Source organism: Leifsonia sp. NPDC058248 (genome assembly GCF_042881905.1).
Lineage (GTDB): Bacteria > Actinomycetota > Actinomycetes > Actinomycetales > Microbacteriaceae > Leifsonia.
Window position 1 is genome coordinate 1 of record NZ_JBHVXB010000012.1, and the last position, 109,489, is coordinate 109,489.

The 109,489-nt window shown below is 69.6% G+C and carries 115 protein-coding genes, 1 tRNA gene and 1 pseudogene (1 of these 117 cut by a window edge); 66 read left to right on the plus strand and 51 right to left on the minus strand.

Features of this window, described 5'->3' with window-relative positions:
* Positions 1-152 precede the first annotated feature (152 nt).
* The 5 genes from ACFVV5_RS17115 (at position 153) to ACFVV5_RS17135 (ending at position 8,800) form a co-directional block, all read left to right on the plus strand.
* A complete protein-coding gene (locus ACFVV5_RS17115; RefSeq protein WP_387246498.1) occupies positions 153-3,926 on the plus strand; it encodes an SCO7613 C-terminal domain-containing membrane protein in 3,774 nt (1,257 codons plus the stop codon).
* Positions 3,927-4,114: 188 nt separating this feature from the next.
* A complete protein-coding gene (locus tag ACFVV5_RS17120) occupies positions 4,115-5,560 on the plus strand; it encodes an MDR family MFS transporter (RefSeq protein ID WP_387246500.1) in 1,446 nt (481 codons plus the stop codon).
* Between the two features lie 315 nt (positions 5,561-5,875).
* Positions 5,876-6,559 (plus strand): C40 family peptidase, encoded by a 684-nt coding sequence (locus ACFVV5_RS17125; protein WP_387246502.1) that lies wholly within the window; start codon positions 5,876-5,878, stop codon positions 6,557-6,559.
* 56 nt (positions 6,560-6,615) lie between these two features.
* Positions 6,616-7,392 (plus strand): FadR/GntR family transcriptional regulator, encoded by a 777-nt coding sequence (locus ACFVV5_RS17130; protein WP_387246504.1) that lies wholly within the window; start codon positions 6,616-6,618, stop codon positions 7,390-7,392.
* Positions 7,385-8,800 carry an alpha-hydroxy-acid oxidizing protein gene (locus ACFVV5_RS17135; RefSeq protein WP_387246506.1) on the plus strand — a complete coding sequence of 472 codons (1,416 nt, stop codon included), beginning with the start codon at positions 7,385-7,387 and terminating at the stop codon, positions 8,798-8,800. The genes ACFVV5_RS17130 and ACFVV5_RS17135 overlap by 8 nt, the downstream gene beginning before the upstream one ends.
* 18 nt (positions 8,801-8,818) lie before the next feature.
* Here the strand turns inward: ACFVV5_RS17135 and ACFVV5_RS17140 are convergent, their stop codons facing one another.
* Entirely contained in the window at positions 8,819-9,676 is an 858-nt protein-coding gene (locus ACFVV5_RS17140; RefSeq protein WP_387246508.1) for a TetR/AcrR family transcriptional regulator, read from the minus strand.
* A 67-nt stretch (positions 9,677-9,743) separates the two neighbouring features.
* Between ACFVV5_RS17140 and ACFVV5_RS17145 the strand changes: the two genes are divergently transcribed.
* The 5 genes from ACFVV5_RS17145 to ACFVV5_RS17165 all read left to right on the plus strand — a co-directional run bounded on the left by ACFVV5_RS17145 (position 9,744) and on the right by ACFVV5_RS17165 (position 15,750).
* Positions 9,744-10,592 (plus strand): alpha/beta fold hydrolase, encoded by an 849-nt coding sequence (locus ACFVV5_RS17145; protein WP_387246510.1) that lies wholly within the window; start codon positions 9,744-9,746, stop codon positions 10,590-10,592.
* Positions 10,593-10,665: 73 nt separating this feature from the next.
* Positions 10,666-11,589 carry a DsbA family protein gene (locus ACFVV5_RS17150; RefSeq protein ID WP_387246512.1) on the plus strand — a complete coding sequence of 308 codons (924 nt, stop codon included), beginning with the start codon at positions 10,666-10,668 and terminating at the stop codon, positions 11,587-11,589.
* 194 nt (positions 11,590-11,783) lie between these two features.
* Positions 11,784-12,122: a hypothetical protein gene (locus ACFVV5_RS17155; RefSeq protein WP_387246514.1), complete on the plus strand. Its 339-nt coding sequence runs from the start codon at positions 11,784-11,786 to the stop codon at positions 12,120-12,122.
* A gap of 240 nt (positions 12,123-12,362) precedes the next feature.
* Positions 12,363-13,064 (plus strand): alpha/beta fold hydrolase, encoded by a 702-nt coding sequence (locus tag ACFVV5_RS17160; RefSeq protein WP_387246516.1) that lies wholly within the window; start codon positions 12,363-12,365, stop codon positions 13,062-13,064.
* 127 nt (positions 13,065-13,191) lie between these two features.
* Complete coding sequence (locus tag ACFVV5_RS17165; protein ID WP_387246518.1) at positions 13,192-15,750, plus strand: ATP-dependent Clp protease ATP-binding subunit; 2,559 nt, start codon at positions 13,192-13,194, stop codon at positions 15,748-15,750.
* Between the two features lie 82 nt (positions 15,751-15,832).
* Here ACFVV5_RS17165 and ACFVV5_RS17170 read toward each other — a convergent pair whose 3' ends face one another.
* Positions 15,833-16,432, minus strand: a complete 600-nt coding sequence (locus ACFVV5_RS17170; RefSeq protein ID WP_387246520.1) for a TetR/AcrR family transcriptional regulator — start codon at positions 16,430-16,432, stop codon at positions 15,833-15,835.
* 179 nt (positions 16,433-16,611) lie between these two features.
* Here ACFVV5_RS17170 and ACFVV5_RS17175 point away from each other — a divergent pair, with 179 nt between their 5' ends.
* From ACFVV5_RS17175 to ACFVV5_RS17220, 10 genes are all read left to right on the plus strand, one after another.
* The gene (locus tag ACFVV5_RS17175; protein ID WP_387246522.1) at positions 16,612-17,208 is read left to right on the plus strand and encodes a DUF6230 family protein; all 597 of its coding nucleotides are present in this window, start codon (positions 16,612-16,614) and stop codon (positions 17,206-17,208) included.
* A complete protein-coding gene (locus ACFVV5_RS17180; RefSeq protein ID WP_387246524.1) occupies positions 17,199-17,741 on the plus strand; it encodes a DUF6114 domain-containing protein in 543 nt (180 codons plus the stop codon). The genes ACFVV5_RS17175 and ACFVV5_RS17180 overlap by 10 nt, the downstream gene beginning before the upstream one ends.
* 14 nt (positions 17,742-17,755) lie before the next feature.
* Positions 17,756-18,469 carry a hypothetical protein gene (locus tag ACFVV5_RS17185; protein WP_387246526.1) on the plus strand — a complete coding sequence of 238 codons (714 nt, stop codon included), beginning with the start codon at positions 17,756-17,758 and terminating at the stop codon, positions 18,467-18,469.
* Between the two features lie 53 nt (positions 18,470-18,522).
* Positions 18,523-18,906, plus strand: a complete 384-nt coding sequence (locus ACFVV5_RS17190) for a TfoX/Sxy family protein (protein ID WP_387246528.1) — start codon at positions 18,523-18,525, stop codon at positions 18,904-18,906.
* 65 nt (positions 18,907-18,971) lie between these two features.
* A complete protein-coding gene (locus tag ACFVV5_RS17195) occupies positions 18,972-19,142 on the plus strand; it encodes a hypothetical protein (protein WP_387246530.1) in 171 nt (56 codons plus the stop codon).
* Complete coding sequence (locus tag ACFVV5_RS17200; RefSeq protein WP_387246532.1) at positions 19,139-20,005, plus strand: hypothetical protein; 867 nt, start codon at positions 19,139-19,141, stop codon at positions 20,003-20,005. The genes ACFVV5_RS17195 and ACFVV5_RS17200 overlap by 4 nt, the downstream gene beginning before the upstream one ends.
* 95 nt (positions 20,006-20,100) lie before the next feature.
* The gene (locus ACFVV5_RS17205; RefSeq protein WP_387246534.1) at positions 20,101-20,568 is read left to right on the plus strand and encodes an SRPBCC family protein; all 468 of its coding nucleotides are present in this window, start codon (positions 20,101-20,103) and stop codon (positions 20,566-20,568) included.
* On the plus strand, positions 20,565-20,882 hold the full coding sequence (locus ACFVV5_RS17210) for an ArsR/SmtB family transcription factor (protein ID WP_387246536.1): 318 nt from the start codon (positions 20,565-20,567) through the stop codon (positions 20,880-20,882). Before ACFVV5_RS17205 ends, ACFVV5_RS17210 begins: the two co-directional genes overlap by 4 nt.
* A gap of 47 nt (positions 20,883-20,929) precedes the next feature.
* The gene (locus ACFVV5_RS17215; protein ID WP_387246538.1) at positions 20,930-23,635 is read left to right on the plus strand and encodes a PLAT/LH2 domain-containing protein; all 2,706 of its coding nucleotides are present in this window, start codon (positions 20,930-20,932) and stop codon (positions 23,633-23,635) included.
* Positions 23,636-23,809: 174 nt separating this feature from the next.
* Positions 23,810-24,883, plus strand: a complete 1,074-nt coding sequence (locus ACFVV5_RS17220) for a nuclease-related domain-containing protein (RefSeq protein ID WP_387246540.1) — start codon at positions 23,810-23,812, stop codon at positions 24,881-24,883.
* Positions 24,884-24,966: 83 nt separating this feature from the next.
* Here the strand turns inward: ACFVV5_RS17220 and rox are convergent, their stop codons facing one another.
* The 3 genes from rox to ACFVV5_RS17235 form a co-directional block, all read right to left on the minus strand.
* Positions 24,967-26,403 carry a rifampin monooxygenase gene (rox, locus tag ACFVV5_RS17225; protein ID WP_387246542.1) on the minus strand — a complete coding sequence of 479 codons (1,437 nt, stop codon included), beginning with the start codon at positions 26,401-26,403 and terminating at the stop codon, positions 24,967-24,969.
* 49 nt (positions 26,404-26,452) lie between these two features.
* Positions 26,453-26,878 (minus strand): VOC family protein, encoded by a 426-nt coding sequence (locus tag ACFVV5_RS17230; protein WP_387246544.1) that lies wholly within the window; start codon positions 26,876-26,878, stop codon positions 26,453-26,455.
* Between the two features lie 89 nt (positions 26,879-26,967).
* Positions 26,968-28,686 (minus strand): SulP family inorganic anion transporter, encoded by a 1,719-nt coding sequence (locus ACFVV5_RS17235; protein ID WP_387246545.1) that lies wholly within the window; start codon positions 28,684-28,686, stop codon positions 26,968-26,970.
* 141 nt (positions 28,687-28,827) lie between these two features.
* Here ACFVV5_RS17235 and dinB point away from each other — a divergent pair, with 141 nt between their 5' ends.
* Complete coding sequence (dinB, locus tag ACFVV5_RS17240) at positions 28,828-30,024, plus strand: DNA polymerase IV (protein WP_387246720.1); 1,197 nt, start codon at positions 28,828-28,830, stop codon at positions 30,022-30,024.
* Positions 30,025-30,091: 67 nt separating this feature from the next.
* Here the strand turns inward: dinB and ACFVV5_RS17245 are convergent, their stop codons facing one another.
* From ACFVV5_RS17245 to ACFVV5_RS17275, 7 genes are all read right to left on the minus strand, one after another.
* Positions 30,092-30,439 (minus strand): LysR family transcriptional regulator, encoded by a 348-nt coding sequence (locus ACFVV5_RS17245; RefSeq protein WP_387246547.1) that lies wholly within the window; start codon positions 30,437-30,439, stop codon positions 30,092-30,094.
* A gap of 42 nt (positions 30,440-30,481) precedes the next feature.
* The gene (locus ACFVV5_RS17250) at positions 30,482-30,709 is read right to left on the minus strand and encodes an RNA-binding S4 domain-containing protein (protein ID WP_387246549.1); all 228 of its coding nucleotides are present in this window, start codon (positions 30,707-30,709) and stop codon (positions 30,482-30,484) included.
* Between the two features lie 68 nt (positions 30,710-30,777).
* Positions 30,778-31,215, minus strand: a complete 438-nt coding sequence (gene arfB, locus ACFVV5_RS17255; protein ID WP_387246551.1) for an alternative ribosome rescue aminoacyl-tRNA hydrolase ArfB — start codon at positions 31,213-31,215, stop codon at positions 30,778-30,780.
* A gap of 192 nt (positions 31,216-31,407) precedes the next feature.
* Complete coding sequence (locus tag ACFVV5_RS17260) at positions 31,408-31,908, minus strand: SixA phosphatase family protein (RefSeq protein WP_387246722.1); 501 nt, start codon at positions 31,906-31,908, stop codon at positions 31,408-31,410.
* A gap of 318 nt (positions 31,909-32,226) precedes the next feature.
* The gene (locus ACFVV5_RS17265; protein WP_387246553.1) at positions 32,227-32,646 is read right to left on the minus strand and encodes a toxin-antitoxin system YwqK family antitoxin; all 420 of its coding nucleotides are present in this window, start codon (positions 32,644-32,646) and stop codon (positions 32,227-32,229) included.
* Between the two features lie 34 nt (positions 32,647-32,680).
* Positions 32,681-33,502, minus strand: a complete 822-nt coding sequence (locus ACFVV5_RS17270) for an SDR family oxidoreductase (RefSeq protein WP_387246555.1) — start codon at positions 33,500-33,502, stop codon at positions 32,681-32,683.
* A gap of 109 nt (positions 33,503-33,611) precedes the next feature.
* On the minus strand, positions 33,612-34,301 hold the full coding sequence (locus ACFVV5_RS17275; RefSeq protein ID WP_387246557.1) for a hypothetical protein: 690 nt from the start codon (positions 34,299-34,301) through the stop codon (positions 33,612-33,614).
* A 50-nt stretch (positions 34,302-34,351) separates the two neighbouring features.
* Here ACFVV5_RS17275 and ACFVV5_RS17280 point away from each other — a divergent pair, with 50 nt between their 5' ends.
* Positions 34,352-34,474 (plus strand): hypothetical protein, encoded by a 123-nt coding sequence (locus tag ACFVV5_RS17280; protein ID WP_387246559.1) that lies wholly within the window; start codon positions 34,352-34,354, stop codon positions 34,472-34,474.
* 35 nt (positions 34,475-34,509) lie between these two features.
* Here the strand turns inward: ACFVV5_RS17280 and ACFVV5_RS17285 are convergent, their stop codons facing one another.
* The 5 genes from ACFVV5_RS17285 to ACFVV5_RS17305 all read right to left on the minus strand — a co-directional run bounded on the left by ACFVV5_RS17285 (position 34,510) and on the right by ACFVV5_RS17305 (position 37,907).
* Positions 34,510-34,941: a nitroreductase/quinone reductase family protein gene (locus ACFVV5_RS17285; protein ID WP_387246561.1), complete on the minus strand. Its 432-nt coding sequence runs from the start codon at positions 34,939-34,941 to the stop codon at positions 34,510-34,512.
* Positions 34,942-34,972: 31 nt separating this feature from the next.
* A tRNA-Arg gene (locus ACFVV5_RS17290) sits at positions 34,973-35,044 on the minus strand.
* Between the two features lie 156 nt (positions 35,045-35,200).
* Entirely contained in the window at positions 35,201-35,698 is a 498-nt protein-coding gene (locus ACFVV5_RS17295; protein ID WP_387246562.1) for an HNH endonuclease, read from the minus strand.
* A 332-nt stretch (positions 35,699-36,030) separates the two neighbouring features.
* Positions 36,031-36,996 carry a C40 family peptidase gene (locus ACFVV5_RS17300; RefSeq protein WP_387246563.1) on the minus strand — a complete coding sequence of 322 codons (966 nt, stop codon included), beginning with the start codon at positions 36,994-36,996 and terminating at the stop codon, positions 36,031-36,033.
* A gap of 218 nt (positions 36,997-37,214) precedes the next feature.
* Positions 37,215-37,907, minus strand: coding sequence for a metal-dependent transcriptional regulator (locus ACFVV5_RS17305; protein WP_387246565.1), 693 nt, complete (start codon positions 37,905-37,907; stop codon positions 37,215-37,217).
* Positions 37,908-38,028: 121 nt separating this feature from the next.
* Here ACFVV5_RS17305 and serC point away from each other — a divergent pair, with 121 nt between their 5' ends.
* A complete protein-coding gene (gene serC / locus ACFVV5_RS17310) occupies positions 38,029-39,144 on the plus strand; it encodes a phosphoserine transaminase (RefSeq protein WP_387246567.1) in 1,116 nt (371 codons plus the stop codon).
* Between the two features lie 12 nt (positions 39,145-39,156).
* Positions 39,157-39,390: a DUF2530 domain-containing protein gene (locus tag ACFVV5_RS17315; protein WP_387246569.1), complete on the plus strand. Its 234-nt coding sequence runs from the start codon at positions 39,157-39,159 to the stop codon at positions 39,388-39,390.
* Between the two features lie 318 nt (positions 39,391-39,708).
* On the opposite strand, the pseudogene ACFVV5_RS17320 reads toward ACFVV5_RS17315, so the two are convergent.
* Positions 39,709-40,152, minus strand: a pseudogene (locus tag ACFVV5_RS17320) (DUF3027 domain-containing protein); the annotation flags it as partial.
* On the minus strand, positions 40,145-40,525 hold the full coding sequence (locus tag ACFVV5_RS17325; RefSeq protein WP_387246571.1) for a cold-shock protein: 381 nt from the start codon (positions 40,523-40,525) through the stop codon (positions 40,145-40,147). The gene ACFVV5_RS17325 and the pseudogene ACFVV5_RS17320, both read right to left, overlap by 8 nt.
* 56 nt (positions 40,526-40,581) lie before the next feature.
* Between ACFVV5_RS17325 and ACFVV5_RS17330 the strand changes: the two genes are divergently transcribed.
* The 3 genes from ACFVV5_RS17330 to ACFVV5_RS17340 are packed head-to-tail and all read left to right on the plus strand — an operon-like array spanning position 40,582 to position 44,450.
* A complete protein-coding gene (locus tag ACFVV5_RS17330) occupies positions 40,582-40,884 on the plus strand; it encodes a hypothetical protein (RefSeq protein ID WP_387246572.1) in 303 nt (100 codons plus the stop codon).
* A gap of 27 nt (positions 40,885-40,911) precedes the next feature.
* The gene (locus ACFVV5_RS17335; RefSeq protein ID WP_387246574.1) at positions 40,912-42,795 is read left to right on the plus strand and encodes a helicase-associated domain-containing protein; all 1,884 of its coding nucleotides are present in this window, start codon (positions 40,912-40,914) and stop codon (positions 42,793-42,795) included.
* 11 nt (positions 42,796-42,806) lie between these two features.
* Positions 42,807-44,450 (plus strand): DNA repair helicase XPB, encoded by a 1,644-nt coding sequence (locus ACFVV5_RS17340; RefSeq protein WP_387246576.1) that lies wholly within the window; start codon positions 42,807-42,809, stop codon positions 44,448-44,450.
* 99 nt (positions 44,451-44,549) lie between these two features.
* Here ACFVV5_RS17340 and ACFVV5_RS17345 read toward each other — a convergent pair whose 3' ends face one another.
* From ACFVV5_RS17345 to ACFVV5_RS17360, 4 genes are read right to left on the minus strand one after another with little or no spacing between them, the layout of a single operon-like run.
* Complete coding sequence (locus tag ACFVV5_RS17345) at positions 44,550-45,428, minus strand: aminoglycoside phosphotransferase family protein (RefSeq protein WP_387246578.1); 879 nt, start codon at positions 45,426-45,428, stop codon at positions 44,550-44,552.
* 8 nt (positions 45,429-45,436) lie between these two features.
* Positions 45,437-46,192, minus strand: coding sequence for a pyrimidine reductase family protein (locus tag ACFVV5_RS17350; RefSeq protein WP_387246580.1), 756 nt, complete (start codon positions 46,190-46,192; stop codon positions 45,437-45,439).
* Positions 46,185-47,081 carry a dihydropteroate synthase gene (gene folP, locus ACFVV5_RS17355; protein WP_387246724.1) on the minus strand — a complete coding sequence of 299 codons (897 nt, stop codon included), beginning with the start codon at positions 47,079-47,081 and terminating at the stop codon, positions 46,185-46,187. Before folP ends, ACFVV5_RS17350 begins: the two co-directional genes overlap by 8 nt.
* A gap of 52 nt (positions 47,082-47,133) precedes the next feature.
* Positions 47,134-48,360: an NAD(P)/FAD-dependent oxidoreductase gene (locus ACFVV5_RS17360; RefSeq protein WP_387246582.1), complete on the minus strand. Its 1,227-nt coding sequence runs from the start codon at positions 48,358-48,360 to the stop codon at positions 47,134-47,136.
* A 124-nt stretch (positions 48,361-48,484) separates the two neighbouring features.
* Between ACFVV5_RS17360 and ACFVV5_RS17365 the strand changes: the two genes are divergently transcribed.
* Positions 48,485-49,177 (plus strand): response regulator transcription factor, encoded by a 693-nt coding sequence (locus ACFVV5_RS17365; RefSeq protein WP_055895214.1) that lies wholly within the window; start codon positions 48,485-48,487, stop codon positions 49,175-49,177.
* A gap of 46 nt (positions 49,178-49,223) precedes the next feature.
* Complete coding sequence (locus ACFVV5_RS17370) at positions 49,224-50,936, plus strand: sensor histidine kinase (protein ID WP_387246584.1); 1,713 nt, start codon at positions 49,224-49,226, stop codon at positions 50,934-50,936.
* 175 nt (positions 50,937-51,111) lie between these two features.
* Here the strand turns inward: ACFVV5_RS17370 and groL are convergent, their stop codons facing one another.
* The 4 genes from groL to ACFVV5_RS17390 all read right to left on the minus strand — a co-directional run bounded on the left by groL (position 51,112) and on the right by ACFVV5_RS17390 (position 54,187).
* On the minus strand, positions 51,112-52,731 hold the full coding sequence (gene groL, locus ACFVV5_RS17375) for a chaperonin GroEL (RefSeq protein WP_387246586.1): 1,620 nt from the start codon (positions 52,729-52,731) through the stop codon (positions 51,112-51,114).
* 201 nt (positions 52,732-52,932) lie between these two features.
* A complete protein-coding gene (locus ACFVV5_RS17380) occupies positions 52,933-53,136 on the minus strand; it encodes a cold-shock protein (RefSeq protein WP_387246588.1) in 204 nt (67 codons plus the stop codon).
* Between the two features lie 185 nt (positions 53,137-53,321).
* Entirely contained in the window at positions 53,322-53,870 is a 549-nt protein-coding gene (locus tag ACFVV5_RS17385) for a LytR C-terminal domain-containing protein (RefSeq protein WP_387246591.1), read from the minus strand.
* Positions 53,871-53,884: 14 nt separating this feature from the next.
* The gene (locus tag ACFVV5_RS17390; RefSeq protein WP_387246593.1) at positions 53,885-54,187 is read right to left on the minus strand and encodes a DUF3263 domain-containing protein; all 303 of its coding nucleotides are present in this window, start codon (positions 54,185-54,187) and stop codon (positions 53,885-53,887) included.
* Positions 54,188-54,407: 220 nt separating this feature from the next.
* Between ACFVV5_RS17390 and msrB the strand changes: the two genes are divergently transcribed.
* Both msrB and ACFVV5_RS17400 read left to right on the plus strand, forming a co-directional pair.
* Complete coding sequence (gene msrB, locus ACFVV5_RS17395) at positions 54,408-54,809, plus strand: peptide-methionine (R)-S-oxide reductase MsrB (protein ID WP_387246595.1); 402 nt, start codon at positions 54,408-54,410, stop codon at positions 54,807-54,809.
* Positions 54,806-55,363 carry a nitroreductase family protein gene (locus ACFVV5_RS17400; RefSeq protein ID WP_387246597.1) on the plus strand — a complete coding sequence of 186 codons (558 nt, stop codon included), beginning with the start codon at positions 54,806-54,808 and terminating at the stop codon, positions 55,361-55,363. The genes msrB and ACFVV5_RS17400 overlap by 4 nt, the downstream gene beginning before the upstream one ends.
* On the opposite strand, the gene ACFVV5_RS17405 is transcribed toward ACFVV5_RS17400, so the two are convergent.
* The 5 genes from ACFVV5_RS17405 to pdhA are packed head-to-tail and all read right to left on the minus strand — an operon-like array spanning position 55,347 to position 60,007.
* Complete coding sequence (locus ACFVV5_RS17405; protein ID WP_387246599.1) at positions 55,347-56,309, minus strand: DMT family transporter; 963 nt, start codon at positions 56,307-56,309, stop codon at positions 55,347-55,349. The two genes, ACFVV5_RS17400 and ACFVV5_RS17405, sit on opposite strands and share 17 nt — an antisense overlap.
* A gap of 50 nt (positions 56,310-56,359) precedes the next feature.
* Positions 56,360-56,491, minus strand: a complete 132-nt coding sequence (locus ACFVV5_RS17410) for a hypothetical protein (protein WP_387246601.1) — start codon at positions 56,489-56,491, stop codon at positions 56,360-56,362.
* On the minus strand, positions 56,488-57,909 hold the full coding sequence (locus ACFVV5_RS17415; RefSeq protein ID WP_387246603.1) for a dihydrolipoamide acetyltransferase family protein: 1,422 nt from the start codon (positions 57,907-57,909) through the stop codon (positions 56,488-56,490). The genes ACFVV5_RS17410 and ACFVV5_RS17415 overlap by 4 nt, the downstream gene beginning before the upstream one ends.
* Positions 57,906-58,934, minus strand: coding sequence for an alpha-ketoacid dehydrogenase subunit beta (locus ACFVV5_RS17420; RefSeq protein ID WP_387246605.1), 1,029 nt, complete (start codon positions 58,932-58,934; stop codon positions 57,906-57,908). The genes ACFVV5_RS17415 and ACFVV5_RS17420 overlap by 4 nt, the downstream gene beginning before the upstream one ends.
* Complete coding sequence (pdhA, locus tag ACFVV5_RS17425; RefSeq protein WP_387246607.1) at positions 58,931-60,007, minus strand: pyruvate dehydrogenase (acetyl-transferring) E1 component subunit alpha; 1,077 nt, start codon at positions 60,005-60,007, stop codon at positions 58,931-58,933. The genes ACFVV5_RS17420 and pdhA overlap by 4 nt, the downstream gene beginning before the upstream one ends.
* Before the next feature lie 149 nt (positions 60,008-60,156).
* Between pdhA and ACFVV5_RS17430 the strand changes: the two genes are divergently transcribed.
* The 4 genes from ACFVV5_RS17430 to ACFVV5_RS17445 all read left to right on the plus strand — a co-directional run bounded on the left by ACFVV5_RS17430 (position 60,157) and on the right by ACFVV5_RS17445 (position 63,613).
* The gene (locus ACFVV5_RS17430) at positions 60,157-60,585 is read left to right on the plus strand and encodes an Lrp/AsnC family transcriptional regulator (RefSeq protein ID WP_387246609.1); all 429 of its coding nucleotides are present in this window, start codon (positions 60,157-60,159) and stop codon (positions 60,583-60,585) included.
* Between the two features lie 186 nt (positions 60,586-60,771).
* Complete coding sequence (locus ACFVV5_RS17435; RefSeq protein WP_387246726.1) at positions 60,772-61,956, plus strand: thiolase family protein; 1,185 nt, start codon at positions 60,772-60,774, stop codon at positions 61,954-61,956.
* A complete protein-coding gene (locus ACFVV5_RS17440; RefSeq protein ID WP_387246611.1) occupies positions 61,953-62,708 on the plus strand; it encodes an enoyl-CoA hydratase/isomerase family protein in 756 nt (251 codons plus the stop codon). Before ACFVV5_RS17435 ends, ACFVV5_RS17440 begins: the two co-directional genes overlap by 4 nt.
* Entirely contained in the window at positions 62,705-63,613 is a 909-nt protein-coding gene (locus tag ACFVV5_RS17445) for a 3-hydroxyacyl-CoA dehydrogenase family protein (RefSeq protein WP_387246613.1), read from the plus strand. Before ACFVV5_RS17440 ends, ACFVV5_RS17445 begins: the two co-directional genes overlap by 4 nt.
* On the opposite strand, the gene ACFVV5_RS17450 is transcribed toward ACFVV5_RS17445, so the two are convergent.
* Complete coding sequence (locus ACFVV5_RS17450) at positions 63,564-63,992, minus strand: PaaI family thioesterase (RefSeq protein WP_387246615.1); 429 nt, start codon at positions 63,990-63,992, stop codon at positions 63,564-63,566. The two genes, ACFVV5_RS17445 and ACFVV5_RS17450, sit on opposite strands and share 50 nt — an antisense overlap.
* A gap of 39 nt (positions 63,993-64,031) precedes the next feature.
* On the opposite strand from ACFVV5_RS17450, the gene paaZ reads away from it, so the two are divergent.
* The gene (paaZ, locus tag ACFVV5_RS17455; protein ID WP_387246617.1) at positions 64,032-66,119 is read left to right on the plus strand and encodes a phenylacetic acid degradation bifunctional protein PaaZ; all 2,088 of its coding nucleotides are present in this window, start codon (positions 64,032-64,034) and stop codon (positions 66,117-66,119) included.
* Between the two features lie 96 nt (positions 66,120-66,215).
* Here paaZ and ACFVV5_RS17460 read toward each other — a convergent pair whose 3' ends face one another.
* Entirely contained in the window at positions 66,216-66,812 is a 597-nt protein-coding gene (locus ACFVV5_RS17460; RefSeq protein WP_387246619.1) for a TetR/AcrR family transcriptional regulator, read from the minus strand.
* Between the two features lie 75 nt (positions 66,813-66,887).
* Here ACFVV5_RS17460 and paaA point away from each other — a divergent pair, with 75 nt between their 5' ends.
* The 7 genes from paaA to ACFVV5_RS17495 all read left to right on the plus strand — a co-directional run bounded on the left by paaA (position 66,888) and on the right by ACFVV5_RS17495 (position 72,873).
* On the plus strand, positions 66,888-67,889 hold the full coding sequence (paaA, locus tag ACFVV5_RS17465; RefSeq protein ID WP_387246621.1) for a 1,2-phenylacetyl-CoA epoxidase subunit PaaA: 1,002 nt from the start codon (positions 66,888-66,890) through the stop codon (positions 67,887-67,889).
* On the plus strand, positions 67,889-68,203 hold the full coding sequence (gene paaB, locus ACFVV5_RS17470) for a 1,2-phenylacetyl-CoA epoxidase subunit PaaB (protein WP_387246623.1): 315 nt from the start codon (positions 67,889-67,891) through the stop codon (positions 68,201-68,203). The genes paaA and paaB overlap by 1 nt, the downstream gene beginning before the upstream one ends.
* Positions 68,200-69,027: a 1,2-phenylacetyl-CoA epoxidase subunit PaaC gene (paaC, locus tag ACFVV5_RS17475; protein WP_387246625.1), complete on the plus strand. Its 828-nt coding sequence runs from the start codon at positions 68,200-68,202 to the stop codon at positions 69,025-69,027. Before paaB ends, paaC begins: the two co-directional genes overlap by 4 nt.
* Complete coding sequence (gene paaD, locus ACFVV5_RS17480) at positions 69,024-69,536, plus strand: 1,2-phenylacetyl-CoA epoxidase subunit PaaD (protein ID WP_387246627.1); 513 nt, start codon at positions 69,024-69,026, stop codon at positions 69,534-69,536. Before paaC ends, paaD begins: the two co-directional genes overlap by 4 nt.
* Before the next feature lie 13 nt (positions 69,537-69,549).
* The gene (paaE, locus tag ACFVV5_RS17485; protein ID WP_387246629.1) at positions 69,550-70,638 is read left to right on the plus strand and encodes a 1,2-phenylacetyl-CoA epoxidase subunit PaaE; all 1,089 of its coding nucleotides are present in this window, start codon (positions 69,550-69,552) and stop codon (positions 70,636-70,638) included.
* A 7-nt stretch (positions 70,639-70,645) separates the two neighbouring features.
* Positions 70,646-71,416: an enoyl-CoA hydratase/isomerase family protein gene (locus ACFVV5_RS17490; protein ID WP_387246631.1), complete on the plus strand. Its 771-nt coding sequence runs from the start codon at positions 70,646-70,648 to the stop codon at positions 71,414-71,416.
* 68 nt (positions 71,417-71,484) lie between these two features.
* A complete protein-coding gene (locus ACFVV5_RS17495) occupies positions 71,485-72,873 on the plus strand; it encodes an LLM class flavin-dependent oxidoreductase (RefSeq protein ID WP_387246633.1) in 1,389 nt (462 codons plus the stop codon).
* 216 nt (positions 72,874-73,089) lie between these two features.
* Here ACFVV5_RS17495 and ACFVV5_RS17500 read toward each other — a convergent pair whose 3' ends face one another.
* On the minus strand, positions 73,090-74,430 hold the full coding sequence (locus tag ACFVV5_RS17500) for a hypothetical protein (RefSeq protein ID WP_387246635.1): 1,341 nt from the start codon (positions 74,428-74,430) through the stop codon (positions 73,090-73,092).
* A 56-nt stretch (positions 74,431-74,486) separates the two neighbouring features.
* A complete protein-coding gene (locus tag ACFVV5_RS17505; RefSeq protein WP_387246637.1) occupies positions 74,487-75,587 on the minus strand; it encodes a peptidoglycan DD-metalloendopeptidase family protein in 1,101 nt (366 codons plus the stop codon).
* On the opposite strand from ACFVV5_RS17505, the gene ACFVV5_RS17510 reads away from it, so the two are divergent.
* Both ACFVV5_RS17510 and lepB read left to right on the plus strand, forming a co-directional pair.
* On the plus strand, positions 75,577-75,780 hold the full coding sequence (locus tag ACFVV5_RS17510) for a hypothetical protein (protein ID WP_387246639.1): 204 nt from the start codon (positions 75,577-75,579) through the stop codon (positions 75,778-75,780). The genes ACFVV5_RS17505 and ACFVV5_RS17510 overlap by 11 nt on opposite strands.
* Positions 75,781-76,022: 242 nt before the next feature.
* Positions 76,023-76,751, plus strand: coding sequence for a signal peptidase I (lepB, locus tag ACFVV5_RS17515; protein WP_387246641.1), 729 nt, complete (start codon positions 76,023-76,025; stop codon positions 76,749-76,751).
* Between the two features lie 34 nt (positions 76,752-76,785).
* On the opposite strand, the gene ACFVV5_RS17520 is transcribed toward lepB, so the two are convergent.
* A complete protein-coding gene (locus tag ACFVV5_RS17520; RefSeq protein WP_387246643.1) occupies positions 76,786-77,727 on the minus strand; it encodes a siderophore-interacting protein in 942 nt (313 codons plus the stop codon).
* Between the two features lie 260 nt (positions 77,728-77,987).
* Between ACFVV5_RS17520 and ACFVV5_RS17525 the strand changes: the two genes are divergently transcribed.
* The 12 genes from ACFVV5_RS17525 to ACFVV5_RS17580 all read left to right on the plus strand — a co-directional run bounded on the left by ACFVV5_RS17525 (position 77,988) and on the right by ACFVV5_RS17580 (position 90,388).
* Positions 77,988-79,811: a GAF domain-containing protein gene (locus ACFVV5_RS17525; RefSeq protein WP_387246645.1), complete on the plus strand. Its 1,824-nt coding sequence runs from the start codon at positions 77,988-77,990 to the stop codon at positions 79,809-79,811.
* A gap of 108 nt (positions 79,812-79,919) precedes the next feature.
* Positions 79,920-80,780, plus strand: coding sequence for a class II fructose-bisphosphate aldolase (locus ACFVV5_RS17530; RefSeq protein ID WP_387246647.1), 861 nt, complete (start codon positions 79,920-79,922; stop codon positions 80,778-80,780).
* 2 nt (positions 80,781-80,782) lie between these two features.
* Complete coding sequence (locus ACFVV5_RS17535) at positions 80,783-81,559, plus strand: HAD-IA family hydrolase (protein WP_387246649.1); 777 nt, start codon at positions 80,783-80,785, stop codon at positions 81,557-81,559.
* Between the two features lie 51 nt (positions 81,560-81,610).
* Entirely contained in the window at positions 81,611-82,261 is a 651-nt protein-coding gene (dhaL, locus tag ACFVV5_RS17540; protein WP_387246651.1) for a dihydroxyacetone kinase subunit DhaL, read from the plus strand.
* A 26-nt stretch (positions 82,262-82,287) separates the two neighbouring features.
* A complete protein-coding gene (dhaK, locus tag ACFVV5_RS17545; RefSeq protein ID WP_387246653.1) occupies positions 82,288-83,283 on the plus strand; it encodes a dihydroxyacetone kinase subunit DhaK in 996 nt (331 codons plus the stop codon).
* Positions 83,284-83,422: 139 nt separating this feature from the next.
* Complete coding sequence (locus ACFVV5_RS17550; RefSeq protein ID WP_387246655.1) at positions 83,423-84,442, plus strand: LacI family DNA-binding transcriptional regulator; 1,020 nt, start codon at positions 83,423-83,425, stop codon at positions 84,440-84,442.
* A gap of 73 nt (positions 84,443-84,515) precedes the next feature.
* Positions 84,516-86,171: a xylulokinase gene (locus tag ACFVV5_RS17555; protein ID WP_387246657.1), complete on the plus strand. Its 1,656-nt coding sequence runs from the start codon at positions 84,516-84,518 to the stop codon at positions 86,169-86,171.
* Positions 86,168-86,863 (plus strand): L-ribulose-5-phosphate 4-epimerase, encoded by a 696-nt coding sequence (locus ACFVV5_RS17560; RefSeq protein ID WP_387246659.1) that lies wholly within the window; start codon positions 86,168-86,170, stop codon positions 86,861-86,863. The genes ACFVV5_RS17555 and ACFVV5_RS17560 overlap by 4 nt, the downstream gene beginning before the upstream one ends.
* Positions 86,863-88,392: an L-arabinose isomerase gene (araA, locus tag ACFVV5_RS17565; RefSeq protein ID WP_387246661.1), complete on the plus strand. Its 1,530-nt coding sequence runs from the start codon at positions 86,863-86,865 to the stop codon at positions 88,390-88,392. Before ACFVV5_RS17560 ends, araA begins: the two co-directional genes overlap by 1 nt.
* Positions 88,393-88,512: 120 nt before the next feature.
* Positions 88,513-88,755, plus strand: coding sequence for a hypothetical protein (locus ACFVV5_RS17570; protein ID WP_387246663.1), 243 nt, complete (start codon positions 88,513-88,515; stop codon positions 88,753-88,755).
* Positions 88,756-88,798: 43 nt separating this feature from the next.
* Entirely contained in the window at positions 88,799-89,347 is a 549-nt protein-coding gene (locus tag ACFVV5_RS17575; RefSeq protein ID WP_387246665.1) for a cysteine hydrolase family protein, read from the plus strand.
* Between the two features lie 72 nt (positions 89,348-89,419).
* Positions 89,420-90,388: a phosphodiesterase gene (locus ACFVV5_RS17580; RefSeq protein ID WP_387246667.1), complete on the plus strand. Its 969-nt coding sequence runs from the start codon at positions 89,420-89,422 to the stop codon at positions 90,386-90,388.
* Between the two features lie 3 nt (positions 90,389-90,391).
* Here the strand turns inward: ACFVV5_RS17580 and ACFVV5_RS17585 are convergent, their stop codons facing one another.
* Positions 90,392-92,011: a stealth family protein gene (locus ACFVV5_RS17585; protein WP_387246669.1), complete on the minus strand. Its 1,620-nt coding sequence runs from the start codon at positions 92,009-92,011 to the stop codon at positions 90,392-90,394.
* A gap of 116 nt (positions 92,012-92,127) precedes the next feature.
* On the opposite strand from ACFVV5_RS17585, the gene ACFVV5_RS17590 reads away from it, so the two are divergent.
* Both ACFVV5_RS17590 and ACFVV5_RS17595 read left to right on the plus strand, forming a co-directional pair.
* Positions 92,128-92,925 (plus strand): TIGR02569 family protein, encoded by a 798-nt coding sequence (locus ACFVV5_RS17590; protein WP_387246671.1) that lies wholly within the window; start codon positions 92,128-92,130, stop codon positions 92,923-92,925.
* Entirely contained in the window at positions 92,915-93,460 is a 546-nt protein-coding gene (locus tag ACFVV5_RS17595; protein WP_387246672.1) for an RDD family protein, read from the plus strand. Before ACFVV5_RS17590 ends, ACFVV5_RS17595 begins: the two co-directional genes overlap by 11 nt.
* Before the next feature lie 22 nt (positions 93,461-93,482).
* Here ACFVV5_RS17595 and ACFVV5_RS17600 read toward each other — a convergent pair whose 3' ends face one another.
* Positions 93,483-93,794: a hypothetical protein gene (locus ACFVV5_RS17600; protein WP_387246674.1), complete on the minus strand. Its 312-nt coding sequence runs from the start codon at positions 93,792-93,794 to the stop codon at positions 93,483-93,485.
* Between the two features lie 80 nt (positions 93,795-93,874).
* Between ACFVV5_RS17600 and ACFVV5_RS17605 the strand changes: the two genes are divergently transcribed.
* A complete protein-coding gene (locus tag ACFVV5_RS17605; protein ID WP_387246676.1) occupies positions 93,875-94,471 on the plus strand; it encodes a TetR/AcrR family transcriptional regulator in 597 nt (198 codons plus the stop codon).
* Positions 94,472-94,536: 65 nt separating this feature from the next.
* Positions 94,537-95,385, plus strand: coding sequence for an MIP/aquaporin family protein (locus tag ACFVV5_RS17610; protein WP_387246678.1), 849 nt, complete (start codon positions 94,537-94,539; stop codon positions 95,383-95,385).
* A gap of 34 nt (positions 95,386-95,419) precedes the next feature.
* On the opposite strand, the gene ACFVV5_RS17615 is transcribed toward ACFVV5_RS17610, so the two are convergent.
* Positions 95,420-95,707, minus strand: a complete 288-nt coding sequence (locus tag ACFVV5_RS17615; RefSeq protein ID WP_387246680.1) for a hypothetical protein — start codon at positions 95,705-95,707, stop codon at positions 95,420-95,422.
* Positions 95,708-95,986: 279 nt separating this feature from the next.
* On the opposite strand from ACFVV5_RS17615, the gene ACFVV5_RS17620 reads away from it, so the two are divergent.
* Positions 95,987-96,820 (plus strand): hypothetical protein, encoded by an 834-nt coding sequence (locus tag ACFVV5_RS17620; RefSeq protein ID WP_387246682.1) that lies wholly within the window; start codon positions 95,987-95,989, stop codon positions 96,818-96,820.
* Positions 96,821-96,838: 18 nt separating this feature from the next.
* Positions 96,839-97,225, plus strand: coding sequence for a PRC-barrel domain-containing protein (locus tag ACFVV5_RS17625; protein WP_387246684.1), 387 nt, complete (start codon positions 96,839-96,841; stop codon positions 97,223-97,225).
* 40 nt (positions 97,226-97,265) lie between these two features.
* Here the strand turns inward: ACFVV5_RS17625 and ACFVV5_RS17630 are convergent, their stop codons facing one another.
* The 5 genes from ACFVV5_RS17630 to ACFVV5_RS17650 all read right to left on the minus strand — a co-directional run bounded on the left by ACFVV5_RS17630 (position 97,266) and on the right by ACFVV5_RS17650 (position 101,850).
* Positions 97,266-97,439, minus strand: coding sequence for a hypothetical protein (locus ACFVV5_RS17630; RefSeq protein ID WP_387246686.1), 174 nt, complete (start codon positions 97,437-97,439; stop codon positions 97,266-97,268).
* Positions 97,440-97,544: 105 nt separating this feature from the next.
* Positions 97,545-97,940, minus strand: a complete 396-nt coding sequence (locus ACFVV5_RS17635) for a hypothetical protein (protein WP_387246687.1) — start codon at positions 97,938-97,940, stop codon at positions 97,545-97,547.
* On the minus strand, positions 97,906-99,558 hold the full coding sequence (locus tag ACFVV5_RS17640) for a cytochrome bc complex cytochrome b subunit (RefSeq protein WP_387246689.1): 1,653 nt from the start codon (positions 99,556-99,558) through the stop codon (positions 97,906-97,908). Before ACFVV5_RS17640 ends, ACFVV5_RS17635 begins: the two co-directional genes overlap by 35 nt.
* Complete coding sequence (locus ACFVV5_RS17645; RefSeq protein ID WP_387246691.1) at positions 99,548-100,900, minus strand: NAD(P)/FAD-dependent oxidoreductase; 1,353 nt, start codon at positions 100,898-100,900, stop codon at positions 99,548-99,550. The genes ACFVV5_RS17640 and ACFVV5_RS17645 overlap by 11 nt, the downstream gene beginning before the upstream one ends.
* A gap of 53 nt (positions 100,901-100,953) precedes the next feature.
* Entirely contained in the window at positions 100,954-101,850 is an 897-nt protein-coding gene (locus tag ACFVV5_RS17650; protein ID WP_387246693.1) for an RNA polymerase sigma-70 factor, read from the minus strand.
* 117 nt (positions 101,851-101,967) lie between these two features.
* On the opposite strand from ACFVV5_RS17650, the gene ACFVV5_RS17655 reads away from it, so the two are divergent.
* Entirely contained in the window at positions 101,968-102,789 is an 822-nt protein-coding gene (locus ACFVV5_RS17655) for an alpha/beta fold hydrolase (RefSeq protein ID WP_387246695.1), read from the plus strand.
* Entirely contained in the window at positions 102,786-103,391 is a 606-nt protein-coding gene (locus ACFVV5_RS17660; RefSeq protein ID WP_387246697.1) for a mismatch-specific DNA-glycosylase, read from the plus strand. The genes ACFVV5_RS17655 and ACFVV5_RS17660 overlap by 4 nt, the downstream gene beginning before the upstream one ends.
* Here the strand turns inward: ACFVV5_RS17660 and ACFVV5_RS17665 are convergent.
* The 5 genes from ACFVV5_RS17665 to ACFVV5_RS17685 form a co-directional block, all read right to left on the minus strand.
* Positions 103,378-104,058 carry an SDR family NAD(P)-dependent oxidoreductase gene (locus ACFVV5_RS17665; RefSeq protein ID WP_387246699.1) on the minus strand — a complete coding sequence of 227 codons (681 nt, stop codon included), beginning with the start codon at positions 104,056-104,058 and terminating at the stop codon, positions 103,378-103,380. The two genes, ACFVV5_RS17660 and ACFVV5_RS17665, sit on opposite strands and share 14 nt — an antisense overlap.
* Positions 104,059-104,120: 62 nt before the next feature.
* A complete protein-coding gene (locus tag ACFVV5_RS17670) occupies positions 104,121-105,086 on the minus strand; it encodes a hypothetical protein (protein ID WP_387246701.1) in 966 nt (321 codons plus the stop codon).
* A gap of 99 nt (positions 105,087-105,185) precedes the next feature.
* Positions 105,186-106,205, minus strand: a complete 1,020-nt coding sequence (locus tag ACFVV5_RS17675; RefSeq protein WP_387246703.1) for an acetamidase/formamidase family protein — start codon at positions 106,203-106,205, stop codon at positions 105,186-105,188.
* Positions 106,202-107,662: an APC family permease gene (locus ACFVV5_RS17680; protein WP_387246705.1), complete on the minus strand. Its 1,461-nt coding sequence runs from the start codon at positions 107,660-107,662 to the stop codon at positions 106,202-106,204. Before ACFVV5_RS17680 ends, ACFVV5_RS17675 begins: the two co-directional genes overlap by 4 nt.
* Before the next feature lie 77 nt (positions 107,663-107,739).
* The gene (locus ACFVV5_RS17685; RefSeq protein ID WP_387246707.1) at positions 107,740-108,807 is read right to left on the minus strand and encodes an ABC transporter substrate-binding protein; all 1,068 of its coding nucleotides are present in this window, start codon (positions 108,805-108,807) and stop codon (positions 107,740-107,742) included.
* A 38-nt stretch (positions 108,808-108,845) separates the two neighbouring features.
* Here ACFVV5_RS17685 and ACFVV5_RS17690 point away from each other — a divergent pair, with 38 nt between their 5' ends.
* Positions 108,846-109,349, plus strand: a complete 504-nt coding sequence (locus tag ACFVV5_RS17690; RefSeq protein ID WP_387246709.1) for a MarR family winged helix-turn-helix transcriptional regulator — start codon at positions 108,846-108,848, stop codon at positions 109,347-109,349.
* A gap of 39 nt (positions 109,350-109,388) precedes the next feature.
* Here the strand turns inward: ACFVV5_RS17690 and ACFVV5_RS17695 are convergent, their stop codons facing one another.
* Positions 109,389-109,489, minus strand: partial view of an NAD-dependent epimerase/dehydratase family protein gene (locus ACFVV5_RS17695; protein WP_387246711.1) — the 3' end only. It continues 838 nt past the right edge of the window; the window shows 101 of its 939 coding nt (coding positions 839-939); the start codon falls outside the window, past its right edge; it ends in the stop codon at positions 109,389-109,391.

The window sequence follows — 109,489 nt, forward strand, 5'->3', positions numbered from 1 at the left end:
GCCCATATCGTGTGTTTTTTTGTTGGTTCAAAATGGGGTGTTTCGACCCAACAACTCAGGACTCGATTGCGGGGGCGAATACATCGGCGGGATGACGATCCGGATGCTCGCGGGCCGATACCGTGAGGCTCACATCACAGGGGGATCCACGGATGACAGAGCAACTGACGGCGCCGCCAGCCGGGCCGACCGACGATCGCGCGGCCGGCCGCTGGACGACGGCGACGATCGCGTACCTGCACAGCGAGCAGCACTGCCCGCGCTGCCTGGAGGGCGCGCTGGTCGCCTCGGTCTGCCAGGCCTGCGGAGCGGATCTGACCGGCTCCGCAGCGGGCGAGCTCCGGATGGCGTCGGCGGAGGCAGCCCGCGCACTCGCGAACCGGCAGCGGGTGATCGACGGGCTGCCGGTCGCCGTGCTCGCTGCGCGGTCCTCGTCGGCGCCGGCTCCGACGGCAGCAGCGGCCCCGCCCCCGTCCGCGCCCACCGCACCGGCGCCGCCCTCCCCCGCCGCCGACGCCCGGCAGGTCAGCGTGCAGTCCGTCCTGGCCGTCGCCGGCGCCGGCCTGCTCGCCATCGCCTCGTTCGTCTTCACCTTCTTGAACCCCGACCTCACCGATGTCGGCATCCGCTCCACCATCGTCGCCGTCGTCGCGCTCGTCTTCCTCACCGGCGCCTGGCTGCTCTCCCGCCGCTCGCTGCGGTTCTCGGCGGAGACGATCGGCGCGCTGGGCCTCCTGTTCGTCGTCGTCGACGGCTGGTCGATCGCGACCGTCCTGCCCGACTCCGCCGCCACCCGGCTCGTCGCCGCGGCGGTGACGCTCGCGGGTTCGGCTCTCGCCATCGTCGTGGCCGAACGGCTCCGGATGCGCACCTGGCTCTGGAGCGGACTGGTCGGAGCGACGCTCGTCCCGGCCATCGCGGCGTCGGCGCTGGCCCCACTGGCGGGTGAGCGGATCGCGTGGATCGTCGGCGGCCTCGGGATGGGCTTCGCCGGGCTGGCCGCGTTCCGGATCATCCGGCGCCTCGCTCCGACCTTCGAGAGCCCGCTGCGCACCGACCGCGTGACCACGACCACGCTCCAGCTCATCGGCCTCGCCGCGGCACTGCTGCAGGTGACCGCCGTCACCGCGTTCGACTCGGCGTGGCACGGCACCGGGATCCTCGTCGCCGTCCTCGCGGCCGCGACCGCGCTCGCCCTGCTCTCGGCGCGACAGGCCATTCCCGGGTTCTGGAGTGCGACAGCCGGCGTGCTCGGGGTGCTCACCGCCGCGGCGATCCCCCTCCAGTTCGAGCTCGCGGGCTCGGACGCGGGGTGGCAGCTCCTGCTGGTGCCGCTGGCTGCCACGGCCGCGCTGACCGGCGCCGCCGCACTCCCGCCGATCGCCGCGGTGCAGCGATCGAGCCTGCTGACCGGCGCCACCGTCATCGCGCGGCTCGCCGTCGTTCCCGCGGCACTCGTCGTGCTCACCGAGCTCCTCGCCCCCTCGCGCCCCGCCGATGCGGTGGTCGGCCTGGCCGCGATCCTCGCGCTCGCGGTCGCGTCGGCCGGCTCTCTGGCGCTGCTTCGGCTGCGGCCGCTGAACGCGCTGCACGAGAAGGTCGCCGCCGTCGCGTTCGCGGTCGCCGCGGTGGTCGGCGTCGCCGTGTTCACGACGATTCCGGCCGGACCGCGGTCGGTCGTCGCAGTCGTCCTCGGCGCCGGCCTGGCTCTCGCCGTCACCCGGGTGCAGCGGCTCCGCCGGCAACCGCTCAGCGTCCGGATGCCGGTGATCCTCGGCGCTCATCTCCTCATCCTCGACGCAGCCGCGATCGCGTGGGCCGAGCCGTGGAGCCGCGTCGGCGTGGGCGCGGCCTGCGTCGCCGCGCTCGCGCTGCTCGCCGCGACCGTGCCGCGCGTCGCGCGTCCGGCCTACGTCTCGGCCGGGTTCCTCTTCGGCCTGATCGTCGTGGGAGCGTCCCTCGACCTCACGCACCTCGACCCGACGGCCAACCTCTGCATCACGACCGCCATCGGGGTGCTGGTTGCGATCGGCGCCACGGTGAGCAGCCGGATGAGCGTCGACACCTGGGTCGCGGTGCTCGCCTCGGCGGCGCTCCCCTTCCTCATCACGGTCGGGATGGTCGTCGTCGCCCGCAGCGGCTGGACCGCTCTGCCCACCGCCTTCACCTTCGCGCTCGCCCTGACGATCGTCCTCGACCGGCGTGGCCGAGTGCACCGGATGCTCCGCGGACTGGCGGCGGCCACGCTCATCCCGTCTCTCGCGGTGGTGGTGATCACTCTCGGAGCGCAATTCCTCCGCGTCAGCGCGTCGCCGGTGACACTGCCCATCATCGCCCTCATCATCGCCTGCGCGGTTCCGTCGACGGCTGCGTTCGGCGAGCTGCTCTCCCGGCGCGGCCTACCCGTGGAGCATGTGAGTGAGGTGCGGCTCTGGATCGAGCTCTCGGCGCTGGTGACCGCGGTCATCGCGGTCGCGCTCGCGATCCTCCGGTCGGCGGCCGGCGCCGAGACGGCGTTCCTGGTGTTCCTCATCCTCGGAATCGGGGCGGCCGCGACCGCGCGGTTGACGCGTCGTCGCTACGCCTGGTGGGCCGCCGGCGTCTGCTGGACAGGCGCACTGTGGAGCGTCTGGGCGGTCGCCGGGGTCACTGCCGCGGAGCTGTACATCGTGCCTCCGGCTCTCGCCGCCGCAGTCGTCGGCGCGGTGGTGGTCGGACGCGGGCGCGCCGGGCTGCCGCTCTACGCCTCGGGCCTGGCCTGCGCCGTCGCTCCGACGCTCGCGTTGCTGATCCTCGCCGGAGCCGGCGACCCGTCCGATCCCGCGACCGGGACCATCGCGTTCCCGTGGCGAACGGTCGTGCTCCTCGTCGTGGCACTCGTGCTCGCGGGCTTCGCGACGCTCGTCGCGCGGCGTTCGGCTGCGCGGGTCGCCGCCAGCCCGTTCACCCGTTGGGCGACGCGGCTCGGAACCCTCGAGAAGACGACCCTGGTGGTCGCGATCGCGGCAGCGGCATCCGGAGCCGTCCAAGGACTCCGCTACGCGTTCGGCGTCGACGCCATCGCGGTGCGACCCGAGCTCGTCATCCTGCCGGTGCTGGCGTTCGCCCTTCCCGCGGCGGCCATCGCGTCGTATGCCGGGTGGCGCCTCGACGGCCACGCCCCGAGCAGATTCCTGCAGGTTCCGGCGCTCCTCTTCCTCATCGCCGGATCGCTCTTCGCCAACCGGCTCAGCCCCGTGCCGATCGCGATCCTCTGGGTGCTCACCGCGCTGCTGCTCGGAGGGATGCTCGTGACGACGGTTCGCGGCCTGCGCGGCACGACGTCGCTGCCGCCGGTCTGGGTCTGGTTCGTGCTCGCCTGGTTCACGGCGGTCGCCGGCTGGTCGATGCGGGAGCTCCGGGTCGAGGCGTTCTCGCTGCCACTGGGACTCGCGCTGCTCGCGGCCGGCGTCATCGCGTTCGCGGGCACGACGGCCGACGATGCAGCAGCGTTGCCCGGCGTCACGCCCGTGCCCGCACCCGCCACGGCGACAGCCCGCGGAACACTGAACACCTGGCCCGCAGGATTCACCGGATCGTGGCCGCTCCTCGCGCCCGGAATCGTCGTCACCCTGCTGCCGTCCGTGCTCGCCACCGCGACCGACCCGCTCACGTGGCGCGCCATCCTGGTGATCGCGCTGGCGCTGGTCTCGATCCTGATCGGTTCGCTGCGCCGGCTGGCCGCTCCATTCATCCTGGGTCTGATCGTGCTGCCGATCGAGAACGCGATCGTCTTCGTCGTGCAGATCGGCCGCTCGATCGGCGCCCTGCCGTGGTGGATCACGCTGGCGACGGCCGGAGCGGTGCTGCTCGTGCTGGCCGTGAGCTCGGAGCGCAAGACGTCGGGGCTGCGCTCCGCCACCGCTCGCCTCCGCGACCTCCGCTGACCGCCCTTCGCCGCATCCGCCCGCGCGCTGTCCGCCGCCGCCGCCGAGTCCGGACTTGCTGGGTCGAAACCGCGCGTTTCGACCCAACAAGTCCGGACTCGATTGCGCGTGCGCGAAATTGAGGGGAATGCTCCACTCGGGCGCGCGTTGTTGTAGAACGTTAACGAAATCACCGAACCTGGAGAACGATGACGACACCCACCACAGCCAGCGTCGGATTCCGCTCCGAGCGGGGCCCGATCCTCATCGCGCTGATGCTGACCACGGGGCTGGTCGCCATCGACTCGACGATCCTCGCCACCGCGGTGCCGTCGATCGTGCAGGATCTCGGCGGGTTCACGCAGTTCCCGTGGCTGTTCTCGGTGTACCTCCTGGCGCAGGCCGCCTCGGTCCCGGTGTACGCCAAGCTGTCCGACATGGTCGGGCGCAAACCGATCGTGCTCATCGGCATCGGCCTGTTCCTGCTCGGCTCGATCCTCTGCGGTTTCGCGTGGAGCATGCCGGCCCTCATCGCGTTCCGGGCGCTCCAGGGTCTCGGCGCCGGAGCGGTGCAGCCGATGGCCGTCACCATCGCCGGCGACATCTACTCCGTCGCCGAGCGGGCGAAGGTCCAGGGGTACCTGGCCAGCGTGTGGGCGATCTCGTCGGTCGTCGGACCGACTCTCGGCGGCCTCTTCTCCGAGTTCACGACGTGGCGCTGGATCTTCTTCGTGAACGTCCCGCTGTGCATCCTGGCGGGCTGGATGCTCATCCGCACGTTCCACGAGAAGATCGAGAAGCGCCGGCACCGCATCGACTACGCGGGGGCGACACTGCTCACCCTCGGCATGAGCCTGCTGATCCTGGCAGTACTCGAGGGCGGCCAGGCGTGGGCGTGGAACTCGCTCTGGAGCATCGGCGCCTTCGTCCTCGGCGGGCTGCTGCTGGTGGCGTTCGTGCTGGTCGAGCGGCGCGCGGCCGAACCGATCCTGCCCCTGTGGGTGTTCTCGCGGCGGCTGCTCGTGACCACCACCCTCATCTCGCTCGGCGTCGGTGCGATCCTGATCGGGCTCACGTCGTACGTGCCGACCTACCTCGAGGGGACCATCGCCACGACGCCGCTCGTCTCCGGGCTCGCCGTCGCCGCGCTGACCATCGGCTGGCCGATCGCCGCGGCTCTCTCGGGCCGGTTCTACCTGCGCATCGGCTTCCGCAACACGGCACTGGTCGGCACGACGATCGCGATCATCGGCGCCGTGACGCTCGCCCTGACGTCGACGCATCCGAGCGTCGCCTTCGTTGCCGTCAGCTGTTTCATCGTCGGGCTCGGCATGGGCCTCATCGCCACCCCGACGCTCATCGCCGCCCAGTCGAGCGTCGCGTGGAACGAGCGCGGCGTCGTCACCGGGACCAACCTGTTCGCCCGGTCGATCGGCAGTTCCGTCGGAGTCGCGATCTTCGGCGCCATCGCCAATTCGATCATCGCCCAGTCGGCCGGCGGCGAGCACGACCCCGCCACGGTCCAGGCGGCCTCGACCGCCGTGTTCGTCGCGGTCGCCATCGTCGCCGTGCTCACGATCGCGGCCGGTTTCGCGATGCCGCGGGCGCGGGTGGAGGACGTGGAGTTCCGCCGGCAGCCGAGTCCCGCCGAGTGACGGCGCGCAGCACGACCGGCGCGCCGCACGACCGGCGCGCCGCACGACCTGAGAGAACGTCTACGAAACAGGGCACGAATCCGCGCCCGGACTCCGACGACGCTCAGGATGCCCGACCTAGGCTGATCGACGATCCGCCCCTTCGACTCCCCCGGGGCCGCGATCGCTGAGACACCCGACCGGTATGTGGAGCGTATGCAGAACGGATCCCACGCGCACAGCGCAGCGCGCGCACGACACCGTGCGGCACCGGCGGCTCCCCCGCGCTCCCGGCGCCCAGCCGCAGAGAACCCGCCCGCCGCGGAGCCGCCAGCAGTGCGGCCGCACGTCGCGAAGCGGCCCGCCCCGAAGGCGTCCGCCGCACGAACGACGGCCCTGACGGCATCCGCCGCCGCGATCGCGCTCGTCGGCAGCGTGCTCTTCGCCCTCCCCGCCGACGCCTCCGTCGTCACCATGCCCGACGGCTATCCCGCCGCAGCCGCAGCCGGTCATGAGCGCCTGCAGGGACTGACCGTGTCCGGGCTGGTCGCGGCGGCCTCCGCCCAGCGGGACGACCCCGTCGCGGCCGCACTGGCCGGCGTGATCGCATCGGAGGGCGGCGCGGCCGGGCAGCAGGCGGCTGCGGCGGTCTCCGCCGCACTCGAGACCGGCGGTGTCCGTCAAAGGATCGTCGCGACAGCGCTCACCTACCTCGGCGACCCGTACGTGCTCGACGGTTCCAGCCATTCGGGCATCGACTGCTCGGGACTCGTGATGATGTCGTACGCCGCGGTGGGCATCCGGCTCGGTCATCTCGTGCATCTGCAGGACGACGCCGGCACGCGCATCGACGAATCGGCCGCAAAGCCCGGCGACATGGTGGTGTTCGACGACGAGGAGCACATCGCGATCTATCTGGGCGGGGGCGTGCTCATCCAGGCTCCCGCGGTCGGGCGACCCGTGGAGATCACCACGGTGTGGCAGGGCGTGCCGCACCACTTCACACGCCTCCTCCCGTGAGGCTATGATGTGGTCAGACCATATGGTCTGACCACAGCCGACGACGGGGAAGCACCATGAGCGAAGAGCCACGCGCCTGGGAGGGCGTGCTCGCGCACATCGAGGCGCAACTCGTCGACGGCCGGCTTCACCCGGGCGACCACCTGCCGCCCGAGCGCACCCTCGCCGCCGAGCTCACCGTCGGGCGCTCCAGCGTGCGTGAGGCGATCCGCGTGCTCGAAGCCATGGGGCTGGTGCGCACCCAGACCGGCTCCGGCCCGAGCTCGGGCGCCATCATCGTGGCGCGACCGGTCGGCGGGATGCAGGCCCTCATGCGCTTGCAGGTCGCCGCGAGCGGGTTCCCGGTCGCCGACGTCGTGCGCACCCGACTGCTGCTCGAGACGGCCGTCGCCACCGACCTCGCCGAACGCTCCGCCGACGTCGACCTCGCCGACGCCCGGCACCTGCTCGACGCCATGGACGACCCCGAGCTCACGGCGCAGGAGTTCCTGGCCCTCGACGCCCAGTTCCACCTCGCGCTGGCCGAGGCCTCCGACAACTCCGTGGTCTCCGCCATGATGGCGGGCCTGCGCAACTCGATCGAAGGCTACGTGCTCGCCGGGTCCGCGCGCATCCCGAGCTGGCAGCGCATGGCGGAGCGGCTGCGCACTGAGCATCGTGGCGTGCTGGCCGCGGTGACCGCCGGCGACGCGACCGAAGCGCGCACGCGCATCCGCGACCACATCAGCGACTACGCAGCGACACTCGTCGACAGCGACGCCACCCCCGCCACCCCCGCGCCCACCGCCACCCCCGCGCCCACCGCGCACGAACGGAGCTCCGATCATGGTTGACCGCCGAATCCCCAGCCTGCACGACCTGGCCCCCTTGATGAAGTTCAAGGCGCCGCAACTCGACGCCAAGAAGAGGCGGCTGGATGCGGCCCTCACCATCTACGACCTCCGCGCCATCGCGAAGCGTCGCACGCCCAAGGCCGCCTTCGACTACACCGAAGGCGCCGCCGAGGCCGAGATCTCGCTGGCCCGCGCGCGCCAGGCGTTCGAGGACATCCAGTTCAACCCGGCCATCCTGCGCGACGTGTCGAAGGTCGACACGTCCCGCGAGGTGCTCGGGGCTCCGGTGGCGCTGCCGTTCGGGATCGCGCCGACGGGGTTCACCCGCATGATGCAGACCGAGGGCGAGAAGGCGGGCGCCGCCGCTGCGGCAGCCGCGGGCATCCCGTTCTCACTCTCGACCATGGGCACCGCGTCGATCGAAGACGTGAAGGCCGCGAACCCGAACGGGCGCAACTGGTTCCAGCTCTACATGTGGAAGGACCGCGAGCGGTCGATGGCCCTGGTGGAGCGCGCCGCCGCCGCCGGCTTCGACACGCTGCTGGTCACCGTCGACGTCCCGGTCGCCGGGGCACGCCTGCGCGACACCCGCAACGGCATGACCATCCCGCCCACCCTCACGCCGAAGACGATCGTCAACGCCATCCCGCGTCCGGCCTGGTGGATCAACTTCCTCACCACCGAGCCGCTCGCCTTCGCCTCCCTCGACCGCTGGTCGGGCACCGTCGCCGCCCTGCTCGACACGATGTTCGACCCGACGGTGACGTTCGAGGACCTCGCCTGGATCAAGGAGCAGTGGCCCGGCAAGCTCGTCGTCAAGGGCGTGCAGAACCTCGACGACGCCCGCAAGCTGGCCGACATGGGCGTCGACGGCATCACCCTCTCCAACCACGGCGGCCGCCAGCTCGACCGCGCTCCCATCCCCTTCCACCTGCTTCCGGATGTGGTTCGCGAGGTCGGCAAGGACACCGAGGTCCACCTCGACACGGGCATCATGTCGGGCGCCGACATCGTCGCCTCGATCGCGCTCGGCGCTCGTTTCACGATGATCGGCCGCGCCTACCTGTACGGGCTGATGGCGGGCGGACGCGAAGGGGTCGACCGGACCATCTCGATCCTCTCCACGCAGATCGCCCGCACGATGCGGCTGCTCGGCGTCGCGACTCTCGACGAGCTCGAGCCCCGGCACGTCACCCAGCTGGCGCGCCTCGTGCCGTTGCACGGCGGAGCGGCCGGCGCCGAGGCCGCGGCGGCAGCGTCGGCCCGGCCGACCCGCGTGGCTCGCGCCTCGACGGCGGGTGCGGGCGTGGCGAAGGCGGCTGCTGCGAAGGCGGCGGGAGCGAAGTCGGCGGGAGCGAAGTCGGCGGCGGGCACGTCTGCCACGGCGCGCGGCACGGCCAAACGCTGACGGCCCCGTGCGCGGCGGCTAGGCCGATGCGAGGAGCAGGCCGATCCCGTTGCGCAGCGCGTCGACCGGGGCGCGCTCCCACGGCGCGGCGTCGCCCGCAAGCGCTGCGTCGGCAGCGGCATCCCGCGCCAGCTGTGCGCTGAGCGGAAAGCGCTCGGCGAAGTCCTGCACGGCCGAGGCGAGAGCCGCGGATCGGCCCGACCACCAGGCAGCGTCGTCCGCGCCTGTCGCCCAGGCCGCCTGGCGCGCGTCGGCGAGAGCTTCGGCCGCCGCCCGCACCAGGGCGAAAACCGAGGTGACGACCGTGCGCACGGTGCGCCGCGGCAGCCGGCCGGCGTCGAGCAGTTCGAGCAAGGATTCGAGCACGGCCTGCTCGTTCGGCCCGAGCACCGGGCGTGCGGTCGACACGGCGATGGCCCACGGATGCGCGATCAGCACTCCGAGCAGCGCCTCGGCCCACGCCAGCACGCCCTCGCGCCAGTCGGCGTCTGCGGCATCCCTCGTCGCGCCCGGATGCTCGGCGAAGACCCGGTCGTACATGAGGTCGACGAGCTCGGCCTTGCCGGGCACATAGGAGTAGAGCGCCATGGCCGAGGTGCCGAGCTGGTCGCCGACCGCGCGCAGCGAGAAGGCGAGGGTGCCCTCCTGGTCGGCGACGGCGATCGCCGCGTCGAGGACCCGGTCGAGGTCGAGAGCGGGTCGCGGACCGGGTGGGCGGCGGGATGCGGTTTCGCCGTTCCCCGGGTCGGGCCGGCCGTCAGCGGGCCGGCTGTCTGCGGCCCGGCCGTCAGCAGGCCGCCCGCCGTCTCTGCCGCCATCCCGCCACAGGAGCTCCATGGTGCGTGCGGCATCGCCTCGGCCTGCATACTCGGGCACTTGTATCTCCTTACGACGTAAACTATTATTGCTCACCTCGATTGGTTTACGTTGTAAGGAGATCGACATGTATGCCGTGCTCAACGACGGCAGCAGCATCCCGCTCGACATCGCCGGCGCCGGGCCAGCGCTCCTCCTCCCCGTGAATCCCGCTCCGGCGGACGCGGCGACGGCGGAGACCCTGCGCGCCTGGGGCATGGACCCCGAGCTCGGCCGCACGCTGATCGACGGCCTCAGCGACCGTCACACCGTGATCGCTTTCGACTACGAAGGACACCTGGCCGAGCATCCGCAGCCCACGACCCTGACGCCGGACAACCTCGCCGCCGACCTGATCGCCGTGGCCGATGCCGCCGGCGCCGACCGGTTCGCCTACTACGGCTACTCGTGGCTCGCTCTCGCCGGCCTCCAGCTCGCGGTGCGCACCGACCGGCTCACGGCGCTCGCGATGGGCGGGTTCCCGCCGATCGACGGGCCGTACGCCGAGATGTTCGCGGTCACCCGGGCGACGCACGCGCTGGCGGTCGAGAACGCCGAGCATCCGGAGCCTGTCGCAACCGATCAGCAAGACACGCCCGGGGAGGACTTCGACTGGGATTCGGTTCCGGTCACGCTCTCCCCCGCCCAGACGCAGCAGTACTACACGCTCTACTCGGCACTGCAGGAGTTCGACGACCGCGCAGTGCTCGATCGGCTGAGCATCCCGCTCCTCACCTTCGCCGGAACGGCGGACGCGATCGACTACAGCGAGAAATGGGGCGGCGTGCACGTGGACATCGCCGGTCCCCTCGTGCGAAACCGCGCCGCTCTCGAGGCGAACGGCTGGCAGGTGGAGCTGCTCGACGGCCTCGACCACACGAAGGCGATGCAACCGAATGCCGTGCTGCCGTTGCTCCGACGCTTCTTCCGCGGCTAGGCATCAGGGGACTCAAAGGATTCTGCCAATAACATCGACATAGAGACTGTCCGACGTCGATGGGATGAGCCGCATGGCAACAGGTAGGGGAGCCTCCGGGCCCACAAAGCGCGACCGCCGCGAGGACGCGCGCGAGCACGCCCGGCTCATGCGGGAGGAGGCCGCCAAGAAGGCCAAACGCCGCAAAGTCATCGTTCAGAGCTCGATCATCACCGGTGTCGTCGCGGTGCTCGCCATCATCGGTGTGATCATCTTCACGAGCGTGTCGGCCAGCGGAAACGTGGCCAACCCCAAGAACATGCTCAGCGGGGGCATCCTGCTCAACACCTCGACCCAGGCCGTCACGACGCCCGCGATCGCCAAGGGCGAGTCCGCGACGCCCACGACGGAGAACCTCGACGGCAAGACCGCGCACATCACGATCTACCTCGACTACCAGTGCCCGTTCTGTCAGCAGTTCGAGACCACGAACTCCGACCAGATGAAGCAGTGGATGGACCAGAAGATCGCGACGCTGGAGATCCACCCGGTGGCGATCCTCGACTCGGCCAACAACAAGAAGTACTCCACGCGAGCGGCGGCAGCGGCAGCCTGTGTCGCCAACTACGACCCGAACAAGTACTTCGACATCAACAGCGCCCTCTTCGCCAACCAGCCCGACGAGTCCACCGGCACAGGGCTGACGAACGCCCAGATCCTCGCGCTGTTCAAGAAGACAGGCGTCAGCTCCACCGCCATCACGAACTGCGTGAACGACCAGACGTTCGCCTCGTTCATCACGAACCAGACGAAGTCGGCCGTGACCAATCCCAAGCTCGTGAACCCGTCGACCAAGCAGTTCGGCACGCCGACCGTGATCGTCAACGGCCAGCGCTACCAGGGCGGCTTCACCGACGCGAACCAGTTCGCCTCGTTCGTGGCGACCGCGGTGCAGACGGCCGGGACCGGGTCGACCGGTACGCCGACGCCGACGCCGACGCCGACGCCGAGCAAGTAGGCTCCACCGCACGACGCCCGGAAGGCGGCCGGTCTCGTACCGGCAGCCTTCTGCGTTCGGCGCTGTGTCCGCGTTGCCGGTCTCGTTCTGCGTCACGGGTTGGTTGCCTTCCGCGTTACCGGTTGCCTTCTGCGTCGCGGGCCGCGGGTGTAGCGTGCCGTGCACAAGCAGCGCCCGATGAGAGGGAGAGAACCATGGCCGACCGCATCCCCGACGACGGCATCTTCGACGAAGGAACCCCCGAGGTCGGCGAGCCCGACGCCGGGGAGACCGCCGGCTGGGTCGACCCCGCCGACGGCGACGTGGACTACGCACTCAACGACCCGATCGCGGAGGCGGACTACGCCGACGACCTGGTCACGAACGACGGCGTGGCGGGCGAGACCGTCTGGCCGGGCCCGGGCGACGGCAACGACGGGCCCACGGGCGGGATGCCGAGGGAGTCCTCCCCCACGCTCGACGAGCACGATGCGTTCGAGGAGGAGACAGAGGGCGTGCTCACCGAAGAGGACGTGGAGGACGAAGGGATCTAACCCTTCCGGGCGTTCCGTCCCTTCCGGCCCCGACCCGACCGTCATCCACAGGCAGACGATCGGCGCAGCACGTGAGTCGTTCCAAAGTGTCGTTATGGGGCGCGAAAACGGCCTCATAACGACAATTTGCCACAATTCACGGGCTGGGTGGCGTGTTTTTGCGGGGGGCGAGCTCTTTGGGGGTGCGCCCCGCAGGGGAGGCGCGCGCCGCATGTCGGAGGCGCACCATAGTGTCTGGGCATGGACATCGTTCTCGTTCCCGGATTCTGGCTCGACGCATCCTCGTGGTCGGAGGTCACGCCCCCACTCGTGGCGGCCGGCCATCGCGTGCATCCACTCACCCTGCCGGGGCTCGAGGCTCCGGATGCTCCGCGATCCGACATCACCCTGCGCGACCACATCGATGCGGTCGTCGCGGCCGTGGACGCCCTCGCGGATCCCGTCGCGCTCGTCGGCCACTCCGGCGGCGGCGCGATCATCCACGGCGTCGTCGACCAGCGCCCCGACCGCGTCACCCGCGCGATCTACGTCGACAGCGTGCCGCTCGGCGAGGGCGGCGTCATCAATGACGAGCTCCCCGTGGTGAACGGCGAGGTGCCGTTGCCGGCCTGGGAGGAGTTCGACGACGACGACCTGGTCGACCTCGACGACGGCCTGCGCGCCGCCTTCCGGGCACGTTCCGTGCCCGAGCCGCGTCGCGTGACGAGCGATCCCATCCATCTGAGCGACGAGCGCCGCTATGACGTTCCGGCCACGGTGATCGCCTGCGAGTTCCCCAGCGGGCAGCTGATCTCGTGGCTGCAGGCGGGCCAGCCGTTCGTCGCCGAGCTGGGGCGCATCCGCGAGACCGAGTTCGTCGACCTCCCGACCGGCCACTGGCCCCAGTTCACGAAGCCGGCCGAGCTCGGCGAGGCGATCCTCGCCGCCGTCGACCGCGCCTGAGCGCCGGGGACGGACTTCGGCACGACCCACCACACGCCCGCACAATTCGGCCACGCAGGAATAATCTCTCCCACCCGTTGTTGAACTTGAGTGTCCACGACTCAACTTTCAAGAAACAGGAGAATTCGTGCCCGAAAACTTCACTCCCGAAGGTGACGGCGGCAACTCGTTCGACGAGTTCCTCGCCCGTTATCTCGCGGGTGAGCGTGCGCGTAGCGCGCGCTCCGTCGACATCAGCCGCTTCCTCAGCCGCCGTACCCAGGAGATCCTGGTCGAGGCCGGCCGCTTCGCCCTGGAGCACGGCCACCGCGAACTCGACTCCCTGCACGTGCTGCGCGTGATGGTGGAGCAGGACCCCGCCGCCGACGCGATGCGTCGCATCGGCGTCGACCCCGCCGCTGTCGCGGCTGCGGCCGAGCAGCGCCTGCCGCAGACCGGCAGCGCAGTGCCCGACGTCGACTCCGCGACCATCACACCGTCCGCCCAGCGGGCGCTCTTCCACGCGTACCAGGTCGCCCGGGCATCCGGAGCCACCTACATCGACCCCGAGCACCTCTTCTTCGCGCTCGTGATCGTGCAGGACGCGCCTGCCGGCCAGGTCCTGCAGGCCGCCGGAGTCACGCCGGACGCGCTGACCTCCGCTCTGCGGCAGTCGGGCACGGTCGGCGGCTCCGACCTGCCCGGAGACGAGCAGAACGCTGAGGCCTCCGACACCCCGATGCTCGACAAGTTCGGCACCGACCTGACCGAGCTCGCCCGCAACGGCAAGCTCGACCCGGTGATCGGCCGCCTCGACGAGATCGAGCAGACCGTCGAGATCCTCTCCCGTCGCACCAAGAACAACCCTGTCCTGGTCGGCGAGGCCGGTGTCGGCAAGACCGCGATCGTCGAAGGGCTCGCCCGCGCGATCGTCGACGGCAGCGTCCCCGAGCAGCTGCGGGAGAAGCGCGTCATCGCGCTCGACCTGCCGGCCATGCTCGCCGGCACGCGCTACCGCGGCGACTTCGAGGAGCGCCTCACCAAGCTGATGGACGAGATCAGCGCCGGCCGCGAGAGCCTCATCGTCTTCATCGACGAGCTGCACACGGTGGTCGGAGCCGGTGGCGCCGGAGACGGCGGCATGGACGCAGGCAACATCCTGAAGCCGCGCCTCGCGCGTGGCGAGCTGCACGTCGTCGGTGCGACGACGCTCAAGGAGTATCGGACCATCGAGAAGGACCCCGCCCTGGAGCGCCGGTTCCAGCCGGTGACCGTCGGCGAGCCGAGCATCGAAGACGCCGTGCAGATCCTCTCCGGACTGCGCAGCGCCTACGAGGAGCACCACGGCGTGCGGTACACCGACGACGCGATCCGTTCCGCGGTCGAGCTCTCGGCCCGCTACGTGTCCGACCGGTTCCTGCCCGACAAGGCCATCGACCTCATCGACCAGGCCGGCGCCCGCCTGCGCCTGTCGCTCGGCAAGCGCGTCGACGCGTCGGCGCTGCTCGAGCGTCTCGCCACCCTGGAGGCCGAGAAGAACTCGGCCGTGGCCGGCGAGCACTACGAGGAGGCCTCGCGCCTTCGCGACGAGATCGAGTCCGTCCAGACCGACCTCGGCGCTCTCAGCGCCAAACCGCAGAAGGATGCCGTGGTCGGCGAGCCCGAGATCGCCGCGGTGATCTCGCGTGCGACGGGCATCCCGGTGAGCCGGATCGGCGAAGCCGACCGGGTGCGCCTCGGGCGCCTCGAGGCCGAGCTGCACGAGCGTGTGATCGGTCAGGATGACGCGGTCATCGCCGTCTCGAAGGCCGTGCGCCGCAACCGCACCGGCCTCGGCGACGAAGGTCGACCCGTGGGCAGCTTCCTGTTCCTCGGCCCGACCGGTGTCGGCAAGACGGAGCTCGCGAAGTCGCTGGCCGCCTCCCTGTTCGGAGACGAGAAGGCGATGCTGCGGTTCGACATGAGCGAGTTCGGCGAGCGCCACACGGTCGCCCGCCTGGTCGGCGCCCCTCCGGGATACGTCGGCTACGACGAGGCCGGCCAGCTCACCGAGCGCGTGCGCCGCAACCCGTACTCGGTCGTGCTGTTCGACGAGATCGAGAAGGCCCACCCCGACGTCTTCAATCTGCTCCTGCAGGTGCTCGACGACGGACGCCTCACCGACGGTCAGGGCCGCACGGTCGACTTCCGCAACACGGTCGTCATCATGACCTCCAACCTCGGTTCGGAGTTCCTGGCATCGCGCAGCGGCGCCCTCGGCTTCGTGCCGATGGGAGCATCCGGTGACGCCAGCGGCTTCGCGTCCGAGAAGGACCTGCGGGACCGCGTCATGGGCAAGCTCCGTGAGGCGATGCGTCCGGAGTTCCTGAACCGCATCGACGAGATCGTGCTGTTCCGCAAGCTCGACGCCTCGCAGCTGCGCGGCATCGTCCGCCTGCTGCTCGCCGACACGGCCAACCGGCTGCGTCAGCACGACATCGAGCTCGACGCGACAGACGCGGCGATCGAGTGGATCGCCGACACCGGGTACGAGCCCGAGTACGGCGCCCGCCCGCTGCGGCGCGTCATCCAGCGCGAGGTCGACGACCGTATCGCCGACCTGCTCGTCTCCGGCGACCTCGCCGACGGCGGCACGGTGCGACTGGATGCCCGCGACGGCTCGCTCGAGGTCACCGCGGAGTTCGCGCGGATGCCCCTCGCGGCGTAACGCTCCCTGCGTAGCGCACCCGCACAACGCCACACACGAAACGGCGGCCCGGTTCTCCGGGCCGCCGTTTCGTCGTCTCCGGCTAGCTCGCAGCCGGGTCGACCGAGGCCGCGACGGCCTTCACGCTGCGCTCCAGGAACGACACGATCTCGTCCGACGGCATGTCCGTGTCGAGCGCGCTCTCGACCAGGGTCTCCTCGGCGAACGCCACCCACGATCGGAGCGCGATCCGGAGCAGCGGCGAGTCGGGCATCCCGAGCTCCAGGAACACGGCGACCACACGCTCCGCCTGCAGGTCGCGGGCCTCCTCGACCTCCTCGCGCACCTCGGCGTCGCCGCTCGCCACACCGCGCACGAGCGAGTAGAACGTCCCCCGATGCTCCCGCACGAACTCGACGATGCGGGTCAGCGTGTCGCGCAGCCGGTCGAGGGGCGGCAGCTCCGAAGCCGGCTCGGTCGCCCGCAGCATGCTGTCGCGGGCGGTCCGCACCACCTCGCGGTGAAAGCCCTGCTTGGAGCCGAAATAGTGGAAGAGCAGCCCCCGCGAGACCCCGGCCTGCGCCGACAGCTCCTCGATCGTGAGCTCGTCCAGCGGATGCTCGACCAGCCACGCCACCCCCAGCGCGATCAGCTGGGCGCGGCGCTCGTCCGGGGTCAACCGGGTGCGCCGATCCTCCTGCATGGTGCGAGCCTAGTGGCCGTGCCGGGTCGCCGACGCGGGTGTTCGCTTCGCGCAAGCATCCGGATGCCCTGCTATTGACATCTCGTCAATAGACGGGCATCCTCCTGTGTGGGCGTTCGACTGTCACCCGGATGGGGGTGGCGAACTCCGACCGTTCGAACGCGGATCGAGGAGGATCTATGAAGTTCCGAAAGCTCACGGGCACACACGCCGGACGAATCGTGCTCGCCGCGGTGCCCGTCGCGGTGGTCTCGACCCTCCTGATGGCGGGGGTGGCCGAAGGCGCCGTGCCCGTCTCCTTCTCGGTCTCCGGGAGCCAGTTCCAGATCAGCGCCTCGCAGCTCGACGGGACCGGATTCTCCCAGTACGCGGGCGTCGCCCCCGACACCGCGGGAAAGAACCACCAGGTCGCGATCGCGAACATCGGCTCCGCCAAGCTCGCCGACCTGTGCCAGTCGGTCGTCACCGACACCCCGATGGGGAAAGTCGGGATGCTCATCACGGCGGGTGGCGACGGCAAGCCCGCGACCGCGACCGACCTCCAGATCGGCATGACCGACCTCAAGGGTGACGCGACCTTCAACAACATCCGGATCGGCGTCGACGCCTCCACCGTGAACACGAGTCACAAGGGCACGGCCGGCGACTTCGCGCAGGATGCGGACAGCGTCTCGATCAAGGGCCTCCAGCAGACCGCGTGGAGCACGCAGGCGTCGGTGTTCAACCTCACCGGGATGCACGTGCAGCTGACGGACGGATCAAAGGGATGCTTCTGAGCAGCGCAGCCAAGCACGACCGCGGCGAGCGCGGCGGACTCGCCATGCGTCACGCGGCGACGTCCAGACGGTCCGCAGGGACCGGCGCGCGGTCGAGCTTCGCGGTGTGGCGGCGGCAGCGCCCGTTCGTCGGCGGACTCCTGACCGTCCTGGGCGGCGTCGAGATGTTCTTCTCGGGCCAGCTCGACATCGGCAAGATCCATGTGCAGCTCGGGATCGAAGGCCTGCAGGCGACGATCATCCCGGTGCTGCTCATCCTGCTGGGCGTGCTCGCGATCGCGATGCCGGTGCACCGCATCTTCTACGGAGTGATCGCCCTCGCCGTCGCGGTGTACTCGCTGATCGGCGTCAACCTCGGCGGATTCTTCATCGGGATGCTGCTCGCCACGGTCGGCGGTGTCCTCATCGTGGCGTGGATGCCGAAGACGGCGTCGGGCGCAGCGGTCGCCGATGCGCTCTCCACCGACGGCGGCACGAGTGGTGACGCGACCGACAGTGCGACAGGCGGCATGACCGAGGGGCGGCGATCCTGATCGGCCGGACACGCGTGCGCGCGACTCTCGGCGGCGCCGTTGCGCTCAGCCTGGTCGCGCTGACCGGGATCGGGGCCGCCGGCGTTCCCGCGCGCGCACCCGCTGCGCTGTGTATCCCGTTGCTGATGTCGTGCGGCTCGCCGTCGCCCACGCCGACGACGGCGCCGAGCCCATCGTCCTCGTTGCCGGTGCCGGTGCCGGTGCCGGTCCCTGTGCCGCCACCAGGCGGCGGTCTCCCCTCGGGCACGATGAGCGCCGCCCCGAGTACCCCCACCCCGTCCGCACCGGCGACGCCGGCCACCCGCGACGCTTCGGCGCCCGTGTTCACCCTGCCGGCCGCCCAGCTCACCGGTTCGTCGATCTCCTTCTCGGGCATCCCGACCCTGAGTTCGGTCGAGGTGCCACTGGCCGACGGCCGCACGACCACCGTTCTCAAGCTCACGGCCGACGACATCGTCATCACGGACTTCCACCTCAACGTCCGCAAGGCCGGCGGCCCGTCCCTGCTCACGGACGCCGGCCGGATGGAGCTGCGCGGCCACGTGCAGGTCTACGTCGACTCGGCGACGGCCACCCTCGCCGACGGCACCCCGCTGACGCTCGGCGCGGCCACCCCTCCCCCGGACAAGCAGGTCCCCTCGTCGTTGCTCCGCGTGCACCTCGGGCTCGTGGGCGTCACGGCCGACTCGATCACCCTCATCCCGTCGCACCAGGCGCTGAACGAGTAACCGTTTCTCCGCCCGGCCTTGAGGTCGGCGGTCGCGCGCGCTTGGATGGGGCCATGCAGATCCCCCGGCCGAGCGACGAGACGAAGACGTTCTTCCAGGCGGTGGTCCCGGATGCTCCCGGAGTCGTCGTCAAACCGATGTTCGGCAACCTGGGGGCGTTCGTGAACGGCAACATGTTCGCCGGCCTCTTCGGCGACACGATCGGCGTGAAGCTGCTGGACGACGCCTCACGCGACGAGCTCCTCGGGATCGACGGCACCGGACCGTACGGTCCGGCCGAGCGGCCGATGGGCGGCTACGTCTCACTCCCGGCCGCCTGGTCGGCCGATCCCGCGCGCGTGACCCCGTGGATCGAGCGCGCTCTCGCCCAGGTGTCCGAGCTGCCGGCGAAGGCGCCCAAAGCGCCGAAGCCTCCGAAGCCGCCGAAGTCTCGCTGACCCGGCAGGCGCGCCCGTACGCGAAGTTCCGGCTGTGCGCCGACCCCGCTCGCTAGGGTTGGCCCGTGACCGAGACTTCGCCCGCCTCCGTGGACTTCTCCGCCCTCACCGCGCCGGTCACCGTCGCGGAGGTGGCGCAGTTCCGGCGGGCCGTGCGCGCATCCGGTGCGGACTGGCCGTCGACGGGCGCACCGGTCGCAACGGTGATCGGCGGTCGATCGCGGCCGTCGTCGTGATCGCGTTCGTCGTGCCGAACCTGGCGGGATCCGATGCGGGGTTCGCCGCCGTGGTCGGACTCGTCGCGCTCGCGATCGTGGCCGCTGTCGTCGTCATCCGGATGCTCGCAGCGAGAGCACGCTGGGCGTCGTGGCTCCGCCTCGACCGGTTCGCGGGCGCGAACGCCATGACGTTCTGGCCGGTGGCGCCGGCCCCGGGGTACGCGGGCTCCATCTTCCAGCAGGGCAGGGAGCGGAGCATCCGGAACCGCCTGACCTCGACCGCCGGCCGCTTCGTCGACCTCGCGACCTACCGGTACGTGACCGGCTCCGGGAAGTCGCGGCAGGAGCACGAGTGGGGGTACCTCGCGATCCGGCTCGACCACGCCCTGCCGCACATCCTGCTCGACGCGCGGAGCAACAACGGTCTCTTCGGCGGCACGAACCTCCCGGCCGAGTTCTCCCGCTCGCAGCGGCTGTCGCTCGAAGGCGACTTCGACCGGTACTTCACCCTCTACTGCCCGAAGGACTACGAGCGCGACGCCCTCTACCTGCTCACTCCCGACCTCATGGCGCTCCTCATCGACGAGGCGCAGGACTTCGACGTCGAGATCGTCGACGACTGGCTGTTCGTCTACGCCTCGCGCGCACTCGACCTCACCGACCCGGCCGTGACGAGACGGATGTTCCGCATCCTCGGGACTGTCGGCGCGAAGGCGACGGGTCGAGCGGATCGCTACTCGGACGACCGCCAGGGTGCGGTCCGCGGCGCGACGGTGGCGCCCCAGGGCCGGCGACTCCGCCGGGCCTTCCCGGTGGTCGGGGTCACGATCGGCGCGATCCTGGCCGTCTGGTGGTTGGCGAACGTGATCTGGATCCGCTGAGAGCATCCGGAACTGCAACCTGAAGGTTGCGCTCTTCATCGGTTCGTGCAACCCTAAGGTTGCAGACACCGACAGAAAGGTACAGAATCATGACCATGACCGAAAACGAGCCGTCCGTCGTCGATCGCGACGAATTCACCGTGCGGCGCACCATCACCATCGCGGCGCCGCTGGAGAAGGTGTGGGCGGCGATCACCGAAGTCGAGCACATCGCGCGGTGGTTCCCGCAGGCGGCCGTGCTCGACGGGGTCGCCGTCGGCGCCGGCGGCGTCTTCACGTTCGAGGGCTACGGCGACGTCCCGGTGCAGATCGAGGAGCTCGATCCGCCCAGGATGATCGCCTACCGGTGGGGCAGCGACTCGTCGCGCGACCTGCGGGTCGACCTGGACCGCTCGACCGTGTTCCGCTTCACCCTCGAACCCGTCGCCACGGGCACGCAGCTCACGGTGGTCGAATCGGGCTTCGACGCCCTGACCGACCCTGCCACCAGCATGGAGAACAACCGCGGCGGCTGGGACTCGGAGCTTGACGAGCTCGTCGCCTACCTCGAAGGGGGCTCGTGAGCACCGACACTCTCGTTCCGGTGTTCGCCGCGCTCGGCGACGAGACCCGGTGGAGCATCCTGGCAGCCCTCGGCGAGGGGGACGCTTCGGCGTCCGCCCTCGCCGGGCGGCTCCCCGTCACACGGCAGGCGATCGCGAAACACCTCGCCGTGCTGCAGGAGGTCGGCCTCGTCGAGTCCGTGCGCGTCGGCCGCGAGCTGCGCTACCGGGTGATCGGCACGCAGCTGAGCGAGACCGCACGCCGGCTCGACCGCATCGGCGCCGAGTGGGACCACCGCCTGGCCGCGATCAAGCGGATCGCGGAGGAGCTGTAACGGAACTCCTGTAGCGCTGGCGACCCGACAGGGCCAGGATGAGCCGCATGGCACTCATGCAGCCGATAATCGCAGGTCCCCTCTCCGAACTCAGCTCGTCGATCCGCGTCCGCGGGCAGCTCGCGGGCAGCACGGTCACGATCGAGACGGACGCCCGCACGGTCGCGAAGGCGATCGTCCAGTCGGGTGACGAACGGATTCCGCTCGAGGCCGGGGTCACTCTGAAGCCCACCGAACTGCTGTTCGCGATTCAACACCTGGGCGGGGACCAGAGCGACCCGCCCTCGCCGAGCCAGATGATGCCGGTCGGCCCCGCCCCCAGCGCGGGCTTCGGCATGGTGAACATCGCGACGCACCTCTTCTCGTGCGGCCGCTACGTCTGGATCGACGGCGCGACTCCGGGCGCGGACATCACTCTTTCCGCGAGTGGAAGCGTGCTCGGCACCGGGAAAGCCGACGAGGGTGTCGCCCGTCTCACCCTGACGAACGCCATCCCTGCACAGGGACTGATCTCGGCGCACCAGTCCGGCGGCGGCCTCCCGCCGGGTCCGGACGTGTCGCGCACCCCCGATCGCATCCCCGGCGCACCCGGGCAACTGCTCCCCGCGCCCGTGATCACCCTCCCGGTCCGCGGTTGCGACCCGTCTGTCGGCGTCACCGGGGTATTCGATGGCGCGCTCGTCACGATCGAGCGGGCATCCGGAATTCGCGACCAGGCCGGCTTCGATCGCGACGCCCTGACCTTCGTGCTCTCGTCGCCCCTCAAGGAAGGCGACGAGCTCACGATCCGGCAGGAGGTCGATCGCAAGTGCGAGCGGCCGGCGAAGACCTCGGACCCGGTGGAAGTGGGACCGGTCGAGCCGGTCGACGCGCCCACCGTGCTCGGTCCCCTCTGTGCCGACACGACGACTGTGCGGGTGACCGACCTGCGCCCGGGCGCGACCCTCCACCTCGTCGCCAACCAGACCACCTACGACGGCCAGGTGCCGCCGGAGCAGACCTGGATGGACTGCCGGATCCCGGGGTTGAGCCAGGACCCCGTCACCGCTACGCAGGAGTGCTGCGGCGTGATGAGCCCGCCGGCCACCCCGGTGCGGGTCGATCCGCACGACAAGAACATCCCGGCCGCCGAGCTGGTTCTGCCGCTCTACGGATGCACCGGCGCCGTGTGCATCACCCGCGCGCGACCCGGTTCGCTCGTGCAGGTCTTCATGCAGACGCCGATCGGCGACGTCGCGATCAGCGACCAGGTGTTCGTCACCAGCAGCAACAGCATCGTCGGGGTCGCACCGCTCCTCGTCGAGGGCTCGACCATCTTCGTGCGTCAGTGGGCGTGCGGTGGCGGCGGCGTGGACTCCGTGCGGCAGGTGGTTCAAGCGCATCCGGAGCTCGCCGGGTTCGACATGGTGCAGCCGCTGTTCGCCGGGGACACGACCGTCAACGTGCGCGGCGCCGTGCCCGGCGCGACGGTCGATCTCTACACCGGCGGCTCGGGGTTCCTCGGCTCTGCGGTGTGCGACGCGCTGCATCCGGTCACGGTCGTGCACCTCATCCGGCCCCTCACCGACGGCGACCACGTCTCGGGTCGCGAAGTGCTCTGCGGGATGGCGTCGCAATCGCGCGGCTCGGTCAGCGTGAACGCGCCGCAGAGCTTCGGACCGCGGCCGTTCTACATCGTCGGCCACAATCCGAACACCGTCGCGGATGCCGTGGACGCGGTCATCCACGGCGCGAACGGCCTCGAACCGGATGTGCAGGTGTACGAAGACGACGCCAGCCGGCTCTGCATCAGCCACGGCACCGGCGAACCGTCCGCCCCCACCGTCGCTGCGTACCTGGACGGAGTGCATCAGCACCTTGTGAATTCGGGACTGTCCCTGGTGGTCTTCGACTGCAAGTCCGAGGCGACCTCGGCGGACCGCGGCTATGAACTGCTGATGACCATTCGCGAGCATCTGACGTTCGACAACGACATCAACGTCATCATCTCGGTGGGAAAGCTCGACGAGGGCGGCTTCTTCGACCGCATCATCGACATCCTGGGACCCCGCGAGGGCCTCATGATCGACGCCGAGGACGATCCGGGGGCGGTGACCAACTACTTCACGAGCCGCGGGCTGACGCACCAGGGCTACGGCAACGGGATCAGCTTCGCCAACTTCGCGCTCGGCCCCTACTACCGCTACACGCTCGAGGCCGCTTGCGGCATCCGCGCCCAGGCGGGCAGGCCGTCGTTCATCTACGTGTGGACGGTCAACGCCCACGACGAGCTCCGCGAATACATCCGGATCGGCGTCGACGGCATCATCACCGACGACCCGCACGACCTCGTCGACATCGCCGGCGAGGCGGAATTCGCGAGCCTGATCACCCTCGCCACTCGCACGGACAACCCGTTCGCCCAGCCCGACTTCGCCTACGGCCTGCACATCCACACGGCCGACCGCTGGATGGCCGGCACCGACGCCAACGTCACCTTCACTCTCACGGGAACCCTGGGAAGCACGAGCAAGACGGTCGACACCTCGCTGATCCGCCGCATGGAGCGCGACGACTGGAACTGGGTCACCCTCCCCAGCAACGATCTCGGCACCCTGCAGACCCTCACGGTGCAGCGCGACAACGACGGCAACGGCCCCGACTGGTACCTCGACAGAATCGAGGTGCACAGCGCGCGCTACGGCACCGGCGGCACGGCCAGCTTCGATCGGGATGTCGACAGTACGTCGCCGTTCACGGTGGCGGTCGTCTAGAAGGGACGGATTCGCGAAACTCGCCCGTCTGTGCTCTCCTGCCTGGCCGTCCGATGGCGCGAAACGCCTGGGAACAGGCAGACCGCTCGAGCGAGCATCCCCTCCTCGGGGGCGAGCCCTCGCCCGTTCCAACCGATAACGTCGGAGATCGTGGGGGACGATACTGCTGATTCGATGCGCGACGCTGTCGCGCGGGTCGACTTTGCGGGAATCAGCGCCCTCTCTTCGCGCCCGGCCGGGTACGCCGTGGCGCTGAAGTGCCTCCAGGTTCAAGCCGACGCGGAAGACCTGGATCCGTCGTTGAAGACGGACAAGCGCGTGACGCTGCACGCGGATGCCTGGTCCTGGTATCAAGGCGCGCTGGGCGAGATCGAAGTCGGCGAGATGCTCCGCTCGCTGGGGCCGGAGTGGTTCGTGAGGCACTCGGTTCCGATCGGAGCAGGCACGAAGGATGTCGATCATCTGGTGATCGGACCCGGCGGCGTCTTCGGGATCAACACCAAGCACCATCAGGGATCATCCGTCTGGGTCGGCGATCACGTGCTCCGCGTCAACAATGCGAATACCTCGCACCTCAGAGCAGCAGGAAACGATTCGCTCGACGTAAGTCGCCGACTCTCGAGCAAGGTCGCCTTTCCCGTGCCGGTGACCCCGGTCATCGCTGTGTTGAATGCCGGGCACATCACCGACAGACGTTCACCACAGAGCCGCTCAGTTTCAGTGGTGGATGCCCGGAAGCTGGTCGCCTGGCTGAGAATACAGCCGGCTCAACTGAGTCCGACCAAGATCGAGCTGATCAAACTCGCGGCCGAGGAACCTCAGACTTGGCATGTAGACCCGAGAGCGGCCGACACGCTTCGTGTTATGCAGCGTTTCGAACGACTTGTCGCTCGCGTCGGCGTTCCGAGGGCGACCGTGCAGCATGCGACCTCGGCGGTCAAGACGCGACGGCCGGCGAGCCGACCGACGAGCCGCGCCTCAGCTCAGATAGCGACTCAACCGCTTTCCGTACTGCCGGACATCATCCGATTGTGGTTCGTGACTGCCCTCATCATCGCGGCGATCTTGACCTTCCGCAGTGTTGCGAATCAGCCTTGTCTGTCCCCGACGGCGTGCATCGTCCCGGCTGTTTACCTGGCGTGGAAGCCATTCTTGATGCTCGGGGGCGTTGTCGTCGTCGGGCGAACGGTCATCGTCACGATCCGCCGTGTTTCTGGAGCCGGCGGATCGGCACGACGGCGTAAGTAACCTCTGCCGTTGTTCGGGCGTGTGGGCAAGCGAACACACGCCTCCTGCCCGGTGTCCTTCTGCCCGGGCTATCGATACCCCGCCTAGTCGCTTTGCGAGGCGTCCCCGAACCAGGTCGGCAGGTGGCGGAGCAGGTCCTCCTGGTCGTCGCCGATCCAGGCGACGTGGCCATCCGGCCGGAGCAGGACCGCGGGCGCGTGCAGTTCGGCGCTGCCGTCGACGACGTGGTCGATCCTGTCCGCCCATCCGGTGACGGAGAGTTCGCCGGTCTGGTCGAGCAGGAGGCCGCGGCCGTCGTGCGTGAGTTCGTAGAGGCGGCCGCGCGACAGCGCGATGTCGCGCATCCTTCTGCCGAGCAACTCGGGACCTTCGCCGAAGTCGTACCGGATGCCGATCCCGGTGACCTTCTCGGCCAGGAATCGGCTGACATCCTCGAAGTCCATCAGCTCGGTCAGCAGCCGGCGAACGGCTTGCGGACCCGGATCTGTCGACAGCAGCTCGCTCTGCGCGCGGGTGATGGTCAGCACGTCTTCGGCGACCGGGTGACGCTCGGTCTCGTAGGTGTCCAGCAGGCCATCCGGCGCCCACCCGTCGACCTCGGCGGCGAGCTTCCAGCCGAGATTGAAGGCGTCCTGGATGCCGAGGTTCAGACCCTGCCCACCCAGCGGTGGATGCACGTGCGCGGCGTCTCCGGCCAGGAGGACCCTGCCCACGCGGTATCGCTCGGCAAGCCGGGTGGCGTCGGTGAAACGGGTCAGCGATCGCGGTGAGTGGACGCCGAAGTCGGTGCCCGCGTATGCCCGCAGCTGCTCCCGGAACTCCTCCAGAGTCGGCGGGACCGAGCGATCCTCGGCCACCGTCGCCGCAGGCACGACGGCGCGGAAGAGCCTGTCGCCGGCGGGGCCGATGCCGAACCCCCTGTGGGTCTTGCGCACCTCCTCCGACACCGCGGCGATGTCCTCCGCCGCCGCTGTGACCTGCACCTCGCCGAGGAGCCACTCGGTCGTGGCGGGATCCCCGGGGAAGCCGATGCCGAGGAGTCTGCGGACCAGGCTGCGCCCGCCGTCGCAGCCGACCAGCCAGCGCGAGCGCATCCGGATGCCGTCGGCGAGTTCGACGTTCACACCGTCGTCGTCCTGCTCGATACCCGTGACCTCGGAGCCGCGGCGGACCTCTGCGCCGAGCTCGACAGCGCGCTCGGCCAGCAGACGATCGGTGACCGGCTGCGGGATGCCGAGGACGTAGTCGTGTGCGGTGTCGAGGCTGACAGGCCGGGGGCTGGCGATACCGGCGAAGCGGCCGACACCTGCGGGATATTGCTGCCCGAGCGCGAGGAACCGGTCGAGCAGTCCGCGCTGGTCGAGGATCTCGATGCTTCGCGGGTGCAGACCGAGCGAGCGGACCAGCCGGCTCGGCTCGGCGTCCCTCTCCAGCACGAGCACGTCCACGTCGTGCAGCCGAAGCTCGCTGGCGAGCATCATCCCCGTCGGTCCACCGCCGCTGATGATCACGTCGAACATGGAACTCCTCGCCATTGAGTTGACGGAAGCGCAGGCGGGCGCGACCTGCTCACTGAAGGCAGAACTCGTTCCCTTCCGGATCGCGCATCTGATAGTAGTGCTCGGTCACGGGCCCCCAGGCCTGGTCGATGAGGCGTACGACGCTCGCGCCGAGAGCGACGAGGCGGTCCCTCTCCGCATCGAGTTCCTCGTTGGTCGGCCGCCGCCCCTGCACGGCCTGCACGTCGAGGTGAACGCGATTCCGCCCGGCCTTCGGCCCATCGGCATGGTGGAAGAACAACCGCGGCCCGCTGCCATCGTCACTCGCCGCAAGCGCTCGCTTGCCGAGGTCCGCCTCACTGAGGCCGCCGGCGAGCAGCCTCTCCCGCAGTTCCCCGTCGAACCGCTGAGGCGGATACCCGAATACCCCTGCCCAGAAGTCGGAGAGTGCCTGCGGATCGTTTGCGTAGAACACGATGTTGCCGAGCGTAGCCACGGGAGGGTGTCCTCTCAGGAGTGGTTGGCGGATGCTGGTCCGATCATCGCCTGCGAGCCGCGATGTGTCCATGCCCAGTTGCGCGACTTCTAGCTGCCGTCCTCGCCCGCCCGCTCTGCGGCGGCCTGCTCCGCCTTCACCGCTCGATGGATGTTGCCGTGGATGTGGTCGGCCCCGATCAGGGCGATCACGCCGTCGCGTTCGAGGACAGCCCGGGGCGCCGGCTTCAGCCGGGTGAGGCGAAGGTTCACGCCGGCGTCGCGGGCGAGGGCCACGACGTCCGCCATCTTGGCCGCGCCTTGCGAGTCGATGAAGTTGATCCCGCCGCAGTCGATCACGATGCCGGTCAGTTCCGGGTTGGCCTGGATGACCTCCCGCAGGTGGTCCTCCAGGGCGTCGGCGGTTGCGAAGAAGAGGCCGCCGTCGAACCGCACCACCGCCACACCCGGCAGAATCTCATCGCCCGGGAACGTGTCGACCTCGCGGAAGACCTGAGTGCCACGCTCGCGACCGAGAGTCGGCATCTCCGGGTGGGTGGCCACCGCGACCAACCAGACCAGCGAAAGTCCAATCCCGATGATGACGCCCGCGAGCACGCCGAACACCAGAGTTCCGAGGAGCGCGACGATCGCGATCCAGAAGTCGACCTTCTTCACCCGGAACAGCCGCCGCATCTCCGGGAAATCCATCATCCCCATGACGACGGCCTCGATGATCAGCGCCCCGAGCACCGCCTTGGGCAGGTTCGAGAAGAGCGGCGCCAGGAACAACAGGGTGAGCAGCACGGTGACGCCGGAAGTCAGGGAGGCGAGTCCGGTCTTGGCCCCCGAGCGGTCGTTCAACGAGCTCGCCGAGAGGCTGGTCGAGACCGGCATCCCCTGGAACAGGCCCGAGCCGATGTTGGCCAGCGACTGCGCAACCAATTCCTGGTTGATGTCGATCTGGTAGCGGTGCTTCGCGGCGAACGTGCGCGCATCCCCCGCGGTCTGCGAGAACCCGATCATGACCAGCGCCACCGCAGCGAGGGCAACAGTTCCCGCATGCTCCCACAGCTGCTGAACATCCGGAACCTGCAGCGACGGCAGCCCACGGGGCACATTCCCCACCAGGGCCACGCCCTTGTCCCCGAGGTCGAACAGGGCAGCCGCCAGCAGTCCGCCCACCACGAGCACCAAAGCGCCGGGAACGCGCGGAGCGATCGCCCGGAGCCCGAAGACGACGACCAGCGAGATGATGCCGACAAGCACGGTCGTCCGATGCGCATCGCCCAGGGTTCCGAACCACGACCACAGTTCCTGGATCGGGTTGGAGCCGGTGACCTCGGTTCCGGTGAGCTTGGGGAGCTCTCCGATCACCACGTCGATCGCCGCGCCGAAGAGGAAGCCGGTGACCACGGCACGCGAGAGGAACTGCGCGACCCAGCCCATCCGGAAGACGGCAAGAAGCAGAAACAGGATGCCCGAAGCGAGAGTGATTCCGGCAACGAACGAGGCGACGTTCTGCTCGCCGGTGATGGCCGCCGCGAGCACGGCACTCGCGGCCACCGCCGCCAGACCTGAGCTGGGACCCATCGAGATCTGCCGGCTGGATCCGAAGACCGCGTACAGGATGGCGCCGGCAGCGGCTGCGTACAGGCCGTTCTGAAGAGGTATGCCCGCGATGCCGGCGTAGCCCAGGTTCTTGGGGACGATGAGGGCGGCGACGGTGACGCCGGCGATCAGGTCGCCGCGCAGCCACGAGCGGTTGTAGGAACGGAGCTGGCCGAATATCGGGACCCGAGTAAGGCCTCGTCCCTTTGCCTTGGTCATGCGTCAGTCTTACCCAAGTTTGGCGGTTGCGCCAGAGCGCTGGTTCGTACTGCTGGAGGGCGTTGCCAAGGGACAGCGTCGAGGCCGGTGTCCGCGGTCCGTGCGACCATTCCCTTGACGTACGAGGGAGCGGAGGGCCGGATGCGGGGCGAGGCGACCGTGCTGCACGCGGACCTTGACGCGTTCTACGCCTCGGTCGAGCAGCGCGACGCGCCTGCGCTCCGCGGCCGGCCTGTCATCGTCGGGGGCGGCGTCGTGCTGGCGGCAAGCTACGAGGCGAAGGCGCGAGGTGTGCGCACCGCCATGGGTGGCCGGCAGGCGCGCGACCTGTGCCCGGAGGCCGTGGTCGTCCCGCCGCGCATGGATGCATATTCGGCGGCAAGCAAGGACGTGTTCGCGATCTTCCGCGATACGACCCCGCTCGTAGAGGGACTGTCGATCGACGAGGCGTTTCTAGAGGTCGGCGGGCTCAGGCGTATCGCGGGCACGCCCGAGCAGATCGCGGTGAGGCTGCGGGAGCGGGTTCGCGCAGAGGTCGGCCTCGCCATCTCGGTCGGAATCGCGCGGACCAAATTCCTCGCCAAGGTCGCCAGCGCCGTGAGCAAACCCGACGGGCTGCTCATCGTCGAACCCGATCGGGAACAGGAATTCCTGCTGCCACTCCCGGTGGAACGGCTGTGGGGGGTCGGCGCCGTCACCGCAGAGAAGCTGCATCGGCTCGGCATCCGCACCGTCGGTCAGCTCGCCGAGCTCGAAGAGGCCACGGCCGAGAGGCTGCTCGGCAAGGCGACCGGCGCGCACCTGCACGCGCTCGCCCGCCTGCGGGATCCGCGCCCGGTCGACGCTACAAAGCGACGCGGGTCCATCGGCTCTCAGCGCGCGCTCGGAAGCCGCCCGCGTACGGCCGAGGAACTCGACCTCATCCTCACTCAGCTCGTCGATCGGCTCGCTGGCCGACTCCGCGACGGCGATCGGACGTGCCGAACGATCGTGCTGCGGCTCCGCTACGGCGACTTCGCCAAAGCCACCCGGTCGCGCACGCTCGGCTTCCCGTCCGACCGGACGTCCGTGCTGCTCACCATCGCCCGAAGCCTTCTCGCTGCCGCCCTCCCCGAGGTCACGGAACGCGGCATCACCCTCATCGGCATCTCGCTGTCTCAGTTGGGACGGGCCGACAGTTTCCAGCCCGAACTGCCGATCGACTGGGACGACGGGGCACGCCTCGACACCGTGCTCGACGCCGTTCGCGATCGCTTCGGTGCAACATCCGTCGCTCGTGCCGCGCAACTCGGTCGCGACCCCGGCTGGTCGACCCCGCTCCTGCCGGAACACGAATGACGCCAGACGCTGATGTCGAGCGCCGATGGCGACCCGTTCAAGCGACCTCGCCGTCGTAACGTGGGGGCTAACGACCCTGACGCTTCTTGAACGGTTTCGGCTGCCCCTTCACGGCCGGGGCGCGACCTTTGCCCTTCGAAGCTTTGGCTTTGCCGCCGGCCGAAACGACAGGCTTCTCGACCGGCGCGGGTGCCGCAGCGATCTCGTCCCGCGCCGTGGCAAGAAAGAGGATTCCGGCCTTGGTGAGCCGGGTTCCCGTGGCGTCACGAATGAAGAGTGGAGATCCCACTTCGTCTTCAAGCTTCGAAATCGACGAGTAGAGAGCAGCGAGAGGGATGTTGAGTTTGATTGCCGCTCGCGGAAAGTGCAGCTCCTCGGCCACGGCGACAAACCGAACGAGCAGGGTGATATTCACATCGGGCCCTTCATGGATGATGGATCGGCGCTGCGCGACCGGCTAACGGGAGACGCGGACTCTGCGTCCCTCGAAAGCGACGATGTCGCCAGGTTGCAGCTGCCGTCCTCGGCGGCGATCAACCTCGCCGTTCACGGTCACGTAGCCGTCGATGATGGCTTCCTTCACGTTTCCGCCGGAGTCGAGGAGCCCAGCGAACTTCAGGAACTGCCCGAGGCGAATGACCTCACCACCGATCGGGATGTCGTCGATCGGAGCCGAGTTCGTCATTCCCGAATGCTATTCCATCGGGTGCCGGCCGCTGACGGGTTCTCGCATCCGGGCATGTTATTCAGTGGTCAGTCGTGAGAAGGGCGACGCAGTCGCTTGACGTCAGTGCGCCGCTTCTTCGCTTCCAAACGCCGTTGCTTGGCACCGCGACTCGGCCTCGTCGGTCTTCGGGGCGGTGCTGGCGGCAGGAGGGCGTCGCCCACGATTTCGGCCAGCCGAGCGCGCGCAGCCTCCCTGTTGCGCAATTGCGCGCGGTGCTCTGATGCCGCGATCGTCAGCATTCCGTCGACAAGGCGACTGCTCAGACGCTCGAGGAGTCGCTCTCGCTGGACCGGCGAGAGAACGGCGGAGCCAGCCACATCCCACACGAGTTCCGCTCGAGAGTCGGCAGTGTTCACACCTTGCCCGCCGGGACCGGATGACCGCGAGAACCGCCACGACAGCTCAGACTCGGGGATCGTGAGTCCGGAGTCGACCCGAAGGCCGGGACGGTGAGCAGCGGGCATGGGTCCATCATCCTCTTACGCTCCAGATACGCCGCAGACGGACCGTCTTGCGACACCGATGAAGGCGGGTCTCCGGCCGTGCCCGCAGCAACCTGGACGTTGCGAAGCAACGGATGCAGGATGCGCCCCGGTTGCTGCGGAGCTGATCGGGTGAGCGAGTGGACGGTGAGCACGATGTCGCCGTCTGCCGTGTCATGGGGTCAACTGCTGGCCAGACGAGCGTCCTGCAACGCGAAGTGTCGCCGCTGCGGCGTTGAGTTCGTGCCACGGTGCTCGGACGCCGAATTCGGCGACGCCTGAGGTGCGCATGCTTACTTCCTCTCCGGCGAGCCGCGATGCGAGCTCTTCCATTCCGGGATTGTGGCCGACCAGGAGAACCGTGCGGACGTTCTCCGGCACATCATGCACGACATCGAGGAGCCGGTCGGCGGATGCCGCATAGACACGGTCGTCGAATTGTGCGGGAGGCACGGGTGCGAGCTGGGCGGAAACAAGCTCCCAGGTCTCGCGGGCGCGCTTCACAGGCGACACGATGGCAAGGTCGATCCGGTCCGCGTGGTTCGCGAGCCACTGCCCGGCGAGTGGGGCCTGAGCCCGGCCCCGTTCGGCCAGCGGTCGGTCGATGTCCGGTGCGGAACCGGACCAGTCGGACTTCGCGTGGCGCAGGAGGATTAGAGTGCGCTCGATCTTCATCACGCTGCCAGTGTGCCGCACGATCAGGCTGGTCAGTACAGTCAGCGCGACTTTGGACTCAGCTCTTCGTCCTGGAGCGCCGTGGTCTGGAACTCTACGCGGTGGGCCACGGCGCGTACCACGAGCACATTGACGCGATCGCATGGCGAGCTAAAAGTGACAGACGCGCCCACGGTGAGGGCTCGAAGTCGTGCACCGCTCTCGTGTCTCAGGTAATGCGGCTTTGACGCCGAGCTGACGCACTTCTGCGGCGTGACGTGATCAGTCGTGAGACCGCCCAATGAAGGGACCTCAAGCGCCAATAAACACACCTAAGTGTCAAGAACCAGGGCGATGGTTCGTGGTCTTCTTGATGCTTCCGTCGGGTGCGTAATACGTCCATGACCCGGTCTTGACCCCGAGCTCGAACTCGCCTTCGTCGATGAGGCTTCCGCTGTCCGTCCAACGCTTCCAGTGACCATGCTTCTCACCGTTGAGGAACCCACCCTGCTGGCGAAGCTCTCCCGATGGTCGGAACCATGCGCTCTCCCCCGTGAGCTCCCCGTCCACATAGTGGAATTCTGATCGGACGCCACCGTCGCGAAAGAGGTGGCGCCACAGACCGGTGCGCCGGCCATCCTTGTACTCGCCGGCGACCGTGCCACCGTGCGGGTCGAGCTCCTCCCAGAGACCCGTCTTCAACCCCGCAGCGTCGAGTTCGTTCACGGCCTGCTCGCGATCTGGATCAGGTTGCCGCACGTGTCATCCTCATCGCCGTGGTCACGATTTCGACTCAGCCTTGTGACTCAACCGACAGACGGTTCCATTTCTCCCAGGTCTCAATCCTGCTCGCATAATCGGCCTTGGCGATCCCGATCGCCGCCGTGCCTAAGAACACGCGCAGCGGGGGTTCCGCAGCATCCACGAGCTCCAGAACCACCTGAGCGGTAGCGCCTGGATTGCCCGGGGATGTGACTCGCGCCTTCCGCGCTTCGGCCGCTTTCACGCGATACGCGTCGTACGCGGCCAGCGGCGCTGTGTGCTTGGCCGAGTCCCCTCCCCAATCAGTCGAGAACGCCCCCGGTTCAATCAGCGTGACCTTGATTCCAAAGTCAGCGACCTCCTGCGCCAGTGCTTGAGTGAACCCCTCAAGCGCCCACTTCGAGGCGTTGTAGATGCCGATGTTCGGGAAAGCGCTGATGCCACCGATCGAGGAGACCTGCAGGATGTGCCCATGTCCTTGCTCGCGCAGGAACGGCAGAGCGGCCTGAGTGATCCAGAGTGCGCCGAAGACGTTCGTCTCGAATTGGTCGCGTGCTTCACGCTCGGAGATCTCCTCGATCATTCCGAACTGGCCGTAGCCTGCGTTGTTGATGACGACGTCAAGGCTGCCGAACGAGTCATGTGCTCGCGCGACAGCGGCGAAGTCGGCTTCACGATCGTTGACATCCAATTCGATCGGGAGGAGGTTGTCGCCGTATTTTTCGGACAGATCGTTGAGCGTCTCGAGCCTGCGCGCCGTTGCCGCCACTCTGTCGCCGCGATCGAGTGCTGCGATCGCCCACTCCCTGCCGAACCCGCGGGAAGTTCCAGTAATGAACCAGTTCTTAGCCATGCTCCAAGACTAGGACGCGTGCCTACTGCGCGCTGGATTAGTTCGCCACGGCGGCGAAGGGCGCCCCACTCTGCGAGTGAGGCGCCCTTGGTGCGCTGGAGTGCGGGACTCAGCGAGTCGCGATCGTCAGCACGGCGTCGTTGAACTTGCCGCCCGGGGCAACGGCGGTGATGGTTCCGCCGTTGGGGCCGACCTTCACGCCGGCGAGGACGACGGCGAGGCCGCTGTTGACCGGGCCGCTCGCCGGGCCGGAGACGTCACCGGTATAGGTGAAGTACAGGCGCGTCGGGTTGACGGTGCCGGTCACGGGAGTGGCCTTGACGCGGACCGACAGAGCCGAGGAGTTCGGCGCGACGGTCAGGTTCGCGGCGTCCCATGCAAGCGTGCTGGTGCTGGTGCTGGTGGACGGCGCGACGGAGATGGTGCTCGTGCTCGAGATTCCGTTGCTCGTCGCGGTGACGGTGACGGTGCCGGCCTTCTTGATGGTCAGGATGTTCGCGGCATTGAACACGCCGGACGCGTCGGTCTTCGAGGTGATCGACTTGGACGCGGCACCGAAGACAGCGACCGCGGTCTGGTCGACGGTCAGGGTGACCGACTCGCCAGCGACCGGGACGCCGTTGCTCGTGACCTTCACGGAGACGAGCGGCTTCTGGTTGACGGCCGCGGTGGCCGGGGTGGTCACTGCGACGGCCGGGTTGACGACGGCCGCGTTCGCGGGCGCGACGCCGGCGAAGAGGAGAGCCGGGACGGCGATGGCCCCGGCGGTAAGGGCGGAAATGCGCTTTGTGAGCTGCATACTGGTTCCTTTCAGGTGGCATGATAAATACCAGATTGAGATTCTACATCATGCATCTGCGTGATTACTGCATCGTCGTCGATGGCGTCACTCTGATCGGCCCGTTGCGTTTCGAATACCCGAAAGGCCACCGGATGACGTGCAACGAGTGGGCGGACGCACTCGGGTGCTGAGACCAAAAATGCGCCGGTGATCGCTGGTTCGAGCGCTAGCCGACTCGGCGGGTCAGCTTCAATACAGGGATCGTTCGCATCGTGCGCGCTTCGTAGCTCTTGAACCCCGGGCTGCGGGCAGTGAACTTCGCCCACGCCGCGTCGCGCTCGGCTCCCTTGAGCTCTGCCACATGGACTTGCAGCTCGCCCTCATCCGGAAGCTCGACGAGGATATCCGGATGCGCGAGCAGGTTGTGATACCAGGCCGGGTGCTCATCCGCCCCCGCTTTGGACGCCGCGATAAGCCAGCCGCCGTCATCCGTCGGGATCTGCATGACCGGGGTGATCCGCTCGATGCCACTCCTCGCGCCGATGTGATGCAGGAGCACCAGGCTGCGGCCGAACCCGCGCGAGGTCACCGTGCCGTCGTTCGCGCGGAACTCCGCGATGATCGGGTCGTTGAAGCTGTCGTAGCGGCGTTCGGTCACGCGTGCGTCCTTGATCCTTGGCCTTAAAGTGTGCCCCTGGAGGGACTCGAACCCCCAACCATTTCCTTAGGACGGAACTGCTCTTCCATTGAGCTACAGAGGCTGACCCGTCGAGTTTACCGGAGGCGCCTCGCGCGCCCGCGCGAGACGCGACCGACGGCCGAGCATTCGTGCGAAAAGCACGGTTGAGCGAGCCCCGAACCGCGCTTTCAGAACGAATCGCCAACGACGGCACGACACAGCACCACCCCGCCGTCACTCAAGCAGCAGGCGCCAGGAAGTCCTGCCACTCGGGGGCGGCGCCCTCGACGCCGCGCACGACCCAGGAGGCGTCGTGGGGCACGCGGGGGCTGATGCGCAGCGACCAGCCCATCTCGCCGGGGGTGCGGTCGCCCTTGACGTTGTTGCAGCGCAGGCAGCAGGCGACCAAGTTCTCCCAGCTGTCGGCTCCGCCCCGCGAACGCGGCTGCACGTGGTCGATGGTGCTGGCGGACTTGCCGCAGTAGGCGCAGCGGTGGGCATCCCGTCGCAGGACGCCGCGGCGGCTCACCGGAACAGTGCGGCCGCGCGGGATGCGGACGTAGCGGGTGAGGAGGATCACGGACGGTCTCTCGTAGCTCTCACAGATGCCCCAGACGGGGTGGTCTTGGTCGATGGCCACGACGGTGGCCTTCTGATTCATGACAAGGACCAGTGCGCGTTTGAAGGACACCACGGCGAGCGGCTCATAGCCGGCGTTGAGGACCAGTGTTCTCATCTCAGACCTTCCAGCAATCCGGGGAGGGACGATGTGCTGGACACCCGCGGACGGGGCCAAAGAAAAAGGGCACTGTCCGAGAGGACAGCGCCCAGCGAAGCCGCGGCATGGCGGCGGCAGGCCACGCAATGGTGGCGGCAGGCCAGAAAGTCGTGGTGACGGAGAGCGAAGTGGCCGCGCTCCACCACAGAGGTGACGCTGCGCAGCTCTACCATCGGATCTCCCGGATCTCTCACGGTGTCAGGGCATCAGAGTAACGCAGAAACGGCGTACCACATATTCGTGGCACGCCGTTCCCCCTCTGCACTTCGCAGAGTTCACACGCTGTTCGCTCAGATGCCCAAGCGCACGATGTAGTAGTCGCTGGTCCAGATCGGGCGGATCGAGATGCTGCGACCGGTGTCGGGAGCATCCATGATGTTGCCGTTTCCGGCGTAGAAGCCGTCGTGGCCGGGCATGATGACGATGTCGCCGGGCACGGCATCCTGAATCGAGATGCGCTTGCCCAGGGCGGCCTGGCCCGACACCGAGTGCGGCAGGGAGACGCCGAACTGGGCGTACACGAACATGACGTAGCCCGAGCAGTCGAAGCCGGCCGGCGTGGAGCCTCCGAAGACATACGGCGTGCCGATGTACTGCTGCGCGACCGAGAACACCTGCGGGAGGCTGAAGTTCGGGTACGGCGGGTTCGCGAGGAAGTCGGTGACCGACGGGCCGGAGTAGCTGGCGGCGTAGTTGGTGAGCTGCACGGCGGCCTGCTGGCGGGCGACCTCGGCGGCTGCCTGAGCGGCCTTGGCCTCCTTCTGCGCGTCGAGCTGTGCCTGCGTGGTGGCGCCGGCTGCTTCACGGGAGACGGCGGAGGCGGTGACGGTCTGCGACACGGCGACGGACTGCGGCTGAGCCTTCTTCATGCCGTCGATGGCGGAGGTCTTGAACTGGGCGTCGTTGGCGCCGGCGGGATTGAAGGCGTAGGCCGGGATCGCCATCGTGGCGATGAGGCCGGCGGCGAGGGTCATGACCGCGACGTTGATGACGCCGCCCTTGACCTTCTTCGTGCCCTTCTTGGGCGCATCCGTGCCGGCCGAGCGGGGAGCGACAGTGCTCTGCGGCTTGGTGGTCGGCGACTTCGCGGCCCGCGTGGCGGTGGACGACGCGACCGCGCCGGGCGCACTCGACCGCGCACTCGTCTGCGCCTGCGACGCACGAAGCGAGCGGCGGGAGACGATGTCGGTGGAACGGGAGGGGTTCGGATTGTTCGGGAGGTTCTCTTCAGAACCGGGCGTACCTAATTGCGTCAAGGTATAAACCTCCTGCGCTCCAACAGCACTAGGTAGCTGCCCCGTCCCGGATGCTTATAGCTTCGGTTTCGCGAGCCAAGAGACGGTAATGGGGGGTGGAGCGTCTTGGCCCGGGTCCAGTGGCCGGCTTCTGGCCCTTTGAACTCGTAAGAGACTACGGGAGTTGTACCCCGTTTGTCACATGCTTTGCGAGCTTCTTAACGACTCGGTAACGGAATTCAGGCGTCGACGAAGATGTGCGCAGCGAGTTCATTGGGCAGTTCGAGGCCGTTCTCGAAGCCGTCGATCTGCACGATGACGTAGGAGCCTGCAGAGGTGAAAGTGCCGGTCGAGCCGGGAAAAACACCCGCCTGCTTGAGCTGGAGGAGCAGCTCCGGATCGACCTGCGCGGGCTCGCCCAGGCGACGGATGCTGGCAGTGGCCCCTGAATTGGGACCCTCGACCAGGTCGACGAGGTTGATCAGACCCTGCGTCGTGGGCGTCGAGTCGACCTCGCCGAGCTCGTCGAGCCCGGGGATCGGATTGCCGTACGGCGACACCGTGGGGTGACCCAGCATGGTGAGCAGTTTGCGCTCGACCTGCTCGCTCATCACGTGCTCCCAGCGGCACGCCTCTTCGTGCACGTACTCCCACTCGAGCTGGATGACGTCGCTCAGCAGTCGCTCCGCGAGGCGATGCTTGCGCATGACGTGAACAGCCTTGCGGCGCCCATCGCCGGTCAGTTCGAGGTGACGGTCGCCCGACACCACGACGAGACCGTCGCGCTCCATTCGTCCGACCGTCTGCGAGACGGTGGGACCCGAGTGACCGAGACGCTCCGAGATGCGCGCGCGCAGAGGAACGATGTTGTCTTCCTCCAGCTCCAGGATGGTGCGAAGGTACATCTCGGTCGTGTCGATCAGATCGGTCATGGACCCCTCCACTTGCTTGCGCGCATTGCGTCCAACAGAGCCTACTTGCTGCGGGTGACAGCACGTTGCAGGGCCCGCTTCACGGGCCGTCATGACCCCTAACAGCCAATAGACTCTGGATATGCCGGATGTGACCATTCCCACTGAGCTGCTGCCCGCCGACGGTCGATTCGGGTGCGGACCCTCCAAGATCCGCTCCGAGCAGGTCGCCTACCTGGCGGGTCCCGGTGCGGAGCTGCTGGGCACCTCCCACCGGCAGGCTCCGGTCAAGAACCTGGTCGGGCGCGTGCGCAAGGGTCTGAGCGACCTGTTCCGCCTTCCCGACGGCTACGAGGTCGTGCTCGGCAACGGCGGCTCGACCGCGTTCTGGGACGCGGCGGCGTTCTCGCTCATCGAGAAGCGCAGTGAGAACCTCGTGTTCGGCGAGTTCGGCGGCAAGTTCGCCGCGGCGGCGAAGACACCGTGGCTGGATGCTCCGCACGTGATCGAGGCTCCCGGCGGCTCGCGCAGCGAGGTCGAGGTGGTCGAGGGCGTCGACGTGTACGCGTGGCCGCACAACGAGACCTCGACCGGTGTGATGGCGCCGGTGCGACGGGTGCACGGCGACGAGGGCGCGCTCACCGTGATCGACGCGACCAGCGCCGCCGGCGGCGTCGACATCGATGCGAGCGAGTCCGACATCTACTACTTCGCCCCCCAGAAGAACTTCGCCTCCGACGGCGGCCTCTGGCTCGCCCTCTTCTCCCCCGCGGCGATCGAGCGCGTCGAGCGCATCGCCGCGAGCGGACGCTACATCCCGGAGTTCCTGAGCATCAAGAACGCGATCGACAACTCGCGACTCAACCAGACGCTCAACACTCCGGCGCTCTCCACTCTCCTGCTGCTCGAGAACCAGGTCGAGTGGATGAACGGCAACGGCGGTCTGTCGTGGGCATCCGCGCGCACCGCCGAGTCGTCGAACGCGCTGTACGACTGGGCCGAGAGCGTGGACTACGCCACCCCGTTCGTGACGAACCCGGAGCACCGCTCGCAGGTGGTCGTGACGATCGACTTCGACGACGCGATCGACGCGGCCGCCGTGGCCAAGACGCTGCGCGCCAACGGCATCGTCGACACCGAGCCCTACCGCAAGCTGGGCCGCAACCAGCTGCGCGTCGCCACGTTCACCGCGATCGAACCGGATGATGTGCGCAAGCTCATCGGCTCGATCGAGTTCGTGGTCGGGCAGCTGGGCTGACCGGAGCCTCCGATGCGACTCTGGCTGCGCGACAGCGAGCGACGGCCCGATCCGGTGCCCGTCAAGACGGACGACCGGAAGGCCGTGCTCGTGGGGCTAGGCCTGTGGCTGATCGCCCTCGTGCTGGTGCTCGTCTTCCGGCAGCAGCTCGCCGCCGCCGGAGACGGCTGGTGGCTCTGGACCGTCGTCATCGGACTCGTCCTCGGCGTCGTCGGGCTCGTCTACCTCACCGTCAAGCGGCGCTGAGTCGAGGTCGTCTTCGTCCGACTCGTCGTTGTCCGACTCGTCGTCCGACTCGTCGTCGAGTGCGGCGGCCTCCTCGGCCGGCAGATCGAGATCGGCGTCGTCGTCGGTCTCCTCGTCATAAGCGGCGTCGGCGCTCTCGATGTCGATGCCGTCGATGTCGTCGAGGTGCAGATCGTGCACGTCCGCGTCGTCGTCGTCTTCGTCGTCGTCTTCGTCGTCCGTCTCGTCGTCGAAGGTCTCGTCGTCGTCATCCGACTCGTCGTCGTCATCCGGCTCGTCGCCCTCGCCGGCTTCCGCTGCCGCGGCCTGCAGAGCCTCCTGGGAGGCCTGGTACTCGGCGAGCCGCTCCGACCACGGCACCCAGTCGGGCGCGAGCAGTGCGCGGTCGCCGGGCATCAGCTCGGCCTCGAGCACGCTCGGCTCCGACTCGTCGTCGATGCGCGAGACGGTGACGGTCCAGTTCCAGCCCGGGTAGCCGGGGAGGGTGCACTCGAACAGCAGGGAGAGGACGTGCTCGCCCTCGACGAAGTGGCCGACGGGCGCGCCGACGGTCGAGGCCGGAGTGATCTCCAGCAGCGCCGCGCGCGCGAGTCCGACCGACGCCAGCAGGACGTCGTCGGGCACGGGCGGCCCCGACGGCTCCGCCGGGGTCGCCTCAGCCTCGGGCGCGTCAGCCTCGGGTGCGTCAGCCTCGGGGTCGCCCGCCTCGAACTCGCCCGCCTCGGTCCACTCAGCCGGCTCGGCCGGCTCGGTGTCAGGCATCCAGGTCGTCCGCGACCCGTCGGAGCACGGCAGCGATCTTCGCGCCGTGGGCCTTGTCGGGGTACTTGCCTCGCTTGAGGTTGGAGCCGATGCCGTCGAGCAGCTTCACCAGGTCTTCGACGATGACCGCCATGTCGTCGGCCGACTTGCGGCTCAGCTTCACCAGACTGGGCGGAGCGTCGAGCACGCGCACCGAGAGCGCCTGCGCTCCGCGCTTGCCGTCGGCAATGCCGAACTCCAGGCGGGTGCCCGCTTTCACAACGGTGCCGGCAGGCAGAGCCGAGGCGTGCAGGAAGACTTCCTGGCCGTCATCGGAGCTGATGAAGCCGAAACCCTTCTCGTCGTCGTAGAACTTGACCTTGCCGGTTGGCATGGGAACCTCATTTCACATGGGGGATCGTATGACCAACCTCAATTATCCTTGATTTCGTGACCCAACAGACCCCGCAAGCGGCAAGCCGCGTCCAGCGCATCCTCTCGTACATCGTCGCCGCGCTCGTCGTGGTCTCTTTACTGTGCATCGTCGCCATCCTGATCGGCACGGCCGCAGGCGGTTTCGCGCAGCAGGGCGGCGGTCAGGGGATCTGGCCGACGGTCTTCCTCCTCCCCCTAATCGCCCTGCCGATCGCGTTCATTCTGCTGATCGTCCTGCTGATCGTCTCGGCGCGAGCCCGCGGCAAGGCGGCGAAGGCCGCGCGGCCGGCCGTCGACCCCGGCAAGGGCAAGCGCTAGAGCGGCTGCCGGACAGGCTGAGCGGCGATGACGAACACGCTCGCCCTCGCAGCGCGTCTGCGGGGGATGCCCGACGACGCGCTCTCCACTGCGCTCGCACCCCGCACCTTCCGCCGCCAGGGGGTCTCCGACTTCTTCGACCTCGCCGACGCCCTCCTCGACCGGGACTCGGTCCAGCGGGTGCTCGCCGGGCTGGACCGCGGCCGGCTGGCGGTGCTCGTGGTGCTGAGCACCGCATCCGGGCCCGTGCAGCCGGAGGCCGTCGCCGAGCGGCTCGCCGCGGCGCCCGCGACACCCTCGATGTCGCCCGCCCTCGCCCGCGACGCGCTGGAGGCCGTGACCGACGACCTGCTGGCCGAGAAGTCGGCCGACGGCTACGCGATCTACGACGCCGTCGGGGAGCAGCTGTCCACCTGGCCGAGCCTGGGCCTGCCGTCGCCGAACGCTCTGCTCGAGACTCCGGCTCCCCCGGCCCTCGCGTCCGTCCCCGACACGGAACGCCGGTTCACCGACCGGCTCTCGGCCGAACGCGCGTTCGAAGCGGGAGCATCCGTCTCCGAGCTCATCGCGGAGCTCGGCCGCGAAGGGGCGAAAGAGCTGCAGAAGGGCGGTCTCGCGCTGCCGGCGACCAAACGCATCGCCGGTGCTCTCGCCATCGACGTGTCGGCCGTGCCGACGGTGGTCTCGGTCGCCTCGCGCGCCGGACTCGTCGCGGTCGAGGACGCCCTCTGGCTGCCGACCGACTCCGCCGCCGCGTGGCAGCACGCCCCCAGCGTGCGGCGCTGGCGCTCGCTCGCCCAGTCGTGGCAGGATGCCCTCCCCGACGACCTGCGCGCCATCCTGTCCAACCGTTCCCGAGCCGCCTGGGGTGAGAGCCTGCGCGAATACGTCGCGTGGCTGTACCCGGCCGGACGCGACGCCGCGCAGGAACGGGTCACCTCCTACCTGCGCGACGCGGAATGGCTCGGCATCACGGCCCACCAGGCGCCCAGCACCGCCGGCACCGAGCTGGTCGAGAAGGGCCCGGATGCGGCTGCCGCGGTCTTCACCGACCTCTTCCCGGCCGAGGTCGACAAGGTCTACCTGCAGCACGACCTCACGGTCGTCGCGCCCGGCCCGCTGGAGCCGGCGATCGACGCGCGGCTCCGCGAGATGGCCGACGTCGAGAGCCGCGCACTGGCGTCGACGTTCCGCTTCTCGGCGGCGAGCATCAACCGGGCCATCACCGCGGGTGAGTCCGCGGAGAGCATCCGGGCGTTTCTGGCCGAGATCTCGCTGACGGGCGTTCCCCAGCCGCTCGACTACCTGATCAGCGACGCTGCGGAGCGCTACGGACGGGTGCGCGTGCGCGACCTCGACGAGGCGAACTCGCGGTCGCGCTCGGCCGTCGTGTCGGCCGACCAGGGGCTGCTGCGGACCATCGAGGTCGACCAGACGCTCAGCTCGCTCGGCCTCACGCACACGGCGCTGGACACCCTGGAGAGCCGGTTCACCCGCGACGTCGTGTTCTGGGCGCTAAGCGACGCACGCTACCCGGTGGCGGCCGAGGATGCGCGGGGACGGATCGTGAGCGTGCGCCGGCATCGTGTGGTGCAGCCGCGCACCCCGGCGCGGACGGCGCCCTTCGCCGAGCTGATCACACGCCTGCGCGAGGCGGAGACCACCGAAGACGGCAGCACCGGCGAACAGTGGCTGGCCCGCCAGCTCGACCTGGCCATCCGGGCGAAGCAGACCGTGATCGTGGACGTGGCGCTGCCCGACGGCCGGCAGATCGAGTACGTGCTCGAGCCGACCGGGGTGGGCGGTGGCCGGCTGCGAGGACGCGACCGGGCGGCCGACATCGAGCGCACGCTGCCGCTGTCGAGTGTCACGGGCATCCGGCCCACCGATCTGGGAGCATCCGGGGCGTAGACTCATCCGTTATGTCCGATGGCCCCCTGATCGTCCAAAGCGACCGCACCGTCCTGCTGGAGGTCGCACATCCGGCCGCGGAGGATGCCCGGCACGACCTCGCTGTCTTCGCCGAGCTGGAACGGGCTCCGGAGCACATCCACACCTACCGGATCACCCGGCTCGGGCTCTGGAACGCGCGCGCCGCCGGCCACACCGCCGACGACATGCTGACCACCCTCGAGCGGTACTCGAAGTTCCCCATCCCGCAGACGGTCTCGGTGGACATGACGGAGACCGTCGCCCGCTACGGACGGCTGGTCATCGAACGCGACGACGAGGGCGTGCTGCTGCTGAGGTCGGACGACCTGGCCGTGCTCACCGAGGTGGCCGGGGCAAAGCGCATCTCGCCGCTGCTGCTCGAACGGCGGGATGACACGACCTTCGTGGTCGAGGCGTGGGCGCGGGGGCAGCTCAAGCAGGAGCTGGTGAAGCTGGGCTGGCCGGCCGAGGACCTCGCGGGCTACACCCCGGGGACACCGCACCCGATCGACCTGGTCGAAGACGGCTGGAAGCTGCGCGACTACCAGAACAAGGCGGTCGACAACTTCTTCGACGGCGGGTCCGGGGTGGTGGTGCTGCCCTGCGGCGCGGGAAAGACGCTGGTGGGCGCCGGCGCGATGGCGACCGCGAAGACGACCACGCTCATCCTCGTGACGAACACGGTCTCGGCCCGGCAGTGGCGCGACGAGCTGATCAAGCGCACGTCGCTCACCGCGGAGGAGATCGGCGAGTACTCGGGACAGGTCAAAGAGGTCCGGCCGGTCACGATCGCGACCTACCAGATCCTCACCGCCAAACGGAAAGGCGAGTACGCGCACCTGGCGCTGCTCGACGCGATGGACTGGGGCCTCGTGGTCTACGACGAGGTGCACCTGCTGCCGGCGCCGGTGTTCAAGCTCACCGCCGAGCTGCAGGCGCGACGCCGCCTCGGGCTGACGGCGACGCTGGTGCGCGAGGACGGCCGCGAAGGCGACGTGTTCAGCCTCATCGGGCCGAAACGCTTCGACGCGCCCTGGAAGGAGATCGAGGCGCAGGGCTTCATCTCGCCGGCGTCCTGCTACGAGGTGCGCATCGACCTGCCGCAGTCGGAACGGCTGACATACGCGGCGGCCGCGGACGACGAGCGCTACCGCCTCGCGGCGACGGCCCCGGCGAAACTGGGCGTGGTGCGGCAGCTGGTCGACCGGCATGCCGGGGAGCGCATCCTGGTGATCGGGCAGTACCTCGACCAGATCGACGAGCTCGCCGAGGCCCTGGATGCTCCCAAGCTCACCGGGGCGACGCCGGTCGACGAGCGCGAACGGCTGTATCAGGAGTTCCGCGAGGGACGCACGCCGGTGCTCGTCGTGAGCAAGGTGGCGAACTTCTCGGTGGACCTTCCGGAGGCGACGGTGGCGATCCAGGTCTCGGGATCGTTCGGCTCGCGCCAGGAGGAGGCCCAGCGCCTCGGACGGCTGCTGCGCCCCAAGGAGTCCGGCCTCTCGGCGAACTTCTACACGCTGGTCTCGCGCGACACGGTCGACCAGGACTTCGCGCAGAACCGGCAGCGGTTCCTCGCGGAGCAGGGCTACAGCTACACGATCCTCGACGCGCACGCGCTCGCGGCCGCCTGAGGCCGCCGAGGATTCGTGCCAAAAGTGCGGTTCAGACGGTGCCGAACCGCACTTTTGGCACGAATCGGCGGGCGCGCAGGCCGCGGGCGCGCGGCGGCGCTAGCCGCCGAGCAGACGGCCGAGCGTGCGGCGCGCCTCGGCCGAGGTGCGATCCTCGGCCAGCACGATGAGCGCCTTCCACAGCGCCCAGCCCCGCCCGCGCGCCCACGTCGCCTCGTCGAGACCGACGGCGCGACGGAACGCCTCACGCGCATCCCCCTCGAGCGCCGTCCACGCGAGCACCAGGTCGCACGCCGGATCGCCGACCCCCGAGGTCCCGAAATCGATCACAGCCGACAGCGTCCCGTCGAGCACCAGCAGATTGCCGACCGCGATGTCCCCGTGGAACCACACCGGCTCGCCCTCCCAGCGCGAAGCCTCGGCGTCCGCCCAGATCCGCCGCGCCCGGCCGGCGTCGATCTCGTCCCCGAGGGCCGCGATCGCGCGATGCGTCTCCTCGGCGTACACGCCGGGAGGGTCCCCACGGAAGAAGTTGTGCTCGCCCGGTGCCGGACCGCCCCGGGCATCCGCACCCCGCAGCGCCACGAGGAAGCCGCCCACCGCCTCCGCGAAGGCCACGGGGTCACCCAGACCGGCCGTCGCCGCGGGCTCACCGTCGAGCCAGCGGTACACCGACCACGGGAACGGGTACCCCTCCCCCGGCTCGCCCAGCGCGACGGGCTCCGGGATCCGCACCGGCAGCACCGGGGCGAGCTGCGGCAGCCAGCGGTGCTCCTTGGCCACCTGCTGGGCGTACCAGGCTCCGGTGGGCATCCGGATGCTCAGCGCGTCGCCCAAGCGGTAGGTGCGGTTGTCCCACCCGTCCAGCTCGACCGGCCGGATGCTCAGCCCGCGCCACTCCGGGAGCTGCGCGTCGACCAGGCGGCGCGCCAAAGCGGGGTCGATGCTCCCGCGGTCGAACGTCGCAGCGGCGGGCATAGCAGACGTCATCCGCGGACGTACCGCAGCAGCAGCGTGTCGCCGGAGACCAGGGCGTGCGCGAGACGCAGGCCGACCGGCGCGATCGGCGACGCTCCGGCGGAGATACGCGTGGCGACGCCGGCCTCCAGCCGCGGGCTCATCGTGAGGCACAGCTCGTCGAGCTCGACCGCCGCGATCAGGTCGCCGAACAGATGCGGCCCTCCCTCGCAGTGGATGCGGCCCAGACCGCGCTCGCGGAGCACCCGCACCAGGACATCCGCCTCCACGCGTTCGTGGCCGCACACGATGACGTCCGCCACCTCGGCCAGCGCCTCACGGAAGTCGGGGCGGGCGATCTCGGTGGTGAGGACGATCGGGCGCTCCGGCGCATCCGTGAAGATCGGGCTCGCCGGGTCGAGGTCCAGGCTGGCCGACACGATCGCGAACACCGGATGCTCGGTCAGGCCGTTCGCGACCCGCGCGCGCATCGATGCCTCGTCGACCCGCATCGCGCTGTAGCCCTCAGCGCGCACCGTGCCCGCTCCGACCACGACCACGTCGCAGAGGCGGCGCAGGATGCCGAACACGCGCTGGTCCGCCCCGTTGGAGAGACCCTCCGACAGACCCTCGTGGGTGGCAGCGCCGTCGACGCTGGTGACGAAGTTCACGCGCACCCAGGGCAGTTCGTCGGCCCCCACGGAGTAGAGCGCGGCGATGTCGTCGTCGCTGAGTTCGTCGACGACGGGCGGCGGAAGCACTTTGCCGATGGTGGGTTCAGTCATTCGCGTCTCCCAGGTTGTGGCGGAGGTAGGCGGGTTCGCGCAGCCCGAGGATCGCCGCGGTCATGCGCGCCGCAGCGACGGAGGCAATCACATCGTGCATCCGGATGATGCGGGCGCCGTTCACGATCGACACTACGGCGGCGGCGATGGACCCTTCGCGCCGCTCCGTGCGGTCGGCGTCGAGGGTCTCGCCGATGAAGTCCTTGTTGGACACCGCGGCGAGGGTCGGGAGGCCCAGGTCGGCGATCACGCTCAGCCGCCGGGTCAGCTCCAACGAGTGCAGGGTGTTCTTGTTGAGATCGTGGCCGGGATCGATCACCAGGCGGTCCTCCGGGATGCCCGCGGCCATCGCCCTCTCGACACGGTCGGCCAGGAATTCGGCGACCTCGCGGGCGATGTCGTCGTAGTGCGGGCGCGGGTAGCTCGTGCGCGGAGCGGCGAGGCTGTGGGTGATCACCAGCGTCGCCTCGCTGTCGGCGACGACCGGGAGGAGCCTCGGGTCGCTGAGGCCGGTGGTGTCGTTGATGACCGTCGCGCCCGCCTCGATCGCCGCACGGGCGATCTCGGCGTGGAACGTGTCGACCGAGATCACGACGTCTGATCCCGCGCGCAGCTCGGCGATGACGGGCAACACCCGTTCGGCCTCCTCCTCCACCGGGATGGGTGCGCCGGGAGCGAACGGAGCCCCGCCGATGTCCACCCAGTCGGCGCCGTTCTCGACCGCCTCGAAGCCGGCGGCGACCGCGCGGTCGAGCACGAAGGTGCGGCCCTGGTCGAAGAACGAGTCGGGCGTGCGGTTGACCACGGCCATGACGGCGACCTGGCGTGAGAAGTCGAAGGTGCGGGCGCCGATGGTGCGGACGGGGAAGCGGAGGGGCGGCAGGTACATGGGGTGGGCGTCGGGCTGCATGGTGCGGACGGGCTGGGCGTCCGGGCGGGCGTCAGAGGGAGGCAAGGTCCACGCTCTCGTCGGTCAGGCGCTCGCGGGTGACCCGGACGCCCTCGCGGATCAGCCGCTGGACCTCTTCGTTGACGTCCCACACATTCACGTTCATCCCGGCCACCACGCGGTCGTCGTGCAGCCAGAACGCGATGAACTCGCGCGCCCCCTCGTCGCCGCGGATGACGACCTCGGCGTCGGCCGCGAGCGGCGCGTAACCCGAATACTCCATGCCCAGATCGTATTGGTCGGAGTAGAAGTACGGGATGTCGTCGTAGGCCGCGTCCTCCCCCAGGATGCTGCGTGCGGCGACCGTGCCGCCCGCGATGGCGTTCGCCCAGTGCTCGTTGCGCAGGTGCCGGCCGATGGCCCGGAGGTACGGGTCGGCCACGTCTCCGACCGCGTAGACGTCTTCCGCGCTGGCGCGCATCCCGGCGTCGACCAGGATGCCGTTCCCGAGCCGCAGCCCGGAGCGCTCGCCGACCAGTGTGTTGGGCGCCGCTCCCACGCCGACGACCACGATGTCCGCCGGCAGCCGCTCCCCCGTGCTCGTGACGACCTCCCGCGGGCCTTCGTCGCTGCCGTCGATGGCGACCACGGAGGCTCCGTTGCGGAACTCGACCCCGTTGTCGCGGTGCAGCTGCTCGAACATCCGGCCGAGCTGCACGCCGATCGCCGCCGAGAGGGGGACCGCGGAGTGTCCGAGCACCGTCACCTCGTTGCCGTATCCGCGGGCGGCGGCGGCGACCTCCAGCCCGATCCAACCCGAGCCGACGATCACCACGCGGCGGCCGCCGATCGCCAGGGCCGCGCGCAGCCATTCACTCTCGTCGATGGTGCGCAGCACGAACACCGCGCCGTGGCCCGCCCCGGGGACCGTCAAGCGCCGCGGGCTCGCACCGGTCGCGAGCACCAGGCTGTCGAAGGTGAGCCGGCTGCCTCCGGCGACGAACAACTCGTGGGCCGGTCCGTCGAACGAGCCGGCCATCGTCTCCGGCAGGAATTCGACGTCGTGCTGCGCGTACCAGTCATCCGGATGCACGAACGCTTCGGACCTCTCGGCGTCGCCTTTGAGGTACTCCTTCGACAGCGGCGGGCGGATGTACGGGTGGTGCGCCTCGGCGCCGAGGAGGAGGATGCGGCCCTCGTACCCGCGCTCGCGCAGTTGGGTGGCGGTGGTCGCTCCCGCGAGACCGGCCCCGGCGATGATGACGGTGGGTGTGGGCATGGCGTCCTCCTTGCGCGTGTCCTCTCAGCATCCACCGTTCACACCGGCCTCGCCAGAGCCATGTACTCACGGCACACCGTGGACTCACAGGTTGGATTCAGCTAACGCGCAGATACTGGTCTGCATGAACGCCGGACCCCGTATTCTCATCGTCGACGACGAGCCCAACATCCGCGATCTTCTCACCACCAGCCTCCGCTTCGCCGGGTTCGCCGTGCGCGCGGTCGGCAACGGTGCTCAAGCCATCTCCGCGGTCCTCGAAGAGGAGCCCGACCTGATCATCCTCGACGTGATGCTCCCCGACATGAACGGCTTCGGAGTCACCAAGCGCCTGCGCGGCGCCGGCTACACCGCGCCGATCCTGTTCCTCACGGCGAAGGACGACACCGAAGACAAGATCACCGGCCTCACCGTCGGTGGCGACGACTATGTGACGAAACCGTTCAGCCTCGACGAGATCGTCGCCCGCATCAAGGCCATCCTGCGCCGCACGATGCAGGCCGACGAAGACGCCGTCATCCGTGCCGGCGAGCTGACGATGGACCAGGACACCCACGAGGTGTTCGTCGGCGACACCGCGATCGAGCTCAGCCCCACCGAGTTCAAGCTGCTCCGCTACCTGATGCTCAACCCCAACCGGGTGCTCAGCAAGGCGCAGATCCTCGACCACGTCTGGGAGTACGACTTCAACGGGGACGCCGGCATCGTCGAGTCCTACATCTCGTACCTGCGCCGCAAGGTGGACGCGCACTCGAGCGAGCCGCTCATCCAGACCAAGCGCGGGTTCGGGTACATGCTCAAGGCTGCAAAGGTCTGACCGCGCACACCATGGCCACAGCTTGCTTTCGTAAACTGGCGGCCTGATGCACGCACGCCTACTCGATCGCTGGAACGCGATCTCCCTCCGCACCAAGATCACCGGCGTGACCGTGCTGATGCTGACGCTCGGACTGCTCGTCACGGGCATCGGAACGATGGCGATGCTCAAGCCCGTGCTGCTCAACCAGCTGGATGCCCAGCTCAACGCCGCCTCGCAGCCGAACAACCTCAACGCCTACCTCTACGGCAGCAGCTCGGACAGTGACAAGATCGCGTCCGACGGGAGCTCCTCGAACTACTTCGCGGCGCTCTACGACTCGGGCGGCAAGCTGGTGCGCGCCAACTGGGAGAACATCCCGGGGGCGCGTCGCCCGGCCGTCCCGAAGTCCCTCAACCTGGCCGACGGCAAGCAGTGGAGCCAGCAGGGCGCGATCAACCTGCCGAGCAAAGACGGCCACACGATCTACCGCGCGCTCACCCAGACCGTCACGCTGACGACGCCCGCCGGCTCGCTCGGCACCGCGATCGTGGCCACGTCCACCGGCCAGATCGACACGGTGATGGCGAGCTTCCTGGCGATCTTCCTCGGCTTCGGCGTCATCGTGGTCATCGTGGGCGCCGGTCTCACCCGGATGCTCGTGACCACGACGTTCGCCCCGCTGCGCGCGGTCGAGGAGACGGCGGCATCCATCGCCGACGGAGACTTCAGCCAGCGGCTCGGCGGCGCCACCCCCAACACCGAGGTCGGCCGCCTCAACCGCTCGCTCAACACGATGCTGAACCGCATCGACCGCGCCTTCAACGACCGCGCCAGGACCATCGACCAGATGCGCCGGTTCGTCGGCGACGCCAGCCACGAGCTGCGCACCCCGCTCGTCTCTGTCCGCGGCTACGCCGAGCTGTACCGGATGGGCGCCCTCCAGACGCCCGAAGACGTCGCCCAGGCGATGGACCGCATCGAGAAGGAGGCCATCCGCATGGGTGTCCTCGTCGAAGACCTCCTGGAGCTCGCGCGACTCGACGAGACCAAACCGCTCGACCTGCATCCGGTCGACCTCGTGCCGATCGCGCGCGACGCCGCTATGGATGCGATGGCCGGCTCTCCCGGACGCGTCGTCACGGTGCTGACCCCCGACGCCATCCTGCGCCCCCGTGTCCAAGCGGACGAGCCGGGCCTCGACACGGTGCCGATGGCCGTCCCCGAGCCCGCCGCGAAAGCGTCCAGCTCGACCGGGCCGATCTCGTTCGCCGGGGCGACGATCGCACGCCTCCGCAGCCGCCGCCCGCGGCGCGCCGGCTCGACCCTCCAGGTGGAGACGGCCGAGCAGGTGCTGCTCCCGCAGGTGCCGGCGGCCGAGCCCGCGATCGTGATGGCGGAGGAGAACAAGATCCGTCAGGTGGTGACCAACCTGATGGGCAACGCGCTGCGCTTCACGAACAACGACAGCCCGATCGAGATCGTGGTGCAGGTCAACCACCAGACCGAACGTGCGATCCTCGAGGTGCGCGACCACGGCGAGGGCATCCCGCCGCAGATCCGCGAGAAGATCTTCCAGCGCTTCTGGCGGGCCGACACGTCGCGGACCCGCGAGACCGGCGGAAGCGGTCTCGGCCTCGCGATCGTGTCGTCGATCATCGCCGCCCACAACGGCACCGTCGAGGTCGTGGAGACCGAAGGGGGCGGCGCCACGTTCCGGATCTCGCTGCCGCTGGCCCGGTTCGCAGCCACACCCGAGACGGGCCTCCCGGCGAGCTGACGGCGCCGGGGGCGCCTCCCCGCAATCGAGTCCGGAGTTGTTGGGTCGAAATCGCTCGCTTCGACCCAGCAACTCCGGACTCGATTGCGTGAGGCGTCCCAGTGGCCTGGAGCACCCGGGCACGCAGAAGGGGCGCCTCCGCGAGGAGACGCCCCTTCAGGTGCTGCGGTGAGACTTAGAAGTCCATGCCGCCGGTCGGGTCGCCGGCCGGGGCCGGGTTCTTCTCCGGCTTGTCGGCGACGACGGCCTCGGTGGTGAGGAACAGGCCCGCGATGGACGCCGCGTTCTGCAGCGCCGAGCGGGTGACCTTCACCGGGTCGTTGATGCCGGCGGCGAGCATGTCGACATACTCGCCGGTCGCGGCGTTGAGGCCGTGGCCCACCGGGAGGTTGCGGACCTTCTCGACGACGACGCCGGCCTCGAGGCCTGCGTTGATCGCGATCTGCTTGAGCGGGGCCTCGATGGCGACACGCACGATGTTCGCGCCCGTCGCCTCGTCGCCGGTCAGCTCGAGCTTCTCGAAGGCGGTCTTGCCGGCCTGGATGAGGGCGACGCCACCACCGGCGACGATGCCCTCTTCGACGGCGGCCTTGGCATTGCGCACGGCGTCTTCGATGCGGTGCTTGCGCTCCTTGAGCTCGACCTCGGTGGCCGCTCCGGCCTTGATGACCGCAACACCGCCGGCGAGCTTCGCCAGGCGCTCCTGCAGCTTCTCACGGTCGTAGTCGCTGTCGGTGTTCTCGATCTCCTTGCGGATCTGGGACACGCGTCCCGCGATCTGCTCAGCGTCGCCGGCACCTTCGACGATCGTGGTTTCGTCTTTGGTGACGATGACCTTGCGGGCCGAACCGAGCAGGTCGAGCGTCGCGTTCTCGAGCTTGAGGCCGATCTCCTCGGAGATGACCTGGCCGCCGGTGAGGATCGCGATGTCCTGCAGCTGCGCCTTGCGGCGGTCGCCGAAGCCGGGGGCCTTGACGGCGACCGACTTGAAGATGCCGCGGATCTTGTTCACGACGAGCGTGGCCAGAGCCTCGCCGTCGACGTCCTCCGCGATGATCAGGAGCTGCTTGTTGGCCTGGATCACCTTGTCGACGATCGGGAGCAGGTCTTTGATGCTCGAGATCTTCTGGTTGGCGATCAGGATGTACGGGTCTTCGAAGACCGCTTCCTGGCGCTCGGGGTCGGTGACGAAGTACGGGTTGAGGTAACCCTTGTCGAAGCGCATGCCCTCGGTGAGCTCGAGGGTGGTGCCGAAGGTGTTCGACTCCTCGACGGTGACGACACCCTCTTTGCCGACCTTGTCGATGGCCTCGGCGATCAGGTCGCCGATCTCGGCGTCGCCGGCGGAGATGGACGCGGTGGCGGCGATCTCCTCCTTGGTCTCGACCTCCTTGGCGTTGGCGATGAGCTCGGTCGTCACAGCGGCGACGGCCTTCTCGATGCCACGCTTCAGGGTGATGGGGTCGGCACCGGCGGCCACGTTGCGGAGGCCTTCCTTGACCAGGGCCTGTGCGAGCACGGTGGCCGTGGTGGTTCCGTCGCCGGCCACGTCATCGGTCTTCTTGGCGACCTCCTTGACGAGCTCGGCGCCGATCTTCTCGTAGGGGTCGTCGAGCTCGATCTCCTTGGCGATCGAGACGCCGTCGTTGGTGATCGTGGGGGCGCCCCACTTCTTCTCGAGCACGACGTTGCGACCGCGCGGGCCAAGCGTCACCTTCACGGTGTCGGCCAGGATGTTCAGGCCACGCTCGAGGCCGCGGCGCGCGTCCTCGTTGAAAGCAATGATCTTTGCCATGGTTGTTTCTCGTCCCTCCCGGACGTCTGCGAAAGATGCGAATAGTTAGCACTCGATCAGATGGAGTGCTAAAAGCGATTCTGGCACTCGGGGCTGGAGAGTGCAAGGCGAGTCCCCTGTCAGCAGACAGAAGAGCTCAGCAGACAGAAGAGCGCCGCCCCTCGGGAGGGCGGCGCTCATTCCTTGGTTGGTTGCTGCGTGCTACGCCGGACGCACCGACTCGGCCTGCGGGCCCTTCTGGCCGCTGCCGACTTCGAATACGACCTGCTGGCCCTCCTCGAGGACCTTGTAGCCGCTCATGTCGATCGCGGAGTAGTGAACGAAAACGTCCTGTCCCCCACCTTCGACGGTGATGAAGCCGTAGCCCTTCTCAGCGTTGAACCACTTCACGGTTCCGTTCGCCATGCATTACTCCCATTGCTGTGTTTCGTAGCGACGGCCCATCACCGGCGCGTTGAATCCAGATACTAATGCTTTCATTCCAAGTAATCACCAGTGATTACGGGATTCGAACGGGAAATGACGAGAATTCGTTGGAAGTTAAACACGCATGAAACATGGACCGGTTCCGTCGGCCCCGGCGGCGGGGATCAGCCCTTGTAGTCGCTGCCGACGACGACCGTCAGATCGGCGCCCGTCTCCACGTAGTCCTGCGTCACGGCGATCTTCGCCCCCGGCAGGGACTGCACGACGCCGAGAGCTGCCGCCTGGTTCTTCGGGTCGGAGTAGTAGACGACGGTCTGCGTGAGGTTGTTGTCGCTGGCGTTGGCGCGCGCGCCCACTTTCCAGCCCGCGGCCTGGAGGGTGTCGCCCACCTTGTTGGCGAGGCCCGCCGTGGCGGTTCCGTTCAAGACGTTGACCGAGAGCGCGGGGTTGACCGTCGGGGTGATGGTCGGAGTCGGGGTCGGAGTCTTCGTCGGTGTGGCGCTCGGCGAGCCGAGCTTGCCTGTGAACGAGTTCCCACCGTCGACCAGCGACAGCCCGAAGACCCCGAGCCCCACCAGCACCACCGTGGCGAGCGCCGCCCAGCCGAACCCGATCCAGCCGCGGCCCTTCGGTCGTGGCGCGCGGTGGGCGCCGACGCGGTGCAGATCGTCGGGGATCGTGTCGAAACGGTCCTTCGGGTACTTCTCAGCCATCGTGTCGGTGGTCCTCAGTCGTCGGACGCAAGCGTCCGGGTGCTTCTGGCGGCCAGGCGTGCCTCACGCAGTCGCTGGAGCCGCTTGACGAGCATCGGGTCGTGCTGCAGGGCAGCGGGCGAGTCGATCAACGCCCCAAGCAGCTGATAGTACCGTGCCGCGGACAGGCCGAACTCCTCGCGGATGGCCTGCTCCTTGGCGCCGGCGTGACGCCACCACTGGCGCTCGAAGGCGAGGATCGCCGCGTCGCGCTCGCTCAGCCCGGTGTCGGGATGGCCGGCGGATGCCCGGTCGTCTGCCGCGTTCGCCACCCTCACGCCCTTCCGTTGCCGCCGTTGATCGCTGCCGTATCTCTCCGCCGCCGTCTTCCCGCTGCTCGGGGACATGCTATCCGCGCGATTCTGTGTGTTGCCCCAAGCCCTGCGGCAGGTCGCCGCGAACCTCGAACCGCGGACGTGGCGCGTAATAGAGGACGGAACCGGGAACAGGGACGCGGGTCCGTCCGTTTAGGGTTGTGTCTGACGAAAGGACCCCGCCATGAACTACGACGTCACCAAGAGCAACGATGAGTGGCGCGAGGAGCTCAGCCCCGAGCAGTACGCCGTCCTCCGCGAGGCCGCGACGGAGCGTCCGTGGACCGGCGAGCTCCTCGACGAGGGCCGCGCCGGCCTCTACACCTGTGCCGCCTGTGGCGCCGAGCTGTTCAAGTCCGGCACGAAGTTCGACTCCGGATGCGGCTGGCCGAGCTTCTACGAGTCGGTGCGTCCCGAGGCGGTCCAGCTCCTCGAGGACCGCAGCCTCGGCGTCGTGCGCACGGAGGTGCGCTGCGCATCCTGCGGTTCGCACCTCGGCCACGTCTTCGACGACGGCTTCGGCACGCCGACCGGCGACCGCTACTGCATGAACTCGATCTCGCTCAACTTCACTCCCGGCGAGTGACGGTGCGGCCGATCGTCGACGCCGTCGCCGGGCGTCGTTCCTACTCGCGCGTCACGGAGCAGGCTCCCACGCATGAGGAGCTCCTCGCGCTGGTGGCCGCGGCCGGCCGTGTGGCGGACCACAGCGCCATGCACCCGTGGCGGCTCATCGAGCTCCGCGGAGCCGCACGGGTTCGGCTCGGGGACGCCTTCGTGAAGGACGCCCGCGCGACCGGCCCCGACGCCGAGAAGCTCGCGTCCAAGCCGCTGCGCTCGTCGCTTCTGCTGGCGATCGTGTCGGTGCGGACGAAGAGCGAGAAGGTGCCCGGCTGGGAGCAGGACGCGGTCGCGTCGGGTGTCGCGCACATCCTGAGCCTGCTCCTGCACGACGCCGGCTGGGGCGTCATGTGGCGCACCGGCCACCACACACGCTCCAAAGCCGTACACAAGATGCATGGCCTCGTGAAGAACGAGCGGCTGCTCGGCTGGCTGTACGTCGGCGGCATCCCGGAGGACTCGAAGGAAGGTCACCGCAAGAGCATCGACCCCGGGCGCTTCCTCAGCGCACTCGAGTAGGCAGCCGCCGCCACCGGATGCTCGCGACCGCGACGGCCACGAGGGCGAGCAGGGTTCCCGCGACGGTCGAGAAGGCCACCGGATGCGCGGCGCTCGGCGCGAACAGGTCGAGCAGCAGCGCGGAGAGCAGCTGACCGGCGATCGTCGCCAGACCGAGCACGAGCACGCCCGTCACGCGCACGAGGAGCGCGACACCGCCGATGAACACGCAGCCGATCGCCCCTCCGAGGTAGAGCCACGGCTCCGGCGGCAGCGGCTTCGGCCAGCCCGCGAATGCCGTGTGCACGAGCATCAGCACGAGCAGCACGGCCGTGCCGAGCACGAAGTTGACGAAGGTCGCGGCGAGCGCGCTCTGCGCCACCACCCGCACCTGGCCGTTCACCGCCTGCTGCCAGCCGATTCCGAGGCCGGCGAGGAGCGGGAGCACGAGCATCCAGACCGGGACGTCGCCTCCCAGCTGGCCCGACACTGCCCAGATGACGGCGAAGAGCGCGAGGACCGCACCGACGACCCGCGGGGCACTGAGCGGCCGGGGACCGCCCGGGCCGAGCCCGATGCGGTCGAAGACGAGTCCGCTGATCGTCTGGCCGGCCACTGTGGCCACGGTGAACAAGGCGACGCCGAGGACGGCCGCGGTGAGGCTCTGCGAGAGCACGAAGAACGCGCCGGCCGCCCCGCCGCCCACGTACCACCAGCGGAGTCCGCCGTCACGAAGCGCCGTGCGGACCCGGGCGAGCCCCCGACGGCCGGCCGGAGCCACGGCCAGCCCGATCATGAGGATCACGAGGCCGGACCCGAAGGAGATCAGCGCGGCGGCGAACCCGTCGCCGAGCCGCCTCCCGAGCTCGCCGTTGATCTGGGACTGGACGGCGGCGAGCGCCCCGCAGAGCACCGCGAAGACGATCGCGAGCCACAGGGGCAGGCGGGAACTCGGCGTCGGGGTCACCGCTCAAGCCTAGGGCGACGAGGCCGCGATCCGAACGCCGCGTTCGGGTCTCAGGGCGCGGGCGCCTCGCCGTCGGTCGGCTCGGGCTCGGGCAGCCACGGGATGTTCTCCTCGGGCGCCACCAGTCCCTCGTCGCTCAGGTCGTGGTCGGCGTCGTGCTCTTCCGGCTTCTTGTCGGTCATGCCTCACACCGTACGCTCACGCCGTGCGCTCGCGCCGGTGGGGCGTCGGTGAGCAGGGCGAGCGGCGACTCGACGGCGTCGGCGACATCGCGGAGCATCCCGGCCGCCACCCCACCGTCGGTCACCCGGTGGTCGAACACGAGCGACAGCTGGGCGATCCGGCGCGGCACCACGGCACCGTCGACGACCCACGGGCGCTCGATCATCCGGCCGATCCCGAGGATCGCGACCTCGGGGTGGTTGATGATGGCGGCGCTGCCGTCGACGCCGAGACTGCCGTAGTTGTTGATCGTGAAGGTGGAGCCGGTCAGGTCGGCGGGAGCGAGCGAACCCTCCCGGGCCAGCCGGGTGAGGCGCTCGAATGCGGCGTCGAGCTCGCGGATGGTCATCCGGTCGGCCCTGCGCACCACGGGCACGACGAGGCCGCGCGGCGAGTCGACGGCGAAGCCGAGATTGACGCCCTCGAAGGTCTCCAGGCCCGCGCCGTCGGCGGTGACGCGCCCGGCGAGCTCGGGCCGCCGGGCGAGGGCGGCGAGAGTGAAGCGGGCGATGAAGGAGAGCAGTGACGGCGTGCGGTCGCCGAGCTGGATGCGGCGGCGGGCATCCCACAGCTCGGTCGCGTCGACGTCGACCCACACCGTCGCCTCGGGGATCTCGGTGCGGCTGCGGGTCATGTTCGCGGCGACAGTGCGGCGGAACAGGCCGAACGGTGTGCTGGCCGCGACCGTCAGGCCGGTGCGCGAGTCGAGCTCACCGGACTCCGGGACGAGGTCGGCGTCTTCCGACGGGACGCCGGCCGGGGTGGTCACCGGCTCCGGATGCCCGGCGAGCGCCGCCTCCACATCGCGCCGGGTGATGACGCCGCCCTCTCCCGACGGCGCGATCGACGAGAGGTCGACCCCGTGGGTGCGGGCGAGCGTGCGGACGACCGGCGAGATCACCGGCACGACGCGCGGGGCGGAGGCCGGCGCGGCGGCGGGAGCTGGGGCTGAGGCTGCGGCTGGGGCTGGGGCCGCGACGGTGGCGACGACCGGAGGGGCATCCGTGCCGGTGACGGTGGATGCCCGTCCGCGACGCCGCCGCACGGAATGGGTCGAATCGGTCGTGCCGTAGCCGACCAGCACATGACCTGAGCCGCCGGACTCGGCGGGAGGGGGCGTCTCCGACTCGGCTGCCGCCGGCTCGCGCACCTCGATGAGCGGGGCGCCCACGGCGAGCGCCTCCCCCTCGTCGCCGTGCAGAGCCTCGATGACGCCCGCGTACGGCGAGGGAACCTCGACCACCGACTTGGCGGTCTCGACCTCGGCGATCGGCTGGTCGATCGCGACCTCGTCGCCGACGGCGACCAGCCAGCGCACCAGCTCGGCCTCGGTCAGTCCCTCACCGAGGTCGGGGAGCGTGAAGACCCGGGCGGTCATGCGTCCTCCCACTGCAGGTCGTCGACGGCGTCGAGGATGCGGTCGACCCCGGGCAGGTAGTAGGACTCGAGCTTGGGCGGCGCGAACGGGGTGTCGAAGCCCGTGACACGACGAACCGGCGCCTGGAGGTAGTGGAAGCAGCGTTCGGAGACCCGTGCCGCGATCTCGGAGGCCATGCTCGCGAATCCGGGAGCCTCGGCGACCACGACGACGCGGCCGGTCGAGCGGACGGCCTCGCAGACGGTCTCGTCGTCGAACGGCACCAGGCTGCGCAGATCGATCACCTGCAGACTGCGGCCCTCCTCCTCCGCGGCCTCGGCGGCGGCGAGCGCGACCGGCACCGATGGGCCGTACGCGATGAGGGTGGCGTCCGTCCCCTCGCGGGCGATGCGGGCACGGCCCAGCTCGGGCACGGGTGCGGCCAGGTCCACCTCGCCGGTCGACCAGTAGAGCTTCTTCGGCTCGAGGAAGATCACCGGGTCGGGGAAGGCGATGGCGGCACGCAGCAGGCTGTAGGCGTCCTGCGGCGTGGCCGGCGAGACGACCGTGAGACCGGGCGTGTGCACGTAGTAGGCCTCCGACGAGTCGGAGTGGTGCTCGACGCCGCCGATCCCTCCCGCATACGGGATGCGGATGACCATCGGCAGGCGCACGGCACCCCGAGTGCGGTTGCCCATCTTGGCGACGTGGTCGACCACCTGCTCGAAAGCCGGGTATGCGAACGCGTCGAACTGCATCTCGACCACCGGGCGCATCCCGTTCATGGCCAGGCCGACGGCGGTGCCGACGATGCCGGCCTCCGCGAGAGGGGTGTCGAAGCAGCGCTGCTCGCCGAAACGGGCCGTGAGCCCGTCGGTGATGCGGAAGACGCCGCCGAGCACTCCGACGTCCTCGCCGAAGACGAGCACGGACGGGTCGGCCTCGAGGGAGTCGGCGAGGGCGCGATTGAGCGCCTGGGCCATCGTCATCGTCGACACCGACGAAGGCTCCGGCTGCGCGGTCGGTGCATCGTGCATGAGCGTCATCGGGCGGCCTCCTCGGCAGCGAGCATCGCCGCCTGCTCGCGCAGTTGCGGCGTGGGGGTGGCGTAGACGAAAGCGAACAGATCTTCGGGATGCGGCACGGCCTCGGCGTTCACGGCGGCGCGCAGGTCGGTGGCGACGCGCTCGGCCTGGGCGTGGAACTCGGCGTCGTCGCCTTCGCTCAGGGCGCCCTGCTCGCCGAGCCAGGTGCGCAGCCGCGTGAGCGGGTCGCGGGCCAGCCAGGGCTGCACCTCCTCGTCGGTGCGGTAGCGGGTGGCGTCGTCGGCGTTCGTGTGCGACTGGATGCGGTAGGTGACGGCCTCGACGAGCGTCGGCCCGCCGCCGGCGCGCGCCCCGTCGACCGCTTCACCCAGCACGGACAGCAGAGCGGCGAGATCGTTGCCGTCGACGCGCCGGCCGGGCATCCCGTACCCGATGCCCTTGTGGGCGATCGAGGGCGCCGCGGTCTGACGGCTGAGCGGCACGGAGATCGCGTAGCCGTTGTTCTGCACGAGGAAGACGACCGGGAGGTGGAAGACGGCGGCGAAATTGAGGGCCTCGTGGAAGTCGCCCTCGCTGGTGGCCCCGTCGCCGCACAGTGCGACGACGACGGTGTCCTCGCCGCGCATCCGGGCCGCCTGTGCGAACCCGACGGCGTGCAGCAGCTGCGTGGCCAGCGGGGTGGCCTGCGGGGCGATCCGGTGCTCACGGGGGTCGTAGCCGGAGTGCCAGTCGCCGCGCAGCAGCACGAACGCGTCGAACGGGTCGACGCCGCGGGTGATCACGGCGACGGTGTCGCGGTAGGTGGGGAACAGCCAGTCGTCCTGGCCCAGCACCATGGCGGCGGCGACCTCGCACGCCTCCTGCCCGTACGACGACGGATACACCGCGAGCTTGCCCTGGCGCACGAGCGCGTTGGCCTGGTCGTTGATGCGGCGGCCGACGACGAGATGCCGGTAGCCCGTCACCAGACGGTCGAGGGTCGGGGTCGGGTACTGGTCGTCCGGGTGGGACGAACCGTCCTGATCGATGAGCCGCACCGGGGTGTCGCGCGGCAGCAGGGATTCGGCGTGCATCCGTTCTCCTTCGAAAGACGTCACTTCTTCTCAGCATGACTTCGCTGGACCCCGGATGCCATTCGCACGCTGATTTCGAGACGCGAGCGGTGCTGGGGGCGGTTTCGATGGCAGACTGTCTTCAACCGACCCGATGGAGGGCAGCCCGTATGGACGAAATCGACTCGCGCATCGTGGATGCCCTGCGCGCCGACGGCCGCGCCTCGATCACGGCGGTCGCCGACGCGGCGCACGTGTCGCGGGCGAACGCGTACAGCCGGCTCTCCCGACTGCTCGACGACGGTGTGATCACGGGGTTCACGGCCAAGGTGGACCCGGCCCGCTCGGGCCGCGGATCGTCGGCGTACGTGACGATGCGGGTGGAGCAGGCGTCGTGGCACGAGCTCCGCGACCGGCTGCGGGCGATCCCCGAGGTGGAGCATTTCGCGCTGGTCGGCGGCGACTTCGACGTGATCCTGCTGGTGCGGGCACGCGACAACGAGGACCTGCGGCGCGTGGTGCTGGAGGAGCTGCCGGCCATCCCGTCGGTGCGCGACACCAAGACGTCGCTCATCTTCGAGGACCACGACACGCGCTGAGTCGCGCTGCCGGCCGTCGTTCGCCCGGAGCTGTCGCCATCCCGGGCGTGTCGGCGACAGCTACTGGCGAACGAGCGCCGGCCGCGCGAGTTGTGGCCGGACGGCGGGTCTGCGAGGATACTTCCTGACCGTTCGTTCGGTAAATGGGCGAGCGCAGAAGCGACGACGAAGTCGGGAGTGGGAAGCATGGCGGAGGCCTACCTGGTGGGCGGGGTTCGCACGGCGACCGGCCGGTACGGCGGCGCGCTGGCGGGAGTGCGCCCGGACGATCTGGCCGCGCTCGTCGTCGCCGAGGCCGTGCGCCGCGCCGGCATCGACCCTGCGCTCGTCGACGAGGTGATCCTCGGAGCGGCCAACCAGGCCGGCGAGGACAACCGGAACGTCGCCCGCATGTCCGTGCTGCTGGCGGGGCTGCCGGACTCCGTGCCCGGCGTCACCGTCAACCGGCTGTGCGCCTCGGGACTGACGGCCGTGACCATGGCGGCCCAGAGCATCCGGGCCGGCGACGCGGACCTTGTGATCGCCGGCGGCGTCGAGTCGATGACGCGCGCGCCGTGGGTGCAGGCGAAGCCGGAGAAGGCGTTCGCGAAGCCGGGAGCGCAGTTCGACACGTCGATCGGCTGGCGCTTCGCGAATCCGCGGCTGCAAGCCCGCGACAAGGCGACGTATTCGATGCCGGAGACCGCCGAGGAGGTGGCGCGGCTCGACCGGATCAGCCGCGAGGACGCGGACGCGTTCGCCCTGCGGAGCCACCGGCGCGCGGCCGAAGCCGTCGACGCCGGCCGGTTCGCCGACGAGATCGTGGCCGTCGAGACCGCGCGCGGCGCCGTGAGCGTCGATGAGGGCATCCGGCGCGACACCAGCCTGGAGGCCCTCGCCGCCCTGCGCCCCGTCGTGAGCGGAGGGAGCGTGGTCACGGCCGGCAACTCGTCGCCGCTCAACGACGGCGCCTCGGCGCTGGTCGTCGCCAGCGGTGAGGCGGTCGAGCGATACGGGCTGACGCCGCGCGCCCGGGTGGTCGTGGGCGCCAGCGTAGGCGTCGCGCCCGAGGTCATGGGGCTCGGGCCGGTCCCGGCCACCGAGAAGGCGCTCGCGCGCAGCGGGCTCACGGTCGGCGACCTCGGCAGCATCGAGCTCAACGAGGCGTTCGCGAGTCAGGCTCTCGCGTGCATCCGGAGACTCGGCCTCGCCGAAGAGCGGGTGAACGCCGACGGGGGCGCGATCGCACTCGGGCACGCGCTCGGCTCCAGCGGCTCGCGCCTGCTCGTCACCCTGCTCGCCCGGATGGAACGGGAGGACTCCCGCTACGGGCTCGCCACGATGTGCGTGGGCGTCGGACAGGGGTCGGCCCTCATCGTGGAGCGACCATGACTCCGGATGCCCGCCCGCAGACGATCCTCGTCGACGAACGCGACGACCGGGTGATCGTCACGCTGAACCGTCCGGAGTTCCGCAACGCGATCGATCAGCGGATGGTCGTCGAACTGCACGCGATCTGCGAGGCGCTGGAACAAGCGCCGCGCATCCTGATCCTCACCGGCGCCGGCGGCGTGTTCGCGTCGGGGGCCGACATCGCCGAGCTGCGCGAGCGCCGGGCGGCCGACGCGCACCGCGGTATCAACGTCGGACTGTTCACCCGGGTGGCGGCTCTGCCGATGCCGGTGATCGCAGCCCTCGACGGCTACGCTCTGGGCGGCGGGGCCGAACTGGCCTACGCCGCCGACTTCCGGCTCGGCACTCCGCGCCTGCGGATCGGCAACCCGGAGACGGGCCTCGGCATCATCGCCGCGGCCGGGGCGCTCTGGCGTCTGCCCGAGCTGGTGGGCGTGCCGCTCGCCAAGGAGATCGCGCTGGCCGGGCGGGTGCTCACCGGTGAGGAGGCGCTCGCCGCGCGGCTCGTCACCGAACTGCACGAACCGGATGCCCTCCTGCCGGCCGCCCACGCGCTCGCCGACCGGATCGCCGTCAACGACCCGCTCGCCACGCAGTACACGAAGGCGGTGCTCCACGCGGGCCGCGGCGAGCATCCGCGGGCCGAGCAGGAAGCCCAGGCCGTGCTGTTCGAGTCGCCCGAGAAGCAGCGCCGGATGACCGAGTTCCTCGAGCGGAGGCAGAGACGATGAGCGTACCGGAACGGGTCGCGGTGATCGGCGGCGGCCGGATGGGTGCGGGGATCGCGCACGCCTTCCTGATGGCCGGTGCGCACGTGACCGTGATCGAGCGCGACGACGAGGCCGCAGCCGCAGCGCAGGAGCGGGTGGAGGCCGCGGTCGCCGCGAGCGTCCAGCGCGGCCTCGGGCGACCGGCCGCGGACACCCTCGTGGTGACCACCGACTGGCAGCGCCTCCGGGACGCCGCCCTGGTGATCGAGGCGGTGCCGGAGGATCGCGAGCTCAAGGTCGAGGCGCTGCGCCGCGCGGAGGACCTGCTGCTCGACGACGCGGTGCTGGCGACGAACACGTCGTCCATCTCGATCGACGACCTCGCTACGGGCATCCGGAGACCCTCGCTGTTCCTCGGCCTGCACTTCTTCAACCCCGTACCGCCCTCCGCCCTCGTCGAGGTCGTGGTCGGGACGGCGACGGACCCGGCGGTGGTCGCGAAGGCCGAAGGATGGGTCGGCGACCTCGACAAGACGCCCGTGACCGTGAAGGACTCCCCCGGGTTCGCGTCGTCGCGGCTCGGCGTGCTGCTCGGGCTCGAGGCGATCCGGATGCTCGAAGAGGGCGTCGCGAGCGCCGACGACATCGACGCCGCGATGGTGCTCGGCTACAAGCATCCGCTCGGGCCGCTGCGACTGACCGACCTGGTGGGCCTGGATGTGCGCCTCGGCGTCGCGGAGTATCTGAGCGAACGTCTCGGCCCGCGCTTCGAGCCGCCGGAGCTGCTGCGCCGCCTCGTCGCCGAGGGGCACCTCGGACGGAAGACCGGGCGCGGGTTCTACGAGTGGCCGAGCCCTGCGCCGACCGCACCGAGCCCTAAGCCTGCCGCACCGAACCCTCAGCCTGCCGCTCCGGGGCGTCGATGATGAGGTTGGTGATGCGGGCCGTGCAGATGCGGTTGCCGTCCTCGTCGGTGAGCACGATCTCGTGCGACGCGATCGTGCGTCCGAGCCGGATGGCCGTCGCCACCCCGGTGACCAGGCCCGAGCGCGCCGCCCGATGGTGCGTGGCGTTGATGTCGACGCCCACCGCGGAGCGGCCGGGACCGGCGTGGATGACCGCCGCCCACGAGCCCAGCGCCTCCGCGAAGGCGACGGATGCTCCCCCGTGCAGCAGCCCGAACGACTGGCGGTTGCCCTCGACCGGCATCGTCGCCACGACGCGTTCCGCGGACTGCTCCAGGATGCGCACGCCCATTTTCTCGTCGAGCTCGCCGAGCTCGATCGTCCAGTCAGAGTCGGCCATGGGCACAGCATACCCAGCCGCGTTCGAGGAGGTTTCGTGATGAGTGAGCCCGGCGCCGTGCCCGGCATCCTGCCCAGTTTCGTGAAGGGCGCGTGGTGGACCCCCGACGACGCGAGCCTCGGCGCCGGCGCTGTGTCGGAGGTGGTCGACTCCTCGACGGGCGCACCGGTCACCCGGGTCAGCACGGCCGGCCTCGACCTGGCGGGCGCGCTCGACTACGCCCGCACGGTCGGCCAGGAGTCGCTCGGCGAGCTGACCTTCCACCAGCGTGCGATGGTGCTGAAGCAGCTGGCGCTGGCCCTGACCGAGCGCAAGGCCGAGCTCTACGAGCTGTCGAGCCGCGCGGGCGCGACGAAGTCCGACTCCTGGGTCGACATCGACGGCGGCATCGGCGTGCTCTTCACGTACTCGTCGAAGGGCCGCCGCGAACTGCCCAATGCACGCGTCTACGTCGACGGTGCGCCCGAGGTCCTGTCGAAGGACGGCTCGTTCCTCGGTCAGCACGTGTACACCCGGCTCCCCGGGGTCGCGGTGCAGATCAACGCGTTCAACTTCCCGGTATGGGGCGCCCTCGAGAAGTTCGCCCCCGCCTTCCTCGCTGGGTTGCCGACCGTGATCAAGCCGGCGACGCCGACGGCGTTCCTCGCCGAGGCGATGGTGCGTGTTCTCGTCGATTCCGGCCTCCTGCCCGACGGATCCCTGCAGCTCGTCTCCGGCGCCGTCCCCGGCCTGTTCGACCACCTGCGCCTCGGCGACCTGGTGGCCTTCACCGGCTCCGCCTCGACCGCCGAGCGGCTGCGCGCCAACGACTCGGTGCAGACCGGCGGCGTGAGGTTCACGAGCGAGACCGACTCGATCAACGCGTCGGTGCTGGGTCCCGATGCGGTGACCGGCACCCCGGAGTTCGACGCGTACGTGAAGCAGCTCGTCGTCGAGCTCACGGCGAAGGCCGGCCAGAAGTGCACCGCGATCCGCCGGGCGATCGTGCCGGCGCCGCTGATGGACGACGTGGTCGCCGCCGTGCGCGCCCGCATCGACGAGCGGGTCGTGCTCGGCGACCCACGCGCGGAGGGTGTGACGATGGGCCCGTTGGTCTCCCAGGCGCAGCGCGACGAGGTGCTGCGGCAGGTGGCGCGTCTGGCGCAGGCCGGCGGAGAGATCGTCATCGGCGGGCTCGACCGGCCGACCGTGGTGCGCGCCGACGGCTCGCTCGGCGTGGCGCCGGAGGGCGCGTTCGTGTCTCCGATGGTGCTGCGGTTCGCGGACGCGGAAGCCGACGCCCTGCACACTGTGGAAGCGTTCGGGCCGGTCGCCAGCATCCTTGGCTATTCGACGTCGGCCGACGCCGCGCGGCTCGTCGCCCGGGGCGGCGGGTCCCTGGTGACGAGTGTGGCGACCCACGATCCGGCGGTCGCCCTCGAGCTGGTCACCGAGATGGCCGCGTACAACGGGCGCGTGCTGCTGCTCGACCGCGACGACGCGCGCACCTCCACCGGCCACGGCTCGCCGGTGCCGCACCTGGTGCACGGCGGGCCCGGGCGGGCCGGCGGCGGCGAGGAGCTCGGCGGGATCCGCGCGGTGCTGCACCACATGCAGCGCACAGCGATCCAGGGCTCCCCCGAGATGCTGACGGCGATCACGGGGGTCTGGCATCAGGGGGCCGCGACGACCCCGGATGGCGCGCATCCGTTCCGCAAGTCGCTCAGCACGCTCGCGATCGGCGACCAGGTGCTGAGCGAGTCGCGCACGGTCACGCTCGACGACATCGAGACCTTCGCCTCGTTCACCGGCGACACCTTCTACGCCCACATGGACGAGGAGGCGGCGGCCGCGAACCCGTTCTTCCCGGGCCGGGTGGCCCACGGCTACCTGCTGGTCTCGTGGGCGGCCGGACTGTTCGTCGACCCGGCGCCGGGGCCGGTGCTCGCCAACTCGGGGCTGGAGAACCTGCGGTTCGTGACGCCCGTGTCGCCCGGCGACAGCATCCGGGTCGCGCTCACCGCCAAGCAGATCACGCCGCGTGAGACCGACGACTACGGCGAGGTGCGCTGGGACGCGGTGATCTCGAACCAGCGCGACGAGACGGTGGCCACCTACGACGTCCTGACCCTCGTCGCGAAGTCCTGACGCGTTCCACTTCGTTGAGGGGCGTCGAACGCACGGAAATCCGGTGATTTCAGCTGCGTTCGCCACCCCTCAATGGGATGTGACGGCCTCAGGGGGTCAGGGGGTGCGGAGGCCGTCGAAGGCCAGGGCGAGGAGGTCGTCGGCGAGCTGGGCCGGCGTCTCGGGGCCGTCGGGCCGGTACCACTCGACGATCGAGTTGATCATGCCGAACAGCAGCCGCGAGACGATGCCGGCGTCGATGTCCGAGCGCAGCGAGCCCTCGTCGCGGGCCTCCACCACGAGGTCGGCGACGGCCCGGTCGAAGGCGCGCCGGCGGGCGAGGGCGGCCCGCTCCATATCCGTGTTGCCGCGCACGCGCAGCAACAGGGTGACGTAGGGCAGTTTGTCGGTGAGCACGGCGACGGCTCCCCGCAGCACGAATGCGAGGCGGTCTGCGGCGCTGCCGGTCGTGGCCCCGGATTCGGCGAGCACGCCTTCGAGTCCGTCCAGCGCTTCGTCGAGGGCGAGCGCGAGGAGATCGTCTTTCGACGCGACGTGGTGGTAGATCGCCGATTTGGAGAGGCCGAGGCGCTCGGCGAGCATCCCGATCGAGGTGGCGTCGTAGCCGTACTCGTTGAAGGCGGCGACGGCGACCAGCAGGATGCCGCGCTGGTCGTAGCCCGGCCGGCCCCGTCGCATCGCAGTCTCGGTCATGGCCTCAAGTGTGGCACGCGCCGGGCGGTCCGGGATATACTAACCGAACGATCAGTTAGTAATTCAGGAGTGTCAATGACGACCGCCACAACGCTGACGCCGGACCAGCACAGCGAGACGCCCGAGCAGCAGCGCTTCGACGAGCTTCTCGCCGCCGACTCCCGCGTCGAGCCCCGCGACTGGATGCCCGACGACTACCGCCGCTCGCTCATCCGGCAGATGGCCCAGCACGCGCACTCCGAGATCATCGGCATGCAGCCGGAGGCCAACTGGATCACGCGCGCTCCGAGCCTGAAGCGCAAGGCCATCCTGATGGCCAAGGTGCAGGACGAGGCCGGGCACGGACTCTACCTCTACTCCGCCACGCAGACCCTCGGCATCACGCGCGACGAGATGACCGAGCAGCTCATCGCCGGCAAGGCCCGCTACTCCTCGATCTTCAACTACCCGACGGTCAGCTGGGCCGACATGGGCGCGATCGGCTGGCTGGTCGACGGCGCCGCCATCTGCAACCAGGTGCCGCTCTGCCGCGCCTCCTACGCGCCGTACGGCCGGGCGATGGTGCGCATCTGCAAAGAGGAGTCGTTCCACCAGCGGCAGGGCTTCGAGATCCTGCTCTCGCTCATGCGCGGCACGCCCGCGCAGCAGGAGATGGCGCAGGATGCCGTGAACCGCTGGTACTGGCCGTCGCTGATGATGTTCGGTCCGCCCGACGACGACTCGCCCAACTCGGCGCGTTCGATGGCGTGGAAGATCAAGCGGTTCTCCAACGACGAGCTGCGCCAGCGGTTCGTGGGGATGCTTGTGCCGCAGGCCGAGGTGCTCGGTGTGACGCTGCCCGACCCCGACCTCCGCTGGAACGAGGAGCGCCAGGCGTACGACCTCGGGCCGATCGACTGGACCGAGTTCCACGAGGTGCTCGCCGGTCGCGGACCGTGCAACGCGCAGCGGATGCAGCGCAGGCGCGAGGCCCACGAGGACGGCCGCTGGGTGCGCGAGGCCGCCGCAGCATACGCCGCGCGCGAAGCCGGCCAGCCGGCGCCGGGCGCCCACGACAGTGCAGAGGCGGCCGCCTGATGTCCGCTCCCGGAACCCCCGACACCGCGCATCCGGAGACCTGGCCGCTCTGGGAGGTGTTCGTGCGCTCCAGCCGCGGGCTCAGCCACGTGCACGTCGGCTCGCTGCACGCCCCCGACGAGACGATGGCGGTGCGCAACGCCCGCGACCTCTACACGCGCCGCAGCGAGGGCGTCTCGATCTGGGTGGTGCCGTCCGACGCGATCACCGCGAGCGACCCGGATGCGAAGGGCGCGTTCTTCGAGTCCCCCGCCGGCAAGAACTACCGGCACGCCACCTACTACACCGCGAGCGAAGGGGTGAAGCACCTGTGAGCGATGCCGATTTCGACGCGCACGGTCACGTCGAGCTGACCGCCGTCACGCTCGAGAGCGAGTTCGCGACCGGCGACGAGCAGGCCACCCCGGAGGTCGCCGAGTACGCCCTCTGGCTCGGCGACGACTCGCTGATCCTCGCCCAGCGACTCGGCGCCTGGATCTCGCGCGCCCCCGAGCTCGAAGAGGATGTGGCGCTGGCCAACATCGGCCTCGACCTGCTCGGCCACGCGCGCTCGCTGCTACGGTACGCGGGCACGGCATCCGGTCGCTCCGAGGATGACCTGGCCTACTGGCGCGACGAGCACGAGTTCCGCTCGGCGCACCTGTTCGAGCAGCCGAACGGGGACTTCGCGCACACCATCGTTCGCCAGTTCGCCGCCGCCCACTACCTGTTCGAACTGTACGACCGGCTGCGCGCATCCGCCGACCCGGTGCTGGCGGCCGTCGCCGCGAAAGCGGTCAAGGAGGTCGACTACCACCGCGACCACGCCGACCAGTGGATGCTCCGCCTGGCGCTCGGCACGGTCGAGTCGCGCCGGCGTGTGACCATCGCGCTGGCCGACCTGTGGCCGACGGTCGCCGAGCTGTTCGTCGACGAGCCGCTCCTCGACCGGCTGGAAGACGTCGCCCCGCGCCCGTCGAGCCTGCGTCCCGCGTTCGACGCGAGCGTGGAACCGGTGCTCCGCGAATGCGAGCTCGAGCCCCCGACGACGTTCGAGTCGGCGGGAGGCGGGCGGCGCGGCCGTCACTCCGAGTACCTGGGCCCGCTGCTGGCCGAGCTGCAGGTGCTCGCCCGTGAGCATCCGGGGGCGACCTGGTGACCGCGACGACGCTCTGGAGCACGCACAGCGCCGATGCCGCACGCGCCTGGGACACGGCCGCCGCGGTGCTCGACCCGGAGGTGCCGGTGCTCACGATCGACGACCTCGGCATCCTGCGCGAGGTCACCGTCACCGACGACGGCGTGCACGTGGTCGTCACCCCGACGTACAGCGGCTGCCCGGCGATGGACGCGATCCGCCAGGATGTGGTGCGTGCTCTCAGTGACGCCGGCTTCGGTCCGGTGACGGTGCAGCTCGCGCTCTCCCCGGCTTGGACCACCGACTGGATCAGCGACGCCGGCAAGGCCGCGCTCGAACGGTTCGGGATCGCGCCGCCCACCGGGCACGCCGCCGTGACCGGACCGGTCCGCGTAGCGATGGCCGTGAAATGCCCGCACTGCCAATCGCTCGAGACCCGCGAGATCTCGCGGTTCGGCTCGACCTCCTGCAAGGCGCTCTACGAGTGCGGCAGCTGCGGCGAGCCCTTCGACTACTTCAAGGCGTTCTGATGGGCGGCCACTGATGCCGCGCGCGCGGTTCCACACGCTCGCGGTCGCCGAGGTGCGGCCGCTCACCGCGGCGAGCGTCGAGGTGACCTTCGAGGTCCCCGACGCCCTGCGCGGCGAATACGACTACCTCCCGGGCCAGCACGTCGCCCTGCGCGCGACGGTCGGCGGCCACGAGCTGCGCCGGAGCTACTCGATCTGCAGGCCTCCGACGTCGGGCAGCATCAGCGTGGCGATCAAACGCGACCTGGGCGGTGCGTTCTCCACCTGGGCGACCAGTGAGCTGGCGGTCGGCGACCGGATCGACGTGATGAGCCCGCAGGGCACGTTCACCACCGACCTCGGCGCTCTCGAGGGCAAGCACATCGTCGGGGTGGCCGCCGGGTCCGGCATCACGCCGCTGATGGCACTCGCCCACAGCATCCTGGCCGCCTCGGACACCGCACGCTTCACCCTCGTCTACACCAATCGCACGGCGATCGACGTGATGTTCCTCGACGAGCTCTCCGACCTCAAAGACCGCTACCCTGCACGGCTCGCACTGCACCACGTGCTCTCGCGGGAACAGCGCTCGGCCCCGCTGCTCTCCGGCCGCATCGACGAAGAGCGACTGCGCCGGATGCTCGACGCGCTGATCCCTCCCGAGACGGTCGACGAATGGTTCCTCTGCGGGCCGTTCGAGCTGGTGCAGCTGTGCCGCGACGTGCTGGAGTCGCGCGGAGTGGCGCACGAGCACATCCGGTTCGAGCTGTTCACTACTGGGGAGCCCGGCCAGGTGACCGGCGACACCGGCCGCCCGGTGATCGCGCGCGAGGGCGACAAGACCGTGGAGATCGAGTTCTCGCTCGACGGGCAGACCTCGACGGTCACGACGCCGGTGGACGCCAACGAGTCCGTGCTGAACGCCGCGCTGCGGGTGCGCCCCGATGTGCCGTTCGCCTGCGCCGGCGGCGTCTGCGGGACCTGCCGCGCCCGGCTCGTCTCGGGTGACGTGCGGATGACCGAGAACTACGCCCTCGAGCCCGAGGAGCTGGAGCGCGGCTACGTGCTCACCTGCCAATCGCATCCGCTGACCGACCGCGTGGTCGTCGACTACGACGTCTAGGAGTCCCATGATCGAGCTCGAGGTCGCCGACGGCATCGCCCGCGTGACGCTGAACGCCCCGGAGAAGCTCAACGCGCTCGACGAGACAGCGCTGCGCGAGCTGGATGCGGCGTACGTCGCCGCCGAGAACGCCGGGGTGCGCGCGCTGGTGCTGCGGGGCACGGGGCGGGCCTTCTGCGCCGGCCGCGACATCGCCGGGGTCGACCCCGCGACCGACGACGTCGCCGGCTACCTCGACGGGCTCGTCACTCCCCTGCTCAAGCGGATCGCGGCGTTCCCGGCGCCGACCTTCGCGGCCGCGCACGGCGCGTGCCTCGGCGTCGGGCTCGGGCTGCTGCTGGCGACCGATGTGGTCTACGTCGCCGACACCGCGAAGATCGGCTCGCCGTTCGCCGCCCTCGGCGCACTGCTGGACTCGGGCGGCCACTCGCTGTTCGTCTCGCGGCTCGGAACCCACAAGACGCTCGACCTGATCTACACCGGGCGGCTGATGCCGGGGACGGAGGCCGTGGCATCCGGGCTCTTCAGCCGGGCGCTCCCGGCGGACGAGCTCGCGGACGCGGTGGAGGCCGCGGCGACCACGGCGGCGTCCGGCGCCACCCGCGCGTTCCTCGCGAGCAAGCAGCTGGTGCGCGCGATCAGCGACGACGACCTGGGCCTCTGGGATTCGGTCGACGCCGAGAACGCGGCACAGGTGGCGCTGCGCGACACGGACGACTACCGGGAGGGCTTCGCGGCCTTCCAGCAGAAGCGCACGCCCCGGTTCACCGGGCGCTGAGCACGCTCGCGTTACGTCAGGTTTCGCGCGAGGTGCGCGCGACGGCGCGCGGCGCGCATCCTGGGACCATGACCCGTCAGATCCGTTTCAACGCCTTCGACATGAACTGCGTCGCCCACCAGTCCTCCGGGATGTGGCGGCACCCCGACGACCAGGCGTGGCGCTACAAGGACCTCACGTACTGGACCGAGCTGGCGAAGCTGCTCGAACGCGGGACGTTCGACGGGATCTTCATCGCCGACGTGCTCGGGACCTACGACGTCTACGGAGGCTCGAACGAGGCCGCCATCCGGCACGGCGCGCAGGTCCCGGTCAACGACCCGGTGCTGCTCATCTCGGCGATGGCACTGGTGACCGACAACCTCGGGTTCGGCGTGACGGCCGGCACCGCGTACGAGCATCCGTACCCCTTCGCCCGACGCATGTCGACGCTCGACCACCTCACCAACGGCCGGGTCGGCTGGAACGTCGTCACCGGCTACCTGCCCTCGGCCGCCCGCAACATGGGGCACGAGGACCAGCTCGAGCACGACGACCGCTACGACCACGCCGACGAGTACCTCGAAGTGCTCTACAAGCTGTGGGAGGGCTCGTGGGAGGACGACGCCGTCATCCGCGACCGTGAGACCGGCGTGTTCACCGACCCCGCGAAGGTGCACGAGATCGGGCACCAGGGCAAGCATTTCACGGTGCCCGGCATCCACCTCTCCGAGCCGAGCACGCAGCGCACCCCGGTGATCTACCAGGCCGGCGCGTCGAGCCGCGGCATCGCCTTCGCCGCCGCCAACGCCGAAGCCATCTTCGTCGCCGCCTCCACGAAGGAGGGCCTGAAGTCCACGGTGTCGAAGATCCGGGATGCTCTGGAAGCGGCCGGCCGCGACCGGTACGCCGCCCGCATCTACACGCTGCTGACGATCATCACCGACGAGACGCCCGAGAAGGCGCAGGCGAAGTACGAGGACTACCTCGACTACACCAGCGACGAGGGCGCACTCGTGTTCATGTCGGGCTGGATGGGCGTGGACCTCTCGAAGTACGACCTCGACGAGCCCATCGGCAACGTCCAGAGCAACGCCATCCAGTCGGTGGTGGCCAACTACCAGCGCGCCAACGCGGACGGCGGCGAGTGGACGGTGCGCGACATCGGCCGTCTCGGCGCGATCGGCGGCCTCGGCCCGTTCATCGTCGGGTCGGGCTCGGAGATCGCCGACCAGCTGCAGGAGTGGGTGGACGAGACCGACGTCGACGGCTTCAACCTGGCCTACGCGATCACGCCGGGCACGTTCGAGGACGTGGTCGAGTTCGTGATCCCCGAGCTGCGCAAGCGCGGCGCCTACCCCGACGAGTACGCTCCCGGCAGCCTGCGGAACAAGCTGCACGGAGCCGGCGACCGCCTGCCGCAGAACCACCGCGGGGCGAGCTACCGGCTGGGCGCGGCACAGAGCTCGGCGGTCTGACGAACACGTTCGCACTAGAACACGGTGTCTGCCTACCGGTGGGGATCGTGCGGCGGGACAATCCTCACAAGGACGTGCGCATGGGCTTCGAAAGTGCGTACACCCACGTGGCGTCTGTTGCACGGGTAAGGCGACGGACGCCGCGGCTTGTGCGGGAACGGACGCCGCGGCTTGTGCGGGAACGGACGCCGCGGCTTGTGCGGGAAGGCCGCCGCGTCACACGAGCCGGGCGCTCAGCAGCCGGTCGACCGCGGTGAGCGGGATCGGGAGCCACGAGGGCCGGTGGCGCGACTCGTAGGTGACCTCGTACACCGCCTTGTCGAGCTCGAAGGCGTCGAGCAGATGGCCGAAATCGGTCACCACGCTGCCGGCGATGGAGGTGTAGCCGTCCAGGTACGCACGCCGCGACCGTCTCGCCCAGGCGACAGCGTCGATGGGCGGCTCCCGGCGGGCGAGCGAACCCGCCACGTAGTCGAACGAGCGGAGCATCCCGGCCACGTCGCGCAGCGTCGCATCCGGACGCGCACGTTCGGCGAGCGGTCGCAGCGGCTCGCCCTCGAAGTCGATGAACTGCCAGCCGCGCTCCGCCGAGTGGAGCACCTGGCCCAGGTGCAGGTCGCCGTGGATGCGCTGCAGCAGCGGGTGGGGCGACTCGGCCGCCACCTCGTACACGGCCGCGATCGCCGCGCGTGACTCCGCGATGGCGGGGACCTCGGTGCTCGCGATCGTCAGCCGCTGGAACATCCCGTCGAGTGCGGCCGCCACATCGTCGCGCCCGGCCGGTCGGGTGGGCAGAACGCCCGCGAGCTGGACGTGCAGCTCCGCCGTTCCGGCGCCCAGGGCGAATGCACGGTCGGTGAAGTCCTCCTCGTCTTCGGCCGCGCGGACCGCCAGCTCCCAGCCGTCCTCGGCTCCGGCCAGGAAGTCCTGCGCCAGCGCCAGTTCTCCGGATGCCCGAGCCGGCACGATCGCGTCCGGCCAGCTGCCCGACACCCAGCCTCGAAGCGCAGGCGTGCGCAGGGAGCCGCCCTCCGTGAGCGCGGCCAGCGTCGACACATCCGGGTTCGGCCCGTCCTGGATCACGCGGAACACCTTGATCAACACGAGCCCGCCGCCGTCGAGCTCCCCGACGATCGACGTGTTCGACTGCTCACCGGTGAGGCGGCGCGACGAGCGCACCTGCACCGGGGCACCGAGCCGGTGGCCGCGCATCGACGCGTCAGCGCCTTCCGCGCGGAAGGTGCCGGCCATCATCGCGGCGAGGGCGCTGACGTAGGCCTCGTCGGCCGGACCGTCGTAGAGGTAGTGCCCTCCCGCCTCTCCGATCAGTGCGACCGGGTCGCCGTCGCGGCCGCGGCGCGCGACGACGGGAACCTGGTAGACGCGCGGGGTCCGCGGGCCGTCGTCGGCGAAGAAATGGGTGACGACGCGTGCGCCGTCGCGCGGGGGCTCTACTTCGACGGATGCGAGCAGCCGCAGGCGTGGTTCGACGCTCTTGGTCGAGTACCAGCGCTGCCGGCGCATCCACGAGCCGACGAGCTCGGTGAGTTCGGTCATGTCAGCACCGTACGCCTCTCGCTGGGGAAACGCCGGGAGTCGTTGGGCGCCGCTGCTCAGCGCTGACCGAGGGTCACGCCGCGCGCCGCCATGAACGGCAGCGGGTCGATCTGGAGCCCGGCGATCCGGACCTCGAAGTGCAGGTGGCATCCGGTCGAGGCGCCCGTGGTCCCGACTCGCGCGATCGGCTGGCCGGCTTTCACGACCTGGCCCACGGTCACCGCGAGGCCTCCGTCGACGATGTGGCCGTACGCGGTCTGCACGCCGTTGCCGTGGTCGATCAGCACGAAGTTGCCGTACGACCCGTTCGGGCCGGAGGCGACGACCGTTCCGGCGCTCGCGGCCACGATCGTGGTGCCGCACGACGCCCCGAGGTCGTCACCGGGGTGGAAGAGCGCGGTTCCGGCCGGGCGGGACGGGCGAGGGCCGAACAGGTCGGTCAGCGGTCCGTGCACCGGCAGCGCCCACCCGGTGGCGGTGGCCGGGGTGTCGACCAGGGGCTTCCAGCCGGTGCCCGCCGCTTGCAGACCGGGCACCGTGTCGAGCGCCCGGGCGGCCGCGGTGACCTGGATCCTCGCCTGGCTGACGGCCTGGCGACTGCTCGCGACGTCGATGGAGGCGACCGCGCTGTTCGCGGCGCCGACCTGGCCGTTCAGGAGGGCGGCGCGTTTCGCGTCGGCAGCGGCGAGTCTGATCGCGGCGGTCCGTGAGGCGCCCGTCTTCTCGAGGCGGTCGACGGCGGCGAGCTTGGTGAGGAGATCGCCGGGGGTGCCGAGCACGATCCGCAGGGGGTCGGCGGTGAACGCATGGGTCGCCGCGGACCGCACGAGGATGGACGCGTACGCCGCGGAGTCCGCGGCCTTCTTCTTCGCGTCCGCCGCGCGCTCGGCGACGGCATTCGCCTCGGCCTGCGCGAGCACCTTCTCCCGCTCGGCCCGCTGCGATGCCTCGGTCGCCGCCGCGAGCGTCCGCTGCGCCTCGGCGAGCGCGCTCGCGAGCTCGGACGCTCGCGCGACCTGAGTCTGGTCGATGACGCCGAACGAGAGCTGCGGCTGGGGGTCGAGGGTGACCGTGTCGATCGGCGCGGGCGGCGCCGGCGCCGGCTTGGGCGCGGGCTTCGGCGACGGTTTGGGCGACGGCTTGGGGGTGGGCGTCACGCTGGGCGACGGGGTGGGGGTCGGCGTCGGGGTCGGGGTCGGGGTCGGGGAGTCCGTCGGGCTCGGCGTGGGGGTGGGGGTGGGGCTCGGCGTCGATGTCTCCGAGGGCGACGGTATGGGCGTGGGTTCCGGACCGATGGACGGCGACGGAGACGGGGTCGGCGTGGGCGTGTCGGCGAACGCGGTCTGCTGACCGCCGAGCGCGAGGCCCACGGCCAGCGCGGCGATGGCACACGCGTTACCCACGCGGCGCGGCATCCCGCGTCGTGAATCCATCCTGTGGCGTCCGAACGCGTTCCGCATGGTCACGCGAACCCTCCGGCTGGCGCCGGGCGAGCCCGTGCTTTGATGCTCTCACCGTGGCCGACGCTAAACAAGAGCCTCGAACGTGGGTAGGAGGCACCTCCCAGGCGCGGCACGGTACGGTGAACACCTGTGACTGAGACCACCGCCGACGTGCGACCCCGCCGTTCCACCAAGAAGTCCACCTGGAAGACGCTGCTCCGCGACATCCTGGTGATCTTCGTCGTGGCGCTGCTGGTGAGCTTTCTCATCAAGACGTTCGTCGCCCGGTCGTTCTACGTCCCCTCCGGCTCGATGCTGAACACCCTGCAGATCAACGACCGCATTCTCGTGAACGAGCTGCAGCCCAAGGTGTTCCCGCTGGAGCGCGGCGACGTGGTCGTGTTCAAGGATCCGGGCGGCTGGCTGCCTCCTGCCACCCCCACCCCGACGAACCCGGTCGCCGGCGCCGTGGGGTCACTGCTCGACTTCGTCGGCCTGAGCGCGTCGGACAGCGATCAGCACCTGGTGAAGCGTCTCATCGGACTCCCGGGAGACAAGGTCAGCTGCTGCAACGCGCTGGGCCAGATGAGTGTGAACGGCGTTCCGCTCAAGGAGCCGTACGTGCTGCTGCCGGCGGGTGTCGAGTCGGTCTCCGAGAAGGAGTTCTCGGTCACCGTTCCGAAGGGGACGATCTGGGTGATGGGCGACAACCGGTACAACTCGGCCGACTCGCGCTATCACATGGACGACCCCGGCAACGGCTTCGTGCCGCTGGACGATGTGGTCGGCCGGGCCTTCGTGGTCAGCTGGCCGGTGAGCCACTGGTCGTGGCTGGACGACTACCCCGAAGTGTTCCGCGGCGTCGACAGCGCCGAATAGCCGCCAGCTCCGAACAGGCGCGGGTCAACTCGGCTCAGCTCTCGGACTTGCCGAGCCGCCAATAGCCCATGAACGCCACCCGGCCCCGGTCGATGCCGTTGCGGCTCACCAGCAGGCGGCGCAGCGTCTTGACGGTGCCGGACTCCCCCGCGATCCAAGCATAGAAGCCGCTGCGTGTCTCCTCGGGCAGCTCCCAGAGCAGGTCCACGTCCACGTCGATGTCGTCGAGACACTGCGGGCGTGGCGCGGCCGCCGCTGCGACGGTCTCCGGATGCTCGGCCGCCCAGGCCTCCACGGCCGGCACGAGCCCGCATCCGTTCGCCCCGCCTGCGCGATCCAGCCAGGTGACCTCGAAGTGATCCGGGATGTCGAGCGCGAGCCGATCGGCCACGCTGGGCACTTCGATGAACGCGTGCACGCGCCGGGCGGCCGGGAGCGACTCCAGGATGGCGGCGATGGCGGGCGCCGCGGTCTCGTCTCCGACGAGCAGCAGGTCGGTGGCCGTTCCGGGCCGCCAGTCGATGCCGACCGAAGAGTGGATGCTCCGGGCATCCGGACCCACGATCACCAGCTCGTCACCTTCGGCCGCGCGGGAGAGCCAACGGGCGGCCGGGCCTCCGTCGCCGTGAGCGACGAAGTCGATGTCGACCAGTCGCGCGGCCGGGTCGACGGCACGCACCGAGAAGGTGCGGAGTGGGCTGCGCTGCTCGTCGGCGAGCGCGCGCCAGCGGTCGTACCAGTCGCCGGCGGCGATCGTCGCGTCGTCGTCGAGCGGGGAGAGCGTGCCGTCGGGCAGCGGGAAGAGCAGCTTGACGCGCTGGTCGAGGCCGTCGGTGCCGAACACGTCGAAGTCCGGTGCCGCGAAGGTGACGCGGCTGAAGTGCGGCGTCAGCCGGCTGACCGCGACGACCCGTGCGCGGTAGGGACGGTAGGAGGGGCGGTCGGTCTTGACGAGCGGCGTCGCGACGGGGCTCACAGGGCGCCTTCCGGGAGTCGGGTACGGAGTTAGGTAAGGCTACGCTAACCCGTCTCCCTCTCGCCACTCGAGCCCCAAATGCCCGCCAATAGGTCCCGACACGCCGCCTCACTCGTCGCCTCCCGGCCGACGCTCCCTGCGCTGCCCCGCTCTCCTCTGTGCTGCGTGCGGGCGCGGTCGACGTAGCGCATCCGGTGCCCGCGGGCGCATGATGAACACGGCACCGCCTGACCGAACACAGACCATCGATGAGGATCGTCATGAAGGACGCCGACAACCCGAGCACTCCCACGGACGCCGAGAGCGTTCGTGCGCAATTCGACACGCTGGCCGCGATGGCCGGGGACCTGGCGGGGCATTTCGCCCTCGAGCCATTGCTGGAGCGCATCCTGAGGCACACGCTCGAGCTGCTCGGCTCCGACAGCGGGTCGATCTGCACGGTCGACGAGGCGGCAGGAACCTATCGCAAAGACGTCGACCTCGGTGTCGGCTGCCAGTCGGGCCGCACGTTCCCGCTCGACGAAGGCGTGACCGGGGAGGTGGTCCGCGCCCGGCGCTCGGTGATCTTCGACGAGTACGCGCAGGTGCGCGGCGGGCACATCGACGGCCCCGACCGCGCTCGGCTGCACGGCACGCTCGGAGTCCCCATCCGGTGGAACGGCGTGATCATCGGGGCGTTCGTGCTGTTCAGCCGCGATTCGGCGCGGAGGTTCACCGAAGCGGACGCGGCCCTGCTGGAGAGGTTCGCCGCGCACGCCGCGATCGCCATCACGAACGCGCGGCTCCACGCCGTGGCGGAGGAGCGAGCCCGCGAGACGGCGGTGCTCGCCGAGCGCGAACGTGCGGTGCGGGATGTGCACGACACGGTCGGCCGCGGCCTCGCCGACCTGCTCCTGCACGTCGACGAAGCCGACCGCCGGCTCGCCACCGGGAGCGACCCCCGCGATGCGCTCGCCAAAGCACGAACCGCAGCGCGTTCGGCGCTCAGCGAGACCCAGCGGACCGTGCTCGGCCTCGGGCCGGCCCTGCTCGACGGGCACTCGCTCGGCGAGGCGATCGCGCTCGAGCTGGCGTGGGTCGAATCGGCCGCGGCTCTCGAGACCCGGCTGGTCGTCGTCGGCGAGCCGGGGCCACTCGACGCCGAGACGGTGCGGCAGCTGTTCCGGATCGTCCAGGAGTCGCTGACCAACGTGGTCGAGCATGCCGGCGCGAAGCATGTGCGCGTCGGGCTCGTCTACGGGGAGTCGGAGGTGACGGTCCTCGTCGAGGACGACGGCCGCGGGTTCGACGTGACCGGCCTGGGCAAGCCTCCGAGCAGGCCCCTGCGCGGGCTCGGGCTGCAGAACCTCGCGGCGCGCGCCCAGCATCTCGGCGGGATCGTGCACGTCGAGTCGACGCCGCAGTGGGGGACGCGGGTGCGCGCCGAGCTCCCCGTGGCGCCGCCGGCACCCGACCGCGGCCCCCGGCCGCGCTGGAGAGTCCTGGTCGCTCACCAGAGCCCGCTCATCCGATCCGGGCTGGTCCGGATGCTCGCTCTCGCCGAGCCGGACATCCAGGTGGTCGGAGAGGTGGCCGACGCCGAAGCGGCGATGGAAGCGTACGACCTGCTCCATCCCAGCGTCGTGCTCGCCGACCTCGACCTGCCGCACGTGGACGGGGTGCAGCTCACCTCTCACCTGCGCGCCGCCGACCCGGGCGCCGTGGTGGTGCTGCTGATCGGCTCCGTCGGCGACGACCGCCTGCGCGATGCGACGGCCGTCGGCGCAGCCGGCTTCCTGGAGCCGCACGCGGACGCGGCCTCGATCGCCCGCACCGTGGTCGCGGCGGCGAGAGGCGACCTCCTGCTGAGTCCCGCGCTCCTCGGCCGCTACTCGGTCTCCCTGACCGGCGACGGCGCGGAGACGCTCACGGCCCGCGAACGCGAGGTGCGCGCGCTGGTCGAGCAGGGCATGCCCGACAAGCGCATCGCCGCCGAGCTGCACATCTCCGTGAAGACGGTCGAGAAGCATGTCGGCGCGGTGCTCCGCAAGACGGGGGCGCCGAACCGCACCGCTCTGGCCGGGCAGTCGGTGAACAGGCACTGAGCGCCGCCGCTGCGCCTGCGGGTATTCCCTACCGCCGAAATGGGGGAAGCTCCCGAGTCGCGCGGCGCGTCGGCCTGCCTACGCTGGGGACGGATCGAGGAGGTCGCCATGCCCGTCGTGTCGCTCAAAGAGATCGTGGACCGCGCGTTCGAGGCGCGGTACGGAGTCCCCGCCATCAACATCGTCAACGATCTGACGCTGGAGGCGGTGCTGGCGGGAGCCGTCGAGGCCAAGACGCCCGTGATCGTGCAGACCTCGGTCAAGACGGTCAAATCGATCGGGTCGGACGTGCTGTTCGCGATGTGGACGGCGATGACCGCACGCATCGAGGTGCCCGTGACGCTCCACCTGGACCACTGCCCCGAGCGAGCCGTGATCACGGAATGCCTGGAACGCGGCTGGAACTCCGTGCTGTTCGACGCCTCGACGCTGACCGTCGAGGAGAACCAGCGGCAGACCGTGGAGGTCGTGGCGGAGGCCCGCCGCTACGGGGCGCACGTCGAAGGAGAGATCGAGGCCATCAAAGGCGTGGAAGACGGGATCGGCTCCGACACCGAGCCCGCGCGCCACAGCCTCGAGACCGCCATCGGCTTCATCCGGGCGACAGGGGTCGACGTGTTCGCCCCGTCGATCGGCAACGCGCACGGTGTCTACTCGAAGACGCCCGAACTCGACTTCCAGCGGGTGACCGACATCGTCGAGGCCACCGGTGTCCCGATCGCCCTGCACGGCGGCAGCGGGATGACGCCCGAGCAGTTCACCGACCTCATCTCCCGCGGTTGCGCCAAGGTCAACATCTCGACCGCTCTCAAGATCGAGTTCATGAAGTCGAGCCTGGCGTTCCTGAAACAGGCCGAGGCGGCCGACAAGTGGGATCCGCCCTCGCTCTTCCGTGACGTCCGCACCCACATCGTCGACCTCACCACCGGGCTGGCCGCCACCTTCGGCAGCGCCGGGAAGGCGTGGTGAACGTGCCGACCCTCATCTTCGACTGCGACGGTGTCCTCGCCGACACCGAGCGCTACGGTCACCTGCCGGCGTTCAACCAGACCTTCGAGGAAGTCGGCCTACCGGTGCGCTGGAGCGACGACGACTACCGGGAGAAGGTGCTGATCGGCGGCGGCAAGGAGCGCATGGCGAGCCTCCTGACCCCCGACTTCGTGGCAGCCAACGGCCTCCCCTCCGACGAGGAGGGGCAGCGGGCGATGCTCGCCGACTGGCACCGGCGCAAGACAGCCATCTACACAGCTCTCGTCCAGTCCGGCGCGCTTCCTCCTCGGCCGGGGATTCGCCGGATCGTGACGGAGGCGGCCGCCGGGGGGTGGGGGCTGGCGGTCGCCTCGACGTCTGCAGAGCCGTCGGTCCGTGCCGTGCTCGAGCACGCCGCCGGACCCGAGCTCGCAGCGCGCTTCGCCGTGTTCGCCGGCGACGTCGTACCGCACAAGAAGCCCGCTCCCGACATCTACCTCCTGGCCCTCCGCGAGCTCGGCATCGGCCCCGACGACGGCCTCGTGATCGAAGACAGCGGCAACGGGGTGCGCGCGGCCGTCGACGCCGGTCTCCGGACGGTCGTGACGGTGAGCGCGTACACCGCCGAGGAGGACTTCACCGGAGCGTCCCTCGTCGTCAGCTCCCTGGGCGACCCGGGCGAGCCGGCCGTCGCGCTCGCCACACCCGTCGGCGTGCATCCGGGGCCGCTCGTCGCGCTGACCGACCTCGCTGCCGCGCTCACCGCGCCGAGGCCGTGAAACCCCGCCCACCAGCCACCACCCCACAACCCCACAACCCCAGGAGCATCGATGACGACGCAGAGCTTCAGCGACACCGAGTTCGTGGTCCGCACGATCGCGCAGACGGCGGTGGACAACGAGAAGTACTTCGGCGACCTCGACTCGGTCGTCGGAGACGGAGACTTCGGATTCTCGCTCGCCCGCGGCTTCGAGATCGTGATCGCGGACTGGGACGGCTACGACCGCTCCGACATCGGCACGTTCCTGCAGAAGATCGCGATGGCCATCACCAGCCGCATCGGCGGCACCTCCGGGCCGATCTGGGGGACCGCCTTCCTGCGCGCCGCAACGGTCGCCAAGGGCCGGGACGAGCTGACCGGCGACGACGTCGTGGTGATGCTGCGCGCGGCGATGGACGGCATCAAAGCGCGCGGCAGCGCCGAGCTCGGCGACAAGACGCTCCTCGACGCGCTCGCCCCGATGACGGACACCATCGAGGCCCGGATCGCCGCGGGCGACACGTCCGACGAGATCGTGACGGCAGCAGCATCCGCCGCCCGAACCGCGGCCGACGCGACCACCGAACTGCAGGCCAGGCGCGGTCGTGCCTCCTACACCGGCGAACGCAGCATCGGCTCCCCCGACCCCGGCGCTGTCGCGATCGCGGTCATCCTCGAACGGCTCGCGCCGGCCTGGCCGAGCCGCCCCATCCAGTCCTAGCAACCCCTCGATGTGGAGAGAACACCATGAAGAAGTTCGTCAACGACCCGCTGAAGTACGTCCCCGACATGCTGAAGGGCATCGCGCTCGCCAATCCCGACACGCTGCGCTACGTGCCCGACTACAACCTGATCATGCGGTCGGATGCTCCGCGCGACGACAAGGTCTCGATCATCCAGGGCTCGGGGTCCGGCCACGAACCCGCGCACGTGCTCACCGTGGGCAAGGGGATGCTCGACGGAGCGTGCCCCGGTGACGTGTTCGCGGCGCCCCCGATGGACTACGTCTACGAGACCACGAAACTGCTGGCCACCCCGAAAGGCGTGCTGCTCCTGGTGAACAACTACACCGGAGACAAGATGGCGTTCGACATGGCGGCCGAGATGAGCCTCGCCGACGGCGTGACGGTGAGGACCCTGTTCATCGACGACGACGTCTCGGTGCAGGACTCGACCTACACCGTCGGTCGCCGTGGCGTCGCGGGCAACTTCTTCGTGATGAAGGCCGTCGGCGCCGCCTCGGAGGAGGGCGCCGACCTCGACGAGGTCGTCAGGATCGGCGAGAAGGTCAACTCCGTCACCCGCACGATGGGCCTCGCCCTCACGGCCTGCACCCCGCCGGCCAAGGGCTCCCCGCTGTTCGAGCTCGGCGACGACGAGATCGAGATCGGCGTCGGGATCCACGGCGAGCCGGGGCGCCGCCGCGACACGATCAAGCCGTCCGACGCCCTCGTCGACGAGCTGCTCGAACCGGTGATCGCCGATCTGCCGTATGTGAGCGGCGACCGCGTCGCGCTGATGGTCAACGGCCTCGGCGGCACCCCGATCAGCGAGCTCTACATCGCCTACGGCCACGCGCACGAGCAGCTGGCCGCCCGCGGCATCACGGTGGGGCGAAGCTACGTGGGCGAGTACTGCACCTCGCTCGACATGGCCGGCGCCTCGATCACCCTGGTGCGGCTGGACGATGAGATCGAGCGGCTGCTGAGGGCGCCCGCGGAGATCGGTCTGCACATCTTCTGAGCGCCGGATGAAGGGTCCCGACACGCCGTCTCAACTGTCGCGGCGCGGTAGATCGGGACCCTTTGTCGTGCGCGAGGCCCGTGCGAGCACACCGAGGCGGTCGCGAGGACGCCGCCCGGCGAGGCCCTACGCTGATCCCGTGGACTCCAACTCTCCCGTCCGCGCACCCGGCGTGCGCGAGGTCGCCGCCCTGGCGGGCGTCTCGCGCCAGACGGTCTCGCGCGTGATGAACCATCATCCGAGCATCCGGGAGAGCACCCGCCTGCGCGTGCTGGCGGCCATGGAGGAGCTGGAGTTCCGGCCCAACCGGGCCGCCCGGATGCTCTCGACGAGTCGCTCGAACACCATCGGCATCCTGGCGTCGTCGGCCTCGTCGCTGTTCGGTCCGGCCAGCAGCATCGACGCGGTCGAGAAGGCCGCTCGCGAGGCGGGTTACTTCGTGACGATCGCGCACCTCGCGGCCGTGACCCCCGACGAGATCGGGGCGGCCCTCGACCACCTCGCCGCGCAGGCGGTGGAGGGCATCGTCGTGGTGGCGCCGCAGGAGCCGGTGCTGGATGCGATGCGCTCGGTGTCGATCGGGGTGCCGTCGGTCACCCTGCACGGCGCTCAGGAGCCCGGCGGCGACGGCGTCTTCGTCGACCAGGTCGCCGGCGCCCGGCTCGCGACCCGACATCTGATCGAGCTCGGCCACACCACCATCGGGCACATCGCGGGCCCGCCCGACTGGGCGGAGGCGAGCGCGCGGCAGCGTGGATTCCTCGCGGAGGTCGAAGAGGCCGGCGTCACCGGCATCGTGTCGCAGCCGGGCGACTGGACCAGCGCGTCCGGGTACGAGGCGGGGGTCGGGATGCTCGCCGATCCGCGCATCACCGCGGTGTTCTCCTCGAACGATCAGATGGCGCTCGGGGTGCTGCACGCGCTGCGGGAGGCGGGACGGCTGGTGCCGGGCGAGGTGAGCGTCGTGGGCTTCGACGACATTCCGGAGGCGGCGTACTTCGCTCCCCCGCTGACGACCGTGCGGCAGGACTTCGGCGAGCTGGGCCGCCGGTGCGTCGCCCGGCTGCTGGCTGCGATCGACGGCGAGCAGGCGTCCGGCGAGCCGGCTGTCTCCCCGGTGCTCGTCGTGCGGGAATCGACCGGGCCCGCCCCCGATTGACAGCGCGTGGTCGTGAAGGCGATACTGGATCGAGCAAAATGTGACCGGTCACAATACGGTGAAGGAAGAGATCATGCCGACAGATGAGGCTGCCGCGCGGCAGCGCGACGCCATCCTCGGAGGACGCACCTCCCTGGGGCTGGAGCTGGGGTCGACACGGATCAAGGCGTGCCTGATCGATCTCGACGACCCCTCGGTCGTGCTCGCCGTCGGCGCCCACGAGTGGGAGAACGAGTTCGTCGACCGGGTGTGGACGTACTCGCTCGACGCGGTCTGGTCCGGCCTTCAGGCGGCGTACGCCGACCTGGCTGCCGACGTGGAGCGCCGCTTCGGCGTGCGGCCGGCGACCTACGGCGCGATCGGCGTCTCGGCCATGATGCACGGCTACCTGGCGTTCGACACAGCGGATGCATTGCTCGTACCCTTCCGCACCTGGCGCAACACCACGACCGGACCCGCCGCTGCGGAGCTCACGGAGCTCTTCGGCGTCAACATCCCCCTGCGCTGGTCGATCGCGCACCTCCACCAGGCGGTCATCGATGACGAGCCGCACGTCCCTCGGCTTCACTTCCTCACCACGCTCGCCGGGTATGTGCACTGGCGGCTCACGGATCGAACCGTCGTCGGGGTGGGCGACGCCTCCGGAATCTTCCCGATCGACACGGCGACGAAGGACTACGACGCCGAGCTCGTCGCGCGCTACGACCGTCTCGCGGCAGAACGGGCTCCGGGGCTCACGCTCGGCCGGATCCTGCCCGAGGTGCTCGTCGCCGGGCAGCCGGCGGGAACCCTGACGCCCGAGGGAGCCGCACTCCTCGACCCGTCGGGAACGCTGCGGCCGGGCGTCGTGTTCTGCCCGCCCGAGGGCGACGCCGGCACGGGCATGGTCGCGACCGACTCCGTCGCTCCGCGCACCGGCAACGTCAGCGCCGGAACCAGCATCTTCGCCATGGTGGTGCTCGAACGCCCGCTCGCGCGGCTGCACCACGAGCTCGACCTCGTCACGACACCGGCCGGCGACCTCGTGGCGATGGTCCACTGCAACAACGGAGCGAGCGAGCTCGCCGCCTGGGCGGGGCTCTTCAGCCGTTTCAGCGCCGCGGCCGGCGTCGGCCTCGAGACCGACGCCGTCTACGAGACCCTCTTCCGCGAAGCCCTGGGCGGCGACAGCGACGCCGGTGGCCTGCTCGCGTACAACTACCTGGCCGGCGAGCCGATCACAGGTCTCACCGAGGGCAGACCGCTCGTCGTCCGCACCCCCGACAGCCGGTTCACGCTCGGTAATTTCGTGCGCGCCCAGCTCTACGGAGTGTTCGGCACTCTCGCCCTCGGCATGCGCGTCCTCGCGGGCGAGGGCGTACAGCTCGACCGGATGTTCGCCCACGGCGGCATGTTCCGCACCGCCGGGGTGGCGCAGCGGTTCCTGGCCGGGGCGCTCGACGCTCCGGTCTCGGTCGCGCAGACCGCGTCGGAGGGCGGCGCCTGGGGCATCGCCGTGCTGGCCGCCTACACCGCGGACGCCGCATCCGGAACCGCGGACGCCGCATCCGGAACCACCCTCGACGACTATCTGCGCACGCGCGTCTTCGGCGGGTTCGCCTTCGAGACGACCGACCCGCACCCCGACGACGTCACGGGATTCGCCGCCTACCTGGAGCGGTATCGCACCGGCCTGGCCGTCGAGCGAGCCGCCGTCGAAGCAACCCCTCTGGAAGGAGCCACGTCGTGACCGACACCCCCGCGGTGCGCGCCGTCCGCGAACAGGTCGCCGACCTGCACACCGAGCTGACCCGCAACGGCCTGGTCGTCTGGACCGGCGGGAACATCTCCGGCCGTGTCCCCGGCACCGACCTGTTCGTCATCAAGCCGAGCGGCGTCGACTACGACGACCTCTCGCCCGAGAACATGATCCTCTGCACGCTCGACGGGGCGGTCGTCCCCGGCTCGGCGGGCAGCGAACGGTCGCCGTCGAGCGACACCGCCGCTCACGCCTACGTGTACCGCACCATGCCCGAGGTCGGCGGCGTCGTCCACACCCACTCGACCTACGCCACCGCCTGGGCGGCGCGCGCCGAGCCCATCCCGTGCGTCATCACGGCGATGGCCGACGAGTTCGGCGGCGACATCCCGGTCGGCCCGTTCGCGATCATCGGCGACGACTCGATCGGCCGCGGCATCGTCGCGACGCTCGCCGGGCATCGGTCGCGTGCCGTGCTCATGCAGAACCACGGCGTCTTCACGATCGGGCGTGACGCCCGCGACGCGGTCAAAGCCGCCGTGATGACCGAGGACGTGGCCCGCACAGTGCACATCGCACGCCAAGGCGGACCCCTCGTGCCCATCCCGGCCGAGGCGATCGACGCCCTGTACAACCGCTACCAGAACGTCTACGGACAGAATCCCGAAGGAGCACTCAGCTGATGCCCGGTACGAACCCCCACCTGGCCACCACCCTCGACCACTACGAGGTCTGGTTCCTGACCGGCAGCCAGCACCTCTACGGTCCGGAGACGCTCGCGCAGGTCGCCGAGCAGTCCCGCGCGATCGCCGACCGGCTCGCCGCCTCCTCCGACGTGCCCGTGCGTGTGGTGTGGAAGCCGGTCCTGACCGACAGCGACGCCATCCGCCGCATCGCGCTGGAGGCGAACGCCGACGACGCCGTGATCGGGCTCATCGCCTGGATGCACACGTTCAGCCCGGCCAAGATGTGGATCTCCGGCCTCGACGCCCTGCAGAAGCCGCTCCTGCACTTCCACACCCAGGCGAACGTCGAACTGCCCTGGGCCGAGATCGACTTCGACTTCATGAACCTCAACCAGGCCGCGCACGGCGACCGCGAGTTCGGCTACATCCAGACGCGCCTGGGCGTCGCCCGCACCACCGTCGTCGGCCATGTCTCCGACCCCGCCGTCACCTCCCGCATCGGCACCTGGATGCGCGCAGCGGCCGGCTGGGCGGCCACCCGTTCCCTCAAGCTCGCGCGGTTCGGCGACAACATGCGTTTCGTCGCGGTCACCGAGGGAGACAAGACCGAGGCCGAGCTGAGGTTCGGCGTGCAGGTCAACACGTGGAGCGTCAACGAGCTGGCGGATGCGGTCGCAGCGGCCACCGCATCCGAGATCGACGAGCTCGTGGCCGAGTACGAGGAGCTGTACGACGTCGTGCCCGAGCTCCGGAAGGGCGGCGAGCGCCACGCGTCGCTGCGCGACGGGGCCGCGATCGAGCTCGGGCTGCGGTCGTTCCTCGAGGCCGGCGACTTCGGCGCCTTCACCACCAGCTTCGAAGACCTCGGCGACCTGAAGCAGCTTCCGGGCCTCGCGGTGCAGCGCCTCATGGCCGACGGGTACGGCTTCGGCGCCGAGGGTGACTGGAAGACCGCGATCCTGGTGCGAGCGGCGAACGTGATGGGCGCCGGTCGACCCGGCGGCGCGTCCCTCATGGAGGACTACACCTACGACCTCACGCCGGGCGACGAGCGCATCCTCGGCGCCCACATGCTGGAGGTCAGCCCGACGCTCACCTCGCGGCGCCCGACGCTCGAGGTGCATCCGCTCGGCATCGGGGGCAAGGACGACCCCGTGCGCCTCGTCTTCACGGCCGACGCCGGACCGGGCATCGTGGTGGCGCTCTCGGACATGCGCGACCGTTTCCGTCTGGTCGCGAACGTGGTCGAGGTCGTCGAGCCGTCCGCCCCGCTGCCGAAGCTTCCGGTCGGCCGCGCGGTGTGGAAGCCGGAACCCGATTTCCGCACCTCGGCGACCGCCTGGCTCGAGGCCGGGGCGGCCCACCACACGGTGATGTCGACGGCCGTCGGTCTGGAGGCGTTCGAGGACTACGCGCGCATGGCCTCCACGGAGCTGGTCGTGATCGACGAGGGCACCGAGCTGCGCGCCTTCGCCAACGAGCTGCGCTGGAACGCGGCCTACTACCGCCTCGCCCGCGGCATCTAGGCTCCCCCGACAGCCCGGCCGCCGACGCGTCATCGGCATCGGCGGCTGGGCCACCACCCTGCGGAGCGGCACGCCGAGCGGGTGCGCGCTGAGCAGGCGGCGCGGGCGTATGCTCCGCGCATGGACGCCTCACAGCGAACCATCGAAGCGGCCCTCCTGTACGAGGACGGGACGACGCTCGACAGCGTCGTGGTCGTCCCTCTGATCGGCGGATGCCCGCCCGGCCGCATCCACGTCGCGACGACGTTCGGCGGGGCTCTCGCCTACGACGTCTACGAGCTCGACGACGAGACCGACGGCTCGCCGCTGCCGTCGTACCCGTACATCGGGACCATCCCCCTCACGACCGACGACCTCGCCTGAGCGCACCCCGTCCGGGCGATCGGGCGTGGCAGACTTGATGCTCATGACCCGCGCACTCGTGATCGTCGACATCCAGAACGACTACTTTCCCGGCGGGGCGTTCCCGCTGGTCGAGCCGGAAGCGGCCGCCGCGAACGCCGCCGAGGTGCTCGGGGCCTTCCGCGCCGCCGGGGAGCCTGTCGTGCACATCCAGCACGTGTCGGCCGATCCTGAGGCCACGTTCATGCGCCGCGGCTCGCATGGCGACGAGATCCACGAGCTCGTCGCGCCCGCCGCCGGCGAGATCGTGCTCCAGAAGGCGCACCCCAACTCGTTCCTCGGCACGCACCTCGAATCGACGCTGCGCGACCTCGGCGCCGACGAGGTCGTGGTGCTCGGGATGATGTCGAGCATGTGCGTCGACGCCACCGTGCGCGCCGCCTCCGACCTCGGCTTCGACGTCACCGTCGTGCACGACGCCTGTGCCGCGCCCGACCTCGAGTTCGGCGGCACGAGCATCCCGGGCGGCGCCGTGCACGCCGCGTTCATGGCCGCGCTCTCCGACAGCTACGCCACGGTCGTACCCGCCGCCCGGCTCGCGCAGACGCACTGACGGACCCGGCGGTTAGCAACTCGCGGGCGTTTGTCCACTTGCTGTTCAGATTCACCTGATGGGATGTGCTGCATGAGCACGCAGGCGCAGGCCACGCGAATCGCCGAGTACCCCCGGCCCAGCCATTTCCTCCTCCACCTGAGCGACACGCACCTGATCACCGGTGACGGCCTGCTCTACGACAGCGTCGACGCGGACTCCCACCTCCGGCGGGTGTTCGACGAGATCGAAGCGGGAGGCGCGCGGCCCGAGGCGATCGTCTTCACCGGCGACCTCGCCGACAAGGGCGACCCGGCCGCCTACGCCAAATTGCGCAGCATCGTCGAGCCCGCCGCGGCACGGATGGGCGCCCGCGTGATCTGGGTGATGGGCAACCACGACAACCGCGCCGCCTTCCGCTCCGAGCTGCTCGATCTGGCACCGTCGATGGCGGCCATCGACCAGGTGCACGACATCGGCGGTCTGCGCGTCATCACCCTCGACTCGACGGTCCCGGGCGCACACTACGGCGAGGTGACCGGCGAACAGCTCGACTGGCTCGCCGAGGAGCTCTCCACTCCTACGCCGCACGGGACGATCCTGGCCATGCATCACCCGCCGGTGCCGAGCGTGCTCGATCTGGCCGTCTCCGTCGAGCTGCGCGACCAGTGGTCGCTGAGCGAGGTGCTCGAGGGCTCGGATGTGCGGAGCATCATCGCCGGACATCTGCACTACTCGACGAACGCGACCTTCGCGGGCATCCCGGTCTCGGTCGCGTCGGCCACCTGCTACACCCAGGATCTCAACGTCCCCGTCGGCGGCACCCGCGGCCGCGACGGCGCGCAGGCGTTCAACCTCGTGCACGTCTACGGGTCGACCGTGCTCCACTCCGTCGTGCCGGTCGGAGAGTACCCGACCGTCAGCTATGTCACACCCGACGAGTCGGCCGCGCGCCTGCGCCAGTCCGGGATGGTGATCCCGCCGGCGCTGCCCATCGCTCCGCCGCGCGAGGTCGCACTCGCGCCGAGCGACACCTCTGCGCTCGCCGCAGCGCGCTCGTAGGGCTCAGTCCCGGTCGGCCGGGACTTCCCACGGCGCCCGGATCGGGTAGTACCGATCGAGGAAGTCGGTGACGAGCATCGCGCGCTCCTCCGCCGAGACCTCCGGGAAGCTGCCGTCGTTGAGGCAGAACAGGTCGTACTGCCGCTCCTTGAGCATCCCGGGGAGCCGCGCCAGCCCGGCGCGCGCCGTCGTGTCGATGTAGCGCACCACCGCCGCGTCCTGCTGCACCGCGCGACCGGTCATGAGCGAGTAGTAGTGGTAGAGCGAGTTCGTCACCGAGATGTCGGTGCTCGCCCGGAACGTGCTGAGCTGCGTTCGGGCGAAATCGTCGGCGAACTCCCGCTCCAGCTCGAACAGCACGCTCTTGCGCAGCGGAGCGGCGGTGTGTTCGAGATGCCGGGTGATCACGCGGCCGAACCGCTCCCAGAGCAGGCGGCGGTTGACGCGGGCCGAGTTCTCGAACCCGCTTCGCGCCGGATCGTTCTCGCCCAGCCCGATACGGGTCTGCGCCTCGATGAACTTCGTCACGCCGCCGGAGGAGAAGAACATGCTCGGCTGGACGGGCCGGCCGAAGAACATGTCGTCGTTCGAGTACAGGAAGTGCTCGCTGAGCCCTTCGATGTGGTGCAGGCGGCTCTCGATCGCGTGCGAGTTGTGCGTCGGCAGCGCCTCCGGGTCGCTGAAGAACTCCTCGCTGCGCACCAGGCGGACCGACGGATGCTCGTCGAGCCACGCCGGACGGGGCGAGTCGGTCACGATGAAGATCTGTCGGATCCACGGTGCGAACAGGTAGACCGAGCGCAGCGCGTACTTCAGCTCGTCGATCTGGCGGTAGCGGGCCTCGGAGTCGTCGCCCTCCCCCACCACGTAGCTCTTCATCCGCTTCGCCCTCGCCCGCTGGAACTCGATGTCGGTGCCGTCGACCCACGAGAAGACGAGGTCGATGTCGAACCGCACGTCGGAGGCATGCGGGTCGAACATCCCCTGCAGCGTGTTCCAGGTGCGCCCGAAGAGCTCGACCGTCGTGCGCACCGCTTCGGAGCGCGGCAGCAGGCGGCGGGTCAGCGAGTTCTCGACCGGGCAGTCGATGACGTCGTCGTCGAACCGCCAGAACTGCAGCTCGATGCCGGTGGAGGCGCCGTAGCTGAGACCGCCGACCGGCTCGATGCGCGGGCGGTAGAGCCGGAGGATGCGGGCTTTGCGCTTGGGCGACAGCTCCCCGCGGTTCACGAGCACCGGCCGCGCCTTGCTGTCGATGGTCTTCGAGTAGAGCGGTTCGTCTGCGCAGGCGCTCGCGAGGGCATCCGTCATCCGGCTCTTCAAGGACTGGTCGAGCGCGATCACCGGGCGCTCGTCGTTGCCGCGCACCAGCAGGAAGTCGATCTTGGCGTCGGTCAGCACGTCGCCGACGAACAGCAGGTCTTCGACGAGGGCCTGGTGAGGCGTCAGAGTCGTGTTGACCAGGCGCGCGACGCCTTTGCGAACCACCACGTCGGGCCGCTTGTGCGTGTTCGGCCACGATCTCGATACGGTGCCCTCGCCGGTCGACGGGCCGAACTCGCCGTCGGGTTCGGTGGCGGGCTCGAGCGAGACGTTGTGGGTTGCGGCGCTACCAGCGGTCATGTTCTCCGATCGTCCGGCGCAGGTCGGGTGCCCGCAGCCGTCCTTTGAAGAATACGGCAGAGATATGACAGTGGGATGTCCGCCTTCCGGCGGTGACGATCTCCTATCATCGTCACGTGCATCCGGTTGTCGACATCCTCGAGACGTTCGGCGCCGAGGGCGCCCCGGAGCGATTGCCCGGCGGGCGCGGAGCCACATGGAGATCCGGGGACATCATTCTCAAGCCCCTCGACGTCCTCCCCGAGGAGCTGGCCTGGCTCGACGAGGTGGCACGTGGGCGCGGCACGGCGAACGGGATCCGGCTCAGCCTTCCGCTCCGGAGCCGATCGCAGCAGTTGATCGTCGACGGCTGGACCGCCTTCCCGCGACTGGAGGGGGACCACCGGCCCGGGCGATGGCTGGAGATCGCCGAGGTCGCACGGGAGTTCGCGGCACTGTTCGCGGGGGTCGGGCGTCCGGACTTCCTCGACCGGCGGGACAACGCGTGGGCGCGAGCCGATCGTTACGCCTGGGGCGAGGGCGAAGGCTCCGGTCCGGAGGCCGCGCCCCGCGTCGCCGAGCTGGTCGACGCTCGGCGCGAGGTCGCCGACCTCCCCGGCATCGTCCACGCGGACCTCGCCGGCAATGTCCTGTTCGCAGCGGGCCTGTCGCCCGCCGTCATCGATCTCACCGTCTACTGGCGACCCGTCGGCTATTCGATCGCCGTCGTCGCCGTCGACGCGGTCTGCTTCGAGGGGGCACCCCTCACTCTGCTCGAGACGATCAGCACCGACCGGGACTTCCCGCAGCAGCTCGTTCGCGCCCTGCTGTTCCGGATCGTCACCGACTGGTTCAACGGCCGTCCCGCCGACGAATACGGCGTCTACGACACCGCCGTCGATCGCGTTCTCGAACTGAACAGCAATGACCGCTGAGCCGCGCATCCGCTCCCGCAGACTTCCCGGCGCCAGGCTGCTCGCCTGCGTCGTCGACTGGGCGTGCATCCTGGTCTGGGTCGCCATCACTGCGGCGATCGGCATCCCCCTGTTCCTGGCGGGGGTCACGGATGGTCTGAGCATCCCGGCCCTGAACGTCGTGGCGACGATCGTCCTGGTGCTGCCGGTGACGGTGGGCCTGGCCCTGCTGGAGGCGAGCAGCCGGGAGTCGACGCTCGGCAAGCGCGTGCGTCGACTGCGCGTCGTCGATGCGAGCACGGGTTCGCCCGTGCCCTTCGGGCGCACGCTGCTCCGCAACGTGGTGAAGGTCGCGATTCCCTGGACGCTCGGCCACGCGGCGGTTTACGCCCTGGTTGCGAGCGATCCGGATGCTCCGCCGACGGGCGGCGTCTGGGTGCTGACGGCGGCCGCGTACGCTCTGCCGATCGTTTACGTCGTCTCGCTGTTCGGCGGGGACGGCCGGACACCGTACGACCGCCTGGCACGGACTCGCGTGCTCAGGGACGATCGCTGACGGTGTCCGGCCGGTTGTCGTCTTACGCGGCGGAGACGTAGCCCGCCGACGAGCTGTCGCCGGCGAGGCCGTAGTAGCTCGTCGTGGCGGTGCTGCGCGTGAGGTTCCAGGACCGCTCGAACGAGCTGCCGTCGACCTCGTAGCCGACCACGATGCGATCGGCGGTCTCGTCGCCGAACGGCACGATGAGCGGACGACCGAGACCGCCGGCTTCGAGAACGGCGACGCGGCGCCCGGTGGAGGGCTCGGCCGTCTCGGTCGAGATCTGGGCGGGGGTCAGGTGGAGCACGGTGGTCTCACTGCGCGAAACAGTGGGGATGGTGGTCGGGTTCATCAGGATTCCTCTCAATATAAATAAATGTTTATTTTGATCGTAACACCGTAGGATCGCAGAAGGAAGACCACGGAGGCGAAATGGCGAAGCGATACGACCGGGCGGAGAGTTCGCGCCTGCTCCTCGAGGCGAGCGCTGTCGAGTTCGCCCGGAATGGGATCGGCGGCGCCCGCATCGACAAGATCGCCGATCGCGCCGGCGTGAACAAGGCCTCGATTTACACGTACTTCGGCAAGAAGGACGACCTCTTCGCCGCCCTCCTGGAGGAGAAGCTCGGCGAACTCGCCCAGCACGTGGTGGTCCGCTCGGCCGGCATCCCGGAGTATGCGGGGCAGCTCTTCGACTTCCTCAACGACAACCCCGAGATCGTACGGCTCTTCGAGCAGGAGGGGATGCACTACGACCCGCTCGAGGTGCCCGGCTTCGAGAAGCGCGCCGCCTACTTCCAGGAGCGCGTCCGGGTGGTCCGGGAAGCGCTGGGCGACGACGCCGACGCCGCGGCGATGTTCTTCAGCATCATCTCGATGTCGTACTGGTTCGTCGCGGCACCCCAGGTCGTGAGCATGGTCTTCGGCGACGCCTCCCCCGAGGAGATCCGGCGCCGCTACCGCGCACAGGTCGTCGGCAACGCACAGGCGATGCTCGCCGCCGAGAAAGCGGAGGCGGAGCCGGCCTGATCGCCGGGCGGACATCACCCCTTCCGGGTGATCGCACAGAGCGCTCGGGCGACTATCTTGGCCGCATGACCGATGACCAGGAGCTCGACAAGCCGGCGAGCACCGTGCTGTCCGACCTCGTCCACGGCCGGATAATGCACCTGCCCGTCAGCGCGGACCGGGCGATCCAGGACTTCCACGACTCATCCCAGGAGTGGCGCCGACTGCTGTCGGAGCTGCTGGGAACGTTCTTCCTCGTGCTCGTCGCCGCGGGCGGCGGCATGATGGGCCAGGCGTTCGCCGACACGATCACCCGGACGGACGCCGTGGTGGCGCCCGGTCTGATGGTGTTCGCGATCATCCTCTTCATGGGCAAGGTCTCCGGCGCCCACCTGAACCCCGCGGTCAGCATCGCCTTCGCGCTGCGCGGCGACTTCCCCTGGGGCCGCGTGCCCGGCTACATCCTCGTGCAACTCCTCGGTGCGACCCTCGCCGCGTGGTTCCTCACGGCAGTGCTCCCGGTGTCGTCGTCGTTCGGGTCGAACTACCCGGCGAAGGGCTACGCGGACGGCATCGCGTTCGTCATGGAGCTCACCCTCACGTTCGGACTGGTGAGCGTGATCCTCGGGACGGCATCCGGAGCCCAGAACCTCGGGATCATCGGCGCGTTCGGGGTGGGCGCCTACATCATTCTCGCGGGGCTCTGGGCGAGCCCGATCTCGGGCGCGTCGATGAATCCCGCGCGCACCTTCGGCCCGGATCTGCTCGCCGGCGACTTCACGGCGTACTGGGTCTATGTGCTGGGACCGATCGCTGGAGCGGTGGTCGCCGTCGGCGCCGCCTTCCTGCTGCGAGGCCGCGGAGGCGGGGCGTCCGGCTCGGGAGCGGCGCAGGGCGCGCTCCAGACGCACGTGTCGGAACCGAAGCAGCCGTGAGGGTCCCGGTCGATCGGCGCCAGTAGCCTCGGCGTCAGTCCTTGGCGTCGATGAGGAACTGCACCGCCTTGGTCCAGTCGCGATCCACGGTCGTCGGCGGGATGTCCTCCTCACCGGCGAAATGGCTGGCGAAATGCACTCCGGGCTCGTCCCGCACCGGCTCGGCCGTCTTGACCAGGCCGAAATAGACGTCATCGTTCTCGACGCGCCACACGCCGACCTCGGCGGGCACCGGGATCAGGCGCACGGTGTGGCCACCGTACGAGTATTCGTCGGTGGGGTACTCGATCGGCTCTTGCGGCTGGGTGTCGGCGTGACTCATGGCGGCCTTCGTTCGGGATGCAGTTGGTGGCGGCATCCATGGAACAACTAGTTCAGGAAACTAGCAAGTGGTGCGCGGGGCCATTGATTTCGTGCGGGATCGGGGGTAATCGGACGAGCATCCGGGACGCGGGCGAGCGGCGGACAGTCTCCTCGCATTCGGACGCGGGGTCAACGGGCTACCCGTGCGCGGCATCGGCGCGTACATTCTGCCAACGCTGGAGCATTGCGCCGGTCGAACGCCGGCACACCGAGATGCGACAGAGGAGAGGACACCATCATGAGCGACCCCGTGACGCCCGACCGAGCGACGACCCACCCCGCTGCCGAGCCCATCGTCGAGCCTGCGCCCGTCGAGCGGCGCACCGTCGACCCGGCCGGCGCCGAAGCCGTGGCCGCCGACCCGGCTGCCACCAGGACCGTGGCCACCGAGCCCGCCGCCGCTGACACCGTCGTCGTCGACCAGGCCGCGACGGAACGCCACCCGGGCGATGCCGTCTACGACCGCGAAGCCACCGCCGCCGCCGTCCCCGTCGACCGCGAGCACACCCTGCGCCACGATGTGGTGGAGCGCGAAGAGCGCGAGTTCGGCGGCATGAAGTTCGGCTCGGCCTTCTTCGGCTGGCTCGCCGCGACCGGCACCGCCGTGCTGCTCACAGCCCTCGTCGCCGCAGCCGGAGCTGCAGTGGGCCTCGGCGCGAACGGAACGCCGCAGAAAGCCGCCGACCAGGCCAACAGCAACGCCGGCACGGTCGGGCTGATCGGCGCGATCGCGCTCGTCGTCGTGCTGTTCGTGTCGTACTTCGCCGGTGGATACGTCGCCGGCCGCATGGCGCGCTTCAACGGAGCCAAGCAGGGACTCGCCGTGTGGCTGTGGGCGGTCGTCATCGCCATCGTCGTCGCGATCATCGCAGCGATCGTCGGCACCCAGTACGACATCCTCGGCAACCTCAACAGCTTCCCGCGCATCCCGCTGAACGAGGGCACAGTGACGATCACCGGCGTGATCACGGCGATCGCCGTCGCGATCGTGAGCCTCGTCGGGGCGATCCTGGGCGGCATGGCCGGGATGCGGTACCACCGCCGGGTCGACCGCGTCGGGCTCGGGCGCTAGCCGGAACGGAGAAGAGACATGATCAGCCAGAGCAATGTCGCAGGATTGATCGGCGCGCGCGTCGACGACGCCGACGGCGAGAAGGTCGGCACCGTGGCGCAGATCTTCGTGGACCCGGCGAGCGGACTCGCCAACTGGGCGTCGGTCAAGACGGGCCTCTTCGGGATGTCCGAGACGTTCGTGCCGCTCGCCGAGGCGGCCGAGATCGGCGACACACTCCGCCTCCCGTACGCCAAGGCATTCATCAAGGATGCTCCTCGGGTCGACGCCGGAGGCGAGCTCACCCACGACGCGGAAGCAGAGCTGCAGGGCTACTACACGCGCGACGCAGTCGCCCAGGCTCCGGATGCGCACGGCCGACACCGCGCGGACCCCGACGAACTGCCCCGAGACACCCGGGCCTGACGACTGCCGTCTGACTCCGGCAGTCGAGGCGGCGGGACACTCAGAAGTCCTCGTGACCCTCCGCCTCGATGTCGAGGGTCTTCTCGTCGCCCGCCCAGGCTTCGAGAGCCAGGCCGAGCTGGCGTCGCAGCCATTCCGCCGACGGCGCGCCTTCCGTTTCGAGTTCGGCCAATCGCCGAGCTCGCTGGCCCGCGGTTCCGGTGAGATCGTCCATGTGGGCTCCCTTCCGCTACCGAGTCTGCCCCGCGACGAGCATGCGCACAATCATCCGGGGGTGCCCCGCCCGTTGTGACAGGCGGCCGGGATTCCTCCGGTCGCCTCAGGTCCGGTTCCACCGGGCGAGCTTCTGCGGATTCAGCACGATCCACACATACTGCACCCGTCCCCGGTGGAGTTCCAGGCTGATGACGGCGACGACGCGGCCGTCTCGGCTGACGACGAGACCGGGGCGACCGTTGACCGGATGTTCGGCGACCACGGCATCCGGGACTGTCGCGAACACCCGGAGCACGAGTCCGACTCCGACGCCGATCCCCCGGACCGGTCCCACCGCGAGTCGGGCCCGGCCTCCACCGTCGACCACGACGCCGACGTCCGGGTCGAGCACGGACGCCAGCGAGGCGACATCGCCCGTCTCGCACGCCCTGCCGAGCGTGAGGACGAGGGCGTGATCCCGATGCTCACGCGCTCCCGGCTCGTCCGATGCTCTCCTCATGCGCGGGTTCCTCACCGACGTCGTCGTCGCTCAGGTGCTGCAGGTCGCTCTGCGGGATCGGTGTGATGCGGTCCTCGAAGAAGAAGCGCGAGAGGCCCGCGCGCGCCCGCTCGGTCAGCCCGAGGTGCCCCCGCTCATCCGGATGCGCGCGTACCGGGCGATAGTCGCTGGTGTTGAGCAGGCGCCAGCGTTCGTGCTCGTCGACCGCCTGATGGATCTCGACGTATTCGCCGCCCGGCAGGCGCACGATCCGGCCGGTCTCGTATCCGTGGAGGAGGATCTGACGGTCCTTCTTCTGCAGGGCGAGGCAGACCCGGCGCGTGACGACGAACGCAACGACCGGACCGAGCACCACCACCGCCTGATAGAACGCGACGACCGTCTCGACTCCGACCTGGAACTGGGTGGCGACCACGTCAGCGCTCCCCGCGCCCCACAGTCCGGCGTAGAAGGCCATGCCCGCGACCCCTATGCCGGTGCGCGTCGGGGTGTTGCGCGGGCGGTCGAGCAGATTGTGGTCCCGCTCGTCGCCGGTGATCCACTCCTCCAGGAACGGATACAGCAGGACGGCGGCGAGATACGCGCCGACCACGGCGAGCGGCACCAGGATCGCGAGGGTCCAGGTGCGGCCCAGCCACACGAACTCCCATCCCGGCGGAACGAGACGGAGCGCTCCGTCGAGGAAGCCCGTGTACCAGTCGGGCTGGCTGCCGGCCGACGCATCCCCGGCCGACGACGGACCGTACAGCCAGATCGGACTGATCGTGATCGTCGCGGCGACCAGGAACAGGAGCCCCGACACCATCAGGAACAGTCCGCCGGCACGGGCGGCGGCATTCGGAAGCACCGGGATGCCGACGACGTTCTCCTCCGTGCGTCCCGGCCCCGGGAACTGTGCGGGCTTCTGCAGGTAGACCACCCGGATGCGCGCAGCCAGCAGCACGATGAGCAGCGCCGGCACCACGGCCACGTGGATCGGATAGAGGTGCTCGATGATCTCGCCGGGGAACTGTCCCCCGAACAGCAGCGTCGAGAGCCACGTGCCGATCACCGGTATGCCGAGAACGATTCCTTCCACGATGCGCAGACCGGTGCCGGAGAGCATGTCGTCGGGGAGCGCATAGCCGCTCCAGCCGCCCACCAGCGCGACGATGAGGATCAGGAACAGGAGCACCCAGGCGAGCCGGCGGGGCCGGCGGAACGCCCCCGTGAAGTAGGTCGTCAGCAGTTGGAGGATCAGCGCCGCCGGCAGCAGCAGAGCCGCCCAATGGTGCGCTTGGCGCAGGAGCAGACCGCCGCGTACCTCGAACGAGATCGCCATCGTCGACCGCATCGCCTTCGACATGGTGGCGCCGTCGAGGGGCGTGTACCCGCCCCGGTAGGTGACCGGGGTGCTGGACGGCGAGTAGAAGAACATCAGGAAGACGCCCGTGACGAAGAGGACGACGACGCACGCCACCGAGACGATGCCGAACAGGTTGGACCAGTGCAGCGGGACCCGCCTGCCCTCGAGCTCGGCCCCGAGCATCCCGAGCCTCCGGCCCAGCGCGGTGCGGGTCACGCGGCGAGCAGCCCGGTCGGTGAACGACCGCCGCGCCCGCCGACGATCAGTGCGCATCGGACACACCGGCCTCCGGTCGGAGCGCGTGCGGGAGCCCGCCGTCGACGAACGACCGCCGCGGATGCTGCACGGAGAGGAGCGAGACGATGTCGCGCCCGAACAGGAGGGCGCTCGCCCACACGAGCAGCACCCGGACCTTGCGCTCCCACGTGGGCACGGCGAGCACGTGGTAGCCGCGATGCATCACCCAGGCGAGGAGGCCGGTGATGACGATGCTGCGGTACTGGAAGATCCCGCGCCCGAGCCCGAGGGTCGCCACGACGCCCAGACTGCGGTGGACGTACTTCTTCGGCTGTTCACCGTGAAGCGTCGCTGCGATATTCTTCGCGAGCTGTTTGCCCTGCCGCACGGCGTGCTGCGCATTCGGGACGGTTCGGGCTCCCGGCACCCCGGAGGCGAGATCCGGCACGGCCGCGTCGTCACCGGCCGCCCACGCATCCGGTACCGGTTCGTCGTCGGTGCCGACCCGCAGGTCGGCGCGCACGATCACCGAGCCGCGGGCGTCGATCGGGAGGTCCGTGTGCCTCGCGACGACCGGGTTGGCCGCATTTCCGGCCGTCCAGACGATGACGTGCGAGTCGAACTCCTCTCCCGTCGACAGCATCACGTGGCCGTTCTCCGCCGACGTCAGCTGACTGTTGAGGTGGATGTGCGCGCCCCGCTCCTCGAGGGTCCGGACGACCCAGGCGCCCGGCTTGTCCGTGACTTCCGGGAGGATCCGGCCGTTCGCCTCGACGAGGTGGAACGCGAGCTCGGAGAAGCGCAGCTCGGGGTACGACCTCAGCAGTGCGGTGGCCAGCGAGAGCAACTCGGCGAATCCTTCGACACCCGAGAATCCGCCGCCGACGAAGGTGACCGTCAGCAGCCGCGACCGTTCGGGACCGGGCGGAAGCAGCGATGCGCGGTCGAACGCGGTGAGCAGGCGGTCACGGATCGCGACGGCCTCCTCGACGTGCTTCATCCCGATCGCCACCTCGGTGAGGCCGGCAATCGGGAACTTCCGCGTGACCGCGCCGGCGGTGACGACGATGATGTCGTAGTGGAGGACGAAGTCGGGTCCGTCCTTCGGGGTGACGGTCACGGCCTTCGCCGCGTGATCGATCGACGTCACCATGGCGGGGATCACGGTGGTCCTCCGGAGGTGGCTGCGGAGGGAGACCGCCGCGTGCCTGGCCTCGATCGATCCTGCCGCGACCTCCGGCAGGAACGGCTGATACGTCATGTACGGGCGGGGATCGACGATCGTGATCTCGGCTTCGTCCGGCCGGAGCCTCTTCTCGAGGTTCCACGCCGTGTAGAACCCCGCGTAACCGCCGCCCACCACCAGAATCCTTCGCACAATGTCCTCCTGTCTCACTAACTAAGACCGGATGCGCGGAGGTTTTGTGACAGTCAGAGCCCCACTGGGATGCGGGCGAGCTTCTCCGGGTTCATGATCCACAGGATCTGGTCGATGCGGTCGGCCACGAGGGTGATCGTCGTGACGGCGACGACCGTACCGTCACGAACCACGGACACGGCCGGCTGACCGTTGACCTCGATGGGCCGCACGGTGGCGCCCACCCAGAAACGGTCGGCGAACGCGTGGATGAACTTGGCGACGGTCTCGCGCCCCTGCACCGGGATGCGCGAGGCGCGCACGACGCCGCCGCCATCGGAGTAGCTGACGACGTCGGCTGCGAAAAGGCCCTCCAGCGTGGTCAGGTCGCCGGACTGCGCAGCGGCGATGAACGTGTCGAGCAGCCGGCGCTGCTCCACCGGGTCGACGGGAGCGGCAGGCCGCTCGGCCGCCAGATGCTTGCGGGCACGGCTGACCAGCTGCCGCGCGTTCGCCTCGCTCACCTGGACGATCTCGGCGATCTGCGGGTACGGGTAGTCGAAGGCCTCGCGAAGCACGTAGGCCGCGCGTTCGGTGGGAGGAAGCTTCTCGAGGAGCAGGAGCACGGCGTACCCGAGCGCCTCCCCTCGTTCAGCTCCGAGGGTCGGATCGGCGCTGGTGTCGACCGGCTCCGGAAGCCACGGTCCGATGTAGGTCTCCCGTCGTGCGCGCGCCGACTGTGCGAGGTTGATCGCGAGCCGGGTGGTCGTGGTGGCCAGGAACGCGGCCGGATCCTGCACGCTCGATCGGTCGTAGTTCTGCCAGCGCAGCCAGGCGTCCTGCACGATGTCCTCGGCGTCCGAGGCACTGCCGAGCACGCGATAGGCGATTCCGAAGAGACGTGGCCGGACCCGGGCGAACACCTCCGCCGCGTCGACGAGGTCGTCCTCGGGCGACGGCTTGACGGGCATGTGCCGATCGTACCCCGGGCATCCGGAGCGGATGTTCGAGTCGGTTGACTCTTTCGCTCCGGCGGCATCATCGGCAGAGTGGACGGAGGGGTCAATCTCAAACCGCAAGGAGTGGAAATGCCTTACTTCACGACGTCCGATGGTATCGAGATCTACTACACCGACCAGGGCACCGGGCAGCCGGTCCTGTTCTCCCACGGGTGGCCGCTCAGCTCCGACGCCTGGCAGGTCGAGCTGAAGCTCTTCGCCGATGCCGGTTTCCGCGCGATCGCCCACGACCGCCGCGGCCACGGCCGCTCCTCCCAGACGTACACCGGCAACGACATGAGCACGTACGCCCGCGACCTCGCGGAGCTCGTCGACCACCTCGATCTGCACGACCTCGCGGTCGTCGGACACTCGACCGGAGGCGGCGAGGTCGTCCGATACGCCGCCCAGCACGGACAGGGCCGCGTGGTCAAGGTCGTCACCGCCGGCGCCGTCCCGCCCATCATGCTCAAGTCGGACACCAATCCCGAGGGCACCCCGATCGAAGCGTTCGACGGGATCCGTGCCGGCGTGCTCAAGGACGCCTCGCAGTTCTGGAAGGACCTGTCCGACCCGTTCTACGGGGCGAACCGCCCGGGCGCGCAGGTGTCGCAGGGTGCCAAAGACGACTTCTGGCGGCAGGGCATGCTCGCCGGCCTCGCCGCAGCCTACGACTGCATCAAGGCCTTCTCGGAGACTGACTTCACCGACGACCTGAAGGCGCTCGACGTCCCGATCTTCATCGCCCAGGGCGACGACGACCAGATCGTCCCGATCGTAGCGGCCGCCGAGAAGAGCATCAAACTCGTGAAGAACGGAACGCTCAAGGTCTACCCGGGCGCGCCGCACGGCATCTACGGCGCCTATCGCGATGAGCTCGACCAGGACATCCTGGCGTTCATCAAAGGGTGAGGATCCCCCGGGCCGAGCTCGAGACGTACCGCGGGGCGAGCGTGCCGGATGTGCTCAGCGACGGCGTCAAGCTCGTCTTCGTCGGCGTCAATCCGGGTCTCCGCAGCGCGGCGACACAGGCGAGCTTCGCCAACCGGGGGAACCGCTTCTTCCCCGCGCTCCACCTGGCCGGGATCACCGATCATGTGATCGACACGTCGTCCGGATTCCGCCCGGACGACGTCGACCAGCTCGCGAAGCGGGGCGTGGGTCTCACCACCCTGGTCAATTTCGCGACGGCGAAGGCGTCAGAACTCACCGACCAGCAGCTCGTCGACGGCCGGCGGTCGTTCGAGGCGACCATGGCTGCGTTTCGTCCGCGCGTCGCGGCCATGCTCGGCGTGACCGCGTACCGGATCGCGTTCTCGAGCCCGACCGCGACGACCGGGCGCCAGGAGATCGCGATCGGAGAGACCCGGCTCTGGGTGGTGCCGAACCCGAGCGGCCTCAACGCCCACTACTCACTCGCCGACCTCGCCGCCGCCTACCGGGAGGTGGCGATCGCCGCCGGGATCCAGCCGTACCCACCCGATGCTGTGGCCGACGTCGTCACATCGAGATGAAGCCCCGCGTGCGGTGCCCGACCGCGATCGATTCGCCGGAGATGGCTCCGGAGATCGGGGAGATGAGGAAGGCGACCAGGTTCGCAACGTCGGAAGGACGCGACGCGCCGGCCTTGCCGTATTCGACCTCCGAAGGCGGATCCTCCCGGACGGTCCCCGGGTTGACGGCGTTCACGGTGACGCCTGTGCCGGCCGCGGAATCCGCAAGATTCTTCGCCACGATGATCAGAGCGGCGTTCCGCACCGCTCCCGTGATGTTGCCGGTCGTGAAAGCGTTCTGACCGCTGATGCCGACGATGCGTCCGTAGCCCGTCTTCGTCATGATCTCCAGCGACGCGTTCGCGACGCGGAGAAATGCGAGCGCCTTCGCGTCGACGACGTCGAGCACTTGAGCCGGGTCGGAGTTCCGCGCCGGATCGAGGGTTTGAGCGCTCGGCGCCGCCGTGACGACCACGCCGTCCAGACGACCGTGGCGCGCAAGCACCTGCGCGATCGCAGCAGCGACCGAAGCGTCGTCGCGCGCGTCGAGCACGATTCCGCCGTCGCCTCGGCGCGACGCCGAGACGGCGATGGCGCCTTCGGCTTCCAGCCGCGCCACGACGGCCCTGCCGATCAGCCCACTTCCTCCGACGACGAGGACGACACGGCCCTGTAGCTGCAGATCCATTCCTCCACACTATTACTGCGGCTCAGCGATGAGGGGGCGGGCGACGATACTTCGCTCGCGGCCTACGGGTTGGGGAGTTCCACCGGTTTCCCGTGGGCGATGGCAGTACCGTCCGACGCGCGGACCAGCGTGACATTCACGCGGTAAGCGCCGGGCGTCTTGAGGTTGGGCACCCAGATTCTCGCGCTCCCGCTATCGCGGGGAGTGGTGGCGACCACCCTGTAGGCGACGTTCGGGGTGGACCAGCTCACCGGCACGTCCGTTCCGTCGAGGGACCAGGTCAGCAGAAGTGGGACACCGTTCAGACCCTCGACACTGACGTCGACAGCCACCGTCCACCCGAGCGGATCCGTATCCCCACCGTCCGTCGCATCCAGGGAGTCCTTCAGATTCTGTGCGACGTCCTGCGGGTCGAGCGGTTCGCCGTCCTGGCCGACGTAATCAAGACCCAGACAAAGCAGCTCGTGTGGGGCCGCGTTTCTTGTGAACGCATACTCGGTGAGCACCGGATCCTTCACGATGACCTGGAGGTAGGCGTCGGGTGGCGGCCAGGCAAGGAAGGTCGCGTACTGCTTGAATGTGGTGCCGGGCAGCGCCGGAGACGTGCCCGGCGTCGCCGGAGGCGTGCTCTCCGACGGAGTGGCCGTCGGCGACGGGGTCTCCGTCAGTGTCGGAGACGGTGTGGGAGTGGACCCCGGCGGAGCAACTTTCGGGTCCGCTGGTGGCGGTGCCGGCGGGGACGTCGGCAACGCCGCGACAGCCTCGACAGCGGGCTGTGAACCCGCAGCGTGCGCGGCTGGTTTCAAAGGAAATGTCGTGCCGGGGAACGCGAATTGTCGGAGAGTCGTCGCTCCGACCAGGTCGACAGATTCGACCTTGGCTGAATCCACGAGGTCGGGAGGAAAGATCCGGTCCCAGAATCCGAAGATGGCGAGTCCGGCGGCTGCCACGGCTCCCGCGCTCACGATCATCGCCTTGCCGCGGCGATACCACGGGGTCTTCTGTTCGGGGTCGGTGTCGGTAGGCACGATGCACCTCCTCAGTGCAACGTTCCTCTACCCTACGGAGTCCGTCAACCGCACCGGCCTCGTGCGACGTTCGCCGTTCCACGCCTCGTCGGCCGACCGTCACCTCGTCGAGTGGCCGACGAGGTACTCCTCGGCCGCAGCCCGGAGGCGTCCATGCACGCCGCCGTACGCCGCTGCCGACTTGAGCGCCCATTTGGGCAGCTTCGCGACCATCGTGTAGTTGGGGTCGCAGACGTTCGCCGCCGGAGCGAGACCGAGCTGGCTCACCAGCTGATAGGCGTCCAGCGTGTCCAGGCCGGTCAGGTCGCTGGTCCAGTCGACGAGCTCCTTCTGGCTGATGCGGTAGGCGTCTTCCAGCGGGCGGATCGAACCGGTGGTCATGACGAAGTCGTCGCTCTCGATGCGCGGCCACGCGGGCGCGCCGCCCTTGACGAGATCGACGGCGATCACAGAGTTCATGGCCGATTCGAGGCCCGTTCCGCACACCTCGCCCTCGCCCTGCCGCGCGTGGCCGTCTCCGAGCGAGAGCATCCCGCCTGCCACGTTCACCGGGAGGTACAGGGTCGTTCCCGCCCGCAGCTCGGGGGTGTCCATGTTGCCGCCGTGCGTGGACGGCGTCACCACCAGACGCACCTCGCCGCTCGCCGGGGCCACCCCGACCGTGCCGTGCATCGGGTCGAGCGGGAGCTCCAGAGTGTAATCGGACGAGTGCGCACGATAGGTGGCCGTCCACTTCTCGAGGTCGAGGTCGTAGAACCACACCCGCTCCTCGAGGGGCGCGCTGATCATCGCCGTCTCGTGGGTGGGTGTGAGCGCGCCGAACAGCGGGAAGGTGCTCGAGATCGCATACGGCCGTGCGGGCACGATCGAGATGAAATGCACAGCGAGCAGATCGCCCGGCTCTGCGCCCTCCACCTCGATCGGCCCGGCGACCGGATTGAGTTCGGCGAACGGGACGACGCGGCTGGGCAGGTCGTCGGGATGCGTGACGCGGCCGCCGAAGCAGTCCTCGGTGCTGACCTCGACGATGTCGCCGGGCTTGACGGTCAGGCGTGGCTCGACGCCGCCGAATACGTAGGAGTACTCGTCGGGCGTCGGCGCCAAGCGGTGGATGGTCATCGGGCGGGCTCCTCCGCGGCGTCGATGCTCGCCGTGCCTGCGGCCGTCGGGTCGGTCATCCGGCCCCGCTTCCTCAGGATGATGGCCAGCACGATTCCTACGGCGAGCCAGATCACGCCGAGAATCTGAGCGGATGCACGGGCGTTGTAGATGACCGCCAGCAGGATGAGCAGTCCGAGCCCCGGCAGGATGAGGTGCACGAACCATCGGCGCGAGCGCTGCTTGACCATGAACCACCAGATCACGGCCACGTTCAGCAGCACGAACGCCGTCAATGCACCGAAGTTGACGAGCACGGAGATGGCGCTCAGGCCATCCGGGAGCCACGTGAGGTAGAGCCCGAGCACCAGGGAGATGCCGGCGACGACGAAGGTCGCGTTGACCGGCACGCCATGCTTCGGGTCGATCTTGCTGAGGAACTTGGGCAACTGGCGGTCGCGGGACATGGCGAAGAGCAGGCGCGAGGTCGCCGCCTGGGCGACCAGCGCGTTGGCGAATCCCCAGGCGATGGCGGTCGCCGCTGCGGTCAGCACGAACATGAACGGGCCACCCGCCTGCGCCGCGGCCTGGTAGAACGCCGTGCCGGCGACGTCTCCCTTTGCGATCAGCTGATCGGGATGCGGCACGAGCATCGCGGCCACCCAGGTCTGCACCACGAAAAGCACGCCGACAAGCAGCAGGGCGAAGATCATCGAGCGCCCGAGCGACTTGCTCGTGCCGGAGTTCTCCTCGGCGAGGGTGGAGATCCCGTCGAATCCGAGGAACGAGAGCACCGCAATGGACACCGCGCCGAAGACGAGCGGCCAGGAGAAGGTGCTGGGGTTGAAGAACGCCTCGAACGTGAGCCCGTTGCCCTTGCCCTGCGCCACGGCGACGAAGCCGATGACGAGGAACACCGCGAGCACCAGCAGTTCGAGCACGAGCATCACCTTGTTGACGCGCGCGGTGAACTGGATGCCGAGGTAGTTGATCACCGTGTTGAGAGCCACGAAGACCAGCAGCCACGCCCACAGCGGAACGCCCGGGATCATCCCGTTCATCGCGATCGAGGCGGCTAAGTACAGCAGGGCGGGAATCAGGATGTAGTCGAGCAGGATCATCCAGCCGGCCACGAACCCGAGGACTTTGGCGACGCCGCGTCCGACGTAGGTGTAGACCGAGCCCGACATCGGGAACGCCTGCGCCATCTGGGCGTAGGAGTTCGCGGTGCACATCATCGCCAGCATGCCGACGATGTAGGCGGTGGCGACCATGCCCCCGGATGCCTGGAAGACGCTTCCGAAGATGGCGAACGGCGCGATCGGCACCATGAAGATGAGGCCGTAGACGAGCAGATCGGTGAACGTCAGCTTGCGCTTCAGCTCCTGGGTGTAGCCGAACTGCTCGATGCCGCCGGCGGCGACCGGCGACGAGGGCTCAGGAGTTCCGTGCCCTTCGGGGGTGTGCGGGAGAGTCAAATGCCGTCCGTTCTTCGGGACGAAGGTGCTTCGTCGAACCTCGAAAACTATTTCCACGTGGAAATAGTGTGGACAGACTACACCTCGGCGAGACGCTCGACGACACGGAGTTCGTTGCCGTCCGCGATCGCGAGCTGCGGGGACCGCTGCCGCACGCTCTCCAGCAGGGTCCGACCCTCGTTCGTCGTCTCCGCTCCGCCCGCCAGCATCCCGCTCGTGCAGAGAGTGGCAAGCACGTGCATCCCTTCGTACGTTCCCTCGGCGTAGGCGCCGGGCACCGGGGCCAGCAGCCCGAACCGCGCCGCGTAGTGCTCCATCAGCCGATGGTGCCGGTCATCGTTCTGGAGCACGAACGACGGCATCGCCGCGAACACATCGCCGGTCGCGTCGCCACCCGCCGCGACCAGGCTGTTCTCGTCGAACGCGGTGAACAGCCGCACGAGGGGCCGGGATGCCACGGCGTCGACCTCACGCTGGAAGACGATGCTGTCGCGGCCGATGAGAGAGACGAGCAGCGCGTCCGCTCGCGCGTGCTCGGCCTCCGCGACGAGACGTTCCGTGTCGACCGCGCCGAGCGGAACGAGGCGATCGAGCACCACCTCGTGCTTGAGCTCGCTCAGGATCGTCGCCGCCGCGTGATGCATCTGACGCGGCCACACGTAGTCGTTGCCGATGAGCGCCCAGCGCCGCACGTGCCGATGCCGGCCGAGCCACGCGATCGGCCGGCGAAGCTGTTCGAGCGGGCCCACCCCGAGGTAGAACGAGGCGTGGTGGGAGCGTCGGTACTCGTGCGGCGGAGTGAACACGTAGGGGACGCGGCCTCGCGCCACCCGGTCGACAGCTTCCCGGATGTCCGACGGATGCGTGCCCGAGAGTCCGGCCACCAGCCCGGCGCGGATGAGCGAATCCACCTCCGCTGCCACCGTCACCGCGTCCCGTCCGGCATCGATGAGCACCAGCTCGATCGAACGGCCGGTCGCGGCGCTGACGTCCTCGGCGGCGAGCACGGCGCAGTTCACGATCGACGGCCCGGCCACGCCCATGATTCCGGAAAGAGGCGCGAGCAGCGCCACGGCCACCCGTTCGGGCTCGGGGCCCCGAAGCAGGAGGTCGCTGGGCAGCGCCACCGTGACATCCGATTTCACAGCATTAGTATGGCGGCACGGACGAAGGGAATCTGCCGATGGACAGGAGCCGAGCGTGGTCGCCGGCGACTCATGGGGGCGACACGGCACTGTCGAGCGTCCTCGCCGCACTCTCCGTCGTCGAGCAGTCCCTCCTGGGCGGACTTGCGACCGCACTGATCGAGGAGCACACCACCGTCGAGCAGTGGCGGGTGCTCGAGCTCGTCGACACTCTGCCGGCTCCGACCATGGGTGAGCTCTCCGCCGCCTCGGGCCTGCCCAACGCGTCGCTCAGCCGCGTCGTCGACGCCCTCGAAGACGATGCCTCCGTCTATCGTCTCGTCGACACCGTGGACCGTCGCCGCATCGCCGTGCACCTCTCCGATCGCGGATCCCAGCGGCTCAGCCGGATGCGCGCGATCGTCGCCGCGTGGGAGGCCGGGATGCGCCGCTCACTGGGGGACGAACCGCTCGACGCCCTCGCCGACGCGGTGGATGGCCTGCTCACGCAGCTGGCGCCCGAGACGCCGCTTCAGAGCCGGCCACGGGACTCGAACACGTAACCCCCGCTTTACAAGAGCGGTGCGCGACCAGGGGACCGGTCAGTGGCGCGCGGCGACCCAGTCGATCTCTTCGGCGAGGAGGCCGATCCCTGCGCCGACAGGTGTGTAGCCGAGGTGGAGGGACGCTGAGGTGCCGAGGA

Excerpts from the sequence above, each read along its gene's own strand:
- ACFVV5_RS17115 (WP_387246498.1), top strand. The coding sequence starts at position 153 with ATGACAGAGCAACTGACGGCGCCGCCAGCCGGGCCGACCGACGATCGC.
- ACFVV5_RS17120 (WP_387246500.1), top strand. The coding sequence starts at position 4,115 with ATGACGACACCCACCACAGCCAGCGTCGGATTCCGCTCCGAGCGGGGC.
- ACFVV5_RS17130 (WP_387246504.1), top strand. The coding sequence starts at position 6,616 with ATGAGCGAAGAGCCACGCGCCTGGGAGGGCGTGCTCGCGCACATCGAG.
- ACFVV5_RS17135 (WP_387246506.1), top strand. The coding sequence starts at position 7,385 with ATGGTTGACCGCCGAATCCCCAGCCTGCACGACCTGGCCCCCTTGATG.
- ACFVV5_RS17145 (WP_387246510.1), top strand. The coding sequence starts at position 9,744 with ATGTATGCCGTGCTCAACGACGGCAGCAGCATCCCGCTCGACATCGCC.
- ACFVV5_RS17150 (WP_387246512.1), top strand. The coding sequence starts at position 10,666 with ATGGCAACAGGTAGGGGAGCCTCCGGGCCCACAAAGCGCGACCGCCGC.
- ACFVV5_RS17155 (WP_387246514.1), top strand. The coding sequence starts at position 11,784 with ATGGCCGACCGCATCCCCGACGACGGCATCTTCGACGAAGGAACCCCC.
- ACFVV5_RS17160 (WP_387246516.1), top strand. The coding sequence starts at position 12,363 with ATGGACATCGTTCTCGTTCCCGGATTCTGGCTCGACGCATCCTCGTGG.
- ACFVV5_RS17170 (WP_387246520.1), bottom strand. The coding sequence starts at position 16,432 with ATGCAGGAGGATCGGCGCACCCGGTTGACCCCGGACGAGCGCCGCGCC.
- ACFVV5_RS17175 (WP_387246522.1), top strand. The coding sequence starts at position 16,612 with ATGAAGTTCCGAAAGCTCACGGGCACACACGCCGGACGAATCGTGCTC.
- ACFVV5_RS17180 (WP_387246524.1), top strand. The coding sequence starts at position 17,199 with ATGCTTCTGAGCAGCGCAGCCAAGCACGACCGCGGCGAGCGCGGCGGA.
- ACFVV5_RS17190 (WP_387246528.1), top strand. The coding sequence starts at position 18,523 with ATGCAGATCCCCCGGCCGAGCGACGAGACGAAGACGTTCTTCCAGGCG.
- ACFVV5_RS17205 (WP_387246534.1), top strand. The coding sequence starts at position 20,101 with ATGACCGAAAACGAGCCGTCCGTCGTCGATCGCGACGAATTCACCGTG.
- ACFVV5_RS17215 (WP_387246538.1), top strand. The coding sequence starts at position 20,930 with ATGGCACTCATGCAGCCGATAATCGCAGGTCCCCTCTCCGAACTCAGC.
- ACFVV5_RS17220 (WP_387246540.1), top strand. The coding sequence starts at position 23,810 with ATGCGCGACGCTGTCGCGCGGGTCGACTTTGCGGGAATCAGCGCCCTC.
- rox (WP_387246542.1), bottom strand. The coding sequence starts at position 26,403 with ATGTTCGACGTGATCATCAGCGGCGGTGGACCGACGGGGATGATGCTC.
- ACFVV5_RS17235 (WP_387246545.1), bottom strand. The coding sequence starts at position 28,686 with ATGACCAAGGCAAAGGGACGAGGCCTTACTCGGGTCCCGATATTCGGC.
- dinB (WP_387246720.1), top strand. The coding sequence starts at position 28,828 with ATGCGGGGCGAGGCGACCGTGCTGCACGCGGACCTTGACGCGTTCTAC.
- ACFVV5_RS17250 (WP_387246549.1), bottom strand. The coding sequence starts at position 30,709 with ATGACGAACTCGGCTCCGATCGACGACATCCCGATCGGTGGTGAGGTC.
- arfB (WP_387246551.1), bottom strand. The coding sequence starts at position 31,215 with ATGCCCGCTGCTCACCGTCCCGGCCTTCGGGTCGACTCCGGACTCACG.
- ACFVV5_RS17260 (WP_387246722.1), bottom strand. The coding sequence starts at position 31,908 with ATGAAGATCGAGCGCACTCTAATCCTCCTGCGCCACGCGAAGTCCGAC.
- ACFVV5_RS17270 (WP_387246555.1), bottom strand. The coding sequence starts at position 33,502 with ATGGCTAAGAACTGGTTCATTACTGGAACTTCCCGCGGGTTCGGCAGG.
- ACFVV5_RS17275 (WP_387246557.1), bottom strand. The coding sequence starts at position 34,301 with ATGCAGCTCACAAAGCGCATTTCCGCCCTTACCGCCGGGGCCATCGCC.
- ACFVV5_RS17280 (WP_387246559.1), top strand. The coding sequence starts at position 34,352 with ATGCATCTGCGTGATTACTGCATCGTCGTCGATGGCGTCACTCTGATC.
- ACFVV5_RS17295 (WP_387246562.1), bottom strand. The coding sequence starts at position 35,698 with ATGAGAACACTGGTCCTCAACGCCGGCTATGAGCCGCTCGCCGTGGTG.
- ACFVV5_RS17305 (WP_387246565.1), bottom strand. The coding sequence starts at position 37,907 with ATGACCGATCTGATCGACACGACCGAGATGTACCTTCGCACCATCCTG.
- serC (WP_387246567.1), top strand. The coding sequence starts at position 38,029 with ATGCCGGATGTGACCATTCCCACTGAGCTGCTGCCCGCCGACGGTCGA.
- ACFVV5_RS17315 (WP_387246569.1), top strand. The coding sequence starts at position 39,157 with ATGCGACTCTGGCTGCGCGACAGCGAGCGACGGCCCGATCCGGTGCCC.
- ACFVV5_RS17325 (WP_387246571.1), bottom strand. The coding sequence starts at position 40,525 with ATGCCAACCGGCAAGGTCAAGTTCTACGACGACGAGAAGGGTTTCGGC.
- ACFVV5_RS17335 (WP_387246574.1), top strand. The coding sequence starts at position 40,912 with ATGACGAACACGCTCGCCCTCGCAGCGCGTCTGCGGGGGATGCCCGAC.
- ACFVV5_RS17340 (WP_387246576.1), top strand. The coding sequence starts at position 42,807 with ATGTCCGATGGCCCCCTGATCGTCCAAAGCGACCGCACCGTCCTGCTG.
- ACFVV5_RS17345 (WP_387246578.1), bottom strand. The coding sequence starts at position 45,428 with ATGCCCGCCGCTGCGACGTTCGACCGCGGGAGCATCGACCCCGCTTTG.
- ACFVV5_RS17350 (WP_387246580.1), bottom strand. The coding sequence starts at position 46,192 with ATGACTGAACCCACCATCGGCAAAGTGCTTCCGCCGCCCGTCGTCGAC.
- folP (WP_387246724.1), bottom strand. The coding sequence starts at position 47,081 with ATGTACCTGCCGCCCCTCCGCTTCCCCGTCCGCACCATCGGCGCCCGC.
- ACFVV5_RS17360 (WP_387246582.1), bottom strand. The coding sequence starts at position 48,360 with ATGCCCACACCCACCGTCATCATCGCCGGGGCCGGTCTCGCGGGAGCG.
- ACFVV5_RS17365 (WP_055895214.1), top strand. The coding sequence starts at position 48,485 with ATGAACGCCGGACCCCGTATTCTCATCGTCGACGACGAGCCCAACATC.
- ACFVV5_RS17370 (WP_387246584.1), top strand. The coding sequence starts at position 49,224 with ATGCACGCACGCCTACTCGATCGCTGGAACGCGATCTCCCTCCGCACC.
- groL (WP_387246586.1), bottom strand. The coding sequence starts at position 52,731 with ATGGCAAAGATCATTGCTTTCAACGAGGACGCGCGCCGCGGCCTCGAG.
- ACFVV5_RS17380 (WP_387246588.1), bottom strand. The coding sequence starts at position 53,136 with ATGGCGAACGGAACCGTGAAGTGGTTCAACGCTGAGAAGGGCTACGGC.
- ACFVV5_RS17385 (WP_387246591.1), bottom strand. The coding sequence starts at position 53,870 with ATGGCTGAGAAGTACCCGAAGGACCGTTTCGACACGATCCCCGACGAT.
- msrB (WP_387246595.1), top strand. The coding sequence starts at position 54,408 with ATGAACTACGACGTCACCAAGAGCAACGATGAGTGGCGCGAGGAGCTC.
- ACFVV5_RS17410 (WP_387246601.1), bottom strand. The coding sequence starts at position 56,491 with ATGACCGACAAGAAGCCGGAAGAGCACGACGCCGACCACGACCTGAGC.
- ACFVV5_RS17415 (WP_387246603.1), bottom strand. The coding sequence starts at position 57,909 with ATGACCGCCCGGGTCTTCACGCTCCCCGACCTCGGTGAGGGACTGACC.
- ACFVV5_RS17420 (WP_387246605.1), bottom strand. The coding sequence starts at position 58,934 with ATGACGCTCATGCACGATGCACCGACCGCGCAGCCGGAGCCTTCGTCG.
- pdhA (WP_387246607.1), bottom strand. The coding sequence starts at position 60,007 with ATGCACGCCGAATCCCTGCTGCCGCGCGACACCCCGGTGCGGCTCATC.
- ACFVV5_RS17430 (WP_387246609.1), top strand. The coding sequence starts at position 60,157 with ATGGACGAAATCGACTCGCGCATCGTGGATGCCCTGCGCGCCGACGGC.
- ACFVV5_RS17435 (WP_387246726.1), top strand. The coding sequence starts at position 60,772 with ATGGCGGAGGCCTACCTGGTGGGCGGGGTTCGCACGGCGACCGGCCGG.
- ACFVV5_RS17440 (WP_387246611.1), top strand. The coding sequence starts at position 61,953 with ATGACTCCGGATGCCCGCCCGCAGACGATCCTCGTCGACGAACGCGAC.
- ACFVV5_RS17445 (WP_387246613.1), top strand. The coding sequence starts at position 62,705 with ATGAGCGTACCGGAACGGGTCGCGGTGATCGGCGGCGGCCGGATGGGT.
- ACFVV5_RS17450 (WP_387246615.1), bottom strand. The coding sequence starts at position 63,992 with ATGGCCGACTCTGACTGGACGATCGAGCTCGGCGAGCTCGACGAGAAA.
- paaZ (WP_387246617.1), top strand. The coding sequence starts at position 64,032 with ATGAGTGAGCCCGGCGCCGTGCCCGGCATCCTGCCCAGTTTCGTGAAG.
- ACFVV5_RS17460 (WP_387246619.1), bottom strand. The coding sequence starts at position 66,812 with ATGACCGAGACTGCGATGCGACGGGGCCGGCCGGGCTACGACCAGCGC.
- paaA (WP_387246621.1), top strand. The coding sequence starts at position 66,888 with ATGACGACCGCCACAACGCTGACGCCGGACCAGCACAGCGAGACGCCC.
- paaB (WP_387246623.1), top strand. The coding sequence starts at position 67,889 with ATGTCCGCTCCCGGAACCCCCGACACCGCGCATCCGGAGACCTGGCCG.
- paaE (WP_387246629.1), top strand. The coding sequence starts at position 69,550 with ATGCCGCGCGCGCGGTTCCACACGCTCGCGGTCGCCGAGGTGCGGCCG.
- ACFVV5_RS17490 (WP_387246631.1), top strand. The coding sequence starts at position 70,646 with ATGATCGAGCTCGAGGTCGCCGACGGCATCGCCCGCGTGACGCTGAAC.
- ACFVV5_RS17495 (WP_387246633.1), top strand. The coding sequence starts at position 71,485 with ATGACCCGTCAGATCCGTTTCAACGCCTTCGACATGAACTGCGTCGCC.
- ACFVV5_RS17500 (WP_387246635.1), bottom strand. The coding sequence starts at position 74,430 with ATGACCGAACTCACCGAGCTCGTCGGCTCGTGGATGCGCCGGCAGCGC.
- ACFVV5_RS17525 (WP_387246645.1), top strand. The coding sequence starts at position 77,988 with ATGAAGGACGCCGACAACCCGAGCACTCCCACGGACGCCGAGAGCGTT.
- ACFVV5_RS17530 (WP_387246647.1), top strand. The coding sequence starts at position 79,920 with ATGCCCGTCGTGTCGCTCAAAGAGATCGTGGACCGCGCGTTCGAGGCG.
- dhaL (WP_387246651.1), top strand. The coding sequence starts at position 81,611 with ATGACGACGCAGAGCTTCAGCGACACCGAGTTCGTGGTCCGCACGATC.
- dhaK (WP_387246653.1), top strand. The coding sequence starts at position 82,288 with ATGAAGAAGTTCGTCAACGACCCGCTGAAGTACGTCCCCGACATGCTG.
- ACFVV5_RS17555 (WP_387246657.1), top strand. The coding sequence starts at position 84,516 with ATGCCGACAGATGAGGCTGCCGCGCGGCAGCGCGACGCCATCCTCGGA.
- araA (WP_387246661.1), top strand. The coding sequence starts at position 86,863 with ATGCCCGGTACGAACCCCCACCTGGCCACCACCCTCGACCACTACGAG.
- ACFVV5_RS17570 (WP_387246663.1), top strand. The coding sequence starts at position 88,513 with ATGGACGCCTCACAGCGAACCATCGAAGCGGCCCTCCTGTACGAGGAC.
- ACFVV5_RS17575 (WP_387246665.1), top strand. The coding sequence starts at position 88,799 with ATGACCCGCGCACTCGTGATCGTCGACATCCAGAACGACTACTTTCCC.
- ACFVV5_RS17580 (WP_387246667.1), top strand. The coding sequence starts at position 89,420 with ATGAGCACGCAGGCGCAGGCCACGCGAATCGCCGAGTACCCCCGGCCC.
- ACFVV5_RS17585 (WP_387246669.1), bottom strand. The coding sequence starts at position 92,011 with ATGACCGCTGGTAGCGCCGCAACCCACAACGTCTCGCTCGAGCCCGCC.
- ACFVV5_RS17595 (WP_387246672.1), top strand. The coding sequence starts at position 92,915 with ATGACCGCTGAGCCGCGCATCCGCTCCCGCAGACTTCCCGGCGCCAGG.
- ACFVV5_RS17600 (WP_387246674.1), bottom strand. The coding sequence starts at position 93,794 with ATGAACCCGACCACCATCCCCACTGTTTCGCGCAGTGAGACCACCGTG.
- ACFVV5_RS17605 (WP_387246676.1), top strand. The coding sequence starts at position 93,875 with ATGGCGAAGCGATACGACCGGGCGGAGAGTTCGCGCCTGCTCCTCGAG.
- ACFVV5_RS17610 (WP_387246678.1), top strand. The coding sequence starts at position 94,537 with ATGACCGATGACCAGGAGCTCGACAAGCCGGCGAGCACCGTGCTGTCC.
- ACFVV5_RS17615 (WP_387246680.1), bottom strand. The coding sequence starts at position 95,707 with ATGAGTCACGCCGACACCCAGCCGCAAGAGCCGATCGAGTACCCCACC.
- ACFVV5_RS17620 (WP_387246682.1), top strand. The coding sequence starts at position 95,987 with ATGAGCGACCCCGTGACGCCCGACCGAGCGACGACCCACCCCGCTGCC.
- ACFVV5_RS17625 (WP_387246684.1), top strand. The coding sequence starts at position 96,839 with ATGATCAGCCAGAGCAATGTCGCAGGATTGATCGGCGCGCGCGTCGAC.
- ACFVV5_RS17630 (WP_387246686.1), bottom strand. The coding sequence starts at position 97,439 with ATGGACGATCTCACCGGAACCGCGGGCCAGCGAGCTCGGCGATTGGCC.
- ACFVV5_RS17635 (WP_387246687.1), bottom strand. The coding sequence starts at position 97,940 with ATGAGGAGAGCATCGGACGAGCCGGGAGCGCGTGAGCATCGGGATCAC.
- ACFVV5_RS17640 (WP_387246689.1), bottom strand. The coding sequence starts at position 99,558 with ATGCGCACTGATCGTCGGCGGGCGCGGCGGTCGTTCACCGACCGGGCT.
- ACFVV5_RS17650 (WP_387246693.1), bottom strand. The coding sequence starts at position 101,850 with ATGCCCGTCAAGCCGTCGCCCGAGGACGACCTCGTCGACGCGGCGGAG.
- ACFVV5_RS17655 (WP_387246695.1), top strand. The coding sequence starts at position 101,968 with ATGCCTTACTTCACGACGTCCGATGGTATCGAGATCTACTACACCGAC.
- ACFVV5_RS17665 (WP_387246699.1), bottom strand. The coding sequence starts at position 104,058 with ATGGATCTGCAGCTACAGGGCCGTGTCGTCCTCGTCGTCGGAGGAAGT.
- ACFVV5_RS17675 (WP_387246703.1), bottom strand. The coding sequence starts at position 106,205 with ATGACCATCCACCGCTTGGCGCCGACGCCCGACGAGTACTCCTACGTA.
- ACFVV5_RS17690 (WP_387246709.1), top strand. The coding sequence starts at position 108,846 with ATGGACAGGAGCCGAGCGTGGTCGCCGGCGACTCATGGGGGCGACACG.